We start from the raw sequence: 115,343 nt of genomic DNA, 5'->3' as shown, positions 1-115,343 counted from the left end.
CCAGGCTAATAGAAGGTAGTGTTTATGCACCTAACAAAACTTGATAAAGCTGTGATGCAATTCGATCGCGCCCTGCAGACGTTAATACCAAAAGCGGCAACAGCGGCTCGTCTCTCGCCAGCTCGCCTTCATGAAGAAGCCCCACTAGAACCTTCAGAACGAAAGCATTCGATTGGGTTGATGCGCATCAACCATACTGGCGAAGTTTGTGCGCAAGCTTTATATGCAGGCCAAGCAACGACAGCAAAGCTTGATACCGTTAGAACAGAAATGGAGCATGCCGCCAACGAAGAGATTGATCACTTGGTCTGGTGTGAAGAGCGCTTACTAGAGCTAGGCAGTCAGCCAAGTATTTTAAACCCTTTGTTTTACGGTGCTTCTTATTGTATCGGTGCAGGAGCCGGTCTTATTAGTGATAAACTCAGCCTAGGCTTTGTTGCCGCGACTGAAGATCAAGTCTGCCTTCATTTAGACCAGCACATGTCTGCTCTACCCGCGCAAGACCAACGTTCGCGAGCAGTACTTGAGCAAATGCACATAGATGAAGCCAAGCATAAACAAATGGCATTAGATTCTGGCGGTTATGAATTTCCACAGCCCGTTATGAACATAATGACACTGGTATCAAAACTCATGACTCACTCGACTTATCGGATTTAAATTATGAATCGCGACCTACAATCATTACGCCGAGATTATCAATTTGATGACCTAACGGAAGAAAAAGCAGGCTCCGACCCGCTTGCTTTGTTTGATGCATGGCTTGATCAGGCCATAGAAATCTGTCCTGACGACCCTACAGGCATGCTACTTAGTACTGTCGATAAAGAAAACCGTCCCCACTGTCGTACTGTGCTCTTGAAGCAACGCGACGCTAATCACTTTAGCTTTTTTACTAACTATGAAAGTGATAAAGGTGAAGACATCGCGCTCAACCCTAATGTTGCTCTGACGTTTTTTTGGCCGGCCTTATCTCGTCAGGTTCGTATTGAAGGCATTGCACAGAAAGTTTCGCGAGAAGTCTCTGAGGCCTATTTTGCTACCCGCCCGAAAGGCAGCCAGCTCGCGGCCAGTATTTCACGACAAAGCCAAGACATCCCCTCACGAGATGTTCTGTCTAAAGAATTTGCAAAATTAGAGCAAGAGTACCAAGACAAAGATCTACCGTGTCCCGATAACTGGGGGGGATATTCTGTCACTGCGACATCCATTGAGTTTTGGCAGGGTCGGCCGAGCCGACTGCACGATCGCATTGTTTTTACACTTAACGAAAGTGGCAAATGGAAAGTGGTAAGAAAAGCACCTTAATCGAATATCCCGTCACCCTCTATAGCCGTATAGAAGCTTCAGATGTGTCTATACGGCTTTTTTACGACCAATAGAATTTAACTGAATGCTCGCCTCTAATTTGCCCGTCATACGTTATAACTTGCTGGATAATTATCGTGGCCTAGCGGTCATTTTAATGATCATCTTTCATTTTTGCTGGAACTTAAAAGACTTCGGCTTTGTTCATTTTGATGCCTACAGCGATTTTTGGGTAAACTTTAGGGCCTTAATAGTCTTTATGTTTGCCAGTGCCGTAGGCTGGTCAAGCTACCTTGCTGTGCTTAATCATCAGCCAATCACACGTTTCTTAAAAAACCAGTGCAAAGTCGCCTTTGCCGCCAGCTTGATCACTGTCGGTACTTACTTAGCACTACCAGACCAATGGGTATTTTTCGGCATATTGCACTTTATCTTTTTAGCAGGCTTTATTGTTCGTCCATTATCAGTGCACTCTTACACCTCTTGTCTACTAGGTTTATCACTCATTGCCACTAGCTTCCTATTTAATATCAGCTCCATCAATGCGCACAAATGGTTTATTCAGGCTTTTTCTGTACCCAGCACAACTCTGGATTTCGTCAACCCTATTTTATGGTTGGGGGTCGTTTTGATTGGCCCAATATTTGGTTACATGAATTTGCATAAAGTGCACATCCCCCAAAGCCAGCTAACTAAACTGTTCTCGTTTTTAGGGAAACATGCACTATTGGCCTACCTATTACACCAACTCATTCTTTATCCACTGGTTATGGCGGCTTACTTTATCGTTAACTAATTGACCAATGATCAGCTTGTAGCCATTACGAAAAACGAAAGAAAATTTGTTAATTTAGTATTGCAATTACTGGTTCGAGAACTATTGGGCACGCTCACGTAAGTGGTCACTTCATTGCGCGGTAAGGCTTAAAAATTTGCATTTTTCAAGCCTTGATTTTCATCGCCATGAGCACTATTGTTCGTGCCATCAAAATCGAATTACACTACATCTAGTATCAAGCAGTACTTGTAAATACTATATACAGTATATCCACAGGTTTTACTGCAGCAATGGGAATCTAAGGCATGAGCACTCTGACAGTCACCAAGCGGAACGGCACCACCGAGAACATTAACCTTGATAAAATCCATAAAGTTATCACTTGGGCGGCTGAAGGGCTGGAAAATGTTTCCGTTTCCCAAGTAGAGCTCAAAGCGCAAATTCAGTTCTTTGAAGGTATTCGTACAACCGATATTCACGAGACTCTAATCAAGTCTGCAGCCGATTTAATCTCTGAAGACACACCAGATTACCAATATCTTGCCGCGCGCTTAGCCATTTTCCACTTACGCAAAAAAGCATTTGGTGAATTTGAGCCACCGCATCTACAAGAACATGTTCGCAGCCTGGTTGAGCAAGGCCGTTACGACAAACAAATTCTTGAGAAATACAGCGCCGAAGAGTTAGACACTATCAATGACTTCATTGATCACTCTCGTGACATGGATTTTTCGTACGCGGCGGTTAAACAATTAGAAGGTAAATACCTCGTTCAAAACCGTGTAACTGGCGAGATCTACGAGAGCCCACAGTTTATTTACATTCTGGTTGCGGCTTGTCTGTTCGCCGAATACGAAAGCACCATGCGCCTTGATCTGATTAAGCGCTTCTATGATGCGGTTTCCAAATTTAAGCTATCGCTTCCAACACCGATCATGTCAGGTATTCGTACACCGACACGTCAGTTCAGCAGCTGTGTATTGATTGAATGCGGTGACTCCTTGGATTCTATTAATGCAACGTCCAGCGCTGTCGTAAAGTACGTGAGTCAACGCGCAGGTATTGGTATTAATGCTGGCGCTATTCGTGCCATTGGTAGCCCGATTCGTGGTGGTGAAGCATTCCATACAGGTTGTATTCCATTCTACAAACACTTTCAAACAGCCGTTAAAAGCTGCTCTCAAGGCGGTGTGCGCGGTGGTGCAGCAACAGTATTCTACCCAATTTGGCACCTAGAAGTTGAAAACCTGTTGGTTCTTAAGAACAACCGAGGCGTAGAAGAGAACCGCGTACGCCACCTAGATTATGGTGTTCAATTTAACCGTCTAATGTATCAGCGCCTGATCAAAGGCGGCAACATTACACTGTTTAGCCCATCAGACGTGCCAGGTCTTTACGATGCCTTCTTTGCCGATCAAGAAGAGTTCGATCGCCTGTATACCATGTATGAAGAAGATAAAAATATTCGTAAGCACACGATCAAAGCTTCTGAACTGTTTACTCTATTCGCTTCTGAGCGTGCTAGTACGGGTCGTATTTACCTACAGAACGTCGACCACTGTAATACTCACAGTCCATTCAATCCTAAAGTAGCGCCGGTAAAACAAAGCAACCTATGTCTAGAAATCGCGTTACCGACCAAACCCCTGAATCGCATTGATGATCCAGAAGGTGAAATTGCTCTATGTACTTTGTCTGCTTTCAACCTAGGTGCGTTGAAAAACCTAGACGAATTAGAAGAACTCTCTGAGCTTATTATTCGCGCGCTCGATAGTTTATTGGATTATCAAAACTACCCTATTCCAGCTGCGCAACGCGCAACTGAACAGCGTCGTACGCTAGGTGTGGGCGTTATCAACTACGCGTACTACTTGGCTAAGAATGGTGTACGTTACTCTGATGGCAGTGCCAATGACCTAACACACAAGACGTTTGAAGCGATGCAGTACTATCTACTAAAAGCATCAAACAAACTGTCGAAAGAGTTTGGCCCATGCCTTGGCTTCGACGAAACGACTTACGCTCAAGGTGTCTTACCAATTGACACCTACAAAAAAGAGATCGACAACATCGTCAGTACAGAGCTGCAATATGATTGGGAAGCGCTTCGTGAAGACATCAAAGCACACGGCTTGCGCAACTCTACTTTGTCAGCATTAATGCCATCTGAAACTTCCTCTCAGATCAGTAATGCAACCAATGGTATTGAGCCACCACGTGGCTTTGTTTCAGTTAAAGCGAGTAAAGATGGCATCCTGAAGCAAGTTGTACCTGAGTTTGATCGCTTAAAGCATAACTACGAGTTACTTTGGAGCATTCCATCAAATGATGGCTATCTACAGCTAGTGGGTATTATGCAGAAATTTGTCGATCAATCGATCTCTGCAAATACCAACTACGATCCAACTAAGTTTGAAGCAGGCAAAGTACCAATGAAGGTCATCTTGAAAGACTTGCTAACGGCTTACAAGCTGGGCATCAAAACGCTTTACTACCACAACACACGTGATGGTGCGGAAGACAAACAAGACGATATGGCAGATGATTGCGCAAGCGGTGCTTGTAAGATCTAAATCGCCAAGCCCTGCGTACTAGTTACGTGGGGCTTTCTACCCAATTACCTTTTAATTGTTAGACGATCATATTTAAGGATCACCGACAGCAATGAGTTACTCTACTTTCAATCGCAAGAAATTTGACAGCTTACAACAACCGATGTTTTTCGGGGAAAACGTAAATGTAGCGCGCTACGACCAGCAAAAGTACCCTATTTTTGAAAAACTGATTGAAAAACAGTTGTCTTTTTTCTGGCGCCCAGAAGAAGTAGACCTATCTAATGATCGCAAAGATTTTGTGAAGCTTGAGGAACATGAGCAGCATATTTTCTTAAGCAACCTAAAATATCAAACACTACTAGACAGCGTGCAAGGCCGCTCACCGAACGTTGCTTTGCTACCGATTGTCTCTCTTCCTGAATTGGAAACCTGGATTGAAACGTGGTCTTTCTCTGAGACCATTCACAGTCGCTCTTACACACACATCATTCGTAACATCGTCAATGATCCAACTAAGGTCTTCGACGATATTATCGTGAATGACGAGATCGCTAAACGCGCTGTTAGTGTGTCTAAATACTACGATGACTTAATCGAACTTGTTAGCTTATACAATACTATGGGTCTAGGTGTGCACCACGTTCCTGAACGTGGTGACATAACAGTCTCTATGAAGGCACTCAAAAAAGCGCTGTACCTAACTGTTGCATCGGTCAACGTATTAGAAGCCATCCGTTTCTACGTGAGTTTCGCCTGCAGCTTTGCTTTTGCCGAGCGCACATTGATGGAAGGAAATGCGAAGATCATTAAACTGATTGCACGCGATGAAGCCTTGCACCTAAATGGCACACAACACATGCTAAACCTAATGACGTCCGGCCGCGACGATCCTGAAATGGCTGTGATTGCACAAGAGTGCAAACAAGATGTAATTGATATCTTTGTTGAAGCAGCTCAGCAGGAAAAGGAATGGGCTCAATACTTATTCAAAGATGGCTCTATGATTGGCTTAAACGCTCAAATTCTAGGCCAGTATGTTGAATATATTACTAACGTACGCATGCAAACAGTCGGTCTTGAACCATACTTTAGCACTAAAAATAATCCAATCCCTTGGATCAATGCTTGGTTAGTCAGTGACAACGTACAAGTAGCACCACAAGAAGCGGAAATTAGTTCTTACCTTGTGGGCCAAATTGATAACGATCTAGATGGTGCCGACTTTGACGACTTCGACCTCTAATAAAGGCCACGAAGAAGAAGCCGAAGTCCATCGCGTGTTACTGGGAAAAAAGCAGATTCTTGTCACTGAAGACGAGCCTCTGCTTCCTCAACTTGAACGAGCAGGCGTGCTCGTTGAATATCAGTGCCGCGAAGGGTATTGCTCGTCTTGCATGATCAAACTGCTGTGGGGCAAGGTCAGTTATCCCGTAGAACCCTTAGCATGGGTGCACAGCGGCTATCTGCTGACATGCTGCGCCATTGTTAAAAGTGACATCGAAATCGCTTTGCTGGGCTAAAGGTCGGCTTTGCTCAGCATTCGGTAGGCGGCACAAATACGGGTACCGGTGGTCACCCAGCATAACAAGCCAAACACAACAGCAATGATCGCAAACTCGCTAGGCCAGAGGCACATTAAGACAAAACAACCTATGGTTTCAGCACCTTCTGTAATACCTCCCAAAAAGTACAGTGACTTTTTGCCATAGTCTAGCTGCTCAATCCCCCTTTTAGCCGCCATAACAGAAAAGGCTAAAAAACTACTGCCCGTTCCCATAAACGAAAAGATCAGAAACGCCGCCGCTAAGGCATGATGTTCAGGGTTCGCCACTGCAAAACCAAATACAACAGCCGAATAGAAAATGAAGTCCAACACAATATCTAAGTAACCACCAGCATCGGACGCACTGCCATTCAACCTTGCCACCGCGCCATCTAGTCCATCAAAAATACGATTTATCAGTATCGCGATGAGCGCCACACTATAAAGTGTTTGGGTAATAGCCACTGCCCCCAACATACCAACCACAAAACCTATTACCGTTATTTGATTTGCGGTCACGCCTTTAGCAAGCAGAGGCTTCGCGGCTGCGTTTAAGGGCCACTTAATCACGGCAATAAAATATTTATCGAACACCTTGAATCCTTAGGTCAGACGTACGCTCAAAAGAATTAGTTTGTTACTATATAGCAACGCTCACAGTCACAGCACAGGAAAATATGTATGATCCACGCAATCCAATACGGCCAAAATCTTCCACCATTAGTCGTCTTACACGGACTCTTTGGTAACGCCGATAATTGGCACTCTATTGCGCAAAAGTGGTCTGAGTATTTCACAGTGTATTGCTTAGACCTACCTAATCATGGCCAGTCATCCGCGCTAGATCCTGTCACGTTTCCTGCTATGGCAGATGCTATCAATGAATGGCTCGAACAAGAACAGCTAGATCACATATATTTATTAGGACATTCACTTGGCGGCAAAGTTGCGATGCAGCTCACCAGTGATCATCCTGAAAAAGTTCGTAAACTCATCGTCGCCGATATTGCTCCCGTGGAGTATCAACCCAGTCACACAAAGATCTTTGAAGGCCTACAGGAAATCAACCGCCAGAAGCCCGAGAACCGAAAGCAAGCAGACAAAATTTTATCTGCTTTCGAGACAAATGCAGGCATAAGACAATTTCTTCTTAAAAACCTGAAGCGAACAGACCAAGGACATGCGATTAATCTGGGCTTAGAGGAATTGCACAAAGGCTATAAAACAATTCTTAAAAAACCAGCACTAAACAATGATATTGTTACCCCAACATTGTTTATAAAAGGTGAGAATTCATCATATATTTTGCCAGCTTATCAGGCACAAACCTTACAGCACTTTCCCCACGCAAGTGTAAAAATGATTTCTGAAACGGGGCATTGGCTGCATGCCGAAAAACCGACTGTTTTTGCAAGCTTAGTAAAACGCTTCCTGACAGCCTGACTCTGGGCAGACACCAAATGTATCTATCAAAAATTGATCTGTCGGCAACACTAACCCATACATACGAATCAAGTATGGGTTAAACGCTACTCTTAAAGGAGAAGGGTAACTTGAAGGCAATAACGTTGCGCTGGCCTTAAACACATCAATATAGGAACTAGTAAGTGCCAATTTATCTTGTGAGGTACTGTAGACTGAGAATAAAGCCCCCGCTCTGACTAGCTGAAGAGAGTGAGCCGCTAACGATTTTTTCTTGTGGAAAATCAAACGAATCGCATCTTTAGAAAACTGCGCATCAAATAACATTGAGTCATAGAGAGACAGCACTAAATTCGAGCGCTCAAGCACATTGGTTAATGACTTTAGCTTTTCCTCACGACTGCCTAAAGGAATTGCACTCGTAATAATCTCAAACCTCTTATCCTCTGCGACACCTAATGTCTCGTTAGATACGTTTAATCCCTCACTATAGATAATCCCTAACGGCGCATGATCATCCCAAAAGGTACTCAATATGTCTAAACGAAGAGACATCGGCGCACCGGAAAATATTGCCGTAGATGGCTTACTGCAATGTTGTTTTAGTTGATTATATTCTTCCTCTCCGAGAAACAGAGCAATCAGCACGACACTCTGGTTGACATCGCACACTTGCCGAAAACTGTCTCGGCCAACAGTGATAACTAAGTCGCCATCAACGAGTTGATTATCAGGAGAGAGGAGCGCAGGAACATCAACATCGGTTGAGGCACTCAAAGACAAAGACAACACTCGAGAGACGGTTTCACGTCCATCATGGTATACGTAGGTACTGGCATGAGCCAGTACCTGAAACATACAACCAACTAACGCTATGAAAATCCGTCTCATAATTTCAATTTATGCTCTTAAAAAGATACGTTTGCGAACATAAATACGCTGGTCTTATCTTCCGTTACATTGTTAACACGGATATATGGATTATTATCCAAACGAGTATTTCCTCCTAAACCAGCTGTAAATGTGTTCGATCCTTGAACCATACGATAAGCTAACCATAGACTTAAAAATTCATGATCGTATGATGCGACTTCCTTACCATAAATATAGCGAGAATTTATAGAAATACTATCACTGACCGGTATACTCGCAAAAAGTGTTGTAACAAACGGCGCAACGGTTTCAATAATATCTTCTTCATCCGTTTTAGTATCTTGATAAGCAATAGTGGCGCGCAGCAATGTTCCTTGGGCGGAACGCCAATCCAACTCTGCCTCTATCCCATCAATCGTAAACGCGTAACTCTCATTAGGTGTTAAAAGCCCGCCATCTTCAATAGCGTCTTCATATTTCTTGTTCGAGCCAGATAGATTCGTCAATTTCTCACGATAAGCCGAAATATCATAAGACAATCCTAATGTCGGAATATTGTGATAAAAGCCAACTTCGTATGAGGTGATTTTCTCAGCAGGTATACCTGTTGAATAGGCAGAAATGGAACGAATACCATTAAACACATAAGACCATTTTGCTTTTTGATCGTACAAGTCTGGCACTCGATACGCTTGTGATATATTAGCTCGAATCGAAGACTGCTGTGTCAATTTATACGTAGCCCCCAGCTGAGGTGACGTGTAATCACCTGTCAACTTACTGTGCTCGTACATGACACCACCATTAATAATAAGCGGATCAAAGGCTCGATAACTTAAATTAGTTGAAGCCCTAAACAGCTCCTCTTTGTAATCACCGTCAAAATACGTCTTAGAACTAACACGATCTTGTCGATAAGACAGGGTATTAACTAAGCGGTAATCACTGGTCGGCGTCCAAATACTTTGCACTTCAACATCGTGCCGATTCTCATCTAAATCCGAAACCAAGTGCCCTTTGTAAATTTCATTTGCCGGCAAATCTTGGGCAAACAGCTGATTCAATACCATACCGTAGACATCAATATCATGATCTTCAATTCGTTCAGAACGGTCATAATAATACTGTGCTCTGAGCGTGTGTTGCGCAGACTGATCGACTTCCCAACTGACTTTAATGTGCTCTCGATCGCGATCTAAGACAGGTCTGGTATTGTCATAACTCACACCAGGTACTTCGTAGAACTCCACATCTGCGGCTAAATTAGCGGCACCGATATCGATGTCGACCTTCTGTTTATTGTCTTCATATAAAAAGAACATATTGCCAGATGTTTGGACATGACCATCATTTCTAGGATCACCATCCCCTTTACGCGCATATCCATCTACTGTGCCTCGGGACGCCGATACTCGGTAACTCCAGTTTCCAGATAAGCCACTATGCTGGGCGTACATCCGGCGATTACCTTGATCATCTGTAGCAAACGCAAGGTCAGAGCCAAGTGTCTCGATTGGGCTGCGCGTGATGATATTGATCACCGCTAAAAAAGAATTACTGCCATAACTTGATGCATTGGGCCCACGATTTACTTCAACTCGCGCAACATCTTCAATACTCAACGCTAAACTAGCCCAGTCTACGCGCGCGTAGGCAGAGCTATAAACTGAACGGCCATTGACGAGAACTTGGATGCGGCGAAAGCGATCTTTTTCAGTACCATGATAGGCCACCACTTTACGGTAGGAATTCCAGTAAGGCCCTACATAAAACCCTGGTACATAGAACAATAGGTCTTCCACATATTGTACGTTTGATCGGCGAATAAAATCCCCCGACAATACCGATAATGTAGAGGATACCTCTACTCGTGGCTGTTCAACTCGAGCAGGGGTTACTACTGCCGGGATATTGTCCCCTAACAATAAACCTTCTAAACTGGCTAATGAATTATCTATTGTATCGGCTGATGTCAAACCAGCATAAGTGGCCAGCAAGGCGCCTGTAGCGTATCGGATCATATTATCCTCACTTACGAAACGAGTCAGCATAATACGTCCCTAATATACGTACTTCCTCGGAAAAGAAACGAAGCTCCTCCAATGCAGCCTGCATTGCCGGAGATTGGAAATGTGCTTCTACATCGACATAAAACTGGGTCGCAGTAAACTGACCATCCAGCATATAGCTTTCTAACTTCAGCATATTAATGCCATTCGTTGCGAAGCCACCCATTGCCTTGTAAAGCGCAGAAGGGATATTCCTTACTTTAAATAAAAACGAGGTAATATAACGCTGCTGCTCTTCATAGATTGGCATTTTTTGCTGTTTCGCAAACACCAAAAAACGTGTGGTATTACCTTCTACATCATTAAAGTGTGATTGTAAGATCGGCAACCCATATAAATCCGCCGCTAACGACGACGAAATCACGGCCAAGCCTTGCTGCTTTGATTCTGCTAAATGCTTCGCAGCACCCGCAGTATCATACATAGCTACTTGCTGAGCCCCTAAGCGACTTATATTGTGGTTACACTGAGCCAATGCTTGAGGGTGACTGCCAACTAATTGGACATCTGCTAACATCATATCTGGTGTGCCGATCAAACAGTGATTCACTGGCTCAAAGTGCTCTTTCACAACATACAATTGTGTTCCTTTCAACTCTCGGTAGATTTCCTCTACTCGACCAGCTGTCGAGTTTTCGACCGGAATCATGGCATAATGTGCATTGCCCTGTTCAACTTTCGCAAGTGCTTGGCTAAAACTGGCACAATGAACCATATCCCAATCAGGAAAACAGTGTTTGCAAGCTAAATGCGAGTAAGCGCCAGGCTCTCCTTGATACGCTACAATTTGGTCTGCATGCAGAGGTGTCGCGGATTGGGTCATGGTTTAAATACCAACTATTGGATATAGAAGACCAAGAACTTTACCAATTTTTTGCTATTTCCAACACTAAAATTGACAGTAAAACCAAACATTTACCTTGATAGAAGGCACCTGTGAAGAAAATCTTTATAAAATTTGTACGTATCTATCAGTACTTGGTCAGTCCTTTGTTAGGTAATAACTGCCGCTACTACCCTACTTGCTCCGCGTATATGATCGAGGCGATTGAACGTTTTGGTATTCTAAAAGGGACTTGGTTGGGAATAAAAAGATTGGGACGCTGCCACCCTTTCCATGAAGGTGGCATCGATTTAGTTCCAGATAAGAGGTGCAACTCGCATACTTCATGCAAGTCATCACATAAAGACTCTAGTTAAGCTGCAAGTTTAAATCACTGACCACTAGCACCGCTTGAGTACGGTTGTTAATATTAAGTTTTCGGAATATAGCCGTAATATGCGCCTTTACAGTGGCTTCTGAAATATTCAGTTCGTACGCAATCTGCTTATTCAAAAGCCCCTCATGAAGGTAACACAATACTTTGTACTGCTGCGGCGTTAGCTCAGCAACACGACGCTGCATATCCAAATTTGGGGCAGGTTGATTTTCTAATTTATCCGCCATACCAGCCGGCAGCCATGTGTCACCCTCTAAAATAGCGCCAATGGCTTCTAGATAAATACTCGGCTCACTGGTCTTAGGAATATACCCTAACGCACCGGCTTCAATAACTTTCGCAACGACTGGAACCTCATCACTGCCAGATATAACCGCCACAGGGATATCCGGATAGTCGGCACGAATACGTATTAATCCATATAAATCACCACTGCCCGGCATATTGAGATCCAGAAGCAACAAATCCACATCAGGATTTGCTTTTAAGCTACCTAATGTGGATTCAAGGTCATGTGATTCTTGGATCTCTACTTCACCGAGTTGTTCGCGTAGCGCGCCCGTAAGGGCGCTGCGAAATAAGGGGTGGTCATCAGCGATAAGAAGTGAAATCACTAGGTTTCCTTAACAAAGATGTATGGTTTACTTATTTAACCTGTTATCGATCAAATCATCAACCACACTTGGATCCGCTAAGGTACTTGTGTCACCTAATGCGTCATGTTCATTGGCGGCGATCTTACGCAATATGCGGCGCATGATCTTGCCTGAACGCGTTTTCGGTAAACCGGTTGTGGCCCAGTGGACTAAATCAGGTGTAGCAATTGGACCCACTTCTTGGCGTACCATCATCTTCACAGATTTAGTAAGTTCTTCATCTGGCTCAATACCCGAGTTAGGGATAATGTAGACGTAGATACCTTGCCCTTTTAGATCATGAGGATAACCGACAACCGCCGCTTCCGCGACAGAAGGATGTGCCACCAAAGCACTTTCGATCTCAGCCGTACCTAGACGGTGGCCCGATACATTTAATACATCGTCCATACGCCCCGTGATCCAATACGCGCCGTCTGCGTCACGACGAGCGCCATCACCGGTAAAGTATTTACCTTCAAACGTACTAAAATAAGTCTGTTCAAAACGCTCATGATCGCCATAAACCGTTCTAGATTGACCCGGCCATGAATCAAGAATGACTAAGCCACCTTCGACGTCTTTACCCATTTCGGTAATTAGATTACCTTCAGCATCCACCAAAGCAGGCTGAACGCCATACAAAGGCGCTGTACAAGAGCCAGGTTTCGGATTCTTTTCCGTCACACGCGGCGTCATCATCAGGCCACCGGTCTCGGTTTGCCACCACGTATCTACAATCGGACATTTACCATTGCCGATGTTTTTGTGATACCAAACCCATGCTTCAGGATTAATTGGCTCACCAACACTGCCCAATACTCGTAAAGAATCACGGGAGCTGGTCGCCATAGGTTCATCACCTTTTGCCATCAAAGCGCGAATGGCCGTCGGTGCCGTATAGAGTTGTGTCACCTTGAACTTATCGACAACTCGACCAATTCTCCCAGAATCCGGAAACGTCGGCACACCTTCAAATAAGACACTGGTCACGCCATTAGCAAGTGGCCCGTATACCATGTAACTGTGCCCAGTAATCCAGCCGACATCGGCGGCACACCAATAAATATCATCAGGTTTGATATCAAACACTAATTCGTGCGTAAGAGACGCGTATACAAGATATCCGCCTGTTGTGTGCACCACACCTTTAGGTTTACCAGTAGAACCGGATGTGTACAGAATAAACAACGGATCTTCAGCATTCATTGCTTCTGGTGTCGCGTCAGTGCTTTCTTGGGACGCAAGTTTTGCCCAATCTAAATCACGACCTTCAACCCAATTTACATCTGCTTTGGTATAACGGTAGACAATAACGTTTTCAACCGACGGACAAGCGTTGTTGTCTAAGGCTTTATCCACGTTATTTTTTAGGGGGACAGCGTTACCGGCACGCTTACCTTGGTCGGCCGTCAGCACAACTTTAACTTTACAATCGTTCAGACGGTCAGCAATCGCAGACGCAGAGAAACCACCAAAAATCACACTATGAATGGCACCGATGCGAGCGCATGCAAGCATGGCATAGGCTGCCTGAGGAATCATCGGCATATAAATCGCGACACGATCGCCTTTTTGAACCCCCTGCTTACGTAGAAGGTTCGCAAGGCGCCCTACTTCATCATACAATTTCTGATAAGTAACAACGCTGTCGTTATCCTCTAAGTCGCCTTCGACATAAAAAGCCACCTTGTCGGCTTTTTCTGGCAAGTGGCGATCAATACAGTTGTACGCTGCGTTCAACTCACCGTCTTCAAACCATTTAATACTAACGTTGCCACGCTCGAAACTGGTGTTTTTAACTTTTGTGTACGGCGTAGACCAATGTAGGCGCTTACCTTCTTTGCCCCAAAATGTTTCTGGGTCACTAACAGATTCTTGGTAATGCTGTTCAAACTCAGCTGGGCTTACATTTGCATTGGAGTAGGTGTAATCCATCTGCTCCGTATAAGATGACTGTGACATGACTCGCTCCATTGTTATTTTTAAATAAGGATGCTGAAAACTACTATATAGCTTGGTCTCGGTCAGGCTATCCCACTTTAGTCTAAGTCGATGACAGACTATTCCGAGAATGACCCCGCATACACAAAAAAAGGGAACTTGGCAGGTACTTTTTCCAGCGGGTCTTTCCAAACGTATTCAATCGCTTTTTCAGCTTCTTGAATTTGAAAGTCTCCCTGCTTTTCGACCATGATTTGCGAAGCAGACCATGACCGCATAAAAGCAAACGCTTGCGTCATGGTCCAATGACACTCTAAGTCAAATGAAGGCGACTCGATTTGCGTAAACGGAAAATCCACCGAAAGATACTGCCCGCGTAAGAGCGCTGTTTGTTCAGGCCAGAAAGGCTGTAATATAGGCAACAAATGCTCTTTGATCGCTTGATCTAAACTATCCCCAAATTGAATCCAATTGTAACCCCAGATAAATAACTTGCCGCCAGGTTTGAGCACTCGCCTCACTTCTTGCCAAAACGTATTCAAATCAAACCAATGCAAAGCATGGGCCACACAGACAGCATCAAAATAGTGATCTGGAAAGTTAGTTTTTTCCGAAGGTTGTACAGAATAATTGACCTTACGATGTGGCGTTGCTTTTGCAATTTGAGCTTCTGATATGTCGGTCGCTTCAACGTGTTGAAAATACGCAGCAAGATCAATCGAGGCCTGCCCAGTACCGCAAGCACAATCCCAAACACGCTCGGTTTGTTTGACTTGATGACTCAACCAGTAATACAACTCTGGAGGATAAGTCGGTCTAACTAGAGAGTAGTTAGCCGCGGAAGAGGGGTCGAACGTACGCATATATTTTCCAAATCAATCGGTATATAGAAACAGTATCTACTTAATCACACCATATGTATAAAGGATTTCTTGTGCACATGCGATACCTTTGACCTGCTCCGCTAGCATTCCTTTCTCTAGCGCCGCAGCGACATTCACCAAATTATCATCTAAAAACAAAATCTGCTCAGGCTCGACACCTAATTCATTGATTACGTAATCAAATACCGGTAAATCTGGCTTAACCGCACCGACTTGATGGGACGCAAAGTAACTGTGGAAGCAACCTGAGAGCCCCATTTCATCCATCAAACGGCCCCAATGCGCATCATTGGTATTGGACAGCACCGCACGGTGATAATGAGGCGGTATGCTTCGCACAAGTTCAACTGTCCCTTGAAACAACCCTTTAGGCCAGTTGATAAAGTTCTCATTGAAATAGTGAGGGTCGACTTTAGAGCGCGTTTCCTTCAACAAACGCTCTACAAATACTGGCAAAGATATCTGACCACTATCAAAGGCTTTCACCGAAGGCGACTTAAGCCACATTTCCCAAAGCTCTGACTCACTACCCGCCTCCACTTGGAAAACTTTAGCAAAATCCTCCTGTGTGCCTAAATCGACCAAGACATTGCCTAGGTCAAACAGGACTACCTCTATTTTTGCCATATTTTTATCACTCTCCTCTTTGACAACCTCTACACTTAGTAACCAAGCGTTACATTTTGGCTTTGTATTTACTAAAGATTTAGCATTTAATGGCGTTAAAGCATATGGATACCTATCTATAAGGAATAAATATGAAGCAACTTAAGAAAATATATTTAATCGCGGGCGTCACTACAATATTGACAGGCAATGCGCTAGCTGTTGAGACGCTTAACTCTAATGCTACAGTGACGGTAAATAATGCTTTCACTTTAGCGGAAAGTGCAGCAATGACTTTCGGTACAATTCGAGCGTCAGCTGATACTGCAGGTACCGTGACTGCCTCATTAACACTACCCGCAGATGGCTCTGCTGGAACGGTTACCGCAGCCACACCTGCATCGTCTAATATTGTGGTTATAACAGGGGGGACTCCAGCCTCATTTGCTATCACCAATGCCGCACCTTTCACAACTCTAACACTTACATTACCGGCAACAGCGATCGACTTAGTGACACCAGGAGGTGATGCACAATTTACCGTAGACTCGTTCAATGCCGTTGTTAGTAGTGGGCCGAATGATGGTGATGCATATAACTCAGGGACACCAAACTTAAGAACAGATGCCTCTGGCGCCGTAAGCTTTGATGTGGGTGCAACGCTGATCACCGATGCAACAACTCCCGGCAGTAATTACGAAGACGGCACCTATACAGGTAGCTATACGGTCCAAGTAGACTATTAGTAAGATCTTTACTACGAAGATGCGGTATTCAAAAAGTATATTCATTGCAATGATGCTAATATCCTTTTCAGAGGTAAAGGGAGATATCATAGAGATATCGCCCTTATCCTTTGGCTCTATTGTCATTACAGAAAATACTACCCAAGAAAAGGTCGTTTTGAACTATTCTGGGAATGTTGGATATTCCTCTGGGATTTATGCAGTCACCCCACCAAATGCGGCTGAATTTTTGTTAACGAATTACCCTTCAAATCAACAAGTTTTTATTTCTGCAAAAAGCACACAGGCAAGAAGTAACAGCGATATTTATTCTGCTGATCAATTTACATTAACCAATGTGGATGTTCCTTCTGTGCTAACGACTGATAACTCAGGATCAGCAGCGCTATTTGTAGGCGGAACATTAGAGACCTCAGGTTCTGGCGTAAACTCCTATCTCAATACTCAATATAGAATCAGCTATCAAATATCAGTTAATTACTAGGGACCTTATGACTAAATACACAAGAGCAGCTCTATTTAGTAAAGTCATAGCAGTGCTGACCGCGCTTGTTTTAAGTACCTTTACGTATGCTGACTTAATGATTTCTCCTACTCGCGTTTTTTTGGATGATGGAGCTAGGACCTTTGAAGTCAATTTGATCAATACTGGTAAACAAGCTAGGAGCTACCGAGTAGAGTGGAAGCAAATGGCCGCTCTGCAACAAGGCGGCTATCGAGAGCTAACAGAAAAAGAAAAAAGCCAATATTCAAGCCTTGAACGATTCGTAAGAATAAGTCCAAAGCAGGTGTCACTTGCTCCAGGCGGACGTCAGACAGTTAAGCTCCTTGTAAGAAAACCTGGAGGCCTTCAATCTGGAGAATATCGATCTCATTTATCATTTATAGCACTGCCTTCGAATCAAGATAACACCACTAAAAACGCTGGCAGCTCAATCTCATTAAATGTGTTAATGAGCTACACCATGCCCGTCATATACCGTGTTGGCTCCGTTGTCGTAAACCCGGAAATCACTGATATTTCTCTTGTTCATAAAAAACAAACCGGTATCACCAATATCAAAGTCGACTTATACCACGATGACTTATTCAGCACTCATGGTCGATTCATTGCTTATTGGACTCCTATCAATGGTCAAACCAGACAGGTAGGCCTTTTAAACGGCTATAATTTTTATCCTGAAATCAAAAGCGCTACGACTCAATTCCCGTGGCAAGACTTTAAACTTGAGCCAGGAAGACTAGAAGTACGCTATGAAGGTCAAGGTGAATTCGCAGGTCTGTTATTAAGTCAAAAAACTCTGACTATTACACAACAGATGATCAATTCCGTTAAGTAGGTACTATGCGCAGTTTTTGCTTCGTATTACTTGCATCGTTGGCTGCACAGCCTGTATACGCGAATGATGCCTTCGAGCGCTTAAAGGCCAAATATAAAGCCTTACAAGACGGACAGGCAACTTTGCCAAGTTTGACTGAGTCAGCCCTTTCCCCCAAAGCAGCAGCCAATAATACTCAATTGATAAGTCGTCCTGAGGACTTATCTGGCACCATCCCTGCGGGTGAGGAGCTGATTTTAGGTGTACAGCTCGGTAAGTTGGTTCTAGGGCAGGTCTTTGGCTTTAAAACCGAGGTTGGCGCTAAACTGAGCCTGTTCGATATGACACAGGCCTTTGATTTCGCCATTGAAACGGACTTTGATAACGAATCCGCATCAGGCTGGATTCGTAACCCCAACAATACGTTTACGCTCTCCCATCTCGAAGATGGCACTTGGTCCGTCACGACAAATGGCAGGTCGAGCATTATTAGTGCTGAGAAAATTGATCTAGAAGACGATTTTTATATTGAACTCGGCCTGTACGAGAAATGGTTTGATGTGAATTTTAATGCCGATTACGGTACGTTGACCCTTAAAACTCAGAGTAATCGACCGCTTCCTATCGAAGAAAAACTGGCCCGTGAGCAGCGTGCTAAAAATACGTATCGCACACGTAACGAAGCCCGCGCGCCACTACAAAAACATGATTATCAGCCAATCTCTAAGCCATTATTGGATATTCAGGCATCGGTTAATGCCAGTGAGAGCAGCGATACCAGTCATAATATTTCAGTACTAGGTTCAAATGATTTAGCGTATTTTAATACGCAGTATTACTTCGCCATCAACGATGAAAATGAGGTTAACTCAGCACGATTATCTGGCAGTCGATATTCTAATGATGCCGATCTCTTGGGCTTTCTTAATGCGACAACAATTGAGTTCGGTGATATCAGAAGCACGCAAATCAACCCATTGCAGAAAAACAATACTTTCCTTGGTGCTCGTTTTAGCAACACCCCACTCTCCTACAATGGCGGTAATAGCATTAACCTGATCGGAAATATTCAAGCGGGCTGGGATGTCGAGGTATACCGAAACCAACTATTGCTGACAAGCCAATTTAACGTCACCGATGGCCAATATGAATTTCAAAATCTCCCCTTGGTATTTGGCTATAACGAAATTGAATTAGTGTTTTATGGCCCTCAGGGCCAAGTTAATCGTGAAAATCGCAGTTATTATGTCAGCTCAACCGGCCAATCTGCAGGTGAATTTGTTTACGATATTTCGTTTGTGGATGAAGGTGAACGTTTATTTGATCAAAACACTCTCAACGATAGTGACAAAAATGGCCTCAGCACTCTGATTCGTGCTGATTACGGTGTAACGGACTGGTGGTCACTGAGTATTGGTTCGCAGATACATCATGAACAAGGCTTTGAACAATACGACCAGCAATCCTTTGGCAGCGACATTTCTCTGTTTGGTGAAGCGTTATTATCTATTGATTCTCTTGAGCAAGATAACGGTGATTATGAGCGCCGCTATCAAGTTGACACCAGCTTATGGGATCAATCACTCAGTTTTATTCATAGAGAAAACCAACGTACTAATAGAGACGACGGCGACATCAATTCCTTTGAGTCGCAAGAGTTGAGACTTTCAGGTGCCATCCCAAGCTTGAAACTGTCTTACCAACAATCCATCGAGCAAATCACACCAGACAATGAAGAAGAATACTTACGGTTCACAAACCAGATCGGTACCAGCATTGGAAACAGTTACTTTTCTAACCGCTTTTCTTGGGTAGATCGTGACGAAGGCGAAACAACTGGTGACTGGCAAGTCCAGCGCTATTTAAACGATTTCTTTTGGCGTTTTGGCAACGATTACACCCTTTCACCAGACTTTGATATTCAGTCGTTTTTCACTGAAATCAGTGGAGACATGAGCGACAACACCAGTGGCCGCGTAAGATGGATTTATGATTTAGAGAATGATGCCAGCGAAACGACACTTATTGCTAGCTGGCAACCAAATGAATTTAGTCTTACTTCCAACTTTTCTTATAACGATCGGACAGGTTGGCGCGCCTCTCTACTAGGGCGTGTCGGTATTGGTCTGACCCAAAATAACAGCACCTTTTTTACACGAATGCCAGTCTCTTCCCAAGGCACACTGTCAACACGAGTCTTTTTAGACAACAACCGTAATGGTCGTTTTGATTTAGGCGATCGACCACTCTCTAATGTAGAGGTGGAAACCCTACAAAGCTACCGAAAAGCCACCACAAACTCTCAAGGGGTGGCCGTACTAACTGCCTTGCCAAGCTATCAACAAACCGATATCGATATCGATTTGAGACAACTGGACGATCCCTATTTAATTCGTGCAGATCAAGGGGTTTCCATTGCGCCACGCCCAGGCTCTGTGCAAACCCTAGACATTCCAGTAGTGCCCTCCTTGGAGATTGAAGGCTATGTCAAAGAGCTCCAACAGAACGGCAATTTAGCTAACAAAGCCCGCGTCCCTGTATTGCTAAAAGACGCCTCTGGCACTGTTATCAAAGAAGTCACCAGTGAATTTGATGGCTACTTCTTAATCACTGAGATCGTACCAAAAGCCTACACATTAGAGATTGATCCGGTTTACCTACGCAATTTCAAATTCCAACAGGGGACTCAAATCCCGCTTACTGGTGCTGAGTCCGGAATATTGGCAGAGCAGAATCTGATTTTACGCAAGTCATTCGGAGTACACGGCTACAGCGCACAACTGGCGTCCTTCAGCCGCCTTGAATCTTTGCGTGGTTACTGGCGCATACTGACTAAACGCTTGCCTGAAATCACTCAATATCGTTATTTTTATAACCAAACGGCGGCAGGCTATCAGCTGTATGTAGGATTTTCAGAAGACAATCAAGAAGCCAACAGCCTATGTACTCTATTGACAGAGAATGGTGTAGATTGTGCGGTCACAGGCATCACTCGCCGCTAACTTTCAGCTAGCGGCACTTCCATTTTACAACGACAAGAACGGCTCACCTTTATAACGCGTAACCAGACAGTCCTGTTGCATTTGCTTCAGCATGTTACAAAAATCGACACTGTAGGCTTTCTTAAGAAATGGCCCAACAATAAGCTGATGGTAAGTTTTACCATCAATTTTATGCTGATTAATCAATGGTGCAGTATCAGCAAACTCTTCAGCGTATTTCTGCGTAATCGAACGCCAGCCTTGAATGGCTTGTTTCTCGGATGCGTACGCCGCTAACTGTACGCCGTAGTATGGCACATCCGATTTCGTTTCGGAGCCATCATAAAACTCCGCTGTCACGGCATTACTAGGTGGGGCTTGACGAAACGGTTTCTCATTGCGACTGGAAGTAGAAGCGTTTACCACAGTCTCTTCTTTGGGAGCATTAATATCCGCTAAAGCAGCGGAAGGCATCACGGGGGCTTGATTCGTTTGTTGAGCAGCTTCTGCTTTCGGAGCCAGTTCTTGTGTTAGACTTTCACTGGATTCAGGAACGGTATCTAACGTTTCCACCAACAGTTTCAAATCTGATTCCAAAGCAAGCACTCGCTGCAGCTGAGGCTTCATGTCTTGCCACTCTTGCTGCTGTTTTTGAAGTGCTTCTTGTAATTCTACATTTGACATGGTGCCAGTCTTTTCAGGTGTCAGTGTACACCCTGTCAACCACACGGCCCCTGTGCATATCACCAATAACTTCAGTCTCATAATTCCCTCCATCACTCGAGACATCTTACGATAACACTAGGGCGTTTGTCCCCCAAATAAGTGCACCATAACGCATGCTTTTTCCAACAGCGATCCAAATAAGACTTTTAAACCAATGCAATTTAGCGACACCCGCAGCCAAACATAAGCCATCACCTATGAGCGGCATCCAGCTTAACAGCAAAACCGGCTGTCCATATCGATGAAATATTTTTTGCACTTGCGCTAAACGTGACGCTGAAACAGGAAACCAACGACGATCTTGAAAATGAAGCAAATAGGAGCCCAGCCACCAGTTCGTCATTCCACCCAAGGTGTTGCCTAGCGTCGCAGAACACCATGCATGCCAAGCAAACTCCGGATGCTGATTAACCACACCTAACAACAATAATTCTGAACCAAGAGGCAATAAGGTTGCAGCCAGAAACGACACAAAAAATAAGCTGAGTAGTTCTGGCACAATATCAGTGAAAATCACAGTAATTGGATTATCCTTACGTTAAAGCTGTCATACTCATCGCAACATTAAGAAACGCAGCAGATATCGTCATTATGCTACGAAACATGGTACTAATGAATTCAGCACACATTAAATCTTCATATTCTTACGACAGAATACTAAACATTCGTATCTGTCTTAAGGTTTTACCTATTAAGGCCTTAAACTTGCATAGGCCAATACACGCTCACACTTTGAAAGGGATCTTTTTATATGTCGATTGATATTGCATCTGAGCTCGACTCCCTCTACCAGCACATTGATAAAGTTATATTGTCACGCCAACACCCCGTGACAGGACTGTTTCCGGCTAGCACCAGCATTAATAATCATGGTGATTATACTGACGCATGGGTACGCGACAACGTCTACTCTATTCAAGCTGTCTGGGCGTTATCGTTAGCGTATAAACGAGCGTCCAACCCAGATAACAGAGCTCATGAACTGGAGTATGCGTGCATCAAAATGATGCGCGGCTTACTGTTTGCTATGATGCGTCAATCTCATAAGGTAGAAGTATTCAAAGATACACTCGATCCGAAAGATTCATTACACGCAAAATACGACACTAAAACCGGTTTGGAAGTGGTCGCGGACGATGCATGGGGGCACTTACAAATCGATGCCACCAGCCTATATTTGCTGACGCTGGCACAAATGATTAAGTCAGGCAGCAGTCTAATTTATTCTCGAGACGAGTTTAATTTTATTCAGAATTTGATCTATTACATTTCTCGAACCTACCGTACACCCGACTTTGGTATCTGGGAGCGTGGCAATAAGGTCAATAACGGAAAAGCTGAAATTAACGCCAGTTCGGTAGGCATGGCGAAAGCCGCTCTTGAAGGTCTGGATGGCTTAAATCTTTTTGGTGAACAGGGTCCAGAATGGGCTGTTGTACACTCCTTTGCGGATGCTGTCGCGCGCGCTGAATCAGTCCTAGAATCCTTGCTTCCTAAAGAGTCTCGCTCTAAAGAAGTGGATGGTGCATTACTTAGTATCCTTGGCTTCCCCGCTTTTGCCGTTAACGACGAAAAACTTAAACGCAAAACTCGTCAAGAGATTATCGATAAACTAGGCGGTAATTACGGCTGCAAACGTTTCTTACTAGACGGGCACCAAACGGTTATTGAAGATCATAACCGCATCTATTATGAATACGATGAGCTTATTAACTTTGAACACATTGAGTCTGAGTGGCCATTGTTTTTCACTTATCTGTACATTGACCGTCTCTTTGCTCGAGATTGGGAAAGCGCCAATTATTATCGTTACCGACTAGAAAGTCTGATGGTCGAAAAAGATGGGGAACGCCTGCTGCCTGAACTGTATTACGTCCCTGAAGAACACATACTGGCGGAAAAAGCCAACCCAGGCTCACAACCCCGTGTGCCCAATGACAATATACCTTTAGTTTGGGCCCAGAGTTTGTATCTGGTCGGTCGCATGCTGGATGACGAATTAATTACGACAGAAGATCTGGATCCATTAGGGCTTCATCGTAAACAGCACAGTCGCCAAAACGTAAATATCTCTATGGTCGTGCTGGCCAAAAACAATAAAATCAAACAACAGCTTTTAGACGCAGGCTGTCTATGCCAAACCATCGATGAAATCGCCCCTATTCAGGCCATCAGTTCGGAGCAATTAATCGAGCTATATCAAAATGTCGGCGCCTCAAAGTCATTGGGACTAAGCGGTCGTCCGAATCGTGCGTTAGGCAGCTTGGCCATTGCGCAGCCATTTGTCATTAATAACCAACGATGTTTGTGCCTATCTTGGTTCCAAAATGAAGACCGAGATTACCGTAAAACCGATCCTGCACTATTCGAAGAGCACATTCGCAACGAATTAGCGAGTATCTCCGAATATTGGTATTACCCAGCAAATGCCGTGTTTGCGGTATTAATTGATGAAGCTGTCGCAGAAATGGGCGGCTCCGAAGAACTGTTTGAGTTCATCCGGCGCCTACAAAATCGTGAAGTAAGCGAATTTCGTATCATACCGCAGTCGGCTAAGAATGCCTTTAAATCGGGCAGTCGTCGTGTCATGAATTTTGACGTGCCATATGGCCATGAATTGGGCACGAAGCTCCCTATGTATGAAGCACCGTGGCCTCTGTCCTCAAGCACAGAGAATGAGATCCATGACTACCGAAGCTGGAGTGTAAGCAGTCTTATCCAACATCTACAAGATACTCCAAGCCTTGAAGGCGCTACAGAGATTTTGCTGCAACTTGGACTGCGCGACGCATTACATGAGCAAGTCATCAAAGAAAACGATCAATGTATTAGTATTCGCAGTATTTTAGATTCGGTATACACTAATGCTTTGGTAAATAGAAATTGGTTTTGCGCTCGTCAACTTTACTCGCTGATGCTGAAACCGACAACGGATATGGCCACGCATGCAGCAGAAATCACTGTACGTCAGCGTGTTCTTATCATTGGTTCAAAAGCCGACCAACAAATCAGCATATCAACGCCGTTACACCAAGATGAAGTCTTTAAAGCGTTTGTTGAAAGCTCTGATTCACTGATTGCACAGGTGGTTTACCACGAACTTCTGGCCATCACCGGCACACTTATGAAAATACATCCTGAGTATTTTTCAGGCGTAAGAACGATACGCCTACACAATCTTAGTTTGCTGTGTGCGGATGAAATAGCCGATATTGAGGTAAATGAGCAAACGGATGTCATTGATATCTTGGCACATCAATCACCTATGACGCTTTACAGCACTTTAAAACAAGTGCTCATAGAAAAGCACAAAGAGTTTACTCACGTTGTTGCCAGCGTGGGCTATCAACGCTTAGACACAACAGACGTCAAAGCCAAAGACATTGATTGGTTTGAGTGGCGTACAGGTCAAGGCCTTATCACCAAACTCCCTGAAGCCATGTTGCTACAATTGTGGGACAGCTTGAATCAAACAGATCGTATCGTATTTGGTGATTTGCAAAGCAACACAATTCTTGACAGTAAAAGAACCCTTAACTCCATGACACCAGGCGAAGACACATTCGCCCTGCTGATCGAGTCACTCACCTCAGACATTGCTCCAAGCTGGTATAAAAGCCTGATTTTTGAAGGTCTGTATGCATTTATCCAATTCTGTGAGAAACATCCCAACGGCGAGTTTATTGAAGAAGTGAATTTACCGGTTTTAGTTTCCAAAGCCGCGATGGATCATGTAAAACAGTATAAGAACGCTCACCCTGAAGTGGATAATTTTGACATGGCATTAGACGAATTTGCCCAATTAACACCAAACAGGGTAAATCACTATTTAAGCTGGGCTGTTTCAAAGCTACATAGCCAGCAACGTCACACATCTAAACATTTGTAATAGGTTGGAGAAGTAAATGGATCTTCTGAACGACGTCATCAACGCTCGCTGTTCCGACCCTTTTAAATGTCTTGGTTTAAAACCAAACCAAGACAAAGGATTGACACTAACAGTATGGCGCCCTGATGCGACAAAAGTCGAGGTGCTAGAAATTGATTCTGACAAAATTATCGGCACCATGACAACCGGTCAAAGCGGTGGAATATTCCTATTTGACTGGCCAAAAAAACGCACACAAACACACTACCGACTAAGAATCCATTACGGCGACAGCCAGTTTACTATTGTTGATCCGTACCAATTTCCAGAAGCTACTTTCTCTGACCCTGAGAATCACAGTGCAACCCTTTATCACAAAGAAGGGGCGATCATTCGCTCAGCAACGGTTAATAACAAATTAGCGATTCGCGGTACGCGGTTTGCTGTCTACGCGCCCGCCGCACGCTCGGTATCTGTAGTGGGCGACTTTAACAGCTGGGATGGCCGTCTACACCCGATGTCGAGTAATGGCGATGGCGTTTGGCGCTTATTCATACCTGACGTAATAGAAGGCGCGCGCTACAAATATGAAATTCGCGCCGCCAATGACGATATCCTGCCACACCGCACCGATCCGTTTGCCAAAACCATCGAACAATTCCCTTCTTTTGCCAGTGTTGTCTGTGCACAAAACAGTTACACCTGGCAGGACAAGGATTGGACAGAGCGCCCCATTGTCGATATTTATGAACAGCCTATGAGCATTTATGAAGTGCATTTGGGCTCATGGCGTAAGAAAGCGGACGGCGACGCATTAAGTTATCTCGAACTCAAAGAACAGCTGGTACCGTATATTGTCGATATGGGCTACACCCATGTCGAGCTGTTACCCGTGATGGAGTTTCCGTTTGATGGCTCATGGGGTTATCAGCCTATTGGCTTATTCGCCCCCACATCACGCTACGGCACCGCCGATGAATTCCGAGAGTTGGTAGACGCTTTTCACCTAGCGGGAATCGGCGTCATTATGGATTGGGTACCGGCCCACTTCCCTACAGACAGCCACGGCTTAGCCAGCTTCGATGGCAGTAAACAATACGAGTATCCGGACCCTAAAAAAGGCTGGCATACTGAGTGGAATTCATTGATTTATGATTTTGGCAAAGATCATGTGGTCGATTATTTGATCAGTAACGCTAACTACTGGTTAGATGAATTTCATATCGATGGCCTACGTGTTGATGCCGTTGCCTCGATGCTCTACCTAAACTATTCGCGCAAAGAAGGCGAGTGGATTCCTAATGTCGATGGCGGCAATCATAACTATGAAGCCATTGACTTCCTACGTAGACTTAACGAAACCATCTACTTAAATCACCCACGCTGCTTTACCGCGGCGGAAGAATCGACGGCGTTCCCAGGCGTATCCAAGCCCACTTATATGGATGGTTTAGGATTTGGCTTTAAGTGGAACATGGGCTGGATGAACGATTCTCTTAGCTATATCAGCAAGGATCCAATCTATCGCCAACATCATCAAGGGGATTTAACCTTCTCGATGGTTTATGCCTACGATGAGCAATTTATTTTGCCGCTATCTCACGATGAAGTCGTACACGGCAAAGGCTCCATGATTACCAAAATGCCAGGGGATGCATGGCAAAAATTCGCCAATCTGCGTGCGTTTACCAGCTATATGTATTTCCATCCAGGCAAAAAACTTAACTTCATGGGCAACGAGCTTGCGCAGGGCCAAGAATGGAGCCATGAGCGTTCTTTGGACTGGCATTTGTTGGATGTGGATTATCACCAAGGTCAACAACAAGTCACTAAGACTTTGAATCACCTATACCAAACAGAAGCCGCGCTCCAGCTTGATCATTTGCCTTCAGGGTTTGAGTGGATCAGTTTAGATGACAGCACTAATTCAACACTGGCCTTTGTGCGACGAGAAAAAGAGTCGGCTGAACACATATTGGTACTAGTGAATTTTACTCCGACCCCACACGGAAACTACCGTATCGGCACGCCACAGGCAGGTCGTTATGAATTGATCTTTAACTCAGATGAAACGCGTTTTTCTGGTAGCGGCTACCCTGTCGAAACATCGTATAAAACGACGAATCAAGCCAGCCACGGCAAAGAGCAAAGCATCGAAGTGAAATTACCACCGTTAAGCACCATAGCATTCAAATGGCACGCTAAATAACGCATAAGGAACAAAGTATGACTCGCAACTGGCACACGCAAGAAGGATTCCCTTTGCCTCTAGGGGCCACAGTAACGCCAGGAGGAGTCAACTTTGCCGTCTTTTCAGAGCATGCAGAGCAACTCTATCTATGCCTCTATAATGAAGCTGGTGATGAGCTTTCTAGATTACCTTTTACTCATAAGCAACGCGGTATCTGGCATATGGAAGTCCTCGATGTTCACGAGGGACAACATTATGGGCTCCGTGCTGAGGGGCCATTTGACTTAGAAGCGATGCACCTATTCAATCCAAGTAAGCTACTCATTGACCCTTATGCAAAGCGTTTAAGCAGTCGTTTGGTCTTTCATGATGAACAAATCACGCTGACACCTAATGGTCAATTGGACACCCGTGACTCTGGCGCTTGCGTCCCAAAAGCCATTGTCACAACTTCTAGTCCGAGCAAGCATTCACTCACAGCGAAACCAAAAGCCTCCGAAAGAAGCCTTTACGAGATGCACATTAAGGGGTTCAGTCAACAGCTCGATATTGACGCATCTCTTCAAGGCACTTACCTTGGCGCCTGCAGTGAGTCCGCCATTAATCACTTGACCTCATTGGGCATCTCAACCATTCAGCTAATGCCGTGCTTCGCCTTTGCTGATGAGATCCATTTACAAGAAAAAGGCCTGTCTAATTATTGGGGTTATAACCCGATCAACTTCTTCACGCCTGATGATCGTTATGCCATCTCTGACGCAGTGGAAGAATTTAAAACGATGGTGGCAACGTTTCATAAGGCGGGTTTTGAAGTCATCCTAGATGTTGTTTATAACCACACGGCTGAAAGCGAGTTAACGCATGGGACGACCTGTTACAGAGGACTCGATAACAGCAACTACTACCGCCACATCCAAGGTCAGTATCTAAACTTTACCGGCTGTGGCAACTGCGTTGATACTTACCACCCAGCCACCGTTAGACTGGTCTGTGACAGTATGCGCTATTGGGTAGAAACCATGGGGGTGGACGGTTTCCGCTTTGACTTAGGTGTCGACTTAGGCCGCGAGCAGCATGACTTCTCGCCTAATGCACCCTTGTTGCAAGCCATCTTACAAGACCCTGTTCTAAGCCAAACAACATTAGTGATGGAGCCATGGGACATCGGTCCAAACGGCTATCAAGTGGGGCATTTTCCACGTGGTTTTATCGAATGTAACGATAAATACCGCGATACCATCCGACGCTTTTGGCGTGGTGATGCCAACACAATACAAGAATTCGCAACCCGCTTAATGGGTTCTAGAGACCTGTTCCACAAGGGTCACAAATGCGCGCTGCATTCGGTTAACTACATTACCTATCACGATGGGTACACGTTACGCGACCTTGTGTCATACCATCGTCGTCACAACTTAGACAACCGAGAAAACAACCGTGACGGACATACTGATAACATCAGTCAGAACTTCGGTGTTGAAGGCGAGACGAACGATGTACGCATCAGAGAAGCGCGTCTTACTCAACAAAAATGCTTTATGGCCACACTCCTGTTTAGCCAAGGCACGCCTCATATATTAGGTGGCGATGAGTTGTCACATTCACAAAACGGCAATAACAACGCCTATTGCCAAGATAACGAAATCACTTGGTTAGGCTGGCACGATAGTGAAGAACGGCAAGTACTCAGCAACCTTATTTCCGAAGCATTATCGTTAAGACAACAGTATCCTGTTTTAGCTGAAGCCCTACTTCCAGACGATCCTTTATATCGACATAAAACGGCTGATGACATCGGCTGGTTTAATGAATTTGGACAGTCTATGAGCCTCGATGACTGGCAACATCCAGAACGAGATTACCTATCGGTTCAAATGATTGAGTCATCTAGCAACACCAAACTTTGGTTGGTATTTTATCGAGAGGATCAACCTATCAAGGTCCGCACACCAGATGGTTATGAAATAAAAAGCGTGCTATTTTGTACTGATAACAATGTTCAAACCCAACAAAATGAGTTCGAACTGGCTAGACGCTCAGTGTTATTGATTGAACTTACCTCTTAGTAGAACGAGTTCCTTCTGATTTAAGACGAGCCATATGAGAGAGGCGATACGTGGCAGAAGTAAGCATTCCTGATTTTAATAACCTTAAACCATCAAAAGAAGGGTCGAGTAACGCTTCCGCTTCGGTCGCGAATAAACGCGTATTAATCGTTGAAGACATCGGTGAAATGCGTCTTATGTTGAAATCACTGATGACCAGTCTTGGTTACAGTAAGATTGAAATTGAACCTTCAGGTCAAGCAGCCTTAAAACGTATTTTAGAGGGGCGTTACGACATTGTTCTATCAGATTATAATTTAGGTGGCAGTGTCGATGGTCAGCAGCTTTTAGAAATCACTCGTAAAACATACTCGCTAGATCATTCGACCATTTTTATGATGATCACAGCCGATACCGCTTATGAAGCCGTTGTCAGTGCCTTAGAATATCAACCGGATAGTTATTTAGTTAAACCCTTCCCACCAGAATCTTTTATGCGCCGACTAGGGCGTGTGATTAAACAAAAACAAGCATTTCATAACTTAAACCAAGCTCGCTTAAATGAGGACTGGGACCAAGTTATGGAAGAAGCTAAGTATGTTATGAGTAAGCATGCTCCCTACGCCAGTCTTTGCTTAAAATCCATTGGTGAAGCGTTATTTGCAAAGGGCGAGTACAAACAAGCTAAAACGCACTATATGCTGATTACTCAAAAACATAAAAATCTCGCATGGGCTTATTACGGTATTGCCCAATGTGAAATGGAAATGGAACAATACGCTGGCGCCGCTAAAAACCTTCAAACGACCATTAACCTTAGTAGACACTTTTTATCGGCTTATGACCTGCTAGCAGATGCCTACGAGAAACTTGAAGATTTAGAGCAAGCGCAAGCGGTTTTACGCTCAGTTCTTGAAGTCTCCCCACGATCTCCAGAGAGAAGCAAACGTATGGGGGATATAAGCGCAAAACTAAACGACTGGTCTTCAGCGGAACAAGCGTATGGTCGAGTCATTAGAGTTAGCCGCGACACGATTAATGAAACAGTTGAGATGTATTACGATCACCTCCAAGCCATTACCAATTTAATAAACTCTGGCGAAGAAGGTAAAACACTCAATGACAAGTTTAAACGCTCATTAACGCGCTTACGTATTATCGGCAAAGCGAGCCCAGTATCGGTCACTAACTCGTTTCGCATCGAAGTACAGCAGTACGTAACACGTAATCATATGGGCGAAGCCATAAAAACTTGGCACAATTGGAATCGTCTAATTGCCGATGGTAAAGCATCGCCCCTATCAGAAGGTCAAGAATACTCGCTTAAAAAACGTCTAGGCCTACTTTAACCCCTTTTTGAATGAGTAATATGGCCACTTCCAGCGACCACCCTTACAGTGCATTAACGCCCGACACCATTATGGATGCAGTAGAGTCAAAAGGACTTTACTGTGATTACCGTTTGTACCCTTTAAACAGCTATGAAAACCGCGTTTATCAAGTCGGCATTGAAGACTCTACGCCTCTTATCGCTAAATTCTATCGGCCACAACGATGGTCTAAAGCGCAAATCCAAGTCGAGCACGACGCCTTACACGCACTCGAAAAAGAGGACATTGCAGTCGCTGCCCCCATCACTCTTGATAACGAAAGCCTGTTTGAACATAACGGCTTTTACTTTTCGCTAACACCCAAGATCATAGGTGACTCACCTGAAGCAGGGGATTTAGACCAGTTATTTCAAATCGGTGAGTTGATTGGCTCAATGCACGCGGCGTCGGTTGACTGGACAACCGATGCAAAGCCTTTCATCAATTCCTTAGAGCGCGTTAAACAAGCTAAGAAGAAAGTCGAAGCATGCCCTTTTGTACCGAAATCGATGCGTGATGGATATGAGAAAGTTGTCGTATCTCTCGGCAAAAAAATGGAAACGATGTTAAAAACGCACTCAACGGCCCGTATTCGATTTATTCATGGGGACTGCCACCGCAGCAACATCATCAATGATCAAGGCCGCTTAACCTTGGTCGATTTTGATGACTGCAAAATGGGTTACGCAGTGCAAGATTTATGGTTACATATTACGGATGCCTCGGCGAAACAAACACAACTGAGCGAACTTATAGAAGGCTACGAAAGTTTTTGCTCATTTGATGCTCAAGAGCTGGATTTAATTGATGTCATGATGGCCGAGCGCCATATTAGTTATACGGCGTGGATTGCTGAACGCTGGAATGACCCCGCTTTTCCTGCCATTTTCCCTCACTTCATAGGCGAAGACTTTTGGCGCCAACATTTGCATGACCTAAATGATATTGTGGCTCATTGGGGAAAATGGCGCTGATTCATTACTCGCTGCTTCCGAGCTACAAATCTGTATAAGGTTGTTATCTGGGTCATTGAACGTGAACAATACGAAGCTACCACGATCAATTGGCCCTTCTAACAGCTCGATGTCGAGCTGTTCAAAATGCAAAATAAGTTGTTCAGCGGTTAAATCGCTTAACAAAGAGAAATGTGCTGCACCTTCTAATGCATGATGACGCATTTCTTGCCCAATGCTTTGAAATACTAGCTTCTCTTCACCTAATAACACGCCATGTCCCTGCTCACTGGGCAATAACTTCAACCCCAGCACGGTTTGATAAAAGGCCAAGGATTGATCAATATCCGCGACGGTGAGCACGACTGAATCAAAACGTCTAATCATTTATATTACCTTCCATTTCTGACGCCCTATCACTCTTATCGACATCCGCTTGAGCAAATAATTCAGGGAATATGCACGTGATACTGGTACCGCCTACGACTAACTTATCTTTGGTCGTACGAGATAAACGTTTCACTCTGTATTCGAGTTGCATAGCCAATTGCTTATGACAGACCTGCTCATACCAAACTAATGTTAAAGGCGCTTTGCCTTTTAAAAATCGTGCACCTTTACTTCCGCCAGCTTGATGTTCTTTAAAGCGGCGCTCAACATCGGTCGTGACACCCGTATACAAGGTGTTCTGACACGTTTTAATCATGTAAATATACCAAGGTAAACTCATTTTAAAAGTGTACTCGCACACCAAGTTGATAAAAATATTTGCTATTCCGAAAGGCACTTAACTCATGGTTATTAAACTAATAGTCAGAAAGCATGTCTATTCATTACAGAGCTGTTTACACTGCTAAGTTGTGTTATGTAAATCTATGAAAAGTGTCTAGTCTTTGTGAAGGTCATCCTTCATATTCCTGTTGAATCTACCTAAATAGTACGGAAGCCTAACCCAGTGTTCTCTTCGAGACTCATTTCTTTGCTACTTACAGCCATTTTAAGTCTTAGCTTAATCGGTTGTAGCGTAACGCCTTCTGAGCAACAGAGCTATTCTCAAAACGCGAATAACACCTTAGCAGCTGAAAACCAACAACTGTTCAATCGCGGCCTAAGTACTCAACAAACAACAACGTTATTAGACTTAATACCAGACCCAATTCTTTTGAATTTAATAGAGCAGGCACTCAAAGGCAATCCGAGTCTACAAAGGACTGCATTGTCACTCGAAGCCAATCGGTTATCTGTAAACGTCTCGCGCGCAAACCGTTTACCTCAAGCCAATGCCAGCGTATCGGCTAATGAAGTGGAAAATAGTGATACGCGTTACTCTAGTAGTGTCAATATAAGCTGGCAATTGGATGTTTGGTCCAAGCTTGCCGACGCCGACAACGCCGCTCAGAAAAATCTTGCTAGCGCCCATGAACTTTTTCGAGCCAGTCAGGCGACACTTGTCAGCAGCGTCATGAAAAATTGGTTGCAGCTTGTCGCCAATCAACATGCAATCTCGATTGAGAAGAAGCGTTTAGCCTTGCTGGAAACTAACGAGCGCTTGATTGTACAGCGATTTCGAAATGGCTTGGGAACGTTAGAAAATCTAGACGAAGCTAAGACTGCGACGTCTCAATCCCGAGCATCGCTTGCTCAATATCAAGAAGAATTCGCCAGCAGCAAACGAGCACTACGCCTATTAATGGGCTCAAATCAAACGGAGCCGTTTACTGTTCCAAAGAATTACCCTTCGGTTTGGCTAGATCTCAATCGATTGCCGATACAAGACTTAAGTCAGCGCCCTGACTTACGTGCCGCTTATCTGAGCATTGAAGCCGCTGATTTGGAGACCAGTGTCGCCTATAAAGATATGCTTCCATCGCTTAGTCTGAGTGCCGCATTAAGCGATAGCGGATCGTCATTGCGAGACGCATTATTTGTGTCTCCTATTTGGTCTTTGCTTGGACAACTTAGCGCGCCGTTATTTCAAGGTGGCCGGTTAAAAGCGAACTATAAAATCGCGCAATTAGAGACAGCACAAGCCTATCAAGATTACCGTGAAACACTGTTAACGGCCGTGAACGAAGTGGAAAATACACTGGGTCAAGAGCAAGTACTCACCCAACGCCGACAATATCTGCAAGCCGCCCTCAACAGTGCAGAGAGTAATCGCCAACAATACGAGCAAAAATATCGCTCCGGAATTGTTGCACTGAACGATTTAATCAGCGCGCAACAGGCCGTGTTTAATCTTCAAGCACAACTCGATACCTTGTTATTTCAGCAACTGAGTAATCGCGTGGATTTAGGCCTCGCTTTAGGACTAGGAATCACCCAACCATGAAACGTTTTTTACCTTGGATTACCCTAGGTCTTTCTATCATCGTGTTAGCCGCCGTTTACGTTTACATCAGTGCCGCGATGCATAAACAGGACGCATCTTTTAGCCGGCAACGTCCGCCGGCTCAAGAAACGCCCTTAGATGTCAGTGTCATTACAGTCAATGTTTCGTCTCATGCTGCGGCCATCGGTGCGGTAGGGGTTGCTCAACCGCATCAAAACCTGACACTCACCTCTCAAGTCAGTGGCGAAGTCATGACGCTTGCGGATCAATTTGAAATCGGCTCTCAGGTTAAACAAGGTCAAACATTATTAACGTTAAGCAATATTAGCCTAAAATCTGATCTAGCCAGTGCGCAGAATCAGTTAGCCAATGCGGCTCTGGCATTGAAAGAAGAACAGCGTCAAGTCGAACAAGCCAATGCAGAATGGCGCGCAGCGGGACTTGATGGCGATCCGGCTTCGGACTTAGTACTGCGAGCACCGCAATTAGCATCCGCAAAAGCGGATGTCACCGCCGCAAAGGCGGCATTAGCGCTCGCAAAAGACAACGTTGAAAAACTATCTATTAAGGCCCCTTTTGACAGCATTGTCGTTTCCAAGGATGTCTCTCTTGGCAGTTACCTAAGCAGTAACACACAAGTTGCGACGCTATACAGCACAGATCGTGTCATGATCAATATTGAATTGAGTTTGCAAGATTGGCAGAAACTGCCCGATGCGCAGACGTTAATAGCAGAGAGGTGGTCCGCCACCGTTCAATCGGTAAACGGTCATGACACATGGCAAGGCTATGTTAAACAAGCAGGATTTCATGTGGATTCAGCCTCAGGATTACGCAGTTTATTTATCGCCGTAGATCGCCCCCTCGAGCAAACACCTGCCCTACTGCCAGGCAGCTATGTCAAAATTGCGCTCGAGGGAGCCCAGCAACAACGCCTTTGGCAACTGCCAAATTCCGCACTCAGCCAAAAAAGCCAGATTTGGTATATTGACCAAGATAATCGCTTAGCGAACTTTGATACAACACCGGTATTCGTAGACCAAACGTCTGTCTATATTGAACCGCCTGCCGTCTTGCAAAACACTCCGCAACAAGTACTGACACACCCTTACAACAGTTATTTGACAGGGATGTTAGCTAACCCGCTACAGAGAGCGACGCAATGAATTCTGAACAAGCCAGAGGTATTATTCCTTGGTTCGCAAACAACCCAGTTGCCGCTAATTTATTATTAGTTCTGGTCATTGCGCTGGGCGTTATCAATATGGACAGCCTAAACCGAGAAGCGTTTCCAAGCTTAACGCCAAATGAAATCTCGGTCTCCATTCGTTACGACAGCGGCTCAGCCCAAGCCACTGAAGAAGGTGTTTCAATTCCAATGGAGCAAGCACTCCAAGACGTACTGGGTATAAAATCCATCACCACGACATCAAGTGCCAGCAGTGCCAGTGCTCGTATTGAGATGCAAGATGGCTATGATATTGACGAATTAATGGATGATATTAAAGACGAGTTGGACCAAGTTACGTCTTTTCCAGATGAAGCTGACCCGCCTGTCGTCAGTAAAGCCATGCGTCAAGAACACGCGATTTGGATTCAACTGTATGGTGATTCGGACCGACGGACATTACAAACATTAAGCAAAGAGCTCGAATCAGACTTACTTGAACAGGCGAATGTAAATTCTGTCTCTATCTCCGGTTGGCTGGATCCCACCATGCTTATCGACGTTGATAAGACAAAGCTTGAAGCCTATGGCTTAACCTTATCGGACGTAGCAGCTGCAATTAACAGTGAATCCAGTCCTGCACGTGTGGCCACTCTTCGTAACGAAGACCTTTACTTGCATGTTCGCGCGTCTTCTCAAGCATACGTCAAACAAGAGTTTGCTAACATTCCTGTTCGTACGTCTAATAGCGGTGCTGTATTACGCCTAAAAGACATCGCTACCATTACCGATGCCTTTGATGACGAAGATTTTATGCTATCTCGTTTTAACGGCGAATCGAGTTTAGCATTGCAAGTACTGACAACAGGCCGCGATGACATCAGTAAATCTGCCGAAGCGGCCAAACAGGTGGTTCAAGAATGGCGACAAAGCGGGCGCTTGCCACAAAGTGTGTCATTAGACACTTGGTACGACCGCAGTGAATCCATCAACAGCCGTTTGTCTCTGATGATCAAAAACGCCATCACCGGTATTGTGCTGGTATTCATTATGCTGGCGATATTCTTGAACTTAACCGTCGCTTTTTGGGTAGCGATGGGGCTGCCCTTTATTTTCTTCGGCACCCTATTTGTAATGGGCTTGGACAGCATCGCGCTGACGCTAAACCTGTTTACCACTTTTGGCTTTATTATGGCGCTGGGGATCGTCGTCGATGATGCCGTGGTGATTGGCGAAAGCGTCTACAGCGTTCGTTCAAAAGAAGGTGACACACTCGCAAACACCATAAAAGGCACCATGCGCGTGGCCGTCCCAACCTTGTTTGGTGTTTTTACGACGGTTGCTGCATTTTGGGCACTATCGAATATAGAAGGACGACTGGGACAGCTATACGCTCAATTCGCCGCCGTTGTTGCCATTTGTTTAATCTTGTCTGTTATTGAGTCTAAACTCATCTTGCCGGCTCATTTAGCCCATCTGAATACACACCGGAAAGCGCGTACCAATCTATTGGCTAGAGGATGGGGCAGCATTCAGAACTCAGCTGATGCGGGCTTGCAGTGGTTTAATCACCGCATCTACGCCAAGCTGATACATCATTCGATCAACCATCGTTATGCTGTCTTAGTACTCTTTATTACGGTATTCGCCTTAGTCATCTCAATGCCCTTTACGGGTGCCATCCGCATGAGTTTTTTCCCGAATATACCTGGGGATACCATTCGTGCCAATGTATCTATGTACAGTGATGTGAGTTATGGTCAAACACACCGTGTGCTTACCTTACTCGAACAAACCGCACGTGCAACGGATGAAACCCTACGCAAGGGTTCCGATGCGCTCGGCATAGAGCATTTACAAGTCACCGCCAATGGCGATCAATCAGGCCGACTACGTGTCGAATTAGCGTCCTCAGCCCCCTATTCCGCTGCAGAGTTTGCTCGTACTTGGCAATCGTTATCGGGTTCACCGGAAGGGGTAAGCAATCTGCGAATCAGAAGCTCCTGGCAATCTATTGATGCCCTACGCATTGAGCTTCGCGGCAGCGACAACACGGTACTAGAAGGTGCCATGGAAGAACTGACCAACAAACTAGGTAGCGTCTCTGCGGTTCGAGGTCTAGAGCAAAGTGATTCAGCCACTGAGTCTCGATTGGTATTACGGCTAAACGATCAAGGTCGCGCCTTAGGATTATCGACCAATACACTAGCGGGTCAGATCATGAGCAACTTTGATGGGCAGGTGGTCCAGAAATATCAGCGCGACAATGCGGAAATCGAAGTTCGCATTGGTTATCCAGATAACCAAAGAGAAAGCCCAGCGAATATTTTAAACACATTGGTGACTTTAAACGATGGTACACGCGTGCCACTCGACTCGGTGGCGACGCTAAGTCAAGAAACCGCTCAAACGAAGATCACTCGCATCGACAGTAAGCGCTCTATTTACTTGTCCGCCGAAGTAGATAAAGACTTGATGTCGGCGACAGAAGTCGTGGATTACTTAAAGAATGCCATCGAACCTGAAATGAATCAGCGCTTCCCATCCGTAGACATGTATTACTCTGGTGAAGCTGAGGAGCGTGAAGAAACAGAATCGTCTATGGTACAAATGTTTGCTATCGCCATGTTGATTATTTACGGGTTGTTGGCCATTCCATTAAAATCTTACAGCCAGCCCATCATCATTATGATGGCCATTCCGTTTGGGATTGTTGGCGCATTACTGGGTCATTGGTTTTATGGTTTAGCGCTGGGTATTTTCTCGCTCAATGGGATCATTGCCCTGTCAGGCGTTGTGGTCAATGACAGTCTATTGCTTACCGCTCGCTTTAATGAATTGCGCAAAGAGACAAAGCACTTACGCAAAGCCATTATCGAAGCCTGTCAAAGTCGCTTGCGTGCCGTATTGCTCACCTCAGTCACGACTTTTGCGGGGCTAATTCCGATCCTTGGAGAAACATCAAGACAGGCACAAGTCATGGTCCCCGCTGCCATATCCTTGGCCTACGGTATTCTCTTTGCAACGGTAATTACACTGGTTTTGATTCCTGTATTATTGATGATTCAAGAAGACTTCAAACAGCTCTTACGTCGAATCAAACCTCTGCTGTCAAATGACAGCCGCGAATCGACTTCTGACTCACCAAAATAGTACTAAACAGCTCCCATGATAAAAGCGCCAGCCCACACCGTGGACTGGCGCTTTTTATTGGCTAAAAACATTTCAAATTGCTGTTTTTATGCACTCTTCGACTAAAGTCTCAATTCTTCTTTACATCGTCACTGCTACATTCAATGTGCAAATAAAAATAACAAAGGAGTCGACGATGTCGGATCATACTCAAAACCAAGAAAACTACTGGAAGGCGAACGTCAGATTGATATTTGGCTGTTTAATCGTATGGGCACTTGTCTCGTACGGTTTCGGCATTCTGCTTCGTCCAATGCTATCAGGGATTGAAGTCGGGGGCACTGATTTAGGATTCTGGTTTGCTCAACAAGGCTCAATTATCAGCTTTATTGTCCTAGTGTTTTTCTACGCATGGCGTATGAATAGCCTAGATAAAGAATTTGGACTTGAGGAGTAATGACCATGAGTCAATTCACGATTAACTTGTTGTTTGTAGGGGCATCCTTTGCACTCTACTTTGGTATCGCGATTTGGGCACGCGCAGGCTCAACAAAAGAGTTCTATGTTGCTGGCGGTGGTGTCCATCCGGTCATGAATGGTATGGCCACTGCAGCTGACTGGATGTCTGCGGCATCCTTCATTTCCATGGCTGGCTTAATTGCAGCAGGTGGTTACGCCAACTCTACTTTCTTGATGGGTTGGACAGGTGGCTACGTATTGTTGGCAATGCTGTTGGCTCCTTACCTACGTAAGTTCGGTAAGTTCACTGTGCCTGATTTCATCGGTGACCGCTTCTACTCAAGAACAGCGCGATTAGTCGCTGTTGCCTGTTTGATTGCAGCGTCTGTGACCTACGTTATCGGTCAAATGACGGGGGCTGGCGTTGCGTTCTCTCGCTTCCTTGAAGTAGACAAAGATACCGGCTTGATCATCGCTGCTGTGGTTGTATTCTTCTACGCTGTATTAGGCGGTATGAAAGGTATTACCTACACACAGGTTGCGCAGTACTGTGTATTGATCGTAGCTTATACGATTCCAGCGGTCTTTATCTCGCTTCAACTGACGGATACATTCATTCCAGCCATTGGCCTATTCTCTGAGCACACTCAGTCCGGTATGCCTTTGCTACAAAAATTGGATGAAGTCGTACGTGAGCTTGGTTTCAGAGACTACACCGCTGATGTAGACAATAAACTGAACATGGTTCTGTTTACTTTGTCACTTATGATCGGTACAGCAGGTCTACCTCATGTGATCATTCGTTTCTTTACAGTGCCTAAAGTGGCTGACGCTCGTTGGTCTGCTGGTTGGGCACTTGTCTTCATCGCGTTGCTTTACCTAACTGCACCAGCAGTGGCATCTATGGCTCGCTTGAATCTTATGACGACTATTTACCCTGATGGCCCAACAGAAAACTCAATCGCATACGATGAGCGTCCTGATTGGATCCAAACGTGGGAACAAACAGGTCTAATCCAATACGAAGATAAAAATGGTGACGGTCGTATTCAGTTCTACAATGACACACCTGCCTTCGCTGAAGAAGCTACGGCACGTGGTTGGGCTGGAAATGAGCTAAACGTTAACCGTGATATCTTAGTATTAGCAAACCCTGAAATTGCTAACCTTCCTAGTTGGGTTATTGGTTTGATTGCGGCAGGTGGTTTAGCCGCAGCGCTATCAACGGCAGCAGGCTTACTATTGGCTATTTCGTCTGCTATTAGTCATGATTTAATCAAAGGCTCTATCAATCCTGATATAACCGAGAAAGGTGAGTTACTTGCTGCACGTGTGTCTATGTTCTTTGCCATTATTATTGCAACGTATTTAGGTATGAACCCACCGGGATTTGCGGCTCAGGTCGTCGCTCTGGCGTTCGGTATTGCGGCGGCGTCTATCTTCCCTGCACTAATGATGGGTATCTTCTCAAAACGTGTAAACAGTAAAGGGGCGGTGTTAGGTATGCTAGCGGGTCTAGGCTCTACACTGGTATACATCTTCACGTACCTAGGTTGGTTCTTCATCCCTGATACAAATACACTTGCGAATACGCCAGATAACTGGTTATTCGGTGTGTCTCCGTTATCGTTCGGTGCCATCGGTGCGGTCATCAACTTCGCAGTTGCGTTCCTTGTTTCAAGCATGACAGAAGACGTTCCTGAAGAAATTCAAGAACTTGTTGAAAGTGTTCGTTACCCTAAAGGGGCAGGCGGCGCTGTCGACCATTAATTGTTAGCCTTGCTGACGATGCCTAGCTCCCTTGGAGCTAGGCAACTTTATAACAAATAATAAGAAGGTGACTTTATGCTTTGGGAATTAATCGCGACCATCTGTGCTGGCTTAGCTGGGGCTGGTATCGCACTCTTTATCCGCAAGCTGTCCTTTAAGAAAGCACCTAAATGGCTGGTTCCCACTTTAGCAGGACTCGGCATGATCACGTTTCAAATTCAGAGTGAATACACTTGGTATTCACACCAAGCAAGCTTACTTCCTGAAGGGGTTGTGGTTGTTAAAACAGTCGAAGAAGAAGCGCCTTGGCGCCCTTGGAGTATGTTTTATCCTCAGACAACACGCTTCATTGCTGCAGACATCAAAAATGCGGCACAAAACCATGTTAATCAAGATGTGTATTTAGTCGATTTGTATTTCTTTGAACGTCGTTTGGCCGCTAAACGCGTGACACAAGTGATACATTGCGCGGCTGGCGCTCGAGCAAACTTCACTGATCAATTACATGTTCCTAATGGTACTCAGCTAAACAATGATGATTGGGTTCCATTAGCCGATAGCGATCCATTACTTGAAGCTGTATGCGATCATCGCGCTTCATGAAAAGAACTCAGGTAATAACGCTAAAGTAAATTTGTTCTAAGAAGCGTTTTCTCTGACAATAAAAGGCTCTCTCATTGGAGCCTTTTATGCTTTTTGACGATTCTCATCGCGATACTCTCTATAACATCATCTTCCAACGACGAGATGTACGAAGAGACTTCCTTCCCACACCGATCCCTGACGACATCATTCTGCGCTTATTAACCGCTGCACATCACGCACCTAGCGTTGGTTTTATGCAACCTTGGGACTTTATTGTTATAAAAGATCCCTCTACGCGTCGCAAAATTAAAGAAGGCTTTCTAATTGCCAATGAGGTTTCTGCAGATAAGTTTCAAGGGGATAGGAAAAGCCTGTATCGAACGCTCAAGCTTGAAGGGATCGAAGAAGCGCCACTGGGCATCTGCATCACTTGTGATCGCTCGAGAACAGGTGATGTCGTGTTAGGCAAGACGATAAAACCTGAAATGGATCTCTATAGCGCCGTATGTGCCGTACAAAACTTGTGGCTGGCGGCTAGAGCAGAAAACCTTGGCATGGGATGGGTGAGCATTTTAGACGATGATGTACTCTATAACACTCTTAATATACCGCGTGATTTGAATATTATTGGTTATTTTTGTATTGGTTACGTCGAGCAGTTTCAAAACACACCCGATTTACAACAGTTTGGCTGGCAGGATCGACGCCCATTGGAAGATGCCATTCACTTTGAGACCTGGAATACAAAATAGATGAGTTTTATTCAACTATTAGACTAATTTATATCGTTTGAGTTTAGTGAGTGCTGCACCTATCATGTGCAGCATAAAGTGATGCACTTACCATGAGCAAAACTACTTTAGATAACCAAAGGAGAGTTATATGAAAACTAAATCACTAGTTGAACTAATCGAATCTGTTGATACCAGTTACCTAACAGAACAAGAGCGAGTTGAAGCCATCGCACGAGCACAAGCAGCAGAATACTTTGCTGAATTAGTCGTTTCTGCAATGTCTTGGGTTAAGAACAAACTTGTTGGTAAACGCACTCAGTTCAACCCAGCTAAACACTCCCACGCTTAATCATTGCTAGATTAGCGTTAGGTTAAAGGCGCAAAAATAACACAAAAACGCGCTTACCTAGCCTACCTTCCCTTCTTGCACACTCCTCCTTGTTAGACCTTCAATTTATTCTTATCGCACAAATATTCCGCTACCAGTAAACCAATAGGCATAAAAAAGGCCGCCTATGGCAGCCCTTCTTAGTCTTAGCAAATCAAGCACTGTTAGTGCTGATGACCGCCTTCACCGTGAACGTGACCGTGCTCAACTTCTTCTGCCGTTGCTTCACGAACTTCCACGATTTCTACTTCAAAGCTAAGTGGCTTGCCTGCTAGCGGGTGGTTACCGTCTAGTACAACACCATCTTCTTCTAGACCCACTACTACAACTGGCTGCTGACCATTTGGCGTTTGTGCCATGAACTGCATGCCAACTTCAATAGAATCAACACCTTGGAAGTTTTCACGTGGCACTGATTGAATAAGTTCGTCATGAACTGGTCCGTAACCTTCTTCAGGAGTCACGTCAACTTTCAAAGCATCGCCAGCTGATTTACCCTGAAGTGCGTTGTCTAGACCTTCAATGATATTACGAGCACCACTAAGGAATACTAGAGGCTCTTGACCTGCAGATGAATCTAAAACTTCACCGCTCTCATCAGTCAGGGTGTAGTGCATGCTCACAACTGTGTTTTCTGCGATTTGCATTGTTTTCTCCTAAGTTTGGTTTGGGGAACGAGTGTTTGATTAAAGCAATATATATCGCATCACACCGTCACAACACGCACCCTAAGTTGAAATCGACCACAATGGTAACTAAGCCAAACTTAGTTGACTACCGTATCGGGCGTTTTCTCTTTAATTTCTGTCAATTTGTTTATATTTTAGGCAAAAATTGACTGATATTCAGCGTATGACTATTGCCTAACCATGATGCCCCCTGAGTATGGTCAAATAATGCGTCGCCACTTAAAGGGTGGAACAATACATCCAAGTTCTGTCGATGGTAAATCAGCCAGGGGAGAACTCGGTCAAACAGATGCGCAGAAAATGTGATTTGTACACTCCACATGGGGTGAGGTCCAACTTTTCTCTGATGAAAACGCCCTATTGTCACATCATATTGATCGGCTAATTGCTGTGTAATATGCTGTGCGGTTTCAAGTCCAGCTTGATCGTTGTAATAAAGATGGGCATGGTATTCTTTTATATCTTCTACTCTCATAAGAGGGTTTACCTATCCATTATCTAGTGTTGGTAACATGCTACCACTCTATAAAAATGAAATAGACTAGAGCCAAAGAAAAACACCGTTTCATCAGGTGAAATACTCCACTCAAGACCAATGTCTAAAGGCAAGCCCTGCCCGCTGTGCTAAATTAAGCCTCATATTCTTTAGTTAACAGTATAAGAGTGCCTGCATGACGGCTTTTTGGGTTTTACTCGCCATCCTCTACATATTAGGGCTGTTCTGGATTGCCAATTGGGGCGACAAAGACAGCCCTATTGCGAGACGCTTTACTCGCCACCCACTGGTCTACAGCCTTTCTCTGGCGATTTACTGTACCGCTTGGACGTTTTATGGTGCCATCGGTGAAGCGACACGCTCAGGCTGGAGCTATTTACCTATTTTACTTGGCCCGATATTGCTCTATCTCTTTGGCTTTGGTCTTCTACGTAAAATGATCTTCGTAAGCCGTCGGCAAAACATCACCTCCATTGCGGACTTTATCTCATCACGTTATGGGAAACGTCCACTGACCGCGCCTGTCGTCATTTTAATCTGTATGTTAGCGGTGATCCCATACATCGCACTGCAACTTAAAGCGATCGGATCTAACTTTGCTCTATTCGTAAACCAAGACGAAAATTCGGCAAGTTTAGTCGTGTTTGTCGCGACGGTGCTCATTGGCGTTTTCGCCATGTTGTTTGGTACGCGTAAAGTAGAAGTGACCGAATATCGCTCCGGTATGATGCTAGCGATTGGCAGTGAGTCTTTATTCAAGCTTACGGCCATCATCGCAGTGGGAATGGTGGCTATTTTTGCGGTACCTCACGACTCATTTAACGCATTTTTCGCCTCAGCTGATTTAAAGGTATGGGACACAGGCACCCTCTTTTCCTTTCCATTCCTAATGCAAACCGCAATGGCTGCCGCTGCCGTCATTTGCTTACCACGACAATTTCATGTCACCGTGGTGGATCACCAGAACGATAAACAATCTAAAACCGCTCGTTGGGTGTTTCCACTCTATTTACTGATTTTTGCCGTGCTAATCCCTCCGATTGCGATTGTCGGTCAGAGTATTTTTAGTAGCGATATAAACGGTGATACTTATGTCATTCAACTGGCACTAGAGTCAGAAAATCTTCCTTTACAAATGCTGATGTTTTTAGGGGGCATGTCTGCAACCACTGCGATGGTGATCATCGCCACCTTCGCTTTGAGCATTATGATCAGTAACGATGTAATCCTACCTTTAATGTTGGCACGCAATAAAAACCAACGCCAATCGCTACCAACGTACAATCGACGAATTTTACTTATTCGCCGAATCGCTATGCTGGGCATTCTGGCTTTGTCATTTGTGTATTATCAAGAAATGGCGAACAGTGAATCCTTAGCCAGTACGGGGTTAATCGCATTCTCATTGGTATTTCAGCTGGTACCGGCGGTCATTGGTGGACTGTACTGGAAACGAGGGCATGCATACGGTGTTTATACTGGGTTAACGCTTGGTTTCCTTTGTTGGTTCTTGTGGATGCTTCTGCCCATTACTGGCGGCAGCGACATGTCCTTAGCCTATTACAACTCTCGTTCCGAGTTAATTAGCTACGGGGCTCTGATCAGTTTAATTGCAAACATCATCGGCTATGTCATAGGGTCACTGTTAGCGAACGAACGTTTAGTCGACCGTATCCAAGCCACTGCGTTTGTTACGCCTACGTCGGAAGTCGAAAGCCGTTTCTTCAAGCCTAAAAGCAAAGCCACCAACGGCGACTTATTTGTTCTGCTAGAAACCTTCCTTGGCCAGCAAAAATGCGCTGAGGTAATCAGTAGCTTTAAGCAAAACTATAACGAAGAGCCACTTGCTAACCAGCTCCCTACTCGGCTATTTATCGAGTACTGTGAACGTGTTCTCGGCGGCGTCTTAGGCGGCTCTTCAGCGCGAACCATTATTAACTCACTATTGGTCGACAAGCAGATCAAAGTTGAAGAAATGGTGACCTATCTAGATGAAGCCACACAAGCGATTCAGTTTAACCAAAATCTTTTGTTTATCTCCCTAGATAACCTTGATCATGGAATCAGCGTTGTGGATAAAGAACTGCGAATGGTCGCTTGGAACAAAACCTATATGTCACTTTACCCCTACCCTGAAGGCATGCTGAAAATAGGTTTACCCGTCGAAGAGCTTATTCGTTTTAACGCCGTTAATGGCGAATGCGGCGTCGGCAATATTGAAGAGCTGGTCAATAAGCGCTTGGAACATCTACGCAAAGGCACAGGACACCGATTCTTACGTCGCCGAGCCAATGGTCGCGTCATCGAAATGGTAGGAAATCCTCTACCTAACGGTGGGTTTGTGACCAGTTTTACCGATGTCACCGAGCACATTGAAAGCCAGCAAGCGCTAAAAGATGCCAACATCGATCTTGAAAAGCGAGTCGTCGCGCGCACCCAAGAAGTTCAAGGTATCAATCACGAACTCAGACAAGAAATCGACCGTCGTGGGCAAGCTGAACAAGAGCTGATGTCCGCTAAAGCTGAAGCGGAACGAGCCAATGCGTCAAAAACAGAGTTTTTGGCATTGGCCAGTCACGATATTCTGCAACCTTTAAATGCTGCAAAATTGTATCTAGGCGCTTTGCAAGACAGTCATGTTTCTGCCGATTTCGCCAAAACGTTACATAAATTAGGTGACTCTCTAGAATCGACCGAGACCCTGATTTCAACACTGTTAGAAATCGCTCGCCTTGATCAAGGCGCGATCAAACCGGCTTTAACAGATTGCGATATTCAACCGATTATTGAGCCAATTATTGCAGAGTTTGGTGTCATTGCAGAAAGCAAAGGTTTGCACTTAGGCACTCACCTGCGTCCGTGTCGCGTTCACAGTGACCCGATCTATTTGCGCCGTATTATTCAAAATTTTGTATCTAATGCCGTTAAATACACCGAATCAGGTCGTGTATTAATCTCTGTTCGCCCAACCAAGGACCATGTCCGTATTCAAGTGTGGGACACCGGTGTTGGCATTCCTGAAAGCGAACAAGCAAAAGTATTTGATGATTTCTACCGTTGGGAAAATAACCGCGAGCCAGGTATGGGACTAGGGCTTGGATTAGTCCGACGGATGCAAAAACTGCTGGGGGTCTCTACGAACGTACGCTCAACGCCACACAGAGGTAGCTGCTTTACTATTTTAGTTCCTAAAGCTCGTCATGCGGCCAAACCCAAACACAAAGAAACCGTGGTGCCACTGACCACCATCAATAAAGCATTGGCCATGTGCCACATTTGGTGTATTGACGATGACCCAAACAACCTAGAAGCCATGACGACTTTACTCGACAAATGGCATTGTACCTACCGTACATTCAGTCGCTATGAAACAGCTCTAGTAAACGAAGAAGATATGATCCCCGAACTGTTGCTAATGGATTATCAACTGAATGACGGCAACGACGGAATTGAATTGATTGAACGCTTACGTCAACGCTTTAAGCGAGACATTCCAGCTGTTCTTATTACCGCGGTAAGGACGGACGAGCTGGCACAAACTTGCGCTGAGAAAAATATTGCGTATATGCCAAAACCAGCAAAGCCCGCAAAATTGCGAGCTTTGGTTCAGCATATTATTACTCAGCGCGGTCAAGCCGACTAAGCTTGGCTATGAGGAGGCGTTAACCCACAGCCACGTAGAATAATGTCACTTAAGGTATTTCCGACACGTTCTAGATCTGTCTCTTCGTATCGCTCTTTGCCCGTTAAGGCCAAAATCTGAGCTTCGAAGTCTGCATAATGCTGCGTTGTCGACCAAATCATAAAGATGAGTGCTGTGGGCTCAACCTTGCGCATTTTTCCTGATTCAATCCACTGCTCGATAACCCCCACACGCGATTGCAGCCATGGGCGTAGATCTTCTTTAAGGTAGCCGCCAATGTATTGCGCCCCCTGAATCACTTCTTGAGCAAAAATACGTGATGAGCGGCCGTTCTCAAAGCTTTGACGCAACTTAGTACGAATGAACCCATCTAATACAATGGCAGGATCGTCCTCAGCCGTTGCTTTATCGAATAAATCATTCCAACTGTCGGCAATGTTGTTCAACACCTGCTTGTATAGGTTTGCTTTAGAATGAAAGTAATAAACAATATTGGGCTTTGGCAATCCCGCACGTTCGGCGATATGCTGCAGACTCGCACCACCAAAACCTTTCAGACCAAATTCAATTTCAGCCGCTTCTAATATACGCGAAAACACTTCTTCGCGGTTGGCTTGACGCTTACTCATGAGTATTCATATTCCTTCAATTTATCCACGTATATGATCCAATTGATCCGATACAAGGGAATTTGGCGCCAGCTCATAGGCCCGACCAAAACCTTTAACAAAACGTCCGCAGTGCGGCGTTAGTTTAAACATTTGAAAATCGCCTAGCTGTAGTAGCTGAACCACGATATCACCATGACGTTGCACTAATGCGTCGCCGATAATCGCCCAGCGTTTATCGTTTCGCATCACTGTACTAACCGCCATGTCATACTGTAGGCGCCTTCTGGCGTATACTGTATCGCATTCCGACTCATCATCAATGATCAAGACCGACGCTTTTTGTGCTTTTCTTAGGGCTGCTGTATGAAGCGCTAAAGCACTCACTAAAATGTACAGTGAGTTTTCATAAGCGACAAATGGCGAATAGGAAGCAATTGGCGACCCATTCTCATCCACCACAGCCAACATCAGAGATTGTTTGGCTTCCAGAAATAAAGAGATCTCTTGTTCAAGCTCACTGGCTAAGCGCTGATTTTTCACTCTTCCCTCACTGTACTACATCGTTAAATTTACGCGTTAGCTAACAATGCTTTCAAATCTGCTGCGGTGGTTAGCTTGCCTTCGTCCTCAATATTTGGAAAAACGGCTAACGTAATGTTGTCTTGCTCTAAGCTCGGCAGCCACATGCTTAGAAACGTTTCTAACGAGACTTCCACTGGTTCACAGTCATCCCATTCTTCTACCGCCCATTGCGCCGCAAAATCCGCATCTGGCCAAACCATCACACAGTCGCCATCATCGGTTTCGACCATGACAAAGCCTTCTTCGTTACTCAAACTCCAGACGACTTTGCTTTGATTGACGCTGTTAACAAAATACTCAAGACGCACATCGTCAGGAGATGCCAAAAGCTGAATTCGTTGATCTAGGCTCAGTTCTTCGCTCATGTTTAATTCTCTATATTCGACAGTTTAAAATAACGCAACTTCTGCTTCGGTTAACGAGCGGTACTGACCCTCAGCTACATCCGCAACAGTTACAGTGGCAATGGCTTCACGATGTAATCGTTCTACACGATTGCCAGTAGCAGCCAGCATTCGTTTCACTTGGTGATATTTGCCTTCGGTAATACTGAGCAAAATCTCATGGCTTGATACGCGCTCAGCCACAGCAGGCTTAGTCAAACCTTCTTCGTTATTCAGCTGAACACCTTTGCTTAACATTTCAAGATCGGCGTCCGTCACTTCGTCTATTGTCCAAACACGGTACTGTTTAGCACAATCGCTTTTCGGGGACGTAATGCGATGCAACCACTGACCATCTGTTGTCAGCAACAACAGACCTGTGGTGTCCATGTCTAATCGTCCGACAACACGTAAGTCTTTTTGCTCATGGGTTTCGATCAAATCAAGCACGACAGAATGTTCGCCGTCTTCAGTAGCGCACACGTACCCTGCAGGTTTATTAAGTAAGAAGTATTTTTCTTGGGGCCATGCCAAACGTTTATCTCGTAAAAAGATCTCATCCGTCTGTTGTACAGAGTGGTTGGCTTTTTTTATTTCAACACCATTAACTGTCACATTTCCTTTGCCAATTAATACTTTGGCTTCTTTACGGGACAAGCCCAATGTGTGGGAAACATAGAAATCTAGGCGCACGATGGCATCTGAAAAAGATTTTGACATATATTTTTTGGCTGGCTCATTTGATTGGTAAAAGACGTCCTAATAAGACACGCAAATAAGCCATAAAGCAGAGGAAAGTACGACGTTGCGGGCCTTTAGGGCATGATGATAATCATACCTGACCCGCACCGTTTAAGAAATGGAGATTCTAGATCGTTATTAGAAGGAAACGCTGTAACGACCCGGTTTGTGGTTCATGACCAACATAAAGTTAAGCACAATCGCACCCAGCACTGAAATCGCAATCAACGAAATATCGACGACGAAAATGGACATCAAAACGACTGAACAATCGACGGCCATCATGAATTTACCAATCGGCACACCACGAGTTTGGAATAAGTAACGCGCTAGGATATTCAATCCTCCCAAGCTTGCATTATGACGAAACAACATCACAAACCCGACACCAATCAAAAAACCGCCTGCAATGGAGGCATAAATTGGGTTGATATCATTCAAATGCAAAAACATCGGCGTGATATCAGAAAATACCGAAACGAGGAACACAGCGGCAAACGTCTTTAACGTAAATTCCCAACCAATACGGCGGATCGATAACCAATAGAAAGGTAAATTGATCACAAAGAAAATCTGGCCAAATGAAAACGATGTCAAATAGTTTAGCAAAAATGCGATCCCTGCCGTACCGCCCGTCAAAAGCCCAACTTGCGTATAAAAATTAATGCCTAGAGCAATCATCAAGGTACCGGCAATGATTGCTTGCGCATCTTCTAAAAAAGTATGGCGCTTGATATCAGACACAGCCACAGACATATAAACCTCACACTCAATAATTCTAATAAGCGTGTATTTTAGTCTTTGACATCGGTCTACTCTACGGGAGCGGCCTTTTTAAATAGATACATCGACCGTAAAGTGTCCATATTTATGGACACCTCAAGAGCGCAGCAATGTCATGATCAACAACAGCAGTATTCCGCCCAATGCCAGCGTCAACAAATCAGTAACCATAACTCCCCTGCCATACCGTTACAGTAGAGGCTTGCTGCTTAAGCCAATTAACACGATGAACCCGTTGAGCAACGGCCAGTTTATTGCCGTACGTCTGCTGAAATAACCCCCACTCAAAGCGAATATGATTCGCAACGTGGTCAATCAATTGACGATGTTCTGGCAGGATATTGGGTGCAACAATGACACTTTGTAGAAAATGTACGCCGCGTTCAAAATAGTCGTTCGCCTGAAGCCATTCCTTCATTGAAATGGACACTTCAGCCAGACTCATATAACTGACAACCACCGCCGAAACGGCAGATTCCGCATCGAGCTGAAAATCGTCTTCAAAGGTAGCTTCAGCACAGGCTAAGGCTTTTTTACTCAATTCCTGTGCATCAACATAGTCTGCACGTGTATGTGCTTCATTTGCTTGTCGAGTTAAATGTTGCCAGTAAACCATAAGACTCTCCCTCCTTTAGATAACAATGATTATCATCTACAAGATAAAGAAAGTCCACACAAATGAGAAAGGTTCTCAAACTACCATTCAATTCCCGGTTGCGCTTTGACGCCATGCTCAAACGCGTGACGCTCGTTCGCAATTTTACTATGTGTATCAACACTATCGAGTAGCTCACGCGGTGCTGTCCGCCCAGTCATCATCACATTCTGATGCGCTGGTCGATGAGCAAGCGCTTGCACTAAGTCTGCCGCATTTAAGTAGCCGTACTTGTACATATAAGTAATTTCATCTAACAAAACAAAATGCACCTCTGGGTTAGACAACGCTTGCTGCGCGACCTCCCATGCTTGATTAGCCGCTTTCTGCTCAAGCTCAGGATCACGTGTTTCCCAAGTAAAGCCGTGGCCCATCACATGAAAGTCTACTTGCGGGTGCTGGCCAAAAAACAATTGCTCGCCGGTTTCTTTGCGACCTTTGATAAACTGCACAACTGTGGCTTTTTGACCATGACCAAGTGAACGCGCCATGGTACCAAACGCACTGGAGCTTTTGCCTTTACCGTTGCCTGTCAGAAGAATGCTGACACCGCGCTCTTGTGTTGCAGCAGCAATCTTTTTATCGACCACTTCTTTTTTCTTTAAGCGCTTAGCCATCTCGATGTCTGCTAGCTGTTCTGGTGTTCTCTCCATTTTATGAGTCTCTTTTTTTAAATAGTAACCAGCTTGGGTAATACAAGCCTTTATGGATTGCGAGGATTCTAAGTATAAAGATCAAAAAGGCCGCGTAAATCGAGTTATATTCATGCCAAGGCAGATTTTGTTCCAATAACACCATCAGCATCGCGCCTAAAAATGCGGGGGTTGCATAAAACTCTTTACCTAATACCAACGGCGCACGGTCGCTTAACAAGTCACGAATGATACCGCCTGCAACCCCCGTAATAACCCCCATGGTGATGGCTATAATCGGAGAGAAGCCAAGCGTTAATACGCGCTCTGTTGCCACGACGGTAAACAATGCCAAACCAAATGAATCCGCATAATGGAACACTTGTTGACGGTGTTCGATAACACGCACACCAAAAAAAGCAAACACAGATGACACAATCGCGATCCAAAGATAAGACGTATCTTCGACCCAATACACCGCATCCATTCGTAGCACGACATCTCGAATCGTGCCGCCTCCTAACGAGGCGACCATCCCCAACAGTACAATGCTGAAAATGTCCATATTACGACGCCCAGCAGAAATCACGCCGGTAATTGCAAAGGCCGCAATACCGAACATGCCTAATACATAAAGCAGCATCTTGTCTCCTCGCTTACGCGGTCCAGTCGCCGGCACCTAATCGGTTAAGCAAAGCAAAGCTTTCTCCAACATCAAGTTCAGTGATACTGGAGTAAGTCGGATTAAAGCGGAAACACTGCTCTAGAGGAAACTCACACAACGCCACCAACAACACCTTAATCACACCAGAATGGGTCACCAATACCGTATCTTGGTCAGCCTTTCGTATGCTTTCAAACCAAGCTATTAACCGTGACAATAGGTCATTTAAGGATTCCCCTTGATAAGGCGAAGAATGCATCAGATCGGTGCGCCAAGCATCGATTTCAGACTTAGGAATGTCATTCCATAAACGATTTTCCCAATCGCCAAAGTCCACTTCTTTTAACGCCTCAACAGGTTTCGAAGCTGAGTCCAGTTGTTCGGCTAACAGTCGTGTTCGTGTTAACGGGCTATGATAAAACTGCCATGCTTTGTCTGGATAATAACGTGCCAGCCAATCGTCAATTGCTTGAGCATCACTCTGCCACGTCGCAACCAGCGGTACATCCGTTTGCCCATAACACAACCCTTTCGCAACATCCGGCTCTGGATGTCGAATCAACAACAGCTTCATTACGCTTGCCCCCCTAATAATGTAAACAATAACAACAGTTCTGCGATTTGCTCACTCGCACCTAACGTGTCGCCGTTATACCCTTGTATGCGTCGGCGCAAATACACTACGCACGCAATGAAACACAGGACCAATGTAAACAGCATCGATACAAACATTGCTCCACCCACCATCAGGGCAACACACAGCATCGATAACACCACCCATAGAACACCACGTACAGTAAAAGGTGAGATCATTGCCCGAGCTTTACTGTCACCTTGATTGACATAATTAAGACTCGCCATAATCGCCAAAGGTAGCCAGCGAGCACCAACATGAACACTGATCCACCCCATCAACACAGCTCCTATATCGGCGTGCCAATTGGCTTGGGTTAACCACTGACTCAGCAGCCACCACTTCAAAGCAAAACTAAACAGTCCAGCTAAGACGCCATAACTGCCCACGCGAGAATCCTTCATAATGGATAAGCGCTGCTCAGGCGTCCAACCGCCGACTAAGCCATCGCAGGCATCCATTAAGCCATCCTCATGGAAAGCCCCTGTCAGCAACACCGCTGACAGCATCATTACAATGGCCTGAAACGCAGCAGACCAGTCTGACATCAGCAATGGCCAAGCACTGATCAGTGCGACAACAACACCGACCCATGGTAAAAAGCACACGCTAGGCGTGTGCTTTTTTGGGGAGCCCCACTCAATGTTTAGCGGGATTCGTGTGTAGGTAGCAAGGCTTCTTAAAAAGCCCTGCCAATCCTGATCAAGTCGCATTGCTCACTCCTGCCGACTCAAAACTCGCCATCTCATTAAAAAATGCTACCGCACTTTGAATAATCGGATAACTCAGAATCGCACCCGATCCTTCGCCCAAACGTAGATCCAATTTCAGAATAGGCTCTGCATTGAAATACTCGAGCAGCGCTTGATGGGCTTGTTCATTCGACTGGTGAGCAAAAATAGCGTAATCCACCACATGGCTCTGCAGCTTACTGGCAAAGAGCAACGCTACTGTACAAATAAAGCCATCTACCACAAACGGTTTGCCTAACTCAGCGCAACGTAGCATCGCACCTGACATCGCCAGTATCTCTAAACCGCCCACTTGCGTCGCTACTTCCCAAGGCGCCCACTCGCCGATTGGCTTATTCAATTCCGCCTCAGCACGCTGCAATGAAGCCGCAATGATATCCGCTTTTCGCGAAACACCTTGTTCGTCTAAGCCTGTGCCTCGACCTGCTGTTTGCTCAGGAGCTTGGCCGGTCATCGCACTCAACATGCACGACGACACACCAGTATTACCAATGCCCATCTCACCAAATAATAAGATGTCGACCCCTGATTTCTCTGCACTCTCAACTTCCTTTGTGCCTGCTTCGAGCGCTTGATTCACTTGTTCAAGCGTCAGTGCCGGAGCCATAGAAAAGTCTTGGCTTGCGTAGGCCACCTTACGTTTTGACAGTAGCGGATGATCCGGTAGATCGACTTTAACCCCTACGTCCACGACTTTTAGGGCCACACTATGCTGACGACAAAAAACACTGACGGCGGCACCACCGGCCAAAAAATTCGTCACCATCTGTGGCGTCACTTCTTGGGGGAAAGCACTAATACCTTGATCCACTGCGCCATGATCGGCCGCAAAGACCAGCATTTGCGCACGTTGCAACGACGGCACCAAGGTGCGTTGAATACGCGCAACTTGAAATGCAATCGATTCTAACCCACCAAGCGAACCTGGTGGTTTCGTTTTAAAATCAATTTTATGTTGAATATCGTTGTCTAACTCACCACTTAGCGCAGTGACTTCAAAGCTTTTTAACACAACCGTTTCACTCACCTAATAACCATCAACGTAGGTTATACACCTGCTTTCACAGCACGTTGACGTACAACTTCATACAAACAAACGCCCGTTGCCACGGAAACGTTCAAACTGGTGACAACACCCGCCATTGGCAGTTTGATCAGGTAATCACATTGTTCGCGTGTTAAACGACGCATGCCGTCACCTTCCGCGCCCATAACAATTGCTGTTGGAATGGTTAAGTCTTGCTGATAAAGCGTTTGAGTTGCTTCGCCTGCGGTGCCAAAGATCCAAACACCCAGATCCTGAAGTTTCTTCATCGCACGCGCCAAGTTTGTCACCGAATACACAGGCATACTTTCTGCCGCGCCACAGGCTACTTTGCTCACCGTTGCGTTTAACGTCGCTGATTTATCTTTTGGAATGACAAGTGCGTGCGCGCCGGCCGCATCGGCACTTCGTAAACAAGCGCCTAAGTTATGCGGGTCTGTGACACCATCAAGGATAATGATCAGTGGTGTTTCCTCGAGGTTTTTCACCATACGCTCGAGATCTTTCTCATCACCCATTTTAGTCACTTCAGCGTAGGCAACCACACCTTGATGAACCACACGATCTTTACTGCTGGTAAACAGCTGATCAAGGTCGCGGCGTGGCACTTGCTGAATGCGAATTTTTTGTTCCTGACACAACTTAATAATACGCTGCATCTTCTTGTCGTCTCGCCCCTCTTGAAGGCGAACTTCTTTCACTTTACCGTCTTGGCCTAGCGCGTTTTCTACGGCATGAAGGCCGTATACCCAATCTAAATCTGCCATTTGGCTGTACTACTCTTTTCAGAAATTGTGGTTAATCTTTAGCACGCGCTTTGGCATTGCTTTTCTTTTTCACCTTGGTCTTAAGCTTCTTGGCTTTGTTACCAATGGCTTTCTTTGCTTTTTTCAAAGGTGATTTTTTATCCGTTTCAGCGGCAGGCTTTTTACTTTTGGGCTTTTTGCCTTTGCTTGAATCCTTTTTCTTATTGGACTTTTGCTTGGGCTTATTGCTCCACTCTTCTTCAGACGGCGCTTTTTGGCCTGCACGATCACCCGTTGCTTCGGACTTCGAACGTCCACCAAGCTCGATTGGAGGCAGCTGAGCCAACTGCATTTCAAGTTCGGTCAGCTCATTACGATCCATACGAGGCTTAGACTTAGGTTTTTGCTTCGCACGGTTATTAACCATTTTTAGGTCAATCTTGCGCTGCTCTAAGTTAACACTCGCAACTGTGACACGAACCTGTTCACCCAAACGATAAACTTTGCCCGTACGTTCGCCGATCATCGCTTGATGCTCAGGGTCATGCACAAAGTAGTCATCGCCTAAGCCTGATACGTGAACCAAGCCATCGACATACAAACCACCGAGCTCCACAAACAAACCAAATGGTGTTACAGCTGTTACGATGCCATCAAATTCTTGATCAAGATGCTGCTCGACATATTGGCATTTCAACCAAGACTCTACATCACGAGTGGCTTCATCAGCACGACGTTCAGTAACCGAACAGTTTTCACCAAACTGATCCATTTCTGCATCATCGTAATCGTAAATTTTGTTGGCTTTTATCGTCGGGCTACCCGGCACTTTATAAGCTTGACGCATTTGTGGCGCGCCTTCACCACGGATCAAATAACGAATAGCACGATGTACCAATAAATCTGGGTAACGACGAATAGGCGACGTAAAATGCGTGTAGGCGTCGTAAGCTAAGCCAAAGTGGCCAACGTTATCAGGCTGATACACCGCCTGAGACATAGAGCGCAATAGCATTGTTTGAATACTGCGTGCATCTGCACGATCACGGATTTTCTCAGCAAGGTCTGCGTAATCTTGTGGTGTTGGTTTAATGCCGCCACCCATTTCTAACCCAAGTACTGATAAGTAAGTGCGCAGAGCAATCAACTTCTCTTCACGCGGGCCTTCATGGATACGGAATAACGCCGAAATATTCGCTTTAAGCAACAACTCAGCAGACGCCACGTTAGCCGTTAACATGCACTCTTCTATCAGTTTGTGCGCATCATTTCGCTCAATAGGCACGATTTGATCGATCTTCGAATTCTCGTCAAACACCATACGTGTTTCGACAGTATCAAAGTCCATAGCGCCACGAATTTCACGTGCTTCACGCAATACTTTATAAAGATTGTACAGCTCATCGATGTGCGTGATGATATTTTGGTAACGTTCGCGCAGCTCAACGCCCTGTTCATCTGGCTCAGGTGCAATCATTTTTGCAACTTTTGAATACGTCAGACGAGCATGAGAATTGATAATGCCTTCGTAAAATTTATAGCCACGCATTTTGCCACGGCTGGTCAACGAAATTTCTGCCACCATCGCCAATCGATCAACATTTGGATTCAAAGAACACAAACCGTTCGACAGCACTTCCGGCAACATTGGGACTACTCGCCCAGGGAAATACACTGAGTTACCACGTAGAATGGCTTCCTCATCTAAAGGAGAGCCTTTTTTCACATAATTCGAAACATCGGCAATGGCAACGTACAGTTTCCATCCGCCAGCGGTTTTTTCACAATATACCGCGTCATCAAAATCACGTGCATCTTCGCCATCGATGGTTACAAATGGCGTTTGGCGCAAATCCACACGGTGTAGTTTATCTTCTTCGGCCACTTCCGTAGTGAAGTGACGAACTTGTTTTTCAACCTCTTTCGGCCACTCGTTAGGGATGTCGTAATTATGAATCGCAACATCGATTTCAAGACCTGGCGCCATAAAGTCACCAAGGATCTTTTTCACGATGCCTTTCGCTGGCGTACGACGGTCTGCGTAAGTCACAATCTCGACCAAAACGTATTGGCCATGATTCGGATTCAAACCTGATGACTGCTCGATCATTACGTCTTGCGAAATACGCGGGTTTTCAGGTGTTACAAAAGCCGACCCGCTCTCTTCATAGTAACGCCCCACCAAGCTGGTGTGCTTGCGCTGCTTGACTTCAACGACAACGCCGTCAAGTCGACCTTTAATGGTTTTACCAGATAATCGCGCTACCACGTAATCACCGTCCATCACCGACTGCATCTGGCGCGGCGATAAGAAAACGTCATCGGCATCAGAGCGAAGCAAGAAGCCATGGCCATCTTTTTGACCTTGAACATAACCTTCAATCAGCTCGCTATCCAACACAGGTGCATAGGCATCGTCTGCGTTACTGACCAACTGATGATCACGACACATGGCAATCAAACGTCGACGAGCGGCTTCAATGGAATCTTCGTCTTTTAAATTAAATGCTTCGCACAGTTCAGGGTGAGTAACAGGATGACCCACCGAGGCAATGTGCTCTAGAATGTATTCGCGACTTGGAATGGGATTATCGTATTTTGATGCTTCCCGATCTCGAAATGGGTCATGAATGCTTTTTTTACTCAAACGGTACCGTCCTATAAGTAGAAGCTCAACTTTGCGCACTTCTTTAAATGTGTGTTTATCTATGGGTTAAGTATAAGTTATTCTTAAACAATACTCTCTAGCTCACACTACAATCTTCATCATAGCTGCAAGTTACCTCGCTTAATCTTAGTAATTACACAACAAATCTGTCGCTTCATGACTATTTTGGTAACAAACTTGAATTAGATTAACCTCTAAAAACCATAAAAATGCGCTTAAAGCGCTCGATATACGATAAAAAATAGGCCATCTGGCCGACATATCAACTTTTTAGATGGGTTTCTATGCTTTTCTCTTAACCTCGATTTCGGCTTAAATGCATCTCTGCCATGATTCTGGTGGAAATTTCCTCCACTGATAAAAACGTCGTATTCAAAAACGGTACACGTGCTTGACGATAAATCGCCTCAACTTCATCCAGTTCATAACGACATTGTCGCGAGGACGCATATTTACTCGCCGCCATGCGTCCCGTGCGAATTTCATGCAAGCGATCTGGATTAATCGTTAAACCAAACAACTTGTGTTTGTGCGGCTTCAAGACTTTCGGCAACCCCACATTATCAAAATCGTCTTCCGTTAATGGGTAGTTTGCCGCTTTAATGCCATACTGCATCGCTAGATATAAACTGGTCGGCGTTTTACCTGAGCGAGACACGCCTAATAAAATAATTTCCGCTTCATCGTAGTTTTTGACAGAAGCCCCGTCATCATTAGCCAAAGCATAGTTAATCGCGTCTATCCTGCAATCATAAACCCCCGCCTTAATACCATGCGCTTTTTGCGCATTAGGCTGCGCAGGCACACCTAACGCTTTTTCTATAGGTGATAACAATTCACCAAACAAGTTATAGCAATGACTGTCACAGGATTCGATCACGGCACGAATCTTTGGATCCGAAATGGTAAAGAATACTAACGTCTTTTCGCCTCGATCAGCCTCTTGTTGAAGCTGACGGCAAAAGCCATGCGCTTGATCCAAAGTACTGAGAAACGGCACACTTTCTTGCTTAACCGCCACATCAAAAAATGACAGCATGGCCTGACCAAATACTTCCGCAGTGATCGCGGTACCATCTGAAACAAAATATACTTTCACTGTAACACTCCATTTTTGTTGTAAAACAACCACATGAAAAAAACTGATTGAAATAAAACAACATCAAATAATCAATTTTATTCATCTACGTGTCTCTTTTTACAATGACTCTATTCGTTATTGGTTGGCAAGCTAATGAACGACAACAAAAAATAATCATTTTCATAGAGCAAGCTGGAGTACAGTGTGAGCAATTTTATTAAGTGGTTTAGTGATCTTCGTCTTGAAGACGTAGGCGAAGTCGGTGGAAAGAACGCGTCTTTAGGCGAAATGATTTCCAACCTGTCTGATTTAGGTATTCAAGTACCCAATGGCTTTGCTACCACTGCTTATGCTTATCAAGCGTTTCTAGAAGAAAGCGGCCTAAATAAGCAAATTCACGATCTATTGGATTCTCTAAACGTTGATGATGTACAAGCGCTAGCGCAAGCAGGCAAAACGATACGCACATGGATCGAAGATGCGTCATTCTCTGACGAATTCAATCAAGAAATCGAACAAGCTTACTCTCAGCTTTCTAATGACAATGAAGGCGCCTCGTTTGCAGTACGCTCTTCTGCGACCGCTGAAGATTTACCGGACGCCTCTTTTGCGGGTCAACAAGAGACGTTTCTAAACGTGCAAGGTTTAGACGCCGTCAAACTGACCATCAAACAAGTATTCGCCTCTCTATTCAATGACCGCGCCATCTCTTACCGTGTCCACCAAGGCTTCGAGCATAAAGGTGTTGCCTTGTCAGCGGGCATTCAAAAAATGGTACGCAGTGACATTGGCGCATCAGGCGTATTGTTCACGCTGGACACAGAATCTGGTTTTGATGACGTTGTGTTCATCACTGCGGCCTACGGTCTAGGCGAAATGGTGGTTCAAGGAACCGTTAACCCGGACGAATACCATGTACACAAAGCAACCTTAGACGCAGGTCGCCCTTCTGTGGTTCGTAAAACGCTGGGCAGCAAAGCTCAGAAAATGGAATACGCCGCAGCGGACAGTGACGAATTTGTTCAAATCGTTCCCGTCGTACTGGATCAGCAAAACAAATTTGCTCTAACAAACGAAGAAATCGAAGATCTGGCACGTCAGTCATTGATCATCGAAAAGCACTACCAGCGCCCAATGGACGTTGAGTGGGCGAAAGACGGCATCGACGGCAAAATCTACATCGTACAAGCGCGCCCTGAAACGGTTCGCTCGCAATCCAATTCACAAAGCATGGAAAGCTACAATCTTAAAGACTCAGGCCCAGTCCTAACGACTGGCCGAGCCATCGGCCACAAGATTGGCTCAGGTTCTGTAAAAGTGCTTAGCTCCATCACTGAAATGGACCGCATTCAAGAAGGTGACGTACTGGTAACAGACATTACCGATCCTGATTGGGAACCCATCATGAAGAAAGCCTCCGCTATCGTAACTAATCGTGGCGGTCGTACCTGTCACGCAGCGATCATCGCGCGTGAATTAGGCATTCCAGCGGTTGTGGGGACAGGTGATGCAACAGAGACACTTAAAAGCGGACAAGATGTCACCGTTTCATGTGCACAAGGCGATATGGGCTTTGTTTACCAAGGTGAGCTGAAATTCGACGTTGTCACGTCTGAAGTGGGCAACATGCCTCAGCTTCCGGTAAAAGTGATGATGAACGTAGGCAACCCAAACCGCGCTTTTGACTTTGCTATGCTACCCAATGCAGGTGTGGGTCTAGCGCGTCTAGAGTTCATCATCAACCGCATGATCGGTATTCACCCGAAAGCTCTGCTGAACTTCGACAAAATGGATGCCGGTCTTAAAGAAGAAATCAATCATCGTATCGCAGGCTACGCTGGTCCAGTTGAATTCTACGTTGAAAAGCTTGTAGAAGGTGTCTCAACACTGGCCTGTTCATTTGCAGACAAACCCGTAATCGTGCGTTTATCTGACTTTAAATCGAACGAATACCACAACATGGTCGGCGGTCCTCAGTTCGAACCTGATGAAGAAAATCCAATGCTGGGCTTCCGCGGTGCGGCGCGCTACATAGACGAGTCGTTCCGCGATTGCTTCGCTCTCGAATGTGAAGCTATGCGCCGCGTTCGCAACGAAATGGGCTTCACCAACGTACAAATCATGATTCCATTCGTGCGTACGCTTGAAGAAGCAGAACAAGTGATTGCTCTACTGGCGGAACATGGCCTAGTTCGTGGCGAGAACGGTCTTAAAATTATCATGATGTGTGAGCTACCATCAAACGCTCTGCTGGCGGATGAGTTCTTAGAATTCTTTGATGGCTTCTCAATCGGCTCAAACGACTTAACACAGCTGACACTGGGCCTAGACCGTGACTCTGGTTTGATTGCGGACAAGTTTGATGAACGTAACCCTGCGGTTAAGAAACTGCTCAAAATGGCGATCGAAGCCTGTAAAGCGAAAGGAAAATACGTTGGTATTTGTGGCCAAGGCCCATCCGATCACGCAGATTTTGCCGACTGGTTGGTGGCACAAGGTATCGACAGCGTCTCTTTAAACCCTGACACAGTGGTTGAGACATGGCTGCATCTTGATGAAGTATTAAAAGCAAATGCTTCATTGAGTCAGAACGCTGTTTAATCAACAGCCTCTCTAAGTTCTTAGCCCCGCAACTGCGGGGCTTTTTTTATGCCAAATGACACCCGTTTGTTCTTATGTGTCCGATCCATCCTAGGTACAACGCTAACGCAACTGGCTGTCTTTACTGCCACTACGGTTATAAAGACTCTGAGCCTTGTCGCTGCTTTCTAATTCGGACTGACAAGCGATGCACAAACGCACACCAGGAATCGCATTGCGGCGCTTTTCAGGAATCTCTGCGTCACATTCTTCGCAGAACTCTAAACTATCACCCACCGTCAAACGACTACGCGCACGCTCGACCGCCGAGTTAACCGTTGCATCAATTTGTTCTTGCACCGCACCTTCGTGCGCCCATCCGCTTGCCATAGGTACTCCAATACAAACTCAATTATTTAATTTAGCCGATAAGTATAGAAAGCAAACTGGATAGAAACAACCGAGATTAAAACCGAAAAAACCGCATTTTGTTGTGTTCACGACTTCATTGCGCTGTGCCTGCGCCTAATAGGACTCCTGCCAAAATCTCATTATTAAATCAAAATATGAAAACCTTATTGCAAACAATTATCATTTAGATAAAAATTAAACAGCGCTCCGTAATTAAACAAACGCAATGGAAAGCGCTTTCTGTCGTTCGAATCTGGATAACTTAAGGATATAACTACCATGTCTCGATGCTTGAATGCTTTCAAAAAGCACCCCAATTCCCTCTCACTGGTTGCCCTTTCAGTCATTTCAATCAACAGCGTACTCATCTCTGCACCAGCCCAAGCCAACGAGCCAACTGCTTTGGGGACTTTGATGATCACCGGCGAAAAAATGGATAAGAGCATTAAAGATACCACCACGGCGATTACCGTTATCAATGGTGAAGATCTTGCCAGCGGCGAAAGCAAAAACCTACGAGAAGTGGCAACACAAGCGCCTAACGTTACGGCGTCTTCATTTGGCAACATCGCGATTCGTGGCATGAGCGGAAATGGCGCAGCATCAGGCGGTTATGCGTTGATTACGGGCGCGCGTTCACGTATCGCAACCGTCATCGATGGTGGTACACAAGATTGGGCAGGCTATAATTTTACGCCCAGCGGTGTTTGGGATGCTCAGCAAATAGAGGTATTGCGCGGTCCACAATCCACTACCCAAGGTACAAGCTCAATCGCAGGCGCACTGGTAATCAAAACCAATGATCCAACGTTTACAGACCAAGCTGCCGTGCGTGCAGGTCTTGAGAATTACGAAAATGGCAACCTAAAATACAATTTAGCCGCTATGTCTTCAGGGGCACTGATCGATGAAGAACTGGCTTACCGCATTGCACTGGACGGTACGAAAGGCGAAGGTTGGATGAAGTACGCTCAAGAAACAGACGAACTCAATAATGGGCCTGACGTTAACGATTCTGAAAATTATAACCTACGCGGCAAGTTGTTATGGCAGCCAGCGAGCCATCGCAACCTCTCCAGCAAACTGACAGTTGAACATCATAAATACGATGGAGAATACTTAAGCTGGGCGAACGATGAAGCCGACCATTTCAGTGGTCCAACCATGACACTTGGCAACCGCCGCAATACGCGCCTCCAAGATTCGACCACCGATTCTATTGCCGCCGATATTGACTACAATCTAGAAAATGGCGTGCGCAATTCATTGCGTCTAGCGTACAGTAAAAGCGATGTCACTTTTGAAGAGTACCCTGGCAACACGATGCTAGACGTTGGTAAAGATACGACAACGCTCGAAAACCTCATCATCTTTGATCAACCCGATGCCGCACTCACTGGTGTCATCGGTTTCTACGCCTCAAAAAAAGACGCTGATACCGACATCACTTATCGTGGCCAAGAGTGGTTCACAATGAATGACACGGCCACCACCACCTTGGCGCTTTACAGCGAAGGTTCCTACGCTTTGACACAGCGCACGCACTTAATCGGCGGTGCGCGACTTGAGCAAGAAGACGCCGATCGCTTAATCATTAACGACGGTCTTATCGACGTCGACCACAATGACAGCGAGACCAATTTTCTACCAAAGATCGGCTTAACCCACGCCATTTCAAACAGCACAACACTAGGAGCCAACATTCGTAAAGGTTACAGTCCAGGTGGATCAGCGTATCAATGGGACTCGACACGTGAGTTTTATACTTATGAAAGTGAAGAAGTGATTGCCTACGAAGTCAGTAGTAAAAGCCTGTTTCAAAATGGTGCGAGGTTAAATGCATCGATGTTTTACAACGACTATTCAGACTATCAAGCCATGTATAACGATCGCATCAATAATATTGATGCGGCTCATACCTATGGCTTAGAAATTGAAGCGCTTACTTGGGCCACAGACAATCTAGAATTGCGCGGCTCACTGGGCATATTACGTAGCGAAATCGATCATTACGAAACATCCGAAGGTAACGATTTGCCTAGTGCACCTGAAACCAATATCAGTACCGGTTTTACTCAATACCTAGGCGATCATTGGTCATTCGGTGGCGACGTTACTTATGTAAGCGAATATTACTCCGATCTAGACAATAACAGCGACTACAAAGCGGGCGATTACGTCCGAACCGATGCTCGTCTGCAGTATATAAACGGTAATCTGACGGTTGATGGGTATGTCAAAAACTTGACCGACGAGGACATCATTTATCAAATTAATGGTGGGCGCGTAACGCGCGCCTCGGTCGGTCAATCCCGCACTGTCGGCCTAAGTGCAACGTACCGCATGTAGTCTTTAGCAACGACCGTAGCATCTCAAAACAGCCGCTAATGCGGCTGTTTTTCATCCCTCGTCATCACATATACCGGTAGCACGATAAAAAATGCCTTAATCGCGAAAAATACCGAGCACCTTCTGAGTTAAAAAAAGACTCTTGATAAACGCTTTTTACAGAGTCTTCCACACGAATATAATGAGTCAGCGCAATAGCAGAAAAAACTATTGCTGCATTTTTACAATGCCGTTAAGTATACTTCCAGAAATGACGTTGAGCTTTGAATAGCACTCTTAATAAGGGCTAATGTTTTTAAGCCTATGATTTATATGTTTTTTTACGAAGTCATCTATTAAAAAATCCAAACTATTGTTTACAAAAAGGGAGGCGTAAATTTGTCTGCGACAATCAAAGATGTTGCGTTACTGGCTGGTGTCTCGACCACCACTGTGTCACATGTTTTGAATGAAACGCGTTTTGTTGCTAAAACAACGCAAGAACGCGTTTTCCAAGCGGCCCGAGAGCTCAATTACGCGCCCAGCGCTGTGGCTCGCAGCTTGAAAGTAAAAAATACCAAAAGCCTTGGTATGTTAGTCACGACTACTTTGAACCCCTTTTTCGCGGAATTAGTCAACGCTGTCGAAAAGCACTGTTATCAAGAAGGTTACAATCTTGTACTTTGTAACACCGATGGAGAACTAGAAAAAACCAATTCCTACTTACGAATGCTTACGCAAAAACGCGTCGATGGCATTTTGGTCATGTGTTCAGCCTATGATGACTCGTTATTTAGTTCCTTGATCGGTCAGCGCAGCTTACCTATGGTGGTCATGGATTGGGGACCTTCAGATGATTACGTAGATCGGATACAAGACAACTCGGTGAAAGGCGCTCACCTGGCGATTCAGTATCTTGTTGAACAAGGGCATAAGCACATTGCTTACATTGGCGGCCCACTGGAAAAGCTACCTGCTAAACAGCGTTTAGAAGGTTTTATGGAGGCCATGAATGACGCTAACCTAAACATTCAGGATGACTGGATGATCGAATCAGACTTTGAGTTTGAAGGTGGGAAATTAGGTATGCGTCAATTGTTATCCTGCCAAAGTTTGCCTAGCGCTGTATTTGTTGGCAATGATGCCATGGCGATGGGTGCCATGAGTGAAGCGCAATTATCAGGCGTTAAAATTCCGCAACAACTGTCTGTGATCGGTTATGACAACTGTATGTATTCTGCCTACTTCAGTCCACCTTTGACGACAATAAATCAACCCAAAGAACGATTAGCGCAATTGGCCGTCAGCACCATGATTGAACGCATTGAAAATCCGCGTCAGGAAGGCAAAATGATCATGCTGGAACCAAACTTAGTCATTAGATCTTCTGTTGCCACAGTTTCTGCCGAAGAAAAGTTCTTATAATTCAGTCGCTTGATCACATTGTTGTTAAATCACAACATTTTCATAAAAAACCCACCTTAACCATATGATAAATATGGATTTTTTCCATTTGGTCAAGAATGCATTGACAACATCTAAGTGCTTAATATAAAAATAGCAAACGATTACGCAATCGTTTGCTATTCGATATATTTTAATAAAAATAAGCATACCGGAGACTCACAATGGAAAATAAAAGCTTTTTGAAATCTTGCCTTGCGGCAACCTTACTGACCTTAGCTAGCGCTAGCGTCATGGCTGGCAACGGTTTGATCGCTATCATTACCCCCTCTCATGACAACCCATTTTTCAAAGCTGGTGCTGAAGGTGCGGATGCCAAAGCAAAAGAATTGGGCTATGACACTTTAGTTGCCTCACATGACGGCGACGTAAACAAACAAAACCAATTGATTGAAACGGCGATAGCTCGCCAAGCCAAAGCGGTTATTTTGGATAATGCTGATGCAGATGCCAGTATTGGCTCAATAGAGCGTTTGAAAAAAGCGGGCATCCCAGCCTTTCTATACGATCGTGAAATTAATAAAACCGGTATCGCTGTCACTCAAATCGTATCGAACAACTACCAAGGCGCTCAGCTCGCAGGTGAAAAGTTCGCCGAATTGATGGGTGATGGCGGCGAATACGTTGAGCTCTTGGGGCCTGAGTCAGACACCAATGCACAAGTACGTAGTGAAGGTTTCCATGACATTCTCGACAACTTCCCAGAATTCAAAATGGTAGCCCGTCAATCCGCTAACTGGAGCCAAACAGAAGCGTTTAGCCGTATGGAATCCATTCTACAAGCGAACCCAAATATTAAAGGCGTTATTACTGGTAACGACTCTATGGCTCTAGGTGCAGAAGCTGCATTACAAGCGGCAGGTCGCAATGACGTTTTTATCGTGGGTTTTGACGGTTTAGATTACGTCAGAGACTCTATTCTGAAAGGCTCTAACATCAAAGCAACCGTGATGCAGCCAGCTTACGCACAAGCCCAACGTGTTGCCGAGCAAGCAGACCTATACATCCGCACAGGCTCAACAGGATTACCTGAAAAACAGCTAATGGATTGTGTCTTAATTGACAGCTCTAACGCCAAAAATCTAAGTAACTTCGCTCTAAAATAATAACAACCAGACTCGGAGCTCTTGTTTTGAGGGCTCCGATTCCTTGGGTATCATTATGTCTTATAAAAAACTCTTTCCATTTATCGGGCTCATTGCGTGCCTTAGTTTGCTGACAGCCTGTACCGTTACCGACTTAGACGCTGATGGCAATCCTATTATTCCTAAAGATCCTAATTCCGTCGTTAGCTTTGCAGACTTCACCTTATCTGAAGTGGCCGATCAGCTTTGGGAGCCAAAAGTATTACCTGAAGCGACACAAGAATTTACGTCATGGGAAAGCATTAAATCCCAGTTGGATACGAAGCAAATTAACACCAAGCAAAGCTTTTTTGTCCGCTTAGATGGCACCATCGAAAATGTTAAATCAGGCAAAATGAGAGGTGCGATAACGATAAAAGTAGGCGATACCAATATCGACCTTCAAGTAGGTCGCATTATCAAAGGTAATGCTATTCGCGACGCGTCTAAATACGTTTTATTTGATGATTTTAAAAACCAGATTCGTTTTGCTCAAATTTCACGAGAGTTTAATAATCGCGCCATGGCATCGGTTGGCGAACCAGACTCCGGTTGGGTTGGCAAAAAAGCCACGGTTATTGCTGCGATTACCATAGACCAAAACACCATCAGTGATGCTGTACCAATGCAGATCACTATTGGAGGCAAATGATGAGTCAAACTAACGCAGACGTCGTCATTCGCGCCGAAAAAATCTCCATGATTTACCCAGGCACTATCGCGTTAAACGAAGTAGATTATCGAGTTTATCGCGGTAAAGTGAACGTCATCATCGGCGAAAATGGTGCAGGTAAATCCACCTTGATGAAAATTCTTGCCGGGGTCCAGCAGCCAAGCAAAGGCACTATTTATTTAAACGATGAAGCCGTGTCTTTTCAGCATACTCGTGATGCCGCCGCCAAAGGCATTGGCATGGTTCACCAAGAGCTGAATCTGTTTGGCAACTTAACCGTGGCTGAAAATATTTTTTTGGGTCGAGAAAAACAGCATGGCTTGATGCCGCTCGATACCGCGGAACAACACAGAGTCACGGCTGAACTAATGGCACGTCTTGACCAGAATATTGCTCCTACAGAATTACTGTCTAACTTAAAAGTTGGTCAGCAACAATTGATCGAAATAGCCAAAGCCTTGGCCGATGAAGCGGATGTGCTGATTCTGGATGAACCCACTTCGGCATTAAGTAAAACCGAGGTCGAACTGCTTTTCAAAGTCATTCGAGACCTTACGACTCAGGGCGTTTCGATTATCTATATCTCCCATCGTTTAGAAGAACTCATGGCAATCGGCGATCACATAACGATTTTACGTGACGGTCATTTCCAATCTGAAGCGAACGTAAAAGACATTGATGTGCCGTGGATTGTTAGAGAAATGCTGGGCAGTGATCCCGTCTCAAATTTCTTGAAACCGGGTCGTGAATTTGGCGAGCCAGTACTGGACGTCAAAAACATAAAACTGATCAATAAAATGGGACTCACCTTGGTTGATGACGTTTCGATGAATGTGAAGTCTGGCGAAATCGTTGGCGTGTATGGACTCATGGGCGCAGGTCGAACAGAGTTAATGGAATGCCTACTCGGCCTGCAAGAGTATATCGGCGATGTAGAAATAGCAGGACATAAAGTAACCGCCAAAATGAACACCAGCGAACGCATTCGTTATGGCATTTGCCTAGTTCCTGAAGATCGCAAAAAAAACGGTATTTTTCCAATTTCATCCGTGAGCAACAACATGACAATTTCGAGTCTATGGCGTCGGCTCAAACATCGTTTTGCCATTGATAAAAAGGCAGAGACCGAGGCGGTAACATCCGCCATAAAAGATTTGTCGATCAAAGTGTCTTCACCCGATATTGAGATACGTGCTTTAAGCGGTGGCAATCAGCAAAAAGTAGTTATTGGTCGAACCTTGTTAACCAGTCCCAAAATTTTGTTATTGGATGAGCCGACTCGCGGTATTGATATTGGTGCCAAAGGCGACGTATTTAACATGATGGTAAAGCTTTCAGAGCTGGGTATTGGCGTATTGTTTTCAACCTCCGACCTTAAAGAGATCATGGCTGTCTCTGATCGTATTTTGGTGATGTCTGGAGGCAAGTTAACCGCCAATATTCTTCGCTCTAAAGCAACAGAATCTGCACTTGTATCAGCAAGCGCGCAAGGACTTTAATATGAAGAATTCTCAAAATACTGCCTCTCAGCAAGCGTCTGTTTTTTCTGGTGAAAGCTTGTTATTGCTTGCATTAAAAATGCGTACATTTATTGCGCTGTTTTTAATTCTGGCATTCTTTACCTTTATGGTGCCAGGCTTTTTGGCTGCGAGCAGCCTAGTCATCATGGTAAAACACATTGCCATCAACGCCTTCTTAGCGCTTGGTATTACCTTCGTCATTATCACCGCTGGTATCGACCTTTCTATCGGCGCGATTCTGGGTTTTTGTGGCATGGTGGCAGGCTGGCTCATCACCAAAGGGATTGTGTTGCCAATGTTTGGCATTGCTATCTTTCCAAGTGTTTGGCTGGTTGTACCTATCGTCTTAGTTATCGGTGGTTTGATTGGCGCGGTAAATGGCATCTTGATAACACGTTATAACGTCGCCCCATTTATTTGTACCTTGGGCACCATGTATGTCGTGCGTGGTGCGGCCATGCTGCTGTCTGGCGGTGAAACGTTTACCGGCTTATCTGGTAATGAACAGCTTGGTAATACTGGTTTTGAATTGATTGGTTCTGCAAAATTATTAGGCCTGCCCTACGCGATCTGGATGATGTTTATCCTTGCAGCGATCATTGCCTATGTTGCAAAAAGAACACAATTTGGTCGCCATGTCTTCGCGATTGGCGACAACGAACATTCCGCCGAATTGTCCGGTGTGAAAGTACGTAGCGTTAAAGTTTGGGTGTATACCATTTCTGGTTTTTGTGCCGCCATTGCCGGCATCGTAGTGTCTTCACAGTTGGTTGCAAGTCACCCCGCAACAGGCATCGCGTTCGAGATGAATGCCATTGCCGCTGTGGTATTGGGTGGCACCTCTTTGGCCGGTGGTCGCGGCACTATCATGGGCACACTGATTGGCGCTTTCGTCATTGGTATATTGGCCGATGGTTTGGTGATGATGGGGGTCAGTGAGTTTTGGCAAATGGTCATTAAAGGTGTGGTGATTATCCTTGCCGTCATCATCGACCAAAAACAAAGTCGCTTGCAGCACAAAGCCGCCATCATACAAGAAAAATAGAGTCTGACTGTTAGTTGTTCGCTTTCAACCTGTGAGTGATTAGGAAAAAAATATGCTAAAAAATATAGATCCATTACTGAATGGTGAATTACTAAACGTACTGCGCACAATGGGCCACGGTGACGATATTGTGTTGGTTGATCGTAACTTCCCAGCGGCTTCCATTGCCGCTGGGAAACCAATTATTCGATTAGATGGCGTCAATGTCACACAAGCGGCCACAGCCATTTTATCCGTTCTGCCATTGGATACGTTTGTTGATCAACCCGTGACTCGTATGCAAGTGGTCGGTGAAAGCGAATCGGTGATGCCTGACGTACAGCAAGAGTTCGCCGCCATATTAAAAGCCGCCGACAGTAATAATGCTGAAATGGGATCACTAGAACGCTTTGCTTTTTATGAGTCCGCAAAAAAAGCATTCGCAGTTGTCGTCACTGGTGAAGCAAGAGGCTACGGCTGCTTCTTATTGAAAAAAGGGGTTATTTTTTCTTAAAATAACTTGGAAGCCTTCAACAGTAAAAGCACAGATCAGCGATTGTTGGCCTGTGCTTTTTTTCTTTTGCTCCTTTGGATAATACCAAGTGCTGAGCTAACACCGATCTGTTTTAGCCATGCTGTTAATAACCCTCTAGTGCTTAAGGCAGTTAGTGGAAACAAACAATAGTCCGTCTTAAATAAGCGCCCGATTAGGGCGCTTATTGTTTTTCTTATCGACGAATAGCAGCACGGCGCAGGGTTACCACGGCCACTTGTATGTGGATGAAGTGTTTTGGATCCACGGCTATGAGAAGTTGCAGAAGTTGGCCAGCGGTATGGCCGCACATAAAAAGTGGCGTCGTACGTATTTCTCTACGCCGTCTAGTTTGCAGCACCCAGCGTACGAACATTGGAGCGGGGAGAAATTCAACAAAGGCCGATCTAAGGCACAGAAAGTCGAGATTGATCTATCTGATAAGACACTGAAAAAAGGCTCTTTGGGTGGTGACAAGATATGGCGTCACTTGGTCACGGTGGAAGATGCCGAGAAAGCCGGTTGTACGCTGTTTGATATTGCCGAGCTGAAAGCCGAGTACAGCAAGGATGATTACGCCAACTTGTTTGGCTGTAAATTCATTGACGATAACGATTCGGTGTTCCCGTTCACCACGCTGCAGAAATGTATGGTGGATGCGTACAGCGCATGGACCGATGTTGATTTTGATAGTACATCACCTGTTGGTAACCGCCCTGTTGCCATTGGTTACGATCCTAGCCGCGTGCGAGATAACGCGGCGTTGGTGGTATTGCTAATGCCATTGCATGCGGGTGAAAAGTGGCGAGTGATCGAAACCGAGCAATTCAAAGGCATGACGTCTACATATCAAGCCGAGCGTATTAAAGAAGCGTATTCACGTTACAACGTGGCGTGGTGTGGCATTGATACCACGGGCATAGGTTGGGACACCTTCCAATGCTGTCTTGACCTGAATTTAAAACATGTCATCCCTATCACCTATTCAGCCATTGAGAAAACCGACCTAGTTACACGGGCGAAACGCCTGATCGACGGCGGACGCTTTGAATATGACATGGGTAATAAAGAGACGACCCAGTCATTAATGCTGATCAAACAACTTACCACGCCAAACGGCACGCTGACTTACGGCGCGGCACGCATTGGCAACGCTGGCCACGCCGATATTGCGTGGGCTGTTTTCCACGCGATGAAAGCCGAACTCCAATACACCAATTCTAAACAACCCGCTCGCGGCGCTCGTAAGGGGCGCATGGCGATGGGCTAAAGGATCAATCATGACAGATAAACCACGCCACCGCTTACCCGCGACCATCGATGGCTCTTACAGTGTTGAGTCTACCCAGTCGCTACCCGCTGAAACGTCCAAAGTGAAGGCGAAAGCGTTTAGTTTTGGCGACCCTGAACCCGTGCTAAGTGGCGGTATTACTGACTATTTGGGGATTTTTGCAGACTCTAATGCACTGTATTACATTCCTCCGGTGAGTCTATCCGGTCTATCCAAATTGCTGTCCGCTAATGGTACCCACGCCAGCGCTCTAGGGTTTAAATGCAATCAACTGTTGGCCAACTGGAAAGAGAACCCGATGATTTCGCGCAAAGAAATCCGCGCGGCGTTTCAAGATTATTTGGTGTTTGAAAATGGCTATCTATTGGCGATCCGCAATGGTTTGGGCGGTGTTAATCGCTACGTTCGGTTGCCGGCTATTAATATGCGCGTAGGGACCGACAATAATTATTGGCTCTTGAATAACGATGGCTCAATGCAGGAATTCGCGGCGCGCGACATCATCCACCTGCAGGGTAATGATGTACGCCAAAGCATCTATGGTGTGCCGGATTATTTCGCGGGTGTGCAATCCATATTACTGGGGGAAGCTGCCACGCTGTTTCGCCGTCGCTATTACCAAAACGGAGCGCACGCAGGGTATATATTCGTCACGTTTGATTTAGACGATAATATGGCCGAGGACATCGAAAAATCTATCACCAACACTAAGGGACCTGGCAACTATCGATCACTATACCTCAATATGTCATCTACCGTCGGCGGTAAAACAGGTATCACGAAAGACCGCGTACAATTGATCCCCGTTGGGGATTACGGCAACAACGACGAGTACGACAAGATCAAAGAAGTGACCCAACAGGACATTCTCAACTTACATCGAGTGCCGGCGGCACTGGCCTCGATCATGCCGATGAATGTGGCGGGACATGGCGACCTAAAAAATATTCGTGAGGTGTATTACGACTCTGAGATTTTACCGATGCAAGCGATATGGGAAGAGTTAAACGATGTATTGCCGCAACGTGGGCGCATTGAGTTTAAAGAGCCTCGTTGGTTAATAGACAGTAAAAAGGCGGTGTAAGCATGCTCAGTTTTGATAAAGCAATTTATTCAGCTATTGGTATCAATGAACCATTCAAAGCCAGTTCTAATTTCCAACTCGTATTATCTAGCAGTACCGCGCTCAATTTGAGCGAAACACTGTCTAAATATTTAATTGAACCCGATGACCCTAATGTCTCTCGCCCCAATCAAGCCGTGGTGAAAAACTGCCAAGGGGCATTGACTGGATACAATGCCCAATGTGATTTATTGGTTGCCCACATTGATAGACGGTTAGAAACATTAGTTGATGATTTGCAAGTTGCAAAAGCGGTGCGTGAAATTGAACTGTATATGAATGGTAGCAGCAGCATCATCAGTGATATGAACATCACGCTGGGCGATACCGCAAACACTCTACTGGCCAGCGCGATGGATTGCATCAATGATCAAATCTTCCCAGGTATATCCGACTATGACAGTGGCGTGATTATTGAGAATGAATTTAATGATGTTCTGTATAACGCTAGAGCCACATTTGTGGCTATTACGGCTGATTTGCAGGCGATGATAGAGAGTGAGCTGGCGTTATTGGATTCGTTGTATAAAACCCATCGAAAAATGGGCCAAGCGTACGCGATTGAGTCATTGATTAACGACCCAAGCACATCAAACATCTTGCGTACGTTTGCCAGCGGGGATATGTGGGCGGCATTGAATTAAGGGTTAATCTGCTCCACTAATAGATAAATTTTCTAATACTGAATTAGTGGCATTTTTATCCTTGTTTTTTTCTAATCAGCACAATAACTTATTAAGTTGCATGGTTACGCCTTGCAACAACATAACTTAAACAGGTATTAGATAAATACCACCAGTAAATCTTGATAGGTTGTTTTATGTATATGCAGATTATCGATGATCATAAAAAATTTGATCGTTTGGATATCATCAATGCCGTTTATACGGCAATCCACCCTATGAAAAACACCTATGATGAAGATATGGCATTAGGGCTTTTTATAGATTGTATGGCTGCCATAGACTCAGGAATAGGCATTTTTTTTGCCTTTTTTAATGAAGAAAAAAACTGCGTAGCAAACGCTTTTGTATTTAGAGCTGAAGAGTCACCTTTAGGCGCTCCTCACTTACACATATTCAGCGTTCCTATAAAGTATCAAAGAAGCGGCTATGGAAAATTATGCCTTAACTATCTTTTGCCTAATTTAGATAAGACTGGAAATGTCTCATCAGAATGCAGCCAAGACACTTTGAATTTTTTTATTAATTCAGGTTTCTCTATAAAACAGAATGCCGATCACAACAACTTCATTAAAATTCATTATGGAAATCAGCCTGAGAAAAGCTGTTTTTTGCGACCAAAACTGCTTCCCGAAGGGTATCTTAAATACGAAAAAGAATTCAACGATCACCTAATTTTTCTAAAGAATAAACATGAACATGAACATGAAAAAAATACTGATCACAAACAGCACTGATACACTCTTTCTTTACGTACATTGCCAATGTTCTGGATTCGACTACTAAAAAGGATGCACCAAATCAATAGATTGTGTGATTATCGGCGCACAGGCGTCACCTTACTGGATTTCGACCAGTTATGGCCGCAAGATTCAAAAGGCCATAGAGCTAAGGGATAGCGGTCACCTGCTGGTGATTATGACTGAGAAGTATTGGACGGGGTTACTATGAGTGATTTGATCGGTGGGTTGATTGGTGTTGCAGTTGGCTGGGGGCTTTCTCAAGCAGGCGAGCTTTATAAGGCGCATTGTCAAAAAAAACGCTTGAAAACCCTCTTAAATCAAGAATTAAAAGATATAGACGTTTCTCTTGACGAGATAGTACTAACGCTCAAAAAAAATGTTGATGAGTATCGGAAGTTTTATCGTGTCGATTATTGTGTACCTTTAAACACTCCTTTTCTAGATGCGCACTATATTGAAATCGCCGACCAATTAACTAACAACCAACGCTACAACCTCCGCAACCTCCAAGACCAGTTTGCCGCGTTAAACAATGGTCTATTATGGCTGGAGCAGAATACAGTCAGCTCACCAGAAAATCACGGCCTATTGATGATCCAAATATATGCCAGAATTAAAAACACATACAGAGCAGCGCTATTTGCACAGGCTATCCTAAAAGAGTCCAATAAAAGTGGTGGTCAGGAAGCTATCACCGAGGACCACCCATCGAGCATCAAAGTAAAGGAAATAATATCTAAAATTAAAATTTAAAGGAGTAACTTAATCATGGAACGATTAGAATTATTGTATAAAGCACTCACCTGTCTAGGTTTTGACGACTTAGCCAGTTTACCCAAGGACAAGGCTGGCGAGGTCATATTGCAGGTGGAAGATCTACAAAATCAGCTCAAAGACCTGCTGAAACAGAAAGCGCCCGACTAGGGCGTTTGTCTTTACATATTAAGCATATACCTAAGCTTAAAAACATTAAGCTCATTGTTAATATAGTCCAAAACCTCACTAGTAGACCTATTAAAAATGCCATCTCTCAAATCAATCTCAGCACTGAATACTCCCTCTTCATCATTTAATTGAACTGTTTTAGTACTACGAAGCTCAAAGTCTTCTGCATATTTTTTAAGAGCTTTGTCAAACGTCACTGGAATAACAGGGGCATATTCATTATTTCGCTTCATATGATGGCAAAAATTCCAATATCTTTTTAAAAAAAAGATATCATTCAAAAAGTTATAAGTTGAAGTGATGCCTGCTTCTTTAATTTTCATCAGCTTTCGCGCGCTTTCGTTACCAAAAATCGCAGCCGACATACACCAAAGAACAGGGCTACCTGAATAAATACCTTTTTCCTTTGCTAAAGCAACCAACTTCTGGAATTGTTCCCATTGCTTACTTTCCTTTATTTTTTGATGGGACACAATTCTCGCAGCAGCTTGTACGAACTCTTCTCCACCTGAATTTTTGATGTCTTCTAAGTACTCTCCTTCAAACCCTTCTATAAATGATTCGCTCATATTGATGTTATGAAGTACATCAATTTTTGCATACTTAAAAAAACCTCCTGTAAGGCCATTAGCATTATCAATAAGGGTTGCTTGTATCGCGTCAGCATCTTCTACACTTCTAGATCGCCCTTCTCGAGCAGCCACTAATGTGCAAATCACAGCACCTCTATGATCCATTTGCTTAATAACTTTCCGGTGCTCTTTACTAACTTTACTTTTCTGACCTGAAGCCATCTTTTTTATGTCAGAAAGTACATTTCGATCAATAACATATATTTTTTTATTCACTACTTTAATCCCACATATTCTTGAACCTTTATTTAGTGCAAAGTAATTGAAATTCAACCCCTTACAACGCCAATTCGCGCTTTTTGTGTGTGAGAAAGCATTCCCCACGGCCTTTGAATTTTTTGTCGCAGGTGTTGGGCCATATCTCGCCGCAGAATTGGCACGGTTCGATGTTGGCTTTGGTTTCCTGCATGGTTTGGTATGCGCGTCTGATCAGTGTGGCGACGCATTCGTTTACGTCGTAGCCGCCGTGGAAGTGACGCACTTCTTCCAGTTGCTTACGCTCGTTGCTGGACAGCTGCACCGATACCGTTTTGATATCCATAGCGGCGTACTTTTCCGCTTCGCTTTGACGCTGGCGGCGTTTGCGTAGTGTCGCTTGGCTTATGGCTTGCTCTTGGCTCATGCGTTGCCCCTGTCGTCTAGTAGGGTTAATCCGGTCATTTGCTTAAGCTGGGATATGTTGTCTTCCATCCACATGGGTGGGGTTTGCATGGCGGCGATTTGTTGTTGGTGGTAACGGACGGTTTGTACGAGGTGTACAACGTTGATCACTGGCACGACAACGGGCTCGTTGATAAAGCCCATGGAGCGGATCATGTTATTTAGCAGGCGGTATTTTTCCGCGTCGGCGATGTCGTTGGATACTTGTTGTGTTGGGTGGACTTTGCGTTCTAGTTCGTTGAACGCTTCGATGTAGGCTTCTTTGAATTGGGCGGCACGTTTTCCAGTGAATCCCATGGCTAGGAATGTGAAGCCGTCGCGGGTCACATGGTAAGCCTTAGTTGGGATTGGCTCACCACCGCTTGGATTCTCTCGCATGTAGACCGTCTCCGCAAAATTGCGGAGACGGAATTTCTCTGAGCAATCAAGCGCAGCGATTTTACGGAGTACATCGTCGTGACGCTTACCAAATGTTTCAGCAATATCTTTTGAAGTGGTGACAGTTGTACCGTCCACTAGACGGATTTGTGGTGTGTGATTAGGCATAAATGCCTCCTGTGTATTTGGTGTTTTAACCGCCACACAAGAGACGCCAATCTCATTAGGGTGGCGGGTCGAACGGATTGGCGTTACCGTACACAGGGACGGCGGGTGCAAGCACCCTCCGAACGACCCACCATAACAGGTGTATTCGGGACGTAAAAAAACACGCATACAAGTAATAGAGGCGTGTCCTAGTCCTCTGTGTTTAAACGGAACGCCAATTCCGACACTAGATTTTGCTAGTGCAGGCGAAGTATGGCCCCGTGTATGCGTTGTTGTCAAATTCATTTCTTTTTTACCTTTTGTGACATGTCACGTTTCAAATCTTTAGTCATTTACTTTATAGTCCCTACCGCTTTGACATTAAGGAGGATAAGGACATGTTCAAACGCTCTCTAACTAGGACACTTGTTTTAATTACATCGCTAATTGTTTTGACTGCATGCGGCGACAATTCTGCTAACCCCCCAAAAGAAGTACCTTTCGCTGAACGCCCAATTGCTAGTGAATCAGAACGCGATCAGCTAATTCTTGACTTAAGTAATTTCTATCTCGCAAGCTTGACGGATTTAGTTTCAAACTATAACGATAATAAAAAACGCGATCCTTCGATCTATATTGACTGGCGCAATAAGGAATGGCTTCCAAGCTACACAGAGCAAAAAGAACAGCTCTTTGCTAAAGTAAATCATTATCAAATTGGTGCTGTTGATAAAGATTTTGCTCCTCTTCGTTCAGCTCTTGAAAGTCTCAGCTTAATTTCAGAGCTTTTTGAACGCTCTCTTAGCAAAAATGACCCATTTCTACGTACAGAGATTATGCTGCAACTTCAAAAGGGAGCTAGCAGTATTATCCAAACCGCACGAAGCCGAAACCTAGAAGGACGCCTAATCTTCCCTGAAGAACTAAGCCGAAGAATACCAAAGTAGAATTTGTGACATGTCACGCTTCACACTCTGGTACCACCGATCATTTCTAGCAATCGTTGCTCGATTTGCTCGTCGGATAGCTGTGGTATCAGTGCTTGTGTTGCTGCGTCGTATTCCCATTTGCCGTCGTTCGATACCATGATTTTCTCGCTGGCACCGGTTGCAGGGTTGCGCGATATAGCCAACCCTAGCGGGTGCAAAATCTCGGTATTGATGCGGCCCAATAGCCCCAGCTCTGCAAGCTGATTCCAGTCGATGGTTTTTATTTCCATTTCCGTGATTACCTCTTTGTTGCCCTTGCATGCAAAGCCTTTCACCTACACCCCCAACTTCATTTGTTCTTGTTCCACCAGTGCTTTGGCCATTTCCATGACGGTGGGCTGTGGCGGGTTTACGTAGTGTTTGAAATAAGCGCCGATTACCGAGCGAGCACCACAGCGGCCAAGGCATAGCACGTATAGGTCTTTTACGAATACGTCTTTCAGCCCATCAGATAAATCATTGCTGTTGGTTATCACCGCTTTGCCTTTGCAATGCGGGCATTCAATGCGAAATGCCATCCGTTACCCCCGCTAAATCTGGATTAATGGCGTGGGCGGCGAATGCCCTTAGCCGGTCTTCTGGTACGCCGCTGTATTGCGGCTTGGGTACCTCGGTTTTCCCTGAACCTCGACGGGGTTTCAGGACCTCCGTACAGTTATTGACACGAGTCCAAGAAGAGCCGGCTTCGCCGCTCTTTAAAAGATCAGACCCTTTGCGCTGCACGGTCCATTCATACAGTCGGGTTTCCACCACATCGATTAGCGTTTCTACGCCTTTAATCGACTTGGTGATTTCACCGTATTGGTTTTCTTCGTTTTCAACGTAATGCGTTTTTAGGGTTTGATTGCGGCCCGCGAATGGACCACCCATCAGGTTCATGAATTGTTTCCAGTCGGCGCGGTTGGCGGCGTGGTAAATATCGATGCAGCTAGCCGGTGCGTTGTCGATTTTCAGGCGGCGCAGTTCACGCCAAACGGTAACAGAGGCACCACCTAGAAACTGAAACTGACGGATCCGATGACGGCGTGCCCATGCTGTGATGCGCTCGGCGGCTTCTTTGCCGCTTTTGTTGGTTTCGATATCGCCGTCGATGAACTCACCATCGATGTTTTTGGCGATGTATTTAGCGATGTAACCCACCGCAGAGCCTTTGCTTTTGTCGATGTCTTCGATGGTAACGCGGTGTTCTTAGCTATTAGGGTCAGATGAAAATTACATCGATGAAAATTGCATCTAACTTGCTTAGGTATTTAAGAAAAGCAGTTTAACTGCCTTTCAATGACTGACCAAAGAACTAACGAGAAAGTAGCTCGTGATACGCGACCGTTTATAAAAGACCATAAAGCCACTTATAATCAGTAATATAAGTGGCTTTTATATTCATTTTGCTCATGCAATACTGGATTTTCACTTCCATAATGGCTTGTGGGTTTCTTGATCAACATCGGCTGCTGTGAGCCCAATGTCTTTCAGTTGCGACTCGTTTAACATGTGCAATCTACTCCGTGTGCGCCAGTTGTGGGCCACTTTTTTAAAAAGCTGCTTCCATGCGTTTATTTTAATTTTACCTAATGTATATCTTTCATTTGATGCTACGCCGATCGTGCAAGGATTAACGCACTTCAATTGTACCTCTGGATTCGTCTTCATCACGTTTCTCCTGTGTTCTCATTATCGCTGGGCTTGGTTTGTGATTAAATAATCAACAATAAGCTGCCATAGGACAAACGATAAAAAGCAGACTATGATTTAGAAAAACTTATTCATAGGAGAGATAGATGTCTTTGAGTCGCGCCTTACCGCCTCTTAAATCCTTGCTCGCATTCCGCCACTCTGCGCAGACATTAAGCTTTAAAAAAGCCGCTGAGCATCTATTTGTGACGCAAGCCGCCGTAAGTCAACAAATCAAAAGCTTAGAACAAACTTTAGGGGTTGAGCTGTTTGAGCGACACACTCGCCAAGTCAGTTTAACGGCGGAAGGTCAGTATTTATCGGACTATGTGGAGAAAGCTTTCCTACTTTTAGAAGAAGGCATTAAAGGCATCACAGAAGATCCTAACCCGAATACGCCGGTGATCAGTCAGGGCGCGAGCATACTTTGAAGAACTAGCTTCAAGCCTGCCAAAACCTGTATTGTAGCGCTTGTAGTTCATCAAACAGGCTTCATTCCGTGACTCTTATCGAACATCTATCTGTTATTAAAGAAACTCGCTCTGATATTAACCAAAAACATGATTTAGTGGATGTCATGTTTCTCGTTATCACCGCCATTATGGCTGGCGCCGAAGGTTGGCAAGATATCGAAACGTATGGGAATGGGAAGTCTGAATGGCTGAAACAGTATAGAGCATTTAAACATGGTATCCCAAGACGCCACACTATTGCTCGCATTCTAAAGGGCCTGGTGCCAGAAACCTTACTGGAAGCATTAATCAATTGGGTTAATGAGAACCGGAAATCACAAGGAAAACCCTTGATCGCATTGGATGGAAAAGTGCTACGAGGAGCTTATAGAGGGAACCCGCAATCAGCTCTTCAACTTGTCACAGCTTACGATACTGAAAATGGCTTAGTTTTAAGTCAGAAAGCTACGGCCACGAAAACAAGCGAAATCACGACAGTACGAGATATGTTGAGTGTGTTAAATATTCAAGGGGCTGTGGTGACGGTTGATGCACTGCATTGCCAGAGAGAAACGCTAGAGCAAATTAGGGAGCAAAAAGGTCATGTTGTGGTTCAGGTTAAAGGCAATCAAGGGCAGCTAAAAAAAGCGATTGAACAGCAATTTGAGGCGTACTTTAAAAAGCCGAAAGCCACGCCTGTTATAGAGTTGAAAGAAAAAGGACATGGGCGAACAGAAGAGCGAAATGTCTTTCAACTGAAAGCGAAATTCCCGCCGGAGTTGTCTGAGAAGTGGCCCACTGTACGCAGTATCATCGCTGTAGAGAGGCTTAGAACGGTCAAAGGAAAAACAACGATAGACACGTCGTTTTATGTGAGCTCTTTATCGCCTAAACATAAGTCATTGCATCATTACATACGCCAACACTGGCGTATTGAAAACAGTCAGCACTATGTTCTGGATGTCGTGTTTAATGAAGATAAGTCAAGAATCGTGATGGATGATGCGGTAGAGCATATGGCTCTATTCAAACGTTTTGTGATGAACATACTTAGGCAATGTAATGATGATTCACCGAGCCAACGGCAGAAGCTAAAAAGAGCTACTTGGAGCGATGATTATCGTGCTCAATTATTGTTTGGTTAAAAAAGAACAAAGTATGCTCGAGCCCTGGGTGATCAGTTCTCTACCCTCTTTCTCGAGTCGTTGGCTGGTATCGCGCTTAGGCGGCTTTCAAGCTCAAGCGCCCGATATAAAGCTCCGCCTTAATCTTGATTCCGATCTATCAACGTTTTCTGATAGCGATTTAGACTTATGCATTCGCTTAGGACGTGGGCAATACGAAGGGCTTATGTCAAAACCCTTATTCGAGGAGCATTTGGTGCTCGTCTGTCATCCGTCTTTGATCAATATGGATGAGCCCATAAAAGCGCAAATTGGAAATATTCCCGTTATTACGGACACGGGGCCCGACGTAAAGCATGTATGGCCAGTTCTGCAGCATTTTTTAGAGATGTATGATTTGCCAATGAGATCCCATTTGCATACAACGGATTCCACCACGCTCATAGAGGCTCTGCTTTCTCGCCAAGGCCTTGCAATGGCCCGTTATGGGTTGGTGTATGACCAAATCGAAAAAGGGCAACTGATCTGTCCCATTCCTATTTATATGAAGTCTCAATATGACTTCTACCTTGTCGCCCCAGCACCGCATTTTAAATATCAAAAAGTGCAGAACTTTCAACATTGGCTAGAAACAGAAGTCAAAGCGATAAAGCAATCTTGGAAGCTGTATTTACGGAATCATCCAGAAATGAAAGAAGTGAAGGTTTCGAATTAGATAAAAGGCGCGTGAGTCCATGTGCTAAAAACAAGTCTGAAAAATCAGAAAGCACTGGCTATAAGGAAACAGGCTGAAAGCTTTGATGAGAGTGAACTAAAGAATAGTTAGATAAGAATTTCAGGCATAAAAAAAGGCACCAAATGGTGCCCGGGACCGGAATCGAACCGGTACGATATTTCTATCGCAAGATTTTAAGTCTTGTGCGTCTACCAATTTCGCCACCCGGGCTTGGTACTGATGGAGGCCGGAGTCGGAATCGAACCGGCGTACACGGAGTTGCAGTCCGCTGCATGACCACTCTGCCATCCGGCCTCATATATCAGTAACTCTTAAGAGATTGGAGCGGGAAACGAGGCTCGAACTCGCGACCCCAACCTTGGCAAGGTTGTGCTCTACCACTGAGCTATTCCCGCGTCTCAAAAGATGGAGCGTATTCTATATGAACTGATTCATACGTCAAGAGAAAATACTAAATAAATTGCTAACTTAGTCACTTTTTTTAGAATCGCTCAATCTTCAACCAATCGTGATTATTCCTTATACAACAACGACTAAGAATCGTTCGATTTACTCGCACTCAACTCAGGCCAAGCCGCTTTTAGGTAGATATACATAGACCAAAGCGTTAGCAGAGCTGCAATTATCAGCACAAATAAACCAAAATCTGCCCACCCTGTTCCCGGCGCATTTGATAATAAAATAAAGATCGCGATCATCTGCATAGTGGTTTTGAACTTACCGACAAATGACACAGCAACGCTTGCACGCTTGCCCATCTCAGCCATCCATTCACGCAATGCAGAAATAACAATCTCACGCCCAACAATCACCGCACTGGCCAGCGTCATTAAAGGGTTATCGTATGCAGCCACAAGAATAACCAATGCCACTGACACCATCACTTTATCAGCAACCGGATCAAAGAACGCACCAAAAGGTGTAGATTGATTCAGTGCGCGTGCGAGGAAGCCGTCTAACCAGTCGGTGATGGCAGCAATACCAAATATCGCGGCACTGGCATAATAACGCCCTTCCCAAGGTAGGTAGTAGATAACAATAAGAACCGGAATCAAGAAGATACGTAATGACGTAAGAAAATTTGGAATATTCATAAAAGCCTTTAAAAAGAATGCCCAACGCTGAAAGATAGGCTTAGCTTAACTTTTATGAAGGTAGAGGTATATCTCTTGCGCTTTATTTCCACCGATACCTTTGACTTTCGCGATATCTTCTTGTGATGCCGCTAACAGCTCTTGATAACCGCCAAATGCAGTAAGCAAGTCCTTACGTCGTTTCGGCCCAACGCCTGGAATATCTTCTAGTACAGAATGTCTGCGCTTTTTATCTCGACGACGACGATGGTTCTTTATCGCAAACCGATGCGCTTCGTCGCGAATATGCTGAATCAGATGCAAAGCCGCCGAATCAGGAGGCAAAACCACTTCGTCTTCTTTTGAACCAATATACAAGGTTTCTAAACCCGGTTTACGCGTATCCCCTTTCGCCACCCCAAGCAAAAATATATCAACGAGACCAAGCTCAGCTAGAACCGCTTCTGCTTGTGACAGTTGGCCTTTACCACCATCAATTAGCAACACATCAGGCGCATCAATTTCGCCGTCTTTGACTCGCTTATAACGCCGAGTTAAAGCTTGATGCATCGCGGCATAATCATCGCCTGCTTCAACCCCTTCTATATTGAACGAACGGTAGCGTTTTTTATCCGGTCCATCAGGGCCAAAGACCACACAAGATGCGACTGTCGCTTCACCGCTGGAGTGAGAAATATCGAAACACTCCATATGCAAAGGCGGCTCTTTAAAACCGAGCACTTTCTGCAATGCTGTAATACGACTAAAATGGTTACGCTTGTCTGTTAAGCGCGCTTGAAGGCCCTGCTCTGCATTAAGTTTCGCTAAGTCAAGCCAGCGAGCACGCTGGCCTCGCACACTGTGCGTGACTTCTATTTTTTTGCCCGTGGTTTCAAGCAAGGCATTGGCGATGGTCTCTTCATCCTCAATGGGATGACTAAGAATCAAAGATTTTGGCAGCTCTTGAGCGCCACCAATATAAAGCTGCGCGATAAATGAAGACAACAGTTCGGACTCATTCAGCTCAATGGGCATTTTAGGGTAGTGGCTTTTGCTGCCAATTACCTTACCCTGCCTGACCATCATTACATGCACACAAAAACCGCCAGGCTGAATTAGCGCTGCAATAATATCTGCATCGCCGGTTTGGCCATAAACGTGCTGCTCTTCTTGCACATGCTTAAGTTGAATAATTTGATCACGCAATGCCGCCGCACGCTCAAACTCCATGTCCGCCGCGGCGTCAGTCATTTTATCAGTTAACTCAGAGGTTAACTCTTGGTTTTTACCCTGCAAGAACATATGAGCATGATGAACATCTTCTGCGTATTCGGCATCACTGATAATCCCGACACAAGGCGCTGAGCAACGTTTGATTTGATACTGAAGGCAGGGGCGAGTTCGATTACTGTAAACCGAGTCTTCGCATTGACGTACACGAAATACTTTCTGCATGGCAATCATGCTTTCGCGAACGGCGGTACCGCTCGGAAAAGGGCCGTACAATCGACCTTCTTTAGACTTACCACCACGACGGAATAGAATGGCCGGGTGATCGTGGTTTGAGATTAAAATGTACGGGTACGACTTATCATCACGCAACAAGATATTGTATGGCGGACGATGTTGCTTAATTAAGGTTTGCTCAAGGAGTAAGGCTTCAGTTTCACTTTTTGTAACCGCAATTTCTATGGTGTCGATACGACTGACCAACGCCATGGTTTTGGTCGTTAAGCCTGTTGCTCGAAAATAACTAGCCACACGATTTTTGAGGTTTTTCGCTTTACCGACGTACAGCAATTCGCCTTCGCCATACATGCGGTATACACCTGGACGCGTTGTTAGATTTTGTACGAAATATTTTGGATCAAAGTCTTGCGACACTCAATTACCTTTAAACTAGACCAAGCACATTGTAACGCATAGCAAGCCGCGCGAGTTCAACATCACTTTGGATTTCAAGCTTGGTGAAAATACGCTTACGAAAGGTACTGACCGTTTTGTCAGATACATGAAGCCTATCCGCAATCTCTTTTGTTTTCACACAATCGACGATCATTTGTGCCACCTGAAGTTCACGCTCAGACAATTCACTAAACGGTGAATCAGACCCATTCTTGGTCGTTTTAGATAACGCTACTTTTTGGGCAACAACCCGTGAAAGGTATTGTTTGCCTTGAATAACCGTTTCAAGTGCTTCAACTAGTTCAGACTGATCTGAACCTTTTGCGACATAGCCACTTGCACCCGCTTCCATCATCTTTGCTGGATAAGGCGCATCATCTGTACCAGATAACGCAATGACTTTTGTATCAGGGTATAAGCGTTTAATCTCAAGCGTTGCGCCAAGACCGCCGATACCAGGCATATGCACGTCCATTAAAACAATGTCGATGCGTTCATTTCTCAGCACCTTAAGAGCGTCCTCACCACTGTGTACGGTTCCCCATACATTCACGCTCGGAATGTCTTCAATGACACGCTTTATCCCTTCACACACCATGGTGTGATCGTCGACAATCAGAACCTTACGCATCTCTACCTCATATAAAGCACGAAACCCTGTATACAATGTTATCGTTTACGAAACTTTTCGAAAAGAAGTAATGTCTTACTCAACGTAGTTATTTGTAAGGTAAAACGTCAGTTTTCACCATACTTTTTGTCAATATAACTTAAAGCAAACCCTTATATGTAAGTTTTTGTTAAAGAAATACCTTTAAGTTCACTTAATCACATATTTGCATAAGCTTCTAGTTAGGCAACTGCCCCCTGTAACCCAATGCCTTAAGCGCCTCTTGCGCTCGCTCACGGTACAAAACGCGAATCTTTGTGCCTTTGGTCTTGTACAAGTAGTACAAGTGCGGGGCTATATCACTTTCTGTTAGATTTAACTGCTTAGATAAGTCATTTAACAGGTCGTCAAGAACAGGAGCCGACTTGTCTTCTATCATGACTGGTTTCGGTATTACCAACTTCTCGCCATTGATCACTTTATCGACTAAGCGCGTGTAATGCTTTTCGAATATAGGCCTAGTCGTGCGCTCATCTTCGGTGCTTAAATAGTGCCAGCCCGTCTCCGAGCCAGCAAAATAAACAGCGGCATGCGACCAGCGGTTTTCTTGGGGATTATGACGGCAACCACACGCTTCCATATACGCTTGGCGTGGCTCTGGTAAGCCGTACGCTTTGTAAGCAGTTTGAATAACCGATAAAAACTCTGAAATAGTAGGTGGCCATGCAAAACGCTCTTTGGTGCGCTCGACAGCGTACGCCAAAAGCGGCTCTTGGAAGCCTTTCAAGGCAATCGCCCATTCACGTTTAGCCAGTTTAACTTCTTCTGTTGTCGAATACGCCGAGGCAAATTTATGCGTGTAAATCGCTTTGAAGCGAGCAAATAGCATGTTCACCAGTACACGAGTTCGCTGCTCAGCTTCTGGAGAAGCTTGGCTCTGCTCTCGCTCGGTATTACCAGTCTGTGTCGTGTATGTTTGTGAGGGCGCTGCTAACTTGCTCTCGATTGGACTTAGAATTTGCTGTATAGGTTGCGGTTCCTTCATAGGACTGACGATCCGATTGTTTGTATTGCCATTGACGTTTCACGTATTTAAAGAATTCGCTATTCCAAGTACGAACATTTTTACGCTGCTCTTTAATTCTTAGCAAAAATTCAGCTAACAGAGACTCTGCAAATTCTCGCTCTATACCCGCCTGCTGAATTTGCTCAAATGTCGCCTCTTCGGGTAACCATTGATCAGGCTGACGCGTGCGTTCTTTTGCCTCAAGATACAAATCAAAGTCAGTTAGACCTCGTCGATCTTTTCCCGAGGCAGGCATTGGCATTGCTGATTCAGTATGTTGCGGTTTAGAGCGTTGAGTAAATTGCGGCTGTGGTGTTGCGCCTTGATTATAGGCTTCTGTTTGCAAGCGAGACAATTTGCTCATCGCATCTTCTTTTGGCTCAGCGGGCTTCTGAGTAACAGGCGCAGCAGCCTGCTGCTTTGTAGCCGGAGCATCTGTGTGCGCTTGTTGCTCACCAGACTCTAATAGTATTTCTACGCCGGAGTCTGAGCGACGAAACTGTAAAACCTGCGCCATTTGAAGACTGCTCAGTAAGCGCACCACATACGGGGCAGTCCAAAAAGGCAGCATTTCGACTAATTCTCTATGAGAAATTTTCATCTGACGAGTATTAAGGTGATGCGATCGCTGCTGCAAATAAGTCAGCAATACACTTTCCTCTAGACCAAGCTCACAAGCTAGGTTAAACGAGACGGGTAACAAAAAATCAGGGGCAGCCATAAACACGACCATTTCGTTCGGGATTATTCAGTTTACCAAACAGCAAAGCTTTTAGCACGATAACTCGCTTTTCTCTTACGAAGCAAGCATAAAAAATATGTGTTCCAGAAAATTGTGACAGCAACATTTCTTTACCGTTAAAGAGTGTTGACAGGGAAATTTTGGACTCCTATGCTGAAACTGTGCCGCGGAGTTGGACACCTTCCATTCTCCAACATTCGGCCGACTTTACTGAGGAGAAAGTTGCATGTATACAATAAATATTACTGGTCACCACGTCGACATCACTCCAGCAATCAAAGATCACATCAATGAAAAAATGAACAAAATCGCCAAATTGAGTGATCAAATAACATCCGTCAACGTGACGCTTGTACAAGACAGTAAAGAACAGAAAGCAGAAGCACGAATACATTTACCCGGCAAAGAGCTATTCGCCACCGCGTCTTCTGAAGATCGCTTATTTTTCGCTATTGATAATATGATCGATAAATTAGCTCGCCAAGTGGATAAACATAAAACCAAACAAGCTTCTGGCACTCACAAAGCCGCCGTAGCTTCATAGAATCTAACGATTTCCCGACTCTCGACGCCCGCTTATCCAGCGGGCGTTTGCGTTTCTAATTAGATACGCACAATAAATATTGAACTTTGGAACTTCTGCCCGCATAGTCTGTCTTATATTGAAGGTTAATTTAACTAGGAGAGCACTATCATGCGTTACACTGATGCCCTTTCGACGACTCATACGTCACAGGCGGCCAATAAGACGCTGCGCAACACGTATGGATTACTATCACTAACCTTGCTTTTCAGTGCGTTTACCGCTGGTGTTAGCGTGGTTATGAATTTACCGCCTATGGGCTTAATTATTACTTTGGTCGGTTTCTACGGTTTACTATTTTTGACGCACAAATGTAAAAATAGCGCCGCTGGCATTTTATGCGTCTTCGCACTAACTGGCTTTATGGGACTAACACTAGGCCCTATTCTTAACATGTATCTAAACATGGCCAACGGTGGGACACTGATCATGAGTGCCTTAGCAATGACAGGACTCTCTTTTATGGGTCTTTCTGCCTACGCGCTTATATCTAAAAAAGATTTCAGTTTCCTTAATGGCTTCATCACCATAGGCTTCTTTGCATTGCTGTTTGCCATGATTGCTGGCTTCTTTATTCAACTTCCAGCGCTTCAGATCTTTATTTCTGTTGGCTTCACACTGTTCTCTGCAGCCATTATCTTACTGCAAACCAGTGAGATCGTACGTGGTGGAGAAACTAACTACATTATGGCTACAGTGAACCTATATGTTTCTTTGTACAACATGTTCCTAAGCCTATTGTCTCTATTCGGTATGGCAAGCGACGACTAATCGCGCCATAGGATATTAAAAGGCCGCAGACTGCGGCCTTTTTTATGTGTAAAATTTGCTTTATTTAAGAAGCAACTCTATGAATTACTCTCTTTTCATAACGGGCAGCCCTACAAGCAGTAAAGCCTGCCATACGGCACTAGACTTTGCTGAAGCAGTCGTCCAAGACAGCAGACATACATTGTCAGGTGTCTTTTTTTACGAAGAAGCCGTTAACATAGCGAATGCGCTGGCCATGCCACCACGCGATGAGTGCAACATTCGTGATGAGTGGGTGCAGTTCGCTCATCAACACAGCATCCCTTTATATGTGTGTATCGCAGCAGCATTACGTCGTGGCGAACTCAATGAAGCAGAAGCTAAGCGTCATGAAGTCGATCAACACAATCTTGCAAGTGGCTTCCTGTTAGAGGGGCTCGGCAGTTTATTAAGTTTGACGCTTGAGTCTGATCGCACCATGAGGTTCAAGTAATATGTCTACTCTCATCTATCTGTCAAGCTCCCCTTATAGCAGCAATTCCATTAAAGAAGCTCTGGATCTGGCACTTGTCTTTGGCACCTTTGAGCAATCAATCAGCATTGCCATAACGGGTGATGCCTTAGCATTATTAATTGCCTCTCAAACGCCAACAGTCCGACAAGGAAAGCATTTATTCAAACTGCTTGATGGACTAGAGTTTTACGATATTGAGAATATTTATGTAAAACAGGAGGAGATTGCTAAGCTCGCTATTGAAACATGGCCTGGTGTATCCCCTTTAGCGCAAGAAAGCTGGCTCGACATGCTCGATCAACATTCAGACATCTACCACTTTTAAGGGGCATCCATGAAGCTGTATCAAATAAATAAAAGTATGTACCCACAAAGCGTCGAACAAGACTGGCAATTAAGTTTGATGTCTGGCGATGCGGTATTATTAATGGAAGTGGGTGTACTCCGAGGCCTAACCCAGCAATCAATGCTCACTCAACTGATCGAAAAAGGCGTTACTCTCTACTTTAGAGAGCACGATTTAACCGCCAACGGTCTATCCGTACCTTTTGGTGAGGCCATTTCTGATCCGCAGTGGGTCGATTTGACCACTCAATATGACAAAATTGTTTCTTGGTGATTTATGACATTATCAGCTAAGCAGTTCGATGAAGAAGGCTACCTGCTCAATCTCAGTGATTGGAGCGAAGCCCTAGCAGAAGAAATCGCCACACAAGAAGGTCTTGTACTCACAGCAGAGCATTGGGCGGTTTTAACAGTGTTGCGCAATTTCTATCAACAGTTTGAAGTGTCACCCGCCATGCGCCCTTTTGTAAAAGCCGTCGCAAAAGAATTGGGAGCAGAAAAAGGGAAAAGCATCTATCTCATGAAGCTTTTCCCAGGCAGTCCTCCTAAGCTAGCTGCCAAAATTGCGGGATTGCCTAAACCGGCAAATTGCCTTTAGAAAAGGCAGCGAATGCTGCCTTTCTTCTCTCAAAGATTGGTTACTTTCCAAACCATGATAGCTTGTCTTGTAATGCGACAACTTCACCAATGATCAGCAAAGCGGGTGACTTCACTTCATTGTCTAAGGCCATTTGATGCACATCTTTCATTGTTGAAGTGAACACTCGCTGCTCTATTGACGTGCCTTTTTCGACAATGGCCACTGGCATAGAGGGACGCATACCAAAACGAATCAATGACTGACTGATGGATTCTAGCCCAGTCAAGCCCATGTAAATAACCAACGTTTGTGATGGGTGTACCAGCTCATCCCACGGTAAATCCGTGGTGCCATCTTTAAGATGCCCGGTTAGAAATCGAACCGATTGAGCATAGTCTCGATGTGTAAGTGGAATACCAGCATACGCGGCACAACCGGCTGCTGCCGTCACCCCTGGGACGACTTCAAATGACACCCCTTCGCAGACTAACTCTTCTAGTTCTTCGCCTCCACGACCAAAGATAAATGGATCGCCGCCTTTTAGACGAACAACGACTTTACCCTCTTTCGCTTTACTCGCCAGCAACTGATTAATTTGATCCTGCGGCAAGCTGTGCAATGACTTCGCTTTACCGACATAAAGCTTTTCTGCTTTGTCAGGGATCATTGCAATGATTTGTTCACCGACCAATCGATCATAAAGCACGACATCTGCAGCTAAAAGTAAACGATGCGCTTTCATCGTTAGTAAGTCAGGGTCACCTGGACCTGCTCCGACCAAATATACTTTACCCGTCATAATTTTTCTTTCTCAAACAGAAAAGCCCCACACCGGGGGCTTTTAAAATATTGTTGCAAACCCGATTAACCGATCAGAGTCTTACCGCCCATGTAAGGCACAAGTGCTTCAGGTACAGTAACCGTACCATCTGCATTCTGGTAGTTTTCAAGAATCGCCACCAGAGTACGGCCTACAGCTAGACCTGAGCCGTTCAAAGTATGTGCCAATTCTGGCTTGCCTGTTTCAGGGTTACGCCAGCGAGCCTGCATACGACGTGCTTGGAAGTCCCACATGTTTGAGCAAGAAGAGATCTCACGGTATTTCTGCTGACCAGGAAGCCACACTTCTATGTCATAGGTTTTATGCGCAGAGAAACCTAGATCACCACCACAAAGGATAACAGTGCGGTAAGGTAAGTTTAGCTTTTGTAAAATGACTTCAGCGTGACCGATCAACTCCTCAAGCGCTTGCGTAGAACGATCAGGACGACAGATGTGTACTAGCTCTACTTTTTCAAATTGGTGCTGACGGATCATGCCGCGCGTATCACGGCCGTAGCTACCTGCTTCACTACGAAAACAAGGCGTATGCGCAACAAACTTCTGATGCAAATCTGCATCGTTTAAAATTTCATCACGAGCAATATTGGTAACCGGAACTTCTGCCGTTGGGATTAAATACAAGTCACTATTGCCGCTGTCTTTATCAACGGGTACTTTGAACAAGTCATCTTCAAATTTTGGCAGTTGACCTGTACCACGTAGCGATGCAGCGTTCACTAAGTAAGGCACATAGATTTCAGAATAGTTATGCTCTTCGATGTGTGTGTTCAACATAAATTGAATCAATGCGCGATGCAGACGAGCTAGATCAGTACGCATAACAGCAAAACGAGAGCCAGTAATCTTGGCAGCCATTTCAAAATCCAGCATACCCAGTGCAGCACCAACATCAACATGGTCTTTCACATCGAAGTCAAAGGTACGCGGCTCACCCCAGCGACGAATTTCAACGTTGTCATCTTCCGTCGCGCCCGCTGGTACAGATTCATGGGGAATGTTTGGAATGCTTTCAAGAAACGCTTCCATTTCGGCTTGAACCTGAGAAAGCTGCTCTTTCGCGGCGGATAAGTCATCACCCAATGTGGCCGTTTTTGCTTTTAATTCATCCGCCAAAGCTTTGTCGCCCGCTTTCATTGCTGAGCCAATTTCTTTGGATGCGGCGTTACGGGACTGTTGCAGGTTCTCTGTTTCAATCTGAATTGCTTTACGACGTTCTTCTAAACTAGAGAAAGTCGCCACATTTAAATCAAAGCCTTTTTTCTTTAGTAAAGCGGCAATCGCTTCTGGATCCGCCCGTAGAGCTTTAATATCTAACATCGCTGCAACAAAACCTTATATAGTTGAATATTGAAATAACTGTTGTAGATTGGTCTTAAACAAAGCGCGCAAGGCCTACGCCTGCGGCTAATGCCAATATACCTAACAAACAGCTTAATGATAAATAGCTTAAGGCACTTAGCCAAGCCTGCTGATTCACCAGAGAGACAATTTCTAATGAAAAAGTCGAGAAGGTAGTAAAAGCCCCCAAAAAGCCGACCATAATAAAGGGTCTTAGTGACTCTACGCTAGGAATACGCTCACTGATGATCACAAATGCGACTCCCATGAGAAAACTCCCTAGTACATTGATCGACAATGTTGCCATAGGAAATGGTGCCTGCCAAAAACCATTGACCCATTTAGCTAAGGCATAACGTGACACAGCGCCTAACGCACCACCTAAAGCAACCATCAGATAAAGCACTACCCGTTTTCTCCTTCATGATAGCGTTTTTGTAAACTCTGCAAGTCTTGCTCTTCAAGCCAAGCCAGTTTCTCAGCAATTTTCTTTTCTAACCCTCTATCGGTCGGAATGTAATAACGCTCATTAGCCAATTCAGCCGGTAAATAAGATTCGCCTGCAGCGTAAGCATTCGGTTCATTATGAGCATAACGATAACCTTCACCATGCCCCATGTCTTTGGCAAGACTCGTTGGCGCGTTACGCAAATGATTTGGCACTTCCAAACTAGGCTGATTTTTAACATCACTCATCATTTGGTTAAACGCTTTATATAACGCATTGCTCTTTGGTGCACACGCCATATAAACCGCCGCTTGAGCAATCGCACGGTTACCTTCGTATGGGCCAACTCGCTCAAATATATCCCACGCATTTAAACCGATCTGCAAGGCTCTTGGATCGGCATTACCGATATCTTCTGAGGCAATCGCTAATAATCGGCGGGCGATATAAAGTGGATCACATCCCCCATCGAGCATACGCACCATCCAATATAATGCACCATCAGGAGAAGAGCCTCGTACCGACTTATGAAACGCGGATATCTGATCATAAAAAACATCACCGCCTTTATCATAGCGACGAATGCTGCCCCCTAGTATATCTTCTAACTGGGCATTAGTGACCGCTTCCCCGTCCTCAACGAAATCCGCAAGGATTTCCAAAAAGTTCAAGCTACGACGAACATCACCATCTGCAGCCTGCGCTAAGATCGCTAACTGTTCATCTTTAATTTGGATATTACGATCGCCTAAACCTCGGCGACAGTCATTTAGAGCATGCTTCATCGCCGATAAAAGGTCATCAACTGTAGGGGTTTGTAATCGGTACACTCGAGCACGGGATAACAAAGCGGAGTTGAGTTCAAAGGCAGGGTTTTCAGTGGTCGCACCAACAAATAGAAACGTGCCATCTTCTATATACGGTAGAAAAGCGTCTTGCTGCGATTTATTAAATCGGTGTACTTCGTCGACAAACAGTAGCGTCGATTTTTGAGTCATTAAACGCCATTGCTTGGCATCGTCAACCGCCGCACGAATGTCCTTTACGCCTGACATAACAGCCGATAATTCAATAAACTTAGCGTCCAATGAATGGGCAAACAACTGTGCAAACGTCGTTTTTCCTACGCCTGGCGGCCCCCATAAAATAAACGAATGCCCTTGGCGACGTTCCACCATTTTACGCAGTGGCTTTCCTTCGCCAACCAAATGCTCTTGCCCGACATATTCGTCTAATGTTTTAGGGCGCATGCGGGCAGCCAACGGTTGCATTAGGTTAACATCATCGGAGGCAAACAAATCGTCCATTGGCTACTGCTCAATAATTACATCGACGGACTCTGGTAGGTCCACATTAAAATTCTGTTCTGATACCCCTTCATGAGCCTCTATATTCGAGAACTCAATCACGGTTGTTTGACCTAATACATCTTTGATACTCATCGCACTGATCGCCTTATCATTAAACGACAGTGTTAATGAATCGAACAAGTCTTCTTGATCGTTAGGCGCAAGCTTATAGCTGTCCTTACCAACGCTTTCGACAGCATAATGACTCAATACATTAGCAGCAGAATCCCCCAGCAAAGCTGCAGGTGAATTACCGACTGTTCCTGCAAAAGGTTTACGTGTGGCCTGCTCTAAATCAACATCCCAAATCGTAACCCACTCGCCGTCTGAAATAATTCGCTGCGGGAAAGGTGAAATCGTATCCCAGACAAAACGATTGGGCGCTGCAAGCAAGAAAACACCTTCGCTGTGCTGCACTTGCTCCCCCTGCTCGTTATACGTAACTTGACGAAACTCACCCTCAACATTGCGATTTTCTTCGAGCAATTGTGTCAGTGAATCGACTGATGTGTCAGCCCAAGCATTCACTGCTAAAAACATGCCTAGTGCACAAATAAAACGACTCATACATTTTCCTCGCGTAACGGATTCCTACTCAGGAATCAGAATCTCTCGTTGACCATTGGTTCCCATTGGTCCGACTAATCCAGCAGATTCCATTGCTTCGACCAAGTTTGCAGCTCGGTTATAGCCAATTTTTAGACGTCGTTGAATAGAGGAGATAGAAGCTTTACGCGTTTCTATCACAATTTTCACGGCCTCGTCGTATAAGGCATCTTTGTCTTCACCACCGCCAGCGGTAAGCTCTTCCGCACTCACGGTCACATCATTAATGTAATCTGGCTCGCCGCGTGCTTTCCACTCCTCCACTACAGCATGCACTTCTTCGTCCGACACGAAAGCACCATGCACACGTATTGGGGTTGGCAGTCCAGCCGGTAGATACAACATGTCACCCTGTCCAAGCAGCTGATCTGCACCACCTTGATCAAGGATGGTACGAGAATCTATTTTCGAGGATACTTGGAACGCCATACGTGTTGGTATATTAGCTTTAATCAAACCCGTAATAACATCCACTGAAGGACGCTGGGTCGCTAGTATTAGATGAATACCCGCCGCACGAGCTTTTTGGGCGATACGAGCAATCAGTTCTTCGACCTTTTTACCTACAATCATCATCATGTCGGCAAACTCGTCGACGACAATAACGATGTACGGTAAAGGCTCTAGATAAGGTACAGTGCGTGCCACGCCATCTTCCGAGAACATCGCCATTTCAGGTGTCCATAATGGATCTTCAATAGGCTCGCCCGCCGCCGCGGCTTCACGTACTTTTTTATTGAAACCGGCAATATTTCGTACGCCTAACTTGGACATTAATTTATAACGGCGTTCCATTTCGTCTACTGACCAACGTAAGCCATTGGCAGCATCTTTCATATCCGTGATAACAGGCGTTAATAAGTGTGGGATACCTTCGTAAATAGAAAGTTCCAACATTTTAGGGTCGACCATGATCATGCGTACTTCGTCAGGTGTCGACTTTAACAACATACTGAGAATCATGGCATTAACCCCCACCGACTTACCCGAGCCGGTAGTACCTGCCACTAACACATGAGGCATTTTAGCCAAGTCGACCACCACCGCTTCACCCGAAATATCATGTCCAAGTGACAAGGTTAAAGGCGATGTTGCATTGTCATACATAGGTGTATTGATTACTTCAGAAAAGTAAACGGTATCACGATGTTGGTTTGGTATTTCAATACCAATAGTAGATTTACCAGCGATCACTTCGACCACTCGCACACTTAATACGCTTAATGAGCGCGCTAAATCTTTGGCCAAGTTGGTGATTCTAGAAACTTTTACACCAGGCGCAGGCTGGATTTCAAACCGCGTAATCACTGGACCAGGGTTGACCTCAACAACTTCGGCTTTCACACCAAAATCTTGTAGCCGCTGCTCTAATAACGCAGAAAGATCCAACAGCTCGTCTTCGGTATAACCACCCTGTTTAGGCTTCGGCGGCGTTAATACAGCTCGATCAGGCAAACTGTAAAGTGCTTCAGAGCGCTCAATTTCAGTCGATGGTCCACCAAGACCATCAAGTTGCTTGGCCTCAGATAAGGTTTTCACCGCAGGTTTGTGCGCCGCTGAATCAGGAGTAGGTTGCGCTGATAATTGTGTTTTAGGTGGCTTGGCCACTGTTTCTGTTATAAATGGTGGCTCATCGACACTTTGATCCGCAGCAAATTGAAGCTCTGTTTCTTGCTGCGAACGAGTCTGGCTAGAAGGTTGTTGCTCCATCGCTACTTGCTCTACAGGAGATGTCTCTGCATTAAACCTTTTCTGTTTATGCTGAATGTTCGCAGATGACAACTTTGTTTCAGATACTGCACTAGGTTCTTTCTTATCCCAGACGTCATCAAAGCTGATGTCTCGATGGTCTTCTTCGACATATAAGGTATCTGTAAAATCAAAAGTATCATCGCTGTCATTAAAGGACGCTGAGTCCAGTCCATCAAAACTTGGTTCTCGATGCTCTCTATTGGCTTCTAGTTGGACTGAATCTTCTATCTTAGACGAACGCGTAAACTTGCCTTTCATTTTTTCCCATAAAGACACTTTTTCTTCCGTCTCATCTAGACCGGCCTCGTCATCGATCACTGCTGCCACTTTCTTTTTACGGAATATAGCAGGCTTTTCTAGTTCGTCTTCTTCAACTGCTTTTTTAGCTGCTTTCTCAGCAGCCTTCTTCGCTTTCTGTTTAGTTGATTTATCATTTTGTTCTTCTACGTCCTCATCACGTTGAAAACGCCTAATGACCCACAGATAAGCCATTTCCGCTCGCTCGCCAATGAATTCAAGTGCTTGGGACCAATGAACTTGAGCTAAAAGAGTAAACGCGAGTAGAACTAAAGCAAGACTGACCAGAGTGCCACCATCATAGCCAATCCAATGATAAAGCAACTGCCCAAGGGATTGCCCTAGAATACCGCCTGTTCCAAACTGCAGTGAAGCATTTCCTACCGTGTGCAAAAAACAAAGCGCGGAGCCAAAACTCAAATATAAAATACTACCAACGCAACAGAGAATGGCATTATTAAGCGGAATCATTTGATGTGGGTTGCGCCATAATATAAAGGCAACCAATAAGAAAAGTAGAGGTAACGAATAAAACAGGCTGCCAAAGAAGGCTGACAATAAATCAGCTAACATTGCACCTATCGGCCCCATAGAATTTTGAACGGCACTACCACTGCCAGAATAAAACCAACCGGCATCTTCTGGATTGTAGGTATAAGTCGCGAAAGCAAAAAATAGAAAAAACAACATTGCGGCAATAAACGCCGCCTGCTTCGCAAATGTTCCCCAGACAAGTGATCGTACAGACTCACGCCCTACTTGTGTCAAAAGCCACCTTCCAATGTCATCAGCCAATGTTTAGGGTGCAAGCTTACCATAAAAAAAGCCAGCCCGAAGGGCTGGCTTTCGCTTTTACTAAGATAGGGAAATCTTAGAAGAATGCTTTAACACCAACTGTGTGATGCTCAGAACCTTCATAAGCAGAATCTGCCGCTAGATCACCGTTGTAGTTTTTGTAGTAGTACGTTAGATCACCTGCAGCGTACTCAGCAACAAAGTAAGTACCATCTTCTTTATCGCCCTCTAGATCTTTAGAGTACTGAAGAATTAGCGTAAGTGCATCTGTCGCAGCAAGTTCAACACCGAAACCAGCTTGTTGAACATCAGTGGTATTATCTGTACCTGTTTCGCCTACACCGTAGTTAGCAGACAAAGTCGCTGGACCAGCATTGAATTGCGCGCCCACGTTTACAGAATTAGCATCGCCGATGGCACCACCAGAAATACCTAATTTGACTGCATCTAGATCAACAACATAAGAGATTGCCGCGCCGATATCGGAATCATCGTTAGAATTTGTAGTTGCTTCAAGTGCTACAGTTAGACCAGGTGCTACTGCGTAACGAAGACCTGTGTTATCAGTGTCACCTTGAGCTGTGCGAAGATCTACACCACTTTGAAGCTCATCCATGCCCATGAATGCGCCAGTAGAAACAGATCCATCAAAACGACCGAAAGATACCGCACCTTGTTTCACATAAAGTTTTTCAAAGTTGATATCAGTGCCTTCGTCATTACCCGTTGTTTTAACTTCGATCTCAGCGTATACAACACCAGTATCGATCGATAGCTCAACTTCACCAAGATCCGTACCGTCTGCTAGATCACCGGTATCTTTAGATTCGCCGTAGTAGCTAACGTATTCGATGCCCGCTTCACCAGAAAATACTGGCTCAACAGCGAAAGTAGATGTAGATACCGCAGCTGCAACAGCAGATACCGCGAAAACAGAAGCAAGTTTAATCGCTTTCATTCAAGATTCCCCTTTAATTATATATGTTCGGTCTCAAGACCTTTTGAAAGGCTTAGCACCTAAAAATCATTTAACGCTGAGATATCAGCGACTTAAATATAGTAAAGCCTATCAATTTCAGTTTTGTGACAAACCCACAACACCGAAAAATTTTTAGTCCGTGAACAGCGATTCGTTTAATATTTTTATTCGCCGCTCTGAACGTACTTGATTAAAACCAAGTTTTACTTTGCTGGTCAAGCACTACGAACACTTTTTTTGATTTTTTTTTGCATTTTTCATGTTTTACTCATGTCTAAGGAGCCAAAAAGGCATATCAGAATGCAAAATCAAGCAATAATCATACGACTTCGATACGAAACACCTACAAAGCGACCAAAAAAAGTGTATTCACTCACTAAGTACTGGTAAAACGGGGTAAGAATTGTGGATAATAACAGCACTCCAACACGTCTTTTTAAGAGAATTCATGCGAGATTCCACTGAAAAAAGCTCAGAAAACACAAAAGAGCTCGTTCTGTTGACAGAATCTATTTATGATACGCCGGACCCATTTAAGTCTCTGGATGACCCAGAAGGCCTTTCTGCGGTCGGTGGCGATTTAAAACCTGAGCGATTAGTTCACCTTTATCGGCATGGATTCTTTCCATGGTACAGCGATCCTGACCCAATCCTTTGGTGGCATCCACATGAACGCTGCACACTCACTCCTTCAGATTTCCATACCAGTAAATCGCTGCAGAAGAGCCTTAGAAATAAAAACTGGAGTTGGAAAGTAAACTCAGACTTTAGGCAGTCAGTCGACATCTGCCGTCAACTGCGTGCAAATAATGAAGGAACCTGGATATCTGAAGACATCATTGACGCATACTCAAAATTGAACAAGCAAGGCTTTGCTTTTTCGGTTGAATCTTTTTTGGATGGCGAATTAGCCGGCGGATTTTACGGCGTGGCAATGGGGAGCATGTTTTTTGGGGAATCGATGTATTCTCTTAAAAACAATGGTTCAAAGGTGGCATTGTGGCAGTTTTGCCAGTTAGCGCATGATCTGGGTATACAAATGATCGACTGCCAAGTATATTCGGAGCACCTTACGTCATTGGGTGCAAAAATGCTTAACAAAAAAGATTTTGTTAGAGCGTTACAGCAACTGATACCCAGCCCATGCCCAAACAGCCAGCTAGCAGCACTAGCGAAGCATAAAGCGCCTTTGCCCATCACTAATTTTATGGGCTAAATTTGCTTTTTAGCGCTATTTTGGGCAAAATACGGCCGAAATTTTAGCAAACTCGCCAATCACAAGCCTATTTTTAGCCTAAATAGCGAGAGAATGCTTAACCTTAATTAAGAACAGGACACTGATTGTGGCAAAAGAAGATAGCATTGAAATGGAAGGTACGATTGTCGATACCCTTCCAAACACTATGTTCCGTGTGGAACTTGAAAACGGTCACGTTGTGACTGCGCATATTTCCGGAAAAATGCGTAAAAACTACATTCGAATTTTGACCGGAGATAAAGTAAAGGTTGAACTAACACCTTACGATTTATCAAAAGGTCGAATCGTTTACCGTTCTCGCTAATACACGACGAGAATGTGATTTACAAAAAAGCCGCTTAATACTTTAAGCGGCTTTTTTGTGCTTTGGTATATAGGAATTAAGCCCTCCATGGAGGGCTTAATGTTACATCAACAGCGCACAGACTCTTTCCTAACGGAGAATGACAATTCATCTTTCTCTTCATCTAATGCAACTGTGACAACACCACCCTCTACTAAATCACCAAATAAGATCATGTTAGCAAGTGGTTTCTTCAGATGCTCTTGGATCACGCGCGCCATCGGACGTGCGCCCATCTGACGATCATAACCTTTACTTGCCAACCAGCCGCGAGCCGTATCACTCACTTCGATCAGAACACCTTTAGCATCAAGTTGAGCTTGCAATTCAACCAAAAATTTATCGACGACATTAAAGATAACCTGCTCATCAAGCTGTTTAAATTGAATCACCGCATCCAATCGGTTACGGAACTCTGGCGTGAAGGTCTTATTAATGGCTTCCATACCATCGGTTGAATGGTCCTGCATAGAGAAGCCAATCGATCTTTTAGCAAGCACTTCAGCGCCAGCATTAGAGGTCATCACTAACACCACATTACGGAAATCCGCCTTGCGGCCATTATTATCGGTCAATGTACCGTGGTCCATTACTTGTAGCAGTAAGTTGAAAACTTCAGGATGCGCTTTTTCAATCTCATCCAACAACACAATACTGTGAGGGTTCTTAGTCACAGCCTCTGTCAACAAACCACCTTGATCGAAACCAACATAGCCCGGCGGTGCACCGATTAAACGCGATACTGCATGGCGCTCCATGTACTCAGACATATCAAAGCGAATAAGCTCAAGCCCCATAATCTTCGCCAGCTGACGCGTCACCTCGGTTTTACCAACACCGGTTGGTCCAGCCATCAAGAATGAACCAATCGGCTTCTGCTCGGCTTTCAGGCCTGCACGAGACAACTTAATCGCATCAGCTAAGGATTCGATGGCACCATCTTGACCAAACACCACCATTTTCAAGTTGCGCTCAAGATTAGAAAGTACCTTTTTATCATCCGAGTTGGCCGCTTTCACAGGCACTCGTGCGATCTTAGAAACGATATCTTCAATGTCTTCTACGGTGATGATTTGTTTGCGTGTCTCTTCTGGCTGCAAGCGCTGATAAGCACCCGCTTCATCCACTACATCAATGGCTTTATCTGGCATATGACGATCAGGAACATAACGTTGCGCCAGCTCAGACGCAGCCTTCAACGCTGCGTCTTCGTACTTAATTTTATGATGCTCTTCAAAGGCACCGATGATGCCCTTCAAAATCTCATAGGTATCATCAACACTCGGCTCATTGACATCGATTTTCTGGAATCGACGAGCCAAGGCATGATCTTTTTCGAAAATGCCACGAAATTCTTGGAACGTTGTTGAGCCAATGCAACGTAACTGGCCTGAGCTCAATGCAGGTTTCAGTAAATTGGAAGCATCCATCACACCACCTGACGCAGCGCCCGCACCAATAATAGTGTGAATTTCATCAATGAATAGGATCGCATTCGGGAGTTTTTTCAATTCGCCCAACAGATGCTTTAAACGCTTCTCAAAATCACCACGATATTTGGTACCCGCTAAAAGAGCACCAAGATCTAACGAATAAACAATACCGTCAGCTATCACATCAGGCACTTCGCCATCTACAATACGCTTAGCAAGGCCTTCAGCAATGGCGGTTTTACCCACGCCTGATTCCCCCACTAAGAGCGGGTTATTTTTTCGGCGACGAGAAAGCGTTTGTACGACTCGCTCAACTTCATTTTGACGTCCGATCAAACGATCTATTCGTCCTGCTTTCGCTTCTTCATTCAAGTTTGTCGCGTATTTCTGTAGTGGCGCTTTGGCACTATCTTCGCCGTCTTCATCTTCCTGCTCAATCGATTCATCTGGTGTTGAACCGCCTAGCTTGGAAATGCCATGCGCGACAAAATTGACAACATCAATGCGCGCTACATTATGGCGGCGCAGCAAATAAACGGCTTGGCTTTCTTGTTCACTGAAAATCGCCACAAGAACATTCGCACCCGTTACTTCTCGTTTGCCAGATGATTGAACGTGGAACACCGCACGCTGGAGTACACGCTGAAATCCTAGGGTAGGCTGCACTTCCCGCTCTTGATCGTCTTCTGGGATAAGGGGGGTTGTGCTGTCAACGAACTCTTCTAACTCCTTGCTCAAGGTTTCTAACGTAACACCACAAGCCTCTAGCACTTTGCTTGCGGCAGCATTGTCAATCAAAGCCAATAAAAGGTGCTCAACAGTCATAAATTCATGACGCTTGTCACGAGCGGCTTTGAAAGCATTATTCAAGGTTTGCTCTAGTTCTTTATCTAGCATCGCTTATCCCTCACTAAAAATCAGTCGACTTTTTGCAAGTCGCACATTAGGGGGTGCTCGTTTTGCTCTGAAAACTGCTGCACCATAGCTACTTTAGTTTCCGCAATACCAAAGGGGTAAATGCCACAAACACCTTTACCCTTGGTATGTACTTCCATCATTACATGCTGGGCTTTTTCTGAATCCATATTGAAAAAGCGCTGAAGAATAAATACGACAAAATCCATTGGCGTATAGTCATCGTTAAATAAAACCACCTGATACATAGACGGCGGCTGAAGATCAGTTTCATCTGGTGCGATAGCAACCGACGAGTGACCGTTATCATCGTCCTCTAAACTTAGACTAATTTGCTTCGATGCAAACATCTCGGACCTCAAACACTACAAATATTCACGTTAATTAGCATTTCCTCAATCCCTAGTAACCCAGAAAGTGGAAAACAATAAGAATTTTACAAATCCACAATAGAGTTCTACTCTCAAGTAATATGTGGTCAAAAGTCACACAATTAAACCCTATTGAAATCATGAAAGTGAGTTTAACAGATCTTTAATCACATATATCAAACCGAATTCATTAACAGCGTTTATTTGCGGTTCGGCTAATCGAGCCTACAGAGTATTGAAGGAGTGACTCATGCATCGTGGATCCGTTAAATGGTTTAATAACGCAAAAGGGTACGGCTTTATTGTATCTGACAGTTTCGACGAAGATTTGTTCATCCACTATTCAGCGATCAATGTTGAAGGTTACAAAACCCTAAAGGCAGGTCAAACCGTAACATTTGATGTCTCTCCTGGTAAACGAGGCTTACACGCCATTGAAATTACCCCAGTTGAAAGCGGAGCCAACGTTGAGGAAAGCATCACAGAATCAGCTTAACGGCATTTGAAATAGCACTAGACATCTTAACTATTCAAACACCTCTGGTATGATCAGCAGTTCCAGAGGTGCTTTATTGCATCCTAAACTTTCGTTTTAAGTGTCCCTTGCCATGCTTTTGCTACTAAACAAGCCTTTCCAAGTCCTCAGTCAATTCACTTCTGATGGAGGTAAAGACACACTCGCTCGCTATGTCGATATCCCAGCAGTTTACCCTGCTGGCCGTCTAGACTATGACTCTGAGGGGCTGCTATTACTGACTGACCAAGGCCCCTTACAGCATTTGATCGCCTCTCCAAAATTCAAAATGCCTAAGACCTATTGGGTGCAGGTGGAAGGCGATATTAATGATGATGCCATCAAAGCACTTCAAGCAGGTGTCGAGTTAAAAGATGGTATGACTAAGCCAGCTGAGTGTCGCAAGATCGCTTCGCCTAACATATGGGAACGAGTCCCCCCTATTCGCGAACGCGCCAATATCCCAACCAGCTGGATTGAACTTAAAATAACAGAGGGCAAAAACCGTCAAGTCAGACGTATGACAGCCCACGTTGGCTTCCCGACACTTCGCCTGATTCGTGCTGCAATAGGCCCTTACAGTGTTGAAAATCTTACACCTGGACAATATCTTATTACCGAACCTACAACAGAACTTGATGAGCAGGTAACTCAATTTGAACGAGAAAAAGCGAGAAAGACTCCCTCACCTAACCGTCGCAGCCCTAGTAGTAGATCAACACAATCGCTATCTAATGGTCACCGAGACTCAGGACGGAGAGATCGTCATCAACCAGCCAGCCGGTCACGTGGAAAACGGTGAGTCTCTGCAACAAGCGGTTATTCGAGAAACCCTAGAAGAGTCCGGTTGGCAAGTAGAGCCTGAAGCCATTTTAGGACTGTATGCTTTTACACCCTTCACAGGTGCGGATACGTATCATCGTGTATGTTTTATTTGTAAGCCGATACACCAAGTCGATATGGCACTCGACGAAGATATTATTGAATCAAACTGGCTAACAAAAGATGACATTGTAGCTCGCAAACAACGTAGCCCTTTGATTATGCAATGCATAAACGATTATGAACGCGGTCAATCACTCGCAATTGACGGCATCAATAACAGGCACATTTTCCCGAGCTAAAGACCTCAAGCGCGTGATCCGTTACAATACGCACTTATTCTAATGACGGGCCTTTACCCCGTTCCCACTATTAGAGAGAACCCATGAGTACAGAGAACCCAAACGCATCGATTAAAGTCATCGTTGGCATGTCCGGCGGTGTTGATTCATCAGTTTCCGCACTTCTTCTGCAACAGCAAGGCTATAAAGTCGAAGGCTTATTTATGAAGAACTGGGACGAAGATGACGGCACTGAATACTGCACAGCGAAAGATGACTTAGCCGATGCTCAAGCCGTCTGTGATAAATTAGGCATTCATCTTCACACTGCCAACTTCGCTGCAGAATACTGGGACAATGTCTTTGAACATTTCCTCGAAGAGTACAAAGCGGGTCGCACGCCAAACCCTGACATTCTATGTAACAAAGAAATTAAATTTAAAGCATTTTTAGAATACGCACTTGAACTTGGAGCGGACTATATCGCGACAGGGCACTACGTTCGCCGAGGCGAAATAGACGGTGAACCAGTGTTACTAAAAGGTCTTGATAACAACAAAGATCAAAGCTACTTCTTGTACGCCGTTGGTAAAGACGAAATTGGCCGCACATTCTTCCCTGTTGGCGAATTAGAAAAGCCCGAAGTGCGTCGCTTAGCCGAAGAATTTGACCTCGTGACGCACAACAAGAAAGACAGTACAGGTATTTGCTTTATAGGCGAACGTCGCTTTAAAGATTTTCTTGAGCAATATCTGCCAGCACAGCCGGGCAATATTGAAACGCTTGATGGTGATATCATCGGCAAGCACCATGGCTTGATGTACCACACGATTGGCCAGCGCCAAGGGCTTGGCATTGGCGGTTTATCAAACTACCCTGACGAGCCATGGTATGTCGTTGAAAAAGACCTAAATCGCAATGTTTTAGTCGTAACTCAAGGCGGTCAACATGAATCATTGTTTAAAACGCACCTGATCGCCGATGGGTTTGACTGGGTAGCACGCCATAAGCCAAACATGCCATTAACTTGTATGGCCAAATGTCGCTACCGTCAACCGGACCAAGAGTGCACGCTAACTGAGTTGGCTGATGGTCGAATTGAGGTCAGTTTTAAAGAACCTCAAAGAGCTGTGACCCCTGGCCAATCAGTCGTTTTCTATGTTGGCGAACATTGTTTAGGCGGCGGCATCATCAATGTTGCATTTAACAAGTAAGACATTTTATTCGCTTGGAGCGCACTATGCAGCACAGTGAAAAAGAACAAGCCATTGCATTAGCGGCCATTTTCCAAGCCGCGGAGCTGGTTGCTAACCTAGCACGTAAAGGCAATACAGATCAGAGCTATGCTGAACCCATACTCAGTAGCATATTAATGGTTAATGCCCCTACGACCGAGGATATCTACGGTGGTCCATTTGACTGTCAGAGCAACCTGGCTTTGGGGCGACGCATTGCGACAGAAGTTATGGGCAAAGGCAAAGACGCCGTCAATCCCGATACCATTCGCTACGCGTTAAGCATGATCCATCTTGAATCTAAGCTACACAAAGACTCAGATATGCTAGCCGCAATCGGTCAGCGACTGAATCAGCTGGAGCGTCAATTAGAGCACTATGACTCTGTAATGCATGAAAATGTGATCGCTGGCATTTCTGGAATGTACCAAGATACTTTAAGTAAGTTATCGTTTCGTATTCAGGTGCACGGAGATAGCCGTTTCTTACAGCAATCTCATGTAGCTCACCAAGTACGCGCTATTTTAATGGCTGGCATTCGTGCAGCTATGCTTTGGCGACAAGTAGGTGGAAGACGCTGGCATCTGATCTTTAAACGCAAAGCTTTGCTTAAGCAACTTGAAGGTCGTTTCTAACCTCTTTTTACACTTCCGACACCAAGGGAAAGAAGCCAATTCAACATTTTCTTCTTTCCCTTCCCCCCTTGATTGATAACAATCATTTAGATCAATCTTGACTATATTCTTAGGCAATATTTCTCGACCTCTTAATTGAGGTAGTATAATGACCAAAAATTTAATCAAATTTGATTTGATTTAGAGAATGGCGGCCATAAGTCACCTTCTATCCAAACGGCTAACTAGCCAGAATGTTAGGGGAAATACATGTCAAAACAAACGATTTACTATACGTTGACAGATGAAGCACCGGCACTAGCGACGGCTTCTCTTCTGCCAATCTTTCGCTCTTTCGCGAAAGAAGCAGACATCGAGCTAGAACTTACGGATATTTCATTAGCAGCCCGTATTTTAGCGGCCTTTTCCGATCGCCTACCAGAAGATCAACGCGTAGAAGACGGTTTAGCGTTTCTAGGTGAATTAACCGCTGAACCAACAGCCAACTTCATCAAGCTACCAAACATTTCAGCCTCTATTCCTCAGCTAAATGCAGCCATCAAAGAGCTTCAAGGACAAGGCTACGACATCCCTAGCTACCCAGAAAGAGCTGCATCTGAAGAAGAGAAAGCCGTACAAGCACGTTACGCTAAGCTACTTGGCAGTGCAGTAAACCCTGTTTTACGTCAAGGTAACTCTGATCGCCGCGCTCCAGCCGCTGTAAAAGCATTCGCACGCAAACACCCACATTCTATGGGCGCATGGCTGAAGACATCTCAAACTCATGCTGATTACATGCGTGATGGCGACTTCTTCTCGTCTGAGCAATCTGTGACTATGGACAAAGCTCAAGACGTACGCATTGAGTTTGTTGACCAAGAAGGCAACGTAGACGTTAAGAAAACACTACCTTTACTTGAAGGCGAAGTACTCGATGGCATGCGCATGAGCGCCAGCAAACTTCGCGACTTCTTTGAAGAGTCTCTTCAAGAAGCAAAAGATGCTGGCATTATGTGGTCACTACACGTCAAAGCGACCATGATGAAAATCTCTCACCCTATTGTGTTTGGTCACGCTGTTACCGTTTTCTACAAAGAAGTTTGGGATAAGTTTGGCGATGTATTTGAAAAAATCGGTGTGAATCCAAATAACGGTATTGGCAGTGTCTACGACAAAATTAAGACACTTCCTCAGTCTCAACAAGATGATATCCTTCAGGCAATCCACGATTGTTATGAACATCGTCCAGAAATCGCCATGGTTGACTCTGTTCGCGGCATTACTAACCTACACGTTCCTTCTGATGTCATTGTTGACGCTTCTATGCCGGCTATGATTCGTAACTCGGGCAAAATGTGGGGCCGTGATGGCAAGCCAAAAGACACTAAAGCCGTTATGCCTGAGTCTACTTACGCTCGAATTTATCAAGAAGTTGTTAACTTCTGTAAAACAAACGGCGCATTTGATCCAACTACAATGGGCACTGTTCCCAACGTTGGCTTGATGGCTCAAAAAGCAGAAGAGTACGGCTCACACGACAAAACTTTCGAAGCTAAGAAAGATGGCTTGATGCGTGTTGTAGATACAGACGGCAACGTTCTAATGCAACACGATGTTGAAAAAGGCGATATCTGGCGCGCATGCCAAACAAAAGATGCTGCGATCAAAGATTGGGTTAAATTAGGCGTCACTCGTGCCCGCAACTCCGACACACCAGCTATCTTCTGGTTAGATGAAGAGCGTGCGCATGATAATGAGCTTCGTAAGAAAGTTGAACAATACCTTCAAGATCACGATTTAGAAGGTCTAGACATCCGCATCATGTCTTACAACGAAGCGATCCGCTTCTCTATGGAACGCATCATCCGTGGTAAAGACACCATCTCTGTCACAGGTAATGTTTTACGTGACTACCTAACAGACCTATTCCCTATTATGGAATTAGGTACTTCTGCTAAAATGCTGTCTATCGTTCCGATGCTAAATGGTGGCGGTATGTACGAAACAGGGGCAGGTGGTTCTGCACCTAAACACGTACAACAGCTTCAAGAAGAGAACTACCTACGCTGGGACTCTCTAGGTGAATTCCTAGCAACCGCTGTATCATTTGAAGAAATCGGTATTAAGCAAAACAACGAGAAAGCAAAAGTTTTAGCGAAATCCCTTGATAAAGCGACCGGCAAACTTTTAGACAACAACAAGTCTCCTTCTCGTAAAATTGGTGATATTGATAACCGTGGTAGCCACTTCTACCTTGCAATGTATTGGGCACAAGAACTTGCAGCGCAAACAGAAGACGCGCAACTAGCTGCTAAGTTTGCACCATTTGCTAAAACTCTGACTGAGAATGAAGCGAAGATTGTTGAAGAGTTAGCTGCTGTACAGGGTAAACCTGCTAATCTAGATGGTTACTACCATATGGATCTAGAGCAACTATGGAAAGTAATGCGCCCAAGCGCCACCTTTAATGCTGCCCTAGCATCACTATAGTTCTCTTTTTTAACCTCTAACTCAAAGCAATTTGAGTTAGAGGTTCACAAAATTTGAGCACAAAAAAGGGAGCTAATTTAGCTCCCTTTTTATTTAACTCTATGCTCAATTAACAACTGCAACAGACCCAAAACTAGGCTCTGAATGCGCATTGTTTAGCGCATGCGCTGAATGCGGCATATACACCAAATTCCCCATACTCTGTTCAGCTGGGGTAATATTTCCCATCCAAGCTACTTTACGCTCATCACGTGGAGAAATACCTAAATGCTTACGATAACAGCGACTAAAATGCGGCGTTGAAATAAAGCCACACGCAGCCGATATCTCAACAATAGACATACTAGATTGTTTCAATAGCTGTCTAGCTCGATCTAATCGAAGGCGTAAGTAGTAACGTGAAGGAGAGCAATCTAAATACTTATGGAACATCCGCTCTAGTTGACGACGTGACACATCAACAAACGCGGCCAATTCATCAAGGTCTATCGGCTCTTCTAAGTTATTTTCCATCAACTCAATCACATCAACCAATTTAGGCTTACAACCCCCCTTATTAAGCTGACGCAATGGCACACGTTGCTGATCAAATTCACTACGAATACGATCACATATAAACATATCTGATACTGCACCAGACAATTTCGCACCATGTTCTCGAGCAATAATGGTCAGGAACATATCTAGTGGTGCACTACCGCCGGTCGCAGTAAAGCGATTTTCATCCATTGAGAAAAGGCGATTATTACAACGAACTTTAGGGAAGCTTTCTTGCAAAGCCGTCATACACTCCCAATGAACACTGCAGTTATAACCATCCAACAAGCCTGCATGAGCAAGTACGTACGCTCCTGTACATATACTGCCTAACGTAATTCCTTTACGTGATCTTTGTTGCAACCAGCTCACTTGCTTGGAAGTAAAACCGCGAGTGATGTCTAAGCCACCGGCAACAATAATCATATCCAGTTCTGGACATTCAGCGATTGACGTATCGGCTGATAAACTTAATCCATCACTGGCAACGACAGGTTCGCCAGATTCGGAAATCATATGCCAGTTATACAGCTCCTCACCGTACAGCTGATTGGCCATACGTAATGGCTCAAGAGCTGAAGCCAACGCAATCATAGTAAAATTATCTAGCAGCAAGAAACCAACTCGCGTTACTTTCTTCTTGCTAGTCGCTGTAGTAGGGGAAGATGAGACCATGAATGTGCCCTCTTATACGTGATATATAGCGTAAGCAACTATCAGGCCAGTATTGCTATAAACACCATTTTTATTATGACGGACCGACAGTAGCTGTTGGGTGAACGTCTCTTCACTTTCTATTCATTATATGGCTATTCTAAGCCGTGAAACAGAACCCGTATAATAATTGACCCGAGCCTTATAAATATCACATAAACGACAAAATTTAAAACATACCACACAAAAAACGACACCACCCTAGCGCTACCTTAAAGATAGAAGAAGTCGCTTTTAATGCAGATCAACCTTAACTGTAGACCATTTTCGCCATATTAAGCTTCATATCGCCCAAAAAATAACACCTTTCACACCATTTAAGAGCAACAACACTATTATCTACTGTTTTACTGCCATAAGTCTGTCACACGTACTGACTCATCAAAGCGATGGCGAATTTGAGCCTGCAACAGCTCCGCAGTAGCAATTGCATCCGTCATCGCACTGTGCATATGATAGCGAGGCAAGCCATACCGCAAACGACTGTCTACTAAACGAATAGAAACCAGCTTACTGCCGAACAATCGCTTTAATTTGGTGCGCCAGCCATCACGATAAAGCATCGCTTCTAAACGCATGGTATCTAACATAGGAAACCAAAGTTCTTCTCCTAACACACCCTCCACTGCTCGGTTCAAAAATTGCCGTTCAATGTACTGGTAATGAACAACAACGACCTTACCTTCAAGGGCCTTGAGCACTTGCTCTAGCACTTCTGAAATACGAGGAGCAGACGACACCTCACTATGGGTAATACCATGGATAACAATCGAATCATCGCTTAATTTGCATTTAGGCCGAACAATCCAATGTTTTGCTTCCGCTACTTTTATGCGCTTTAAATTAAAAGGCACTAAACCAATACTGACAATTTCGTCTGTTTTAGGGTCAAGGCCCGTCGTTTCGAAATCTAGGGCAACAAACTCAGCTTGATCCAAAGTGAGATCTTCTGAAAAGTTTTGCGAGGCATAAAAGCTTTTAAGAAGTGGTGAGTTAACACTGGCCGTCTCTTGACGAATAAACTCATGCCAAGAAAATGCATCACTAACACGAGCCATAATTGTAACTCACGAAAAAGGATAACGATATTTGAGGAAACGTTGGCTATTGCTCAACACGTTGAACGCTTCTTTTAAGTTGCGTCGCTCGATGTCAGACAACGTATCAGGTTCAATATTATTATCGACCTCAGACCCATCTTCAACGTCTTCTACTTGGTGCCTAATACGAACCATGGCCAGATACTCCAATGCATACTTAAGTTCTTGACCACGTTTATCAGGCAGTATTCCTGATTTTATTACGTCATCAAGGCGATCTATTGAATTACGCGACGTGGATCCTACGGCCAAAGCATGGACTCGAATTAGATCAACTAACGGGGCAGTTCCTCGACGTTTCAAATTAATAGTGCGACGATGCTCACCATCTTTTTCCATCACAAACTCTTTGAAGAAGCCTAATGGTGGCGTACGGAGCAAGGCATTTCTAGACAAGCTTGCAAGAAACTTAGGCGTGTTTTTGGCTCTATTGACAATGAACCGGTACAACTCATCAGCCCATTCTGTTTTACCCCAAACACCTTCAAGATCAAAAAACACTGAACTATTTAGTAATGCATCAGGATTGGGCACATCAATCCAATCTGCAAAGCACTCACGCCATTCACTGATCGTTTTTCGCCAGCGCGGATTGGTCGCCATAATACGACCAGTACAGTAAGGGTAGCCACATTTATCCAAACCTTCTGAGACAAACTCAGTTAAAGCTTCAAAATATTCATTATGCTGGCGGGGATTATAATCGTTGGACAAGATCAAGGCGTTATCTTGATCGGTAATCAACAGCTGCTCATCACGCGCCATAGAGCCGAGGGCCAAAAAGCAATAAGGTACGGGTGGTGGACCAAGCCTCTCTTCGGCAAGCTCAAGTAAGCGCTGCTTAAAACTACGCCCAATAACCGACATAGCACTACCGACCATTTGAGCACTAGACTCCTGCCGCACCATGCGAACAAAGCAAGATGGAACATCTTTAGACACTTGAACTAATTCTTCAATAGAATGTTGTCGATGAATCAGCCCCACGATATACAGACTATTTTTAGATTCATATCGAACAATATCTGAAATCGCAATCACACCAATGGGGACATTGTTTTCTACGATAGGCAAATGATGAAGATTAAAACGCAACATCATTAACATCGCTTCAAAAACAAACGTATCCTTATCCAAGGTCTTAGGCGTTTGCGTCATCACTGAAGATACCGCACTGTCAAGATCGACACCCTGCGAGACAACGCGGGTTCTCAAATCTCGATCGGTTAGTATGCCAACCAAATGTTTAAAACTATCGCCGAAGTCTTCAACGGGGGCTATTTCATCGTAAATCAGTAACGACGAGACGGATTCATCCGTCATCACCGACGCAGCTTGGCGAATACTGGCATCGGATGAAATCATAATAGGAGGTCGAGCAATCAACGTAGACACTTTCACACTGGAAAGATCATTCTCTTCACGTTTTTGCTGTATTTCTTTATTCATCTTACGCTTGTCGTCTACTTCAACAAAGTAAGCAAACTCATCGTAATTATCACACAACTCGTTAAAAAGGGTTTCAGGAACAAAATAAATTAACGAATCTTCAAGCGCTCTCGATGGCAAACGAATGCGATTATTCATCAGCAAACCAAGCTGACCAAATACATCACCAACACTTAAACGGTTGTAGAGAACACCATTACGCCGATAGATCTCTATAGAACCACTGCGAATAAAACATAAATCATGAATCTCATCGCCAAATTTATAGACATCAGCACCTTGACGGTAGTAGCTAATCTCCAAAGAAGCAGCCACCAAATTCAGTGTTTTTTCAGGTAAGAATGAAAAAGGAGGATAGCGCCCTAAGAATTCAGCTATCTCGATTTGCTCAGCTTCCATAGGGCGCCCTTAATACTAGTAATTAGTATTCGAATACAACATCAGATTTCGCGACTGTACAACATGAAAGAACGTAACCGGCTGCTACGTCCTCATCCGTAATACCACCGTTGGCTTCCATGTGTGTATCACCTTCTTTGATCATCACTTTACATGTACCACAGATGCCCATACCGCACGCTTTAGGAATGTGAAGGTTAAGCTTAGCGGCTGCGTTGTGAAGTGTTTCACCTGGAGCAACTTGAACACTCATCGTCATACCTGAGCTAATCACTTCTACACGATGCATGTCTTCACTATTGATTGCATCCGCTGCTTCTTGAGCCACTTCTGCGTTTTCAATCGCTTCTTCTTCAACATCAGTAGGTGTCGCACCAAATGCTTCTTCATGGTAACGAGACATGTCGAAGCCTTTCTCTTTCAAAAGCTTCTTAATCGCGCTCATGTATGGTGTAGGTCCACAACAGAAAATTTCACGCTCCATAAAATCAGGCGAAATCATCTCAAGCTTAACTGCGTCTAGATAACCACGGAAACCATGCCATGCCTGACCATTCTCTACACGTTCAACAATCAAGTTAAGATTGAAATTATCAACACGAGACGCCATGTGATCTAATTCACGTGCGTAAATTAGATCTCGAGGAGTACGTGCACTGTGGATGAATACCATATCAACTTCGGCATTTGAGTCAAACCACCAACGCGCCATCGACATAACAGGCGTGATACCAACACCACCAGATAGAAGTAGTACTTTATCTGCAGGGAAATCGATACAGTTAAAGTTACCAACTGGACCGTGAACGGCTAGTTCGTCACCCACTTTCATGTTGTCATGCAACCAGTTAGATACTAAACCACCAGGTGCGCGCTTTACAGTAATGGAAAAACTGTAAGGTACAGATGGTGCACTAGAGATGGTGTAAGAGCGCATTACTTGCTTACTGTCGATCTCAAGCTCTAAGGTTACAAATTGACCTGGCTTAAAGAAGAACATAACTGGCTGTTGTGCCATAAAGCAGAAAGTGCGCACATCCCAAGCTTCTTCAATAACCTTTACACAACGTACGTTATGACGGCCATTTACCCAAGTTTGAGTATTTACTGGTGCTAAGTAGTCTGCAGCGGATGCGACTGTTGGAGGAGTTGTCATGGTTATTCTCTCTTGATGGCGTTGACGTTTCACCGATTTGAGCAATTGTCGTTCGAGTGCTAGGATTTCAGTTGACCTTTTGCGACACCAAGTTGCTCATTGAAGCCATGAAAATAGCGCTAACTATCTGATGTAGCAAGAAGAGTCGATTTATGTATGAGAGTATGTCGCAATTAGTCATTTCGCAAACCCTAACTTAGGTGAGGATAGCGTCATTATTATAACGACAAAGGGAATATAATAGAAATTCCCAACTATGTTGCTCCGACGAGGGAAACAACATCAACTCGGCTTTTGTTATTGAGGATCACTCTAATGAATCAATATGATCTGTTAAACATGCGTTACGCGACTGTTCAAGAAGCTCGCACAGAAATGTCTAAATTGCTTGAGGCTCGCCCAGCCAATTACTCGTTGGATGCTCCACTATACAACGACCCTCACATGTTCCGCGTTGATGTGGAAGAAGTGTTCCAAAAGGAATGGCTATTCGTTGGT

The 115,343-nt window shown here is 44.7% G+C and carries 114 protein-coding genes and 3 tRNA genes (2 of these 117 cut by a window edge); 60 read left to right on the top strand and 57 right to left on the bottom strand.

The genetic code is table 11. From position 1 onward, the window contains the following. The 7 genes from ACPUEK_RS08720 to yfaE all read left to right on the top strand — a co-directional run. A protein-coding gene (locus tag ACPUEK_RS08720; protein WP_067214756.1) for a histidine triad nucleotide-binding protein crosses the window boundary here: on the top strand, positions 1–9 show its final stretch. The gene continues 333 nt to the left of window position 1, outside the view; only the last 9 of its 342 coding nucleotides appear in the window; the start codon falls outside the window, past its left edge; it ends in the stop codon at positions 7–9. A gap of 15 nt (positions 10–24) precedes the next feature. Beyond that, positions 25–660, top strand: a complete 636-nt coding sequence (gene coq7 / locus ACPUEK_RS08715; protein WP_425642946.1) for a 2-polyprenyl-3-methyl-6-methoxy-1,4-benzoquinone monooxygenase — start codon at positions 25–27, stop codon at positions 658–660. A gap of 3 nt (positions 661–663) precedes the next feature. Beyond that, positions 664–1,308, top strand: a complete 645-nt coding sequence (gene pdxH / locus ACPUEK_RS08710) for a pyridoxamine 5'-phosphate oxidase (RefSeq protein ID WP_425642945.1) — start codon at positions 664–666, stop codon at positions 1,306–1,308. A gap of 85 nt (positions 1,309–1,393) precedes the next feature. Then, entirely contained in the window at positions 1,394–2,104 is a 711-nt protein-coding gene (locus ACPUEK_RS08705; protein WP_425642944.1) for a heparan-alpha-glucosaminide N-acetyltransferase, read from the top strand. A 287-nt stretch (positions 2,105–2,391) separates the two neighbouring features. Beyond that, on the top strand, positions 2,392–4,659 hold the full coding sequence (gene nrdA / locus ACPUEK_RS08700; protein WP_067214770.1) for a class 1a ribonucleoside-diphosphate reductase subunit alpha: 2,268 nt from the start codon (positions 2,392–2,394) through the stop codon (positions 4,657–4,659). Positions 4,660–4,750: 91 nt separating this feature from the next. Continuing rightward, complete coding sequence (nrdB, locus tag ACPUEK_RS08695) at positions 4,751–5,884, top strand: class Ia ribonucleoside-diphosphate reductase subunit beta (protein WP_067034390.1); 1,134 nt, start codon at positions 4,751–4,753, stop codon at positions 5,882–5,884. Continuing rightward, the gene (yfaE, locus tag ACPUEK_RS08690) at positions 5,865–6,161 is read left to right on the top strand and encodes a class I ribonucleotide reductase maintenance protein YfaE (RefSeq protein WP_231872515.1); all 297 of its coding nucleotides are present in this window, start codon (positions 5,865–5,867) and stop codon (positions 6,159–6,161) included. Before nrdB ends, yfaE begins: the two co-directional genes overlap by 20 nt. Here yfaE and ACPUEK_RS08685 read toward each other — a convergent pair. Further along, the gene (locus ACPUEK_RS08685; RefSeq protein ID WP_425642943.1) at positions 6,158–6,778 is read right to left on the bottom strand and encodes a CDP-alcohol phosphatidyltransferase family protein; all 621 of its coding nucleotides are present in this window, start codon (positions 6,776–6,778) and stop codon (positions 6,158–6,160) included. The genes yfaE and ACPUEK_RS08685 overlap by 4 nt on opposite strands. Positions 6,779–6,865: 87 nt before the next feature. Between ACPUEK_RS08685 and ACPUEK_RS08680 the strand changes: the two genes are divergently transcribed. Further along, complete coding sequence (locus ACPUEK_RS08680) at positions 6,866–7,627, top strand: alpha/beta fold hydrolase (RefSeq protein ID WP_425642942.1); 762 nt, start codon at positions 6,866–6,868, stop codon at positions 7,625–7,627. On the opposite strand, the gene ACPUEK_RS08675 is transcribed toward ACPUEK_RS08680, so the two are convergent. Genes ACPUEK_RS08675 through ACPUEK_RS08665 form a run of 3 tightly spaced genes read right to left on the bottom strand, consistent with a single transcriptional unit; the run spans position 7,601 to position 11,371 of the window. Then, positions 7,601–8,464 carry a hypothetical protein gene (locus tag ACPUEK_RS08675; RefSeq protein WP_425642941.1) on the bottom strand — a complete coding sequence of 288 codons (864 nt, stop codon included), beginning with the start codon at positions 8,462–8,464 and terminating at the stop codon, positions 7,601–7,603. The genes ACPUEK_RS08680 and ACPUEK_RS08675 overlap by 27 nt on opposite strands. Positions 8,465–8,514: 50 nt before the next feature. After that, a complete protein-coding gene (locus ACPUEK_RS08670) occupies positions 8,515–10,530 on the bottom strand; it encodes a TonB-dependent receptor plug domain-containing protein (protein ID WP_425642940.1) in 2,016 nt (671 codons plus the stop codon). Continuing rightward, complete coding sequence (locus ACPUEK_RS08665) at positions 10,508–11,371, bottom strand: prephenate dehydratase (protein WP_425642939.1); 864 nt, start codon at positions 11,369–11,371, stop codon at positions 10,508–10,510. Before ACPUEK_RS08665 ends, ACPUEK_RS08670 begins: the two co-directional genes overlap by 23 nt. Before the next feature lie 113 nt (positions 11,372–11,484). Between ACPUEK_RS08665 and yidD the strand changes: the two genes are divergently transcribed. Continuing rightward, on the top strand, positions 11,485–11,748 hold the full coding sequence (yidD, locus tag ACPUEK_RS08660; protein ID WP_082866046.1) for a membrane protein insertion efficiency factor YidD: 264 nt from the start codon (positions 11,485–11,487) through the stop codon (positions 11,746–11,748). Here yidD and ACPUEK_RS08655 read toward each other — a convergent pair. The 4 genes from ACPUEK_RS08655 to ACPUEK_RS08640 all read right to left on the bottom strand — a co-directional run bounded on the left by ACPUEK_RS08655 (position 11,741) and on the right by ACPUEK_RS08640 (position 15,858). Next, the gene (locus tag ACPUEK_RS08655; RefSeq protein WP_067214789.1) at positions 11,741–12,382 is read right to left on the bottom strand and encodes a LuxR C-terminal-related transcriptional regulator; all 642 of its coding nucleotides are present in this window, start codon (positions 12,380–12,382) and stop codon (positions 11,741–11,743) included. The genes yidD and ACPUEK_RS08655 overlap by 8 nt on opposite strands. Positions 12,383–12,409: 27 nt before the next feature. Then, entirely contained in the window at positions 12,410–14,368 is a 1,959-nt protein-coding gene (acs, locus tag ACPUEK_RS08650; protein WP_425642938.1) for an acetate--CoA ligase, read from the bottom strand. 98 nt (positions 14,369–14,466) lie between these two features. Then, a complete protein-coding gene (locus ACPUEK_RS08645; protein WP_425642937.1) occupies positions 14,467–15,210 on the bottom strand; it encodes a class I SAM-dependent methyltransferase in 744 nt (247 codons plus the stop codon). A 36-nt stretch (positions 15,211–15,246) separates the two neighbouring features. Further along, complete coding sequence (locus ACPUEK_RS08640; RefSeq protein ID WP_425642936.1) at positions 15,247–15,858, bottom strand: HAD-IA family hydrolase; 612 nt, start codon at positions 15,856–15,858, stop codon at positions 15,247–15,249. Between the two features lie 131 nt (positions 15,859–15,989). Here ACPUEK_RS08640 and ACPUEK_RS08635 point away from each other — a divergent pair, with 131 nt between their 5' ends. From ACPUEK_RS08635 to ACPUEK_RS08620, 4 genes are read left to right on the top strand one after another with little or no spacing between them, the layout of a single operon-like run. Then, on the top strand, positions 15,990–16,583 hold the full coding sequence (locus tag ACPUEK_RS08635; protein ID WP_425642935.1) for a DUF4402 domain-containing protein: 594 nt from the start codon (positions 15,990–15,992) through the stop codon (positions 16,581–16,583). A gap of 49 nt (positions 16,584–16,632) precedes the next feature. Beyond that, positions 16,633–17,067 carry a DUF4402 domain-containing protein gene (locus ACPUEK_RS08630; RefSeq protein WP_425642934.1) on the top strand — a complete coding sequence of 145 codons (435 nt, stop codon included), beginning with the start codon at positions 16,633–16,635 and terminating at the stop codon, positions 17,065–17,067. Between the two features lie 7 nt (positions 17,068–17,074). Next, a complete protein-coding gene (locus tag ACPUEK_RS08625; protein WP_425642933.1) occupies positions 17,075–17,923 on the top strand; it encodes a fimbrial biogenesis chaperone in 849 nt (282 codons plus the stop codon). Positions 17,924–17,928: 5 nt separating this feature from the next. Then, entirely contained in the window at positions 17,929–20,904 is a 2,976-nt protein-coding gene (locus tag ACPUEK_RS08620) for an SPOR domain-containing protein (RefSeq protein WP_425642932.1), read from the top strand. A 24-nt stretch (positions 20,905–20,928) separates the two neighbouring features. On the opposite strand, the gene ACPUEK_RS08615 is transcribed toward ACPUEK_RS08620, so the two are convergent. Then, positions 20,929–21,648, bottom strand: a complete 720-nt coding sequence (locus tag ACPUEK_RS08615; protein WP_425642931.1) for an SPOR domain-containing protein — start codon at positions 21,646–21,648, stop codon at positions 20,929–20,931. Between the two features lie 25 nt (positions 21,649–21,673). Next, positions 21,674–22,126, bottom strand: a complete 453-nt coding sequence (locus ACPUEK_RS08610; RefSeq protein ID WP_425642930.1) for a YqaA family protein — start codon at positions 22,124–22,126, stop codon at positions 21,674–21,676. 234 nt (positions 22,127–22,360) lie between these two features. Here ACPUEK_RS08610 and ACPUEK_RS08605 point away from each other — a divergent pair, with 234 nt between their 5' ends. The 5 genes from ACPUEK_RS08605 to ACPUEK_RS08585 are packed head-to-tail and all read left to right on the top strand — an operon-like array spanning position 22,361 to position 32,057. Continuing rightward, positions 22,361–25,498 carry a glycoside hydrolase family 15 protein gene (locus tag ACPUEK_RS08605; protein WP_067214809.1) on the top strand — a complete coding sequence of 1,046 codons (3,138 nt, stop codon included), beginning with the start codon at positions 22,361–22,363 and terminating at the stop codon, positions 25,496–25,498. Between the two features lie 16 nt (positions 25,499–25,514). Beyond that, on the top strand, positions 25,515–27,686 hold the full coding sequence (glgB, locus tag ACPUEK_RS08600; protein ID WP_425642929.1) for a 1,4-alpha-glucan branching protein GlgB: 2,172 nt from the start codon (positions 25,515–25,517) through the stop codon (positions 27,684–27,686). Between the two features lie 17 nt (positions 27,687–27,703). Further along, on the top strand, positions 27,704–29,734 hold the full coding sequence (gene glgX, locus ACPUEK_RS08595; RefSeq protein WP_425642928.1) for a glycogen debranching protein GlgX: 2,031 nt from the start codon (positions 27,704–27,706) through the stop codon (positions 29,732–29,734). A gap of 50 nt (positions 29,735–29,784) precedes the next feature. Further along, positions 29,785–31,062 (top strand): response regulator, encoded by a 1,278-nt coding sequence (locus ACPUEK_RS08590; RefSeq protein WP_425642927.1) that lies wholly within the window; start codon positions 29,785–29,787, stop codon positions 31,060–31,062. A 20-nt stretch (positions 31,063–31,082) separates the two neighbouring features. Then, positions 31,083–32,057, top strand: a complete 975-nt coding sequence (locus tag ACPUEK_RS08585) for a serine/threonine protein kinase (RefSeq protein ID WP_425642926.1) — start codon at positions 31,083–31,085, stop codon at positions 32,055–32,057. On the opposite strand, the gene ACPUEK_RS08580 is transcribed toward ACPUEK_RS08585, so the two are convergent. Together ACPUEK_RS08580 and ACPUEK_RS08575 are read right to left on the bottom strand one after the other, a co-directional pair. Further along, a complete protein-coding gene (locus tag ACPUEK_RS08580) occupies positions 32,019–32,423 on the bottom strand; it encodes a VOC family protein (protein ID WP_067034444.1) in 405 nt (134 codons plus the stop codon). The genes ACPUEK_RS08585 and ACPUEK_RS08580 overlap by 39 nt on opposite strands. After that, a complete protein-coding gene (locus ACPUEK_RS08575) occupies positions 32,416–32,742 on the bottom strand; it encodes a GIY-YIG nuclease family protein (RefSeq protein WP_231886155.1) in 327 nt (108 codons plus the stop codon). Before ACPUEK_RS08575 ends, ACPUEK_RS08580 begins: the two co-directional genes overlap by 8 nt. A gap of 273 nt (positions 32,743–33,015) precedes the next feature. Between ACPUEK_RS08575 and ACPUEK_RS08570 the strand changes: the two genes are divergently transcribed. The 8 genes from ACPUEK_RS08570 to ACPUEK_RS08535 all read left to right on the top strand — a co-directional run bounded on the left by ACPUEK_RS08570 (position 33,016) and on the right by ACPUEK_RS08535 (position 42,565). Then, positions 33,016–34,368 carry a TolC family protein gene (locus ACPUEK_RS08570; RefSeq protein WP_425642925.1) on the top strand — a complete coding sequence of 451 codons (1,353 nt, stop codon included), beginning with the start codon at positions 33,016–33,018 and terminating at the stop codon, positions 34,366–34,368. Beyond that, on the top strand, positions 34,365–35,534 hold the full coding sequence (locus ACPUEK_RS08565; RefSeq protein ID WP_425642924.1) for an efflux RND transporter periplasmic adaptor subunit: 1,170 nt from the start codon (positions 34,365–34,367) through the stop codon (positions 35,532–35,534). The genes ACPUEK_RS08570 and ACPUEK_RS08565 overlap by 4 nt, the downstream gene beginning before the upstream one ends. Beyond that, on the top strand, positions 35,531–38,689 hold the full coding sequence (locus tag ACPUEK_RS08560) for an efflux RND transporter permease subunit (RefSeq protein ID WP_425642923.1): 3,159 nt from the start codon (positions 35,531–35,533) through the stop codon (positions 38,687–38,689). The genes ACPUEK_RS08565 and ACPUEK_RS08560 overlap by 4 nt, the downstream gene beginning before the upstream one ends. A gap of 175 nt (positions 38,690–38,864) precedes the next feature. Further along, on the top strand, positions 38,865–39,125 hold the full coding sequence (locus ACPUEK_RS08555) for a DUF4212 domain-containing protein (protein WP_067034454.1): 261 nt from the start codon (positions 38,865–38,867) through the stop codon (positions 39,123–39,125). A 5-nt stretch (positions 39,126–39,130) separates the two neighbouring features. After that, positions 39,131–40,897 (top strand): sodium:solute symporter family protein, encoded by a 1,767-nt coding sequence (locus ACPUEK_RS08550; RefSeq protein WP_067214833.1) that lies wholly within the window; start codon positions 39,131–39,133, stop codon positions 40,895–40,897. Positions 40,898–40,972: 75 nt separating this feature from the next. After that, positions 40,973–41,500: a hypothetical protein gene (locus tag ACPUEK_RS08545; protein WP_067034460.1), complete on the top strand. Its 528-nt coding sequence runs from the start codon at positions 40,973–40,975 to the stop codon at positions 41,498–41,500. A gap of 86 nt (positions 41,501–41,586) precedes the next feature. Further along, positions 41,587–42,234 (top strand): 5,6-dimethylbenzimidazole synthase, encoded by a 648-nt coding sequence (gene bluB / locus ACPUEK_RS08540; RefSeq protein WP_425642922.1) that lies wholly within the window; start codon positions 41,587–41,589, stop codon positions 42,232–42,234. Positions 42,235–42,364: 130 nt separating this feature from the next. Further along, the gene (locus ACPUEK_RS08535) at positions 42,365–42,565 is read left to right on the top strand and encodes a hypothetical protein (RefSeq protein WP_067034466.1); all 201 of its coding nucleotides are present in this window, start codon (positions 42,365–42,367) and stop codon (positions 42,563–42,565) included. A 203-nt stretch (positions 42,566–42,768) separates the two neighbouring features. On the opposite strand, the gene ACPUEK_RS08530 is transcribed toward ACPUEK_RS08535, so the two are convergent. Together ACPUEK_RS08530 and ACPUEK_RS08525 are read right to left on the bottom strand one after the other, a co-directional pair. Further along, positions 42,769–43,251: an FKBP-type peptidyl-prolyl cis-trans isomerase gene (locus tag ACPUEK_RS08530; protein WP_067034470.1), complete on the bottom strand. Its 483-nt coding sequence runs from the start codon at positions 43,249–43,251 to the stop codon at positions 42,769–42,771. 169 nt (positions 43,252–43,420) lie between these two features. Next, the gene (locus ACPUEK_RS08525; protein WP_425642921.1) at positions 43,421–43,768 is read right to left on the bottom strand and encodes a DOPA 4,5-dioxygenase family protein; all 348 of its coding nucleotides are present in this window, start codon (positions 43,766–43,768) and stop codon (positions 43,421–43,423) included. Positions 43,769–43,964: 196 nt separating this feature from the next. Between ACPUEK_RS08525 and ACPUEK_RS08520 the strand changes: the two genes are divergently transcribed. After that, positions 43,965–47,432, top strand: a complete 3,468-nt coding sequence (locus ACPUEK_RS08520; protein WP_425642920.1) for a PAS domain-containing hybrid sensor histidine kinase/response regulator — start codon at positions 43,965–43,967, stop codon at positions 47,430–47,432. On the opposite strand, the gene ACPUEK_RS08515 is transcribed toward ACPUEK_RS08520, so the two are convergent. From ACPUEK_RS08515 to ACPUEK_RS08450, 14 genes are all read right to left on the bottom strand, one after another. Then, entirely contained in the window at positions 47,429–48,061 is a 633-nt protein-coding gene (locus tag ACPUEK_RS08515; RefSeq protein ID WP_425642919.1) for a TetR/AcrR family transcriptional regulator, read from the bottom strand. The genes ACPUEK_RS08520 and ACPUEK_RS08515 overlap by 4 nt on opposite strands. 21 nt (positions 48,062–48,082) lie before the next feature. Next, a complete protein-coding gene (locus ACPUEK_RS08510) occupies positions 48,083–48,583 on the bottom strand; it encodes a HugZ family protein (protein WP_067214840.1) in 501 nt (166 codons plus the stop codon). A gap of 29 nt (positions 48,584–48,612) precedes the next feature. Beyond that, on the bottom strand, positions 48,613–48,990 hold the full coding sequence (locus tag ACPUEK_RS08505) for a DUF2750 domain-containing protein (protein WP_067034487.1): 378 nt from the start codon (positions 48,988–48,990) through the stop codon (positions 48,613–48,615). A 24-nt stretch (positions 48,991–49,014) separates the two neighbouring features. Next, the gene (locus tag ACPUEK_RS08500; RefSeq protein ID WP_425642918.1) at positions 49,015–49,728 is read right to left on the bottom strand and encodes a pseudouridine synthase; all 714 of its coding nucleotides are present in this window, start codon (positions 49,726–49,728) and stop codon (positions 49,015–49,017) included. A 159-nt stretch (positions 49,729–49,887) separates the two neighbouring features. Further along, entirely contained in the window at positions 49,888–50,505 is a 618-nt protein-coding gene (locus ACPUEK_RS08495; protein ID WP_067214843.1) for a YitT family protein, read from the bottom strand. Between the two features lie 187 nt (positions 50,506–50,692). Then, a complete protein-coding gene (locus ACPUEK_RS08490) occupies positions 50,693–51,148 on the bottom strand; it encodes a tetratricopeptide repeat protein (RefSeq protein ID WP_425642917.1) in 456 nt (151 codons plus the stop codon). Between the two features lie 80 nt (positions 51,149–51,228). Beyond that, complete coding sequence (cobO, locus tag ACPUEK_RS08485; protein ID WP_082866049.1) at positions 51,229–51,840, bottom strand: cob(I)yrinic acid a,c-diamide adenosyltransferase; 612 nt, start codon at positions 51,838–51,840, stop codon at positions 51,229–51,231. 1 nt (position 51,841) lies between these two features. Continuing rightward, a complete protein-coding gene (locus ACPUEK_RS08480) occupies positions 51,842–52,462 on the bottom strand; it encodes a trimeric intracellular cation channel family protein (protein ID WP_067034497.1) in 621 nt (206 codons plus the stop codon). Between the two features lie 13 nt (positions 52,463–52,475). Continuing rightward, positions 52,476–53,057, bottom strand: coding sequence for a histidine phosphatase family protein (locus tag ACPUEK_RS08475; RefSeq protein ID WP_425642916.1), 582 nt, complete (start codon positions 53,055–53,057; stop codon positions 52,476–52,478). Then, positions 53,057–53,830 carry an adenosylcobinamide-GDP ribazoletransferase gene (locus ACPUEK_RS08470; RefSeq protein WP_425642915.1) on the bottom strand — a complete coding sequence of 258 codons (774 nt, stop codon included), beginning with the start codon at positions 53,828–53,830 and terminating at the stop codon, positions 53,057–53,059. Before ACPUEK_RS08470 ends, ACPUEK_RS08475 begins: the two co-directional genes overlap by 1 nt. Next, the gene (gene cobT, locus ACPUEK_RS08465; protein WP_231872520.1) at positions 53,820–54,896 is read right to left on the bottom strand and encodes a nicotinate-nucleotide--dimethylbenzimidazole phosphoribosyltransferase; all 1,077 of its coding nucleotides are present in this window, start codon (positions 54,894–54,896) and stop codon (positions 53,820–53,822) included. Before cobT ends, ACPUEK_RS08470 begins: the two co-directional genes overlap by 11 nt. Positions 54,897–54,916: 20 nt before the next feature. After that, positions 54,917–55,681: a 23S rRNA (guanosine(2251)-2'-O)-methyltransferase RlmB gene (gene rlmB / locus ACPUEK_RS08460; RefSeq protein WP_067034507.1), complete on the bottom strand. Its 765-nt coding sequence runs from the start codon at positions 55,679–55,681 to the stop codon at positions 54,917–54,919. 31 nt (positions 55,682–55,712) lie between these two features. After that, positions 55,713–58,307, bottom strand: a complete 2,595-nt coding sequence (rnr, locus tag ACPUEK_RS08455; RefSeq protein WP_425642914.1) for a ribonuclease R — start codon at positions 58,305–58,307, stop codon at positions 55,713–55,715. 316 nt (positions 58,308–58,623) lie between these two features. Next, positions 58,624–59,427, bottom strand: coding sequence for a pyruvate, water dikinase regulatory protein (locus ACPUEK_RS08450; RefSeq protein WP_425642913.1), 804 nt, complete (start codon positions 59,425–59,427; stop codon positions 58,624–58,626). A 186-nt stretch (positions 59,428–59,613) separates the two neighbouring features. Here ACPUEK_RS08450 and ppsA point away from each other — a divergent pair, with 186 nt between their 5' ends. Further along, positions 59,614–62,010: a phosphoenolpyruvate synthase gene (gene ppsA / locus ACPUEK_RS08445; protein ID WP_425642912.1), complete on the top strand. Its 2,397-nt coding sequence runs from the start codon at positions 59,614–59,616 to the stop codon at positions 62,008–62,010. A 102-nt stretch (positions 62,011–62,112) separates the two neighbouring features. Here ppsA and ACPUEK_RS08440 read toward each other — a convergent pair whose 3' ends face one another. Next, entirely contained in the window at positions 62,113–62,379 is a 267-nt protein-coding gene (locus ACPUEK_RS08440) for a DksA/TraR family C4-type zinc finger protein (protein WP_067034518.1), read from the bottom strand. Positions 62,380–62,679: 300 nt separating this feature from the next. Between ACPUEK_RS08440 and ACPUEK_RS08435 the strand changes: the two genes are divergently transcribed. The 13 genes from ACPUEK_RS08435 to ACPUEK_RS08375 all read left to right on the top strand — a co-directional run bounded on the left by ACPUEK_RS08435 (position 62,680) and on the right by ACPUEK_RS08375 (position 75,829). Beyond that, a complete protein-coding gene (locus ACPUEK_RS08435) occupies positions 62,680–64,749 on the top strand; it encodes a TonB-dependent receptor (protein ID WP_425642911.1) in 2,070 nt (689 codons plus the stop codon). Between the two features lie 378 nt (positions 64,750–65,127). Then, positions 65,128–66,153, top strand: coding sequence for a substrate-binding domain-containing protein (locus ACPUEK_RS08430; protein WP_425642910.1), 1,026 nt, complete (start codon positions 65,128–65,130; stop codon positions 66,151–66,153). A gap of 203 nt (positions 66,154–66,356) precedes the next feature. Further along, positions 66,357–67,298 (top strand): D-ribose ABC transporter substrate-binding protein, encoded by a 942-nt coding sequence (locus ACPUEK_RS08425; protein WP_425642909.1) that lies wholly within the window; start codon positions 66,357–66,359, stop codon positions 67,296–67,298. 55 nt (positions 67,299–67,353) lie between these two features. Then, the gene (locus tag ACPUEK_RS08420) at positions 67,354–67,968 is read left to right on the top strand and encodes a DUF2291 family protein (protein WP_425642908.1); all 615 of its coding nucleotides are present in this window, start codon (positions 67,354–67,356) and stop codon (positions 67,966–67,968) included. Further along, the gene (locus ACPUEK_RS08415; RefSeq protein ID WP_425642907.1) at positions 67,965–69,488 is read left to right on the top strand and encodes a sugar ABC transporter ATP-binding protein; all 1,524 of its coding nucleotides are present in this window, start codon (positions 67,965–67,967) and stop codon (positions 69,486–69,488) included. Before ACPUEK_RS08420 ends, ACPUEK_RS08415 begins: the two co-directional genes overlap by 4 nt. A 1-nt stretch (position 69,489) precedes the next feature. After that, a complete protein-coding gene (locus ACPUEK_RS08410) occupies positions 69,490–70,554 on the top strand; it encodes an ABC transporter permease (protein ID WP_425642906.1) in 1,065 nt (354 codons plus the stop codon). Positions 70,555–70,606: 52 nt separating this feature from the next. Further along, positions 70,607–71,047: an RbsD/FucU family protein gene (locus ACPUEK_RS08405; protein ID WP_425642905.1), complete on the top strand. Its 441-nt coding sequence runs from the start codon at positions 70,607–70,609 to the stop codon at positions 71,045–71,047. Between the two features lie 205 nt (positions 71,048–71,252). Beyond that, complete coding sequence (locus ACPUEK_RS08400; protein WP_425642904.1) at positions 71,253–72,335, top strand: terminase large subunit domain-containing protein; 1,083 nt, start codon at positions 71,253–71,255, stop codon at positions 72,333–72,335. Between the two features lie 10 nt (positions 72,336–72,345). Next, positions 72,346–73,440, top strand: a complete 1,095-nt coding sequence (locus tag ACPUEK_RS08395) for a phage portal protein (RefSeq protein ID WP_425642903.1) — start codon at positions 72,346–72,348, stop codon at positions 73,438–73,440. A 2-nt stretch (positions 73,441–73,442) separates the two neighbouring features. Then, entirely contained in the window at positions 73,443–74,123 is a 681-nt protein-coding gene (locus ACPUEK_RS08390; protein ID WP_425642902.1) for a DUF7217 family protein, read from the top strand. A 182-nt stretch (positions 74,124–74,305) separates the two neighbouring features. Next, positions 74,306–74,899: a hypothetical protein gene (locus tag ACPUEK_RS08385; RefSeq protein WP_425642901.1), complete on the top strand. Its 594-nt coding sequence runs from the start codon at positions 74,306–74,308 to the stop codon at positions 74,897–74,899. A 210-nt stretch (positions 74,900–75,109) separates the two neighbouring features. Next, positions 75,110–75,658, top strand: coding sequence for a hypothetical protein (locus ACPUEK_RS08380; protein WP_425642900.1), 549 nt, complete (start codon positions 75,110–75,112; stop codon positions 75,656–75,658). A gap of 15 nt (positions 75,659–75,673) precedes the next feature. Next, on the top strand, positions 75,674–75,829 hold the full coding sequence (locus ACPUEK_RS08375; RefSeq protein ID WP_425642899.1) for a hypothetical protein: 156 nt from the start codon (positions 75,674–75,676) through the stop codon (positions 75,827–75,829). Between the two features lie 11 nt (positions 75,830–75,840). Here the strand turns inward: ACPUEK_RS08375 and ACPUEK_RS08370 are convergent, their stop codons facing one another. The 3 genes from ACPUEK_RS08370 to ACPUEK_RS08360 all read right to left on the bottom strand — a co-directional run bounded on the left by ACPUEK_RS08370 (position 75,841) and on the right by ACPUEK_RS08360 (position 77,688). Further along, positions 75,841–76,698: a hypothetical protein gene (locus tag ACPUEK_RS08370; protein ID WP_425642898.1), complete on the bottom strand. Its 858-nt coding sequence runs from the start codon at positions 76,696–76,698 to the stop codon at positions 75,841–75,843. Positions 76,699–76,759: 61 nt separating this feature from the next. After that, entirely contained in the window at positions 76,760–77,104 is a 345-nt protein-coding gene (locus ACPUEK_RS08365; RefSeq protein WP_425642897.1) for a hypothetical protein, read from the bottom strand. After that, complete coding sequence (locus tag ACPUEK_RS08360; protein WP_425642896.1) at positions 77,101–77,688, bottom strand: Rha family transcriptional regulator; 588 nt, start codon at positions 77,686–77,688, stop codon at positions 77,101–77,103. Before ACPUEK_RS08360 ends, ACPUEK_RS08365 begins: the two co-directional genes overlap by 4 nt. A 377-nt stretch (positions 77,689–78,065) precedes the next feature. Here ACPUEK_RS08360 and ACPUEK_RS08355 point away from each other — a divergent pair, with 377 nt between their 5' ends. Continuing rightward, positions 78,066–78,614, top strand: a complete 549-nt coding sequence (locus tag ACPUEK_RS08355) for a hypothetical protein (RefSeq protein ID WP_425642895.1) — start codon at positions 78,066–78,068, stop codon at positions 78,612–78,614. Positions 78,615–78,634: 20 nt separating this feature from the next. Here the strand turns inward: ACPUEK_RS08355 and ACPUEK_RS08350 are convergent, their stop codons facing one another. From ACPUEK_RS08350 to ACPUEK_RS08335, 4 genes are all read right to left on the bottom strand, one after another. Then, positions 78,635–78,886, bottom strand: a complete 252-nt coding sequence (locus tag ACPUEK_RS08350; RefSeq protein ID WP_425642894.1) for a DUF7415 domain-containing protein — start codon at positions 78,884–78,886, stop codon at positions 78,635–78,637. Between the two features lie 45 nt (positions 78,887–78,931). Further along, positions 78,932–79,174, bottom strand: a complete 243-nt coding sequence (locus ACPUEK_RS08345; protein WP_425642893.1) for an ogr/Delta-like zinc finger family protein — start codon at positions 79,172–79,174, stop codon at positions 78,932–78,934. Then, positions 79,158–79,829 carry a replication endonuclease gene (locus ACPUEK_RS08340; protein ID WP_425643025.1) on the bottom strand — a complete coding sequence of 224 codons (672 nt, stop codon included), beginning with the start codon at positions 79,827–79,829 and terminating at the stop codon, positions 79,158–79,160. Before ACPUEK_RS08340 ends, ACPUEK_RS08345 begins: the two co-directional genes overlap by 17 nt. Positions 79,830–80,063: 234 nt before the next feature. Further along, positions 80,064–80,306 (bottom strand): DUF1127 domain-containing protein, encoded by a 243-nt coding sequence (locus ACPUEK_RS08335; RefSeq protein ID WP_425642892.1) that lies wholly within the window; start codon positions 80,304–80,306, stop codon positions 80,064–80,066. Positions 80,307–80,434: 128 nt separating this feature from the next. Between ACPUEK_RS08335 and ACPUEK_RS08330 the strand changes: the two genes are divergently transcribed. The 3 genes from ACPUEK_RS08330 to ACPUEK_RS08320 all read left to right on the top strand — a co-directional run bounded on the left by ACPUEK_RS08330 (position 80,435) and on the right by ACPUEK_RS08320 (position 82,618). Beyond that, entirely contained in the window at positions 80,435–80,758 is a 324-nt protein-coding gene (locus ACPUEK_RS08330; protein WP_425642891.1) for a LysR family transcriptional regulator, read from the top strand. A 68-nt stretch (positions 80,759–80,826) separates the two neighbouring features. Continuing rightward, positions 80,827–81,924 (top strand): ISAs1 family transposase, encoded by a 1,098-nt coding sequence (locus tag ACPUEK_RS08325; protein ID WP_425641831.1) that lies wholly within the window; start codon positions 80,827–80,829, stop codon positions 81,922–81,924. Positions 81,925–81,937: 13 nt separating this feature from the next. Continuing rightward, positions 81,938–82,618, top strand: a complete 681-nt coding sequence (locus ACPUEK_RS08320; RefSeq protein ID WP_425642890.1) for a LysR substrate-binding domain-containing protein — start codon at positions 81,938–81,940, stop codon at positions 82,616–82,618. A 144-nt stretch (positions 82,619–82,762) separates the two neighbouring features. On the opposite strand, the gene ACPUEK_RS08315 is transcribed toward ACPUEK_RS08320, so the two are convergent. The 8 genes from ACPUEK_RS08315 to ACPUEK_RS08280 form a co-directional block, all read right to left on the bottom strand. After that, positions 82,763–82,849: transfer RNA gene (locus tag ACPUEK_RS08315), tRNA-Leu, on the bottom strand. 10 nt (positions 82,850–82,859) lie between these two features. Beyond that, positions 82,860–82,933: transfer RNA gene (locus ACPUEK_RS08310), tRNA-Cys, on the bottom strand. A 26-nt stretch (positions 82,934–82,959) separates the two neighbouring features. Then, positions 82,960–83,034: transfer RNA gene (locus tag ACPUEK_RS08305), tRNA-Gly, on the bottom strand. Between the two features lie 138 nt (positions 83,035–83,172). Next, on the bottom strand, positions 83,173–83,733 hold the full coding sequence (pgsA, locus tag ACPUEK_RS08300) for a CDP-diacylglycerol--glycerol-3-phosphate 3-phosphatidyltransferase (RefSeq protein WP_067034529.1): 561 nt from the start codon (positions 83,731–83,733) through the stop codon (positions 83,173–83,175). Between the two features lie 45 nt (positions 83,734–83,778). Then, positions 83,779–85,596 carry an excinuclease ABC subunit UvrC gene (gene uvrC / locus ACPUEK_RS08295; protein WP_067214883.1) on the bottom strand — a complete coding sequence of 606 codons (1,818 nt, stop codon included), beginning with the start codon at positions 85,594–85,596 and terminating at the stop codon, positions 83,779–83,781. A gap of 10 nt (positions 85,597–85,606) precedes the next feature. Continuing rightward, entirely contained in the window at positions 85,607–86,248 is a 642-nt protein-coding gene (locus ACPUEK_RS08290) for a response regulator (protein WP_067214886.1), read from the bottom strand. A gap of 217 nt (positions 86,249–86,465) precedes the next feature. Then, positions 86,466–87,272, bottom strand: a complete 807-nt coding sequence (locus ACPUEK_RS08285) for a replication protein P (protein ID WP_231872522.1) — start codon at positions 87,270–87,272, stop codon at positions 86,466–86,468. Next, positions 87,181–88,014 carry a DnaT-like ssDNA-binding domain-containing protein gene (locus ACPUEK_RS08280; protein WP_425642889.1) on the bottom strand — a complete coding sequence of 278 codons (834 nt, stop codon included), beginning with the start codon at positions 88,012–88,014 and terminating at the stop codon, positions 87,181–87,183. The genes ACPUEK_RS08285 and ACPUEK_RS08280 overlap by 92 nt, the downstream gene beginning before the upstream one ends. 247 nt (positions 88,015–88,261) lie before the next feature. Here ACPUEK_RS08280 and hpf point away from each other — a divergent pair, with 247 nt between their 5' ends. The 6 genes from hpf to ACPUEK_RS08250 all read left to right on the top strand — a co-directional run bounded on the left by hpf (position 88,262) and on the right by ACPUEK_RS08250 (position 90,825). Then, entirely contained in the window at positions 88,262–88,579 is a 318-nt protein-coding gene (hpf, locus tag ACPUEK_RS08275; RefSeq protein WP_067034544.1) for a ribosome hibernation-promoting factor, HPF/YfiA family, read from the top strand. Between the two features lie 150 nt (positions 88,580–88,729). After that, complete coding sequence (locus tag ACPUEK_RS08270; protein ID WP_067214896.1) at positions 88,730–89,389, top strand: Bax inhibitor-1/YccA family protein; 660 nt, start codon at positions 88,730–88,732, stop codon at positions 89,387–89,389. Positions 89,390–89,468: 79 nt separating this feature from the next. Then, the gene (tusD, locus tag ACPUEK_RS08265) at positions 89,469–89,861 is read left to right on the top strand and encodes a sulfurtransferase complex subunit TusD (protein ID WP_425642888.1); all 393 of its coding nucleotides are present in this window, start codon (positions 89,469–89,471) and stop codon (positions 89,859–89,861) included. Between the two features lies 1 nt (position 89,862). Further along, on the top strand, positions 89,863–90,207 hold the full coding sequence (locus ACPUEK_RS08260) for a DsrE family protein (protein ID WP_067214900.1): 345 nt from the start codon (positions 89,863–89,865) through the stop codon (positions 90,205–90,207). 9 nt (positions 90,208–90,216) lie between these two features. Next, positions 90,217–90,501 carry a DsrH/TusB family sulfur relay protein gene (locus ACPUEK_RS08255; protein ID WP_067034556.1) on the top strand — a complete coding sequence of 95 codons (285 nt, stop codon included), beginning with the start codon at positions 90,217–90,219 and terminating at the stop codon, positions 90,499–90,501. Between the two features lie 3 nt (positions 90,502–90,504). Next, positions 90,505–90,825, top strand: a complete 321-nt coding sequence (locus tag ACPUEK_RS08250) for a TusE/DsrC/DsvC family sulfur relay protein (protein ID WP_067214903.1) — start codon at positions 90,505–90,507, stop codon at positions 90,823–90,825. A 40-nt stretch (positions 90,826–90,865) separates the two neighbouring features. On the opposite strand, the gene cobA is transcribed toward ACPUEK_RS08250, so the two are convergent. The 7 genes from cobA to ACPUEK_RS08215 form a co-directional block, all read right to left on the bottom strand. Next, the gene (gene cobA / locus ACPUEK_RS08245; protein ID WP_067214905.1) at positions 90,866–91,606 is read right to left on the bottom strand and encodes a uroporphyrinogen-III C-methyltransferase; all 741 of its coding nucleotides are present in this window, start codon (positions 91,604–91,606) and stop codon (positions 90,866–90,868) included. 65 nt (positions 91,607–91,671) lie between these two features. Continuing rightward, positions 91,672–92,967, bottom strand: a complete 1,296-nt coding sequence (serS, locus tag ACPUEK_RS08240) for a serine--tRNA ligase (RefSeq protein WP_067034565.1) — start codon at positions 92,965–92,967, stop codon at positions 91,672–91,674. 55 nt (positions 92,968–93,022) lie between these two features. Next, positions 93,023–93,394 carry a fluoride efflux transporter CrcB gene (gene crcB, locus ACPUEK_RS08235; RefSeq protein ID WP_082866050.1) on the bottom strand — a complete coding sequence of 124 codons (372 nt, stop codon included), beginning with the start codon at positions 93,392–93,394 and terminating at the stop codon, positions 93,023–93,025. Then, the gene (locus ACPUEK_RS08230; protein WP_425642887.1) at positions 93,394–94,743 is read right to left on the bottom strand and encodes a replication-associated recombination protein A; all 1,350 of its coding nucleotides are present in this window, start codon (positions 94,741–94,743) and stop codon (positions 93,394–93,396) included. The genes crcB and ACPUEK_RS08230 overlap by 1 nt, the downstream gene beginning before the upstream one ends. Positions 94,744–94,746: 3 nt before the next feature. Next, positions 94,747–95,352, bottom strand: coding sequence for an outer membrane lipoprotein chaperone LolA (lolA, locus tag ACPUEK_RS08225; protein ID WP_067214912.1), 606 nt, complete (start codon positions 95,350–95,352; stop codon positions 94,747–94,749). Between the two features lie 24 nt (positions 95,353–95,376). Then, complete coding sequence (locus ACPUEK_RS08220) at positions 95,377–98,208, bottom strand: DNA translocase FtsK (protein ID WP_425642886.1); 2,832 nt, start codon at positions 98,206–98,208, stop codon at positions 95,377–95,379. A 103-nt stretch (positions 98,209–98,311) separates the two neighbouring features. After that, positions 98,312–99,193, bottom strand: a complete 882-nt coding sequence (locus tag ACPUEK_RS08215) for a hypothetical protein (RefSeq protein ID WP_067214918.1) — start codon at positions 99,191–99,193, stop codon at positions 98,312–98,314. A 469-nt stretch (positions 99,194–99,662) separates the two neighbouring features. Between ACPUEK_RS08215 and aat the strand changes: the two genes are divergently transcribed. Together aat and infA are read left to right on the top strand one after the other, a co-directional pair. Continuing rightward, on the top strand, positions 99,663–100,430 hold the full coding sequence (gene aat, locus ACPUEK_RS08210) for a leucyl/phenylalanyl-tRNA--protein transferase (RefSeq protein WP_067214920.1): 768 nt from the start codon (positions 99,663–99,665) through the stop codon (positions 100,428–100,430). 127 nt (positions 100,431–100,557) lie between these two features. After that, on the top strand, positions 100,558–100,776 hold the full coding sequence (gene infA, locus ACPUEK_RS08205) for a translation initiation factor IF-1 (protein ID WP_055461515.1): 219 nt from the start codon (positions 100,558–100,560) through the stop codon (positions 100,774–100,776). 107 nt (positions 100,777–100,883) lie between these two features. On the opposite strand, the gene clpA is transcribed toward infA, so the two are convergent. Together clpA and clpS are read right to left on the bottom strand one after the other, a co-directional pair. Beyond that, positions 100,884–103,145, bottom strand: coding sequence for an ATP-dependent Clp protease ATP-binding subunit ClpA (gene clpA / locus ACPUEK_RS08200; protein ID WP_067034583.1), 2,262 nt, complete (start codon positions 103,143–103,145; stop codon positions 100,884–100,886). A 20-nt stretch (positions 103,146–103,165) separates the two neighbouring features. Continuing rightward, entirely contained in the window at positions 103,166–103,513 is a 348-nt protein-coding gene (gene clpS, locus ACPUEK_RS08195; RefSeq protein WP_082866051.1) for an ATP-dependent Clp protease adapter ClpS, read from the bottom strand. Between the two features lie 271 nt (positions 103,514–103,784). Here clpS and ACPUEK_RS08190 point away from each other — a divergent pair, with 271 nt between their 5' ends. From ACPUEK_RS08190 to ACPUEK_RS08165, 6 genes are all read left to right on the top strand, one after another. Further along, entirely contained in the window at positions 103,785–104,030 is a 246-nt protein-coding gene (locus tag ACPUEK_RS08190; RefSeq protein WP_067034587.1) for a cold shock domain-containing protein, read from the top strand. 112 nt (positions 104,031–104,142) lie between these two features. Further along, positions 104,143–104,850 (top strand): pseudouridine synthase, encoded by a 708-nt coding sequence (locus ACPUEK_RS08185; RefSeq protein ID WP_425642885.1) that lies wholly within the window; start codon positions 104,143–104,145, stop codon positions 104,848–104,850. Beyond that, entirely contained in the window at positions 104,783–105,172 is a 390-nt protein-coding gene (locus ACPUEK_RS08180; protein ID WP_425642884.1) for an NUDIX domain-containing protein, read from the top strand. Before ACPUEK_RS08185 ends, ACPUEK_RS08180 begins: the two co-directional genes overlap by 68 nt. A gap of 83 nt (positions 105,173–105,255) precedes the next feature. Next, complete coding sequence (gene mnmA / locus ACPUEK_RS08175; RefSeq protein ID WP_067034591.1) at positions 105,256–106,365, top strand: tRNA 2-thiouridine(34) synthase MnmA; 1,110 nt, start codon at positions 105,256–105,258, stop codon at positions 106,363–106,365. A gap of 26 nt (positions 106,366–106,391) precedes the next feature. After that, entirely contained in the window at positions 106,392–107,021 is a 630-nt protein-coding gene (gene hflD / locus ACPUEK_RS08170) for a high frequency lysogenization protein HflD (protein ID WP_067034593.1), read from the top strand. A 249-nt stretch (positions 107,022–107,270) separates the two neighbouring features. Continuing rightward, positions 107,271–109,490 carry an NADP-dependent isocitrate dehydrogenase gene (locus ACPUEK_RS08165; protein WP_425642883.1) on the top strand — a complete coding sequence of 740 codons (2,220 nt, stop codon included), beginning with the start codon at positions 107,271–107,273 and terminating at the stop codon, positions 109,488–109,490. A 105-nt stretch (positions 109,491–109,595) separates the two neighbouring features. On the opposite strand, the gene ACPUEK_RS08160 is transcribed toward ACPUEK_RS08165, so the two are convergent. The 4 genes from ACPUEK_RS08160 to ACPUEK_RS08145 form a co-directional block, all read right to left on the bottom strand. Further along, the gene (locus ACPUEK_RS08160; RefSeq protein WP_067214932.1) at positions 109,596–110,702 is read right to left on the bottom strand and encodes a GlxA family transcriptional regulator; all 1,107 of its coding nucleotides are present in this window, start codon (positions 110,700–110,702) and stop codon (positions 109,596–109,598) included. A 386-nt stretch (positions 110,703–111,088) separates the two neighbouring features. Continuing rightward, a complete protein-coding gene (locus ACPUEK_RS08155) occupies positions 111,089–111,799 on the bottom strand; it encodes a 3'-5' exonuclease (RefSeq protein ID WP_067214934.1) in 711 nt (236 codons plus the stop codon). 9 nt (positions 111,800–111,808) lie between these two features. Further along, a complete protein-coding gene (locus ACPUEK_RS08150) occupies positions 111,809–113,689 on the bottom strand; it encodes a DUF294 nucleotidyltransferase-like domain-containing protein (protein ID WP_425642882.1) in 1,881 nt (626 codons plus the stop codon). A 22-nt stretch (positions 113,690–113,711) separates the two neighbouring features. Further along, positions 113,712–114,845 (bottom strand): hybrid-cluster NAD(P)-dependent oxidoreductase, encoded by a 1,134-nt coding sequence (locus tag ACPUEK_RS08145; protein WP_067214939.1) that lies wholly within the window; start codon positions 114,843–114,845, stop codon positions 113,712–113,714. 315 nt (positions 114,846–115,160) lie between these two features. Here ACPUEK_RS08145 and ACPUEK_RS08140 point away from each other — a divergent pair, with 315 nt between their 5' ends. Beyond that, positions 115,161–115,343 carry the 5' portion of an aromatic ring-hydroxylating oxygenase subunit alpha gene (locus ACPUEK_RS08140; RefSeq protein WP_067214942.1) on the top strand. Its footprint extends 1,089 nt past the window's final position, so the window shows 183 of its 1,272 coding nt (coding positions 1–183); its start codon is at positions 115,161–115,163; the stop codon falls past the right edge of the window.

This window comes from Marinomonas gallaica, from assembly GCF_049821165.1.
Lineage (GTDB): Bacteria > Pseudomonadota > Gammaproteobacteria > Pseudomonadales > Marinomonadaceae > Marinomonas > Marinomonas gallaica.
Note: the sequence above shows the minus strand (reverse complement) of the source record. Positions and strands in the feature narration are given on the sequence as shown.

Coding starts and splice junctions, on each gene's coding strand:
- coq7 (WP_425642946.1), top strand. CDS start 25: ATGCACCTAACAAAACTTGATAAAGCTGTGATGCAATTCGATCGCGCC.
- pdxH (WP_425642945.1), top strand. CDS start 664: ATGAATCGCGACCTACAATCATTACGCCGAGATTATCAATTTGATGAC.
- ACPUEK_RS08705 (WP_425642944.1), top strand. CDS start 1,394: ATGCTCGCCTCTAATTTGCCCGTCATACGTTATAACTTGCTGGATAAT.
- nrdA (WP_067214770.1), top strand. CDS start 2,392: ATGAGCACTCTGACAGTCACCAAGCGGAACGGCACCACCGAGAACATT.
- nrdB (WP_067034390.1), top strand. CDS start 4,751: ATGAGTTACTCTACTTTCAATCGCAAGAAATTTGACAGCTTACAACAA.
- ACPUEK_RS08680 (WP_425642942.1), top strand. CDS start 6,866: ATGATCCACGCAATCCAATACGGCCAAAATCTTCCACCATTAGTCGTC.
- ACPUEK_RS08675 (WP_425642941.1), bottom strand. CDS start 8,464: ATGTTTCAGGTACTGGCTCATGCCAGTACCTACGTATACCATGATGGA.
- ACPUEK_RS08670 (WP_425642940.1), bottom strand. CDS start 10,530: ATGCTGACTCGTTTCGTAAGTGAGGATAATATGATCCGATACGCTACA.
- ACPUEK_RS08665 (WP_425642939.1), bottom strand. CDS start 11,371: ATGACCCAATCCGCGACACCTCTGCATGCAGACCAAATTGTAGCGTAT.
- acs (WP_425642938.1), bottom strand. CDS start 14,368: ATGTCACAGTCATCTTATACGGAGCAGATGGATTACACCTACTCCAAT.
- ACPUEK_RS08645 (WP_425642937.1), bottom strand. CDS start 15,210: ATGCGTACGTTCGACCCCTCTTCCGCGGCTAACTACTCTCTAGTTAGA.
- ACPUEK_RS08640 (WP_425642936.1), bottom strand. CDS start 15,858: ATGGCAAAAATAGAGGTAGTCCTGTTTGACCTAGGCAATGTCTTGGTC.
- ACPUEK_RS08635 (WP_425642935.1), top strand. CDS start 15,990: ATGAAGCAACTTAAGAAAATATATTTAATCGCGGGCGTCACTACAATA.
- ACPUEK_RS08630 (WP_425642934.1), top strand. CDS start 16,633: ATGATGCTAATATCCTTTTCAGAGGTAAAGGGAGATATCATAGAGATA.
- ACPUEK_RS08625 (WP_425642933.1), top strand. CDS start 17,075: ATGACTAAATACACAAGAGCAGCTCTATTTAGTAAAGTCATAGCAGTG.
- ACPUEK_RS08620 (WP_425642932.1), top strand. CDS start 17,929: ATGCGCAGTTTTTGCTTCGTATTACTTGCATCGTTGGCTGCACAGCCT.
- ACPUEK_RS08615 (WP_425642931.1), bottom strand. CDS start 21,648: ATGAGACTGAAGTTATTGGTGATATGCACAGGGGCCGTGTGGTTGACA.
- ACPUEK_RS08605 (WP_067214809.1), top strand. CDS start 22,361: ATGTCGATTGATATTGCATCTGAGCTCGACTCCCTCTACCAGCACATT.
- glgB (WP_425642929.1), top strand. CDS start 25,515: ATGGATCTTCTGAACGACGTCATCAACGCTCGCTGTTCCGACCCTTTT.
- glgX (WP_425642928.1), top strand. CDS start 27,704: ATGACTCGCAACTGGCACACGCAAGAAGGATTCCCTTTGCCTCTAGGG.
- ACPUEK_RS08585 (WP_425642926.1), top strand. CDS start 31,083: ATGGCCACTTCCAGCGACCACCCTTACAGTGCATTAACGCCCGACACC.
- ACPUEK_RS08580 (WP_067034444.1), bottom strand. CDS start 32,423: ATGATTAGACGTTTTGATTCAGTCGTGCTCACCGTCGCGGATATTGAT.
- ACPUEK_RS08575 (WP_231886155.1), bottom strand. CDS start 32,742: ATGATTAAAACGTGTCAGAACACCTTGTATACGGGTGTCACGACCGAT.
- ACPUEK_RS08565 (WP_425642924.1), top strand. CDS start 34,365: ATGAAACGTTTTTTACCTTGGATTACCCTAGGTCTTTCTATCATCGTG.
- ACPUEK_RS08560 (WP_425642923.1), top strand. CDS start 35,531: ATGAATTCTGAACAAGCCAGAGGTATTATTCCTTGGTTCGCAAACAAC.
- ACPUEK_RS08555 (WP_067034454.1), top strand. CDS start 38,865: ATGTCGGATCATACTCAAAACCAAGAAAACTACTGGAAGGCGAACGTC.
- ACPUEK_RS08550 (WP_067214833.1), top strand. CDS start 39,131: ATGAGTCAATTCACGATTAACTTGTTGTTTGTAGGGGCATCCTTTGCA.
- ACPUEK_RS08545 (WP_067034460.1), top strand. CDS start 40,973: ATGCTTTGGGAATTAATCGCGACCATCTGTGCTGGCTTAGCTGGGGCT.
- bluB (WP_425642922.1), top strand. CDS start 41,587: ATGCTTTTTGACGATTCTCATCGCGATACTCTCTATAACATCATCTTC.
- ACPUEK_RS08535 (WP_067034466.1), top strand. CDS start 42,365: ATGAAAACTAAATCACTAGTTGAACTAATCGAATCTGTTGATACCAGT.
- ACPUEK_RS08530 (WP_067034470.1), bottom strand. CDS start 43,251: ATGCAAATCGCAGAAAACACAGTTGTGAGCATGCACTACACCCTGACT.
- ACPUEK_RS08525 (WP_425642921.1), bottom strand. CDS start 43,768: ATGAGAGTAGAAGATATAAAAGAATACCATGCCCATCTTTATTACAAC.
- ACPUEK_RS08520 (WP_425642920.1), top strand. CDS start 43,965: ATGACGGCTTTTTGGGTTTTACTCGCCATCCTCTACATATTAGGGCTG.
- ACPUEK_RS08515 (WP_425642919.1), bottom strand. CDS start 48,061: ATGAGTAAGCGTCAAGCCAACCGCGAAGAAGTGTTTTCGCGTATATTA.
- ACPUEK_RS08505 (WP_067034487.1), bottom strand. CDS start 48,990: ATGAGCGAAGAACTGAGCCTAGATCAACGAATTCAGCTTTTGGCATCT.
- ACPUEK_RS08500 (WP_425642918.1), bottom strand. CDS start 49,728: ATGTCAAAATCTTTTTCAGATGCCATCGTGCGCCTAGATTTCTATGTT.
- ACPUEK_RS08495 (WP_067214843.1), bottom strand. CDS start 50,505: ATGTCTGTGGCTGTGTCTGATATCAAGCGCCATACTTTTTTAGAAGAT.
- ACPUEK_RS08490 (WP_425642917.1), bottom strand. CDS start 51,148: ATGGTTTACTGGCAACATTTAACTCGACAAGCAAATGAAGCACATACA.
- cobO (WP_082866049.1), bottom strand. CDS start 51,840: ATGGAGAGAACACCAGAACAGCTAGCAGACATCGAGATGGCTAAGCGC.
- ACPUEK_RS08480 (WP_067034497.1), bottom strand. CDS start 52,462: ATGCTGCTTTATGTATTAGGCATGTTCGGTATTGCGGCCTTTGCAATT.
- ACPUEK_RS08475 (WP_425642916.1), bottom strand. CDS start 53,057: ATGAAGCTGTTGTTGATTCGACATCCAGAGCCGGATGTTGCGAAAGGG.
- ACPUEK_RS08470 (WP_425642915.1), bottom strand. CDS start 53,830: ATGCGACTTGATCAGGATTGGCAGGGCTTTTTAAGAAGCCTTGCTACC.
- rlmB (WP_067034507.1), bottom strand. CDS start 55,681: ATGGCAGATTTAGATTGGGTATACGGCCTTCATGCCGTAGAAAACGCG.
- ACPUEK_RS08440 (WP_067034518.1), bottom strand. CDS start 62,379: ATGGCAAGCGGATGGGCGCACGAAGGTGCGGTGCAAGAACAAATTGAT.
- ACPUEK_RS08435 (WP_425642911.1), top strand. CDS start 62,680: ATGTCTCGATGCTTGAATGCTTTCAAAAAGCACCCCAATTCCCTCTCA.
- ACPUEK_RS08425 (WP_425642909.1), top strand. CDS start 66,357: ATGGAAAATAAAAGCTTTTTGAAATCTTGCCTTGCGGCAACCTTACTG.
- ACPUEK_RS08420 (WP_425642908.1), top strand. CDS start 67,354: ATGTCTTATAAAAAACTCTTTCCATTTATCGGGCTCATTGCGTGCCTT.
- ACPUEK_RS08415 (WP_425642907.1), top strand. CDS start 67,965: ATGATGAGTCAAACTAACGCAGACGTCGTCATTCGCGCCGAAAAAATC.
- ACPUEK_RS08410 (WP_425642906.1), top strand. CDS start 69,490: ATGAAGAATTCTCAAAATACTGCCTCTCAGCAAGCGTCTGTTTTTTCT.
- ACPUEK_RS08405 (WP_425642905.1), top strand. CDS start 70,607: ATGCTAAAAAATATAGATCCATTACTGAATGGTGAATTACTAAACGTA.
- ACPUEK_RS08395 (WP_425642903.1), top strand. CDS start 72,346: ATGACAGATAAACCACGCCACCGCTTACCCGCGACCATCGATGGCTCT.
- ACPUEK_RS08390 (WP_425642902.1), top strand. CDS start 73,443: ATGCTCAGTTTTGATAAAGCAATTTATTCAGCTATTGGTATCAATGAA.
- ACPUEK_RS08385 (WP_425642901.1), top strand. CDS start 74,306: ATGCAGATTATCGATGATCATAAAAAATTTGATCGTTTGGATATCATC.
- ACPUEK_RS08380 (WP_425642900.1), top strand. CDS start 75,110: ATGAGTGATTTGATCGGTGGGTTGATTGGTGTTGCAGTTGGCTGGGGG.
- ACPUEK_RS08375 (WP_425642899.1), top strand. CDS start 75,674: ATGGAACGATTAGAATTATTGTATAAAGCACTCACCTGTCTAGGTTTT.
- ACPUEK_RS08365 (WP_425642897.1), bottom strand. CDS start 77,104: ATGAGCCAAGAGCAAGCCATAAGCCAAGCGACACTACGCAAACGCCGC.
- ACPUEK_RS08360 (WP_425642896.1), bottom strand. CDS start 77,688: ATGCCTAATCACACACCACAAATCCGTCTAGTGGACGGTACAACTGTC.
- ACPUEK_RS08355 (WP_425642895.1), top strand. CDS start 78,066: ATGTTCAAACGCTCTCTAACTAGGACACTTGTTTTAATTACATCGCTA.
- ACPUEK_RS08350 (WP_425642894.1), bottom strand. CDS start 78,886: ATGGAAATAAAAACCATCGACTGGAATCAGCTTGCAGAGCTGGGGCTA.
- ACPUEK_RS08345 (WP_425642893.1), bottom strand. CDS start 79,174: ATGGCATTTCGCATTGAATGCCCGCATTGCAAAGGCAAAGCGGTGATA.
- ACPUEK_RS08335 (WP_425642892.1), bottom strand. CDS start 80,306: ATGAAGACGAATCCAGAGGTACAATTGAAGTGCGTTAATCCTTGCACG.
- ACPUEK_RS08330 (WP_425642891.1), top strand. CDS start 80,435: ATGTCTTTGAGTCGCGCCTTACCGCCTCTTAAATCCTTGCTCGCATTC.
- ACPUEK_RS08320 (WP_425642890.1), top strand. CDS start 81,938: ATGCTCGAGCCCTGGGTGATCAGTTCTCTACCCTCTTTCTCGAGTCGT.
- pgsA (WP_067034529.1), bottom strand. CDS start 83,733: ATGAATATTCCAAATTTTCTTACGTCATTACGTATCTTCTTGATTCCG.
- ACPUEK_RS08290 (WP_067214886.1), bottom strand. CDS start 86,248: ATGCGTAAGGTTCTGATTGTCGACGATCACACCATGGTGTGTGAAGGG.
- ACPUEK_RS08285 (WP_231872522.1), bottom strand. CDS start 87,272: ATGAAGGAACCGCAACCTATACAGCAAATTCTAAGTCCAATCGAGAGC.
- ACPUEK_RS08280 (WP_425642889.1), bottom strand. CDS start 88,014: ATGGCTGCCCCTGATTTTTTGTTACCCGTCTCGTTTAACCTAGCTTGT.
- hpf (WP_067034544.1), top strand. CDS start 88,262: ATGTATACAATAAATATTACTGGTCACCACGTCGACATCACTCCAGCA.
- ACPUEK_RS08270 (WP_067214896.1), top strand. CDS start 88,730: ATGCGTTACACTGATGCCCTTTCGACGACTCATACGTCACAGGCGGCC.
- tusD (WP_425642888.1), top strand. CDS start 89,469: ATGAATTACTCTCTTTTCATAACGGGCAGCCCTACAAGCAGTAAAGCC.
- ACPUEK_RS08260 (WP_067214900.1), top strand. CDS start 89,863: ATGTCTACTCTCATCTATCTGTCAAGCTCCCCTTATAGCAGCAATTCC.
- ACPUEK_RS08255 (WP_067034556.1), top strand. CDS start 90,217: ATGAAGCTGTATCAAATAAATAAAAGTATGTACCCACAAAGCGTCGAA.
- ACPUEK_RS08250 (WP_067214903.1), top strand. CDS start 90,505: ATGACATTATCAGCTAAGCAGTTCGATGAAGAAGGCTACCTGCTCAAT.
- cobA (WP_067214905.1), bottom strand. CDS start 91,606: ATGACGGGTAAAGTATATTTGGTCGGAGCAGGTCCAGGTGACCCTGAC.
- serS (WP_067034565.1), bottom strand. CDS start 92,967: ATGTTAGATATTAAAGCTCTACGGGCGGATCCAGAAGCGATTGCCGCT.
- ACPUEK_RS08230 (WP_425642887.1), bottom strand. CDS start 94,743: ATGGACGATTTGTTTGCCTCCGATGATGTTAACCTAATGCAACCGTTG.
- lolA (WP_067214912.1), bottom strand. CDS start 95,352: ATGAGTCGTTTTATTTGTGCACTAGGCATGTTTTTAGCAGTGAATGCT.
- ACPUEK_RS08215 (WP_067214918.1), bottom strand. CDS start 99,193: ATGAAAGCGATTAAACTTGCTTCTGTTTTCGCGGTATCTGCTGTTGCA.
- aat (WP_067214920.1), top strand. CDS start 99,663: ATGCGAGATTCCACTGAAAAAAGCTCAGAAAACACAAAAGAGCTCGTT.
- clpA (WP_067034583.1), bottom strand. CDS start 103,145: ATGCTAGATAAAGAACTAGAGCAAACCTTGAATAATGCTTTCAAAGCC.
- clpS (WP_082866051.1), bottom strand. CDS start 103,513: ATGTTTGCATCGAAGCAAATTAGTCTAAGTTTAGAGGACGATGATAAC.
- ACPUEK_RS08190 (WP_067034587.1), top strand. CDS start 103,785: ATGCATCGTGGATCCGTTAAATGGTTTAATAACGCAAAAGGGTACGGC.
- ACPUEK_RS08185 (WP_425642885.1), top strand. CDS start 104,143: ATGCTTTTGCTACTAAACAAGCCTTTCCAAGTCCTCAGTCAATTCACT.
- ACPUEK_RS08180 (WP_425642884.1), top strand. CDS start 104,783: ATGGTCACCGAGACTCAGGACGGAGAGATCGTCATCAACCAGCCAGCC.
- mnmA (WP_067034591.1), top strand. CDS start 105,256: ATGAGTACAGAGAACCCAAACGCATCGATTAAAGTCATCGTTGGCATG.
- hflD (WP_067034593.1), top strand. CDS start 106,392: ATGCAGCACAGTGAAAAAGAACAAGCCATTGCATTAGCGGCCATTTTC.
- ACPUEK_RS08165 (WP_425642883.1), top strand. CDS start 107,271: ATGTCAAAACAAACGATTTACTATACGTTGACAGATGAAGCACCGGCA.
- ACPUEK_RS08160 (WP_067214932.1), bottom strand. CDS start 110,702: ATGGTCTCATCTTCCCCTACTACAGCGACTAGCAAGAAGAAAGTAACG.
- ACPUEK_RS08155 (WP_067214934.1), bottom strand. CDS start 111,799: ATGGCTCGTGTTAGTGATGCATTTTCTTGGCATGAGTTTATTCGTCAA.
- ACPUEK_RS08150 (WP_425642882.1), bottom strand. CDS start 113,689: ATGGAAGCTGAGCAAATCGAGATAGCTGAATTCTTAGGGCGCTATCCT.
- ACPUEK_RS08145 (WP_067214939.1), bottom strand. CDS start 114,845: ATGACAACTCCTCCAACAGTCGCATCCGCTGCAGACTACTTAGCACCA.